Genomic DNA, 112,259 nt, shown 5'->3' with positions numbered 1-112,259 from the left:
CGGACGCGGTTCGAACACCTCGAAATCGAAAGCAACGGGACTGACGTCGATAGTAGCGTCAGCGGGGCTCCCGTGGGTCACCACCGAAACCTTGAGCGTGTGTCGGCCTACCGGCAGGGCACCCAGCGTAACGAAGACTGTGGCGTCGCCCGCCGCAAACCTACTGCGACCACCATTGTCGAGTTCGAGGATAAATTCCGCGGCAGGAAAGTCGGCCGAGAGGCGAAACATGATGTCTTCGCCAGCCGCCCAACTGGGACCATCATAGCCGGGATTAGCCACTGGATTGAGGCCTGCCGGCTCGACGCGCGCTCGAAGAGAATGCCCCAGGCCCAGCTTCTGCAACGCAGTCCGGTAGGCCGCCGAAACCGTCGGCGGCGTTTTGAAGAAATAGGCACTTATGCCTTCCAGGCTGCTCGTCAATGGGCGAAGCGCAAGCGCCTCAACAAGCTCGGGCGGGGGAACACCTCGCGTGAGCAGCACGTAGGTTTGCGTCGGCCGCACGTGGTTGCCCGCCACTTGTCGGAAGGTGCCGTCCTCTTCTTGCCGCAGAAGCCAACTCGGGCGCTGTTCGACCATTATCAGTGGTTCAAGGATCTGCCGGACTGCCGCGGGCGCGCCCTCGAACTCGACGATGTGTGCGTTTCCTTCCGGAAAAGTCCTCAAGGGCACGTCGACATTGGACCAACTAAGCAGCGCCGCGCCCGGCGACCAGCGTTCGGTTTCCCCGGACATCCGCACCCTCATCCGACCAAACGCCGCTGGCGTCAGCCCAGCCCGTTTCAGTTCTGCGGCAAAATCCGGCATGTGGACGCCCACTTGCCCGCTGCCATCCGGGCCACGCCGCGTCACCAAACGCAGGGGACGAACAACGTCTTCCGATGTTGTTTGGTTGGGCCCTGGCCTACGCAGGCTATCGAGGGATGCCGATAAAGTGCCGCGCGCTGTTCGCAGTACATGCCGAGCCGCGCGCAAAAACTCTCCGGCTTCGCGCCGCCGTTCTAGGTCACCCACAATTCGCGACAGCGTACTGGGTATGATCCTCGGCACGGGCTCATTCAGGTCCTCATCACGCAGCGCCAGCACGATCCGGCCCGTCAGATCGGTTTGTTCCAAGAAATCTTCGTACCGAGCCGACCGCCGATCCCCGCTCGCCGCGAGATAAGCCCCAATCTCTTCAGCCCCGGCATCGGCGAGGCGGCTCAGCCCGTAGCGAACGTGGAACAGGTGGCGGGCGAAATGACTTTGCAGATACTTGGGGAGCAGGGCACCAGCAATAGGCCACGCAATAATGCTGAAGTGCTGTGCCCACCGTCCTTCCGGGGTTGGCCCTGCGAACTCGCGATGGAACTTCTCGAACCAGTTTCGCAGCGCCTGTCGGTCAGACGATGATCGCCATTCGCCGGCTGCGACATCCAGTGAGGGCCAATACTCGTCCCCATCGTAGGCGTACCCCGCCTCGGCCGCCAACACGACCCAAACGAGCCAGAGCCGCTGCTGTAGCCCGAAGGTCTGGTGATTTTGGGCAGCGGCGGCACGGGCTGAACTAATTACCGCGTGGGCTTGCCCGTGTTCGATGGCGTAGACGGGATAGCCAAGCGGCTTTCGCAAGGCGGCGAGCGCACTGAAGTGCACTTCCAACTGGACTTGGAGATCGTCCAGCATTGAGGCTATCCGCTACGGCGAAGGTCAGCACGGGGGAGATCGACTAGGCCTCGGATAAGCCGAGGAACCGTCGCCCGCGTCCAGCTCCGATAGTCAATCTCGCCACGAGCCGCCCTCGGTGCCATCCAGCGTTCGACCGCCATGTCTGAAATTTCAGCCACGGTGCGCAGGCCGGCCACGTCCGGCTCTGCCTTGCCATCCCGCAGAACGTCAAAGGCGTTGGCCGCTAGTTTCGCGACGAACACTTCACGCTGGATGCCGTGCTTCAGGACCGTCTCGTTGATGTTCAACGCCTTGAGCGCCGCCCGTATGGTTCTGAGCCGCCAGTTGGGGCCTTCGCCGAACTTGTGCTTGTCGGCGTAGGCGTGGTCGCGCGTGCGCAGGAAATCGCGCATTTGCTCGAACAAGGCGTCTGTGATGTGAAAGTGGCCCCACCCAATCGTGTACCCGATCGGCTCGAAGTATGGTTCGCCACCCAGCCTCAGGCGATTGTAGACGGACGAGCGCCCCATGGAGGACGTGGTCGTGACGGCGAGGAGATTGGCTGATTTCTCCGCCTTGGAGATCACGCCCACTGTCGCGCCGTATTTGGCTTGAAAATCCGCGTAGACATCACGAGACCTGATCAAGCATGCGACAGCCTTACCGCCGAGTAGGAAGCTGTACGGAGGGACCGCTCCGAGGACGTATGCGTCGAGCACTCCCACCAAGCGCTCGGCTCGGTCATGCACGGTCCAATCAATGGCGTTGTCGCGGACTGACAAATTGTAAACGGGGTCGCCGAGGGCGATGACCCCGGCAAGGCGGTCGTGCTCTTCGTCCCAGACAAGGTACCGCATACGACGGCCAAACCCCACTGAGACGGGAACTGACCAGGTCATGGTCGCGACGCGGAAAATGTCAGCTTCCCGTGTGCCCGATTTCACGACGCGGAGACCCAGCCGGATGCGATCAACATTGATCTCCGATCCGTTGGCGAAATGGGGCAAGACTCCCGAGAGTGTCCGGTCCAGAAATGGTTGCGCCGCCTGTAGCCGATGACGACGTTGCGCACGGTGTAGTTGGCGGACAACATTCTTGCCCTCACCGGGCAGAACCAACTCCCCCTCCGAGTTTTTTGTAAACCCCAAGGTCTTGAAGTGCCGTCGGATCGCCCTCTTCAGGGCGGCTTCGGTATCGAACGGCCTAGCCACTGCCCCGAGTTGATCGCTCACGCCTAATGCCCCCCACGAGTCTTTCGACCCCGTCTCGTTTCCCTAGCAGACCTTGCACTATCATCGCCCGGTCACGCAACAACTGCAGCTTGCGTCGGCGCTTGATCGGTTCCTGTATGGGATGAAGGGGATAGGAGCGGTCCTGGACCGTCTGGCGCAGGTCGCCTACTATACGGTCGCGGTCAGTAGCCCGGATGACGAACGGCGGGACGATTCCAGGCAGCTAGATTTACAGCAGTCGCTCGGCGGCAGCAGTAAATCTAACTGCCTTTTTGGCTAGGCTCCAAGGCGAAGGTTGGTTCAGAACATTTTGCTCGGAGGGCCACCCCCCACAGCGGCGAACGCCGCGCTGCTTGAACAACGCGGCGCCAGCCCTTCCCGTCGATGGCCAAGGGCCTGATTGTCAGGTCCTGGAATTTGGTGGATCGCACGACCGCATTCAGATGCAGGCCTAGAGCGTAGCCGCGAAGGCCCCGGCATCTTCGATACCGACCATCGTCATGATCTCGGTGCCCCAAGCTTCCTGGGCGCAGCGAACCTGGTCCTCCAAATCGAAGACGTCGTACCGCGTATCCATCCGCCCCTCTTCGTGGTGATTGATTACAGCTTCGGCGACATCCTTGTCGAACTTCAGCTTGTGCTGGATTTGGGTCCGCCCGAAGCGCCGGCAGTCGTACAACTCGACATCCAAGTCGGTGACTTCGCCCCGTTGCGAGAGGGCGATTCGAGCGCGCCGCCAAGCGTTGGTCATCGAGGCCTCGCACATCCTGCCTTCAGCGCGGTAGCTCTTCGGAAACAACCAATCGGAGTTGTGGAGGCTGAACGCCCGTTGGATCAGGGCCGCCGCGAGGTGGGAAAGCGGAATGAAGTATTCGGCGCCCGTCTTGGTTTCGTCTTCGGGGATGACCCACGTCCGCTTGTCAAAGTCGAACTGCCCGCGATAGGCGCGCGCAACATCGATCGGACGCTGGAGCGTCACCATGTAGATCATGATCGCCAAAGGCACCACGGTCCGCTCGGACGAGCGGTAGTTTTCGGCCAGGGCGTTCCAGTATGATGCGAACCGCTGTTCATCCAGCCGGCCGCGCCGCTTCTTCATCTTGATGGGGAAAAGCAGGGGGAAGTCGGCAGGGTTCTTCACCGCCTTGTCCCCGGCAATGGCCCAGCGGTAGATGCGACGGATGGCCTTGTGGCAGCCGTTAGCCGTCTGCTTGCCGTTGGCATTCTTGCGTTCGGCGCGCTTGGCGATCTCGGATTGAACCTCTTCGATCACCTGAACGATCATCGGTTGATTGATCTGCGTGATTTCGATTTTGCCGAAGCGAGGGATGACATACCGGCGCAGGAAGAAGACCTCCTCCAGGGGTTCCTTGCCCTCGCGCGATTTCGCCTTGGCCGAAATGAATGCCTCGGCAATCCCGCCGAAGGTCGTGTCTTCCGGTGAACGCGCCTCTTCTCGGGTTGCGCGTCGGGCTTCAACGGGATCGATACCGTGGAGGGTCAGGGCCGACATCCGCTCCTTCGCAGACAGGCGCGCGTTCTCGGCCGACAGGATGCTGGCCTGTCCGATCGTAAAATCTCCATCCCGGCCGTTCAGCTTGGTGTAGCGCAGGCAGTAGCTTGCCACGCCGTTCCGACTGAACTGAAGATAAAGTCCGGGGAACTCAGTGTCCCAGTAGCGGCGCGCCCGGGTGCAATCCGGTTGGCCGACAAGGGCATCGACGGCGCGGTTGGTCAGCCTGAGCTTGGTGGGATAGGCAGAAGTTTTGGTCATCAGTGCTTTTTCTCCGGTGGGCAGATGCCGCTGGAGGGGCAAGCGCTGGACCACCGCTGGAACCACCTCGGGTCGCCCGAAGAGGTCCTAAGTCGTCCTAGTTGGTCAGGATCGCAAAGTTGGCGTAAGCCGCTGAAATGGAGACAGATTGTCCCGTAATGGTTGATATCATTTACCATTCTGGAACACACTGTGTCCTTGTAGGCCAACAGCATATTCTGCCCTTGCGGGAGAAGGTGGCAGGCGAAGCCTGACGGATGAGGGGTCTCGCAACAGTTGATGAAGAGGACCAGTCAAAATGCAGCGCAACCCCTCATCCGACCTCGCGCTGCTCGGCCACCTTCTCCCGCAAGGGGAGAAGCATCAGGACCCCACCTCCCCCACCTCGCGCCCCGCCAGCCGGGCGCCTTCGACCACCGCCGGATCGGATCGCGCGGTGTCCAGAAGCCAGTCGCGGAAACGGGCGATCTTGGGGGTCAGGCGGCGGGCGGGCGGGTAGCAGATCCAGTAGCCCTGGGCCAAGGCGACGGTCTGATCGAAGGGGCGGACCAGCAGGCCGCGCTCCAGTTCGCGGGCGTAGAGGATGGGCGAGCCGAGGGCCACGCCCTGATCGCCCAGGGCGGCGGCCACCTCCATCGCCTGATTGTCGGCGGTCAGGCGCGGCGGCGGGGCCGTGTCGGCGGGCGCCACCTCGGCGGCGGCGAACCAGGCGGCCCATTCGCCGCGCTCGCCCACCAGAGGGGCGCGTTTCAGGTCGGCGGGCGTCTTCAGGCCCAGCCGGTCGCGCATGGCCGGGGTGCACATGGGGGTGAAGACGGCGGGCATCAGAAAGCGGCTCTCCAGCCCCGGCCACTGGCCGGAGCCGAAGCGCAGCGCCACGTCCAGGCCGTCGGCGCCCAGCATGGACAGGGTCGGACTGGTGTCCACCCGCACCGCCAGATCGGGGTTGTTCAACTGGAACGACCCCAGCCGCGTCGCCAGCCACTGGGTCGCCAGGGTCTGCAGCGTGGTGATGGCCAGCACCCCCTGGTCCGCCTCGACCACGTCGGCGACGGCGCGGCGCAACAGGGTCATGGCCTCGGTGGCCGCCGTGGCCAGCCGTTCGCCCTCCGGCGTCAGCGACACCTGTCGCGTCCCGCGCACGAACAGGGGCCGATCCAGCCTCTGCTCCAGATCGCGGATGCGCCAGCTGACCGCCGCCTGGCTCATGCTCAGGGCCTCGGCGGCCCGGGTGAAGCTGAGCAGGCGCGCGGCGGTTTCAAACACCCTCAGAGCGTCGACAGGAATGCGGGAAAGGACGTCAACCATAAGCAAGCCTTATGCATGAACCCTATCGTCTCGTTTGTTCACGCCCCGCGTCAACCGCATATTCGAGCCTCACGAAAGGAGGACGACCGATGGAAGACATTCACCGCACTCATAAGGAACCCGCGTGGGGTTGGATCGGCGCCCTGCTGGAGGTCCGCAAGACGGCCGCGCCCGTCAGCGCCAAAACGGCCCGCCCGGCGCGCACCGCAACGCCCGCCGCTGTTCCGGCCCGCCGCGCCGCCTGCTGACGCCTTCGACGACCTAATCGACGGCGACGATCTCGACCGACTGGCCCGCCACGGTCGCCTCGTCGCCCTCGCGCCTGCCCATCAGGGCGCGGGCCAGGGGCGAGACGTGGCTGACGCTGCCCTTGGCCGGATCGGCCTCGTCCTCGCCGACGATGCGCCAGGTCTGGGTCCGCCCGTCCTCGCGTTCGATGGTCACCGAACCGCCGAAGCGCACCCGACCGTCCGCCGTCGTCTCCAGCAGTTGCGCCGTGGCCCGCCGCGCCGACCAGTAGCGCAAGTCGCGCGTGGCCCGCGCCATGGCGGTGCGGTCGGCCTCGATCGACCCCCTGGCCTGAGCGCCCGTATAGGCCGCACGCGCCGCGGCCAGCTCGGCCTCGATCCGGGTCAGGCCTTCGGGCGTGACATGGTTGGGATGGGGCGAGATCGGACGATCCACCAGCTCGGCCGCCGTGGCTTCCAGATCTTCTTCTCGGGTGAAGGCGACGCTCATGGGGACAGAGCGTATGCCGTTCGCGGACGTTCCGGTCTAGAAGAGCCAATGACCGACGCAATTTCCACGACCCCTTCGACCGTAACCGTAATCGGCGCCGGCCCCGCCGGGCTGATGGCCGCCGAACGGCTGGCCCAGGCCGGTCTGCGCGTCACCATCCATGAGCGGATGCCGTCCGTCGGCCGCAAGCTGCTGATGGCCGGTCGCGGCGGGCTGAACCTGACCCATTCGGAGCCGCTGGCGCCCTTCCTCGACCGTTACGGTCCGGCGCGCCCTCAGGCGGCGGCATGGCTGGCGGCCTGGTCCCCGGCCGACCTGACCGCCTGGGCCGAGGGCCTGGGCCAGGAAACCTTCGTCGGATCGTCGGGCCGGGTCTTCCCCAGGACGATGAAGGCCTCGCCCCTGCTGCGGGCCTGGCTGGCGCGGCTGGAGAGCCTGGGCGTCGAGATCCGCGTCCGCTCGCGCTGGACGGGCTGGAAGGCCAATTCTGAGAATGGGGCGCTGACTTTCGACACGCCTGAGGGCGAGGCGCTGAAACGGCCCGACGCCGTGGTTCTGGCCCTGGGCGGCGCCAGCTGGGCCAAGCTGGGCTCCGATGCCGCCTGGGTTCCCTGGCTTGAAGAGGGGGGCGTCGCCGTCGCGCCCTTGCGTCCCTCCAACGTCGGCTTTGACGTCGCCTGGTCGCCCCTGCTGCGCGACCGCTTCGCCGGCCAGCCGCTGAAGGGCGTCGCCGTCACCCACGCCGGCCGAACCGTGCGCGGCGAGGCCATGATCGCCGCCTACGGAATCGAGGGCGGGGTCGTCTATGCCCTGTCGGCGGGCCTGCGCGACGCCATCGAACGCGACGGAACGGCCGAGCTGACGCTGGACCTGCGGCCCGACCTCAGCCGTCCTGCCCTGACCCAGAAACTGCTCAAGCCGCGCGGCAAGGACAGCCTGTCCAACTGGCTGCGCAAGGTCGTCCATCTGGACCCCGCCGCCATCGCCCTGCTGCGCGAAGGCGGCCCGCTGCCGACCGAGCCCGGCCCGCTGGCGGCGCGCATCAAGGGCGTGAGCCTGAGCCTGACCGGGGTTCAGGGTCTGGCCCGCGCCATCTCCTCGGCCGGGGGGGTGAAGCTGGACGCCGTGGACGAGCGGCTGATGCTCAAGGCCCGGCCCGGCGTCTTCGTCGCCGGCGAGATGCTGGACTGGGAGGCCCCCACCGGCGGCTATCTGCTGCAGGCCGCCTTCGCGTCCGGCGTTGTGGCGGCGCAAGGCGTGACGGACTGGCTCAAGGCGCGCTGAAGCCAGACCGGCTCGACCAAAGGCAGGGGTCGACAGGCGCGGCGAGAGGGGGCAGCGTGTCGCCTCCCTTTCGCCGCTGCTCGAGTTTGCCTCATGCCGATGCCCCGTTCCGCCGCCGCGCTGGGCCTGATCGCCGCGCTGATGACCTCGACCTCGGCCCTGGCCCAGACGGCGACACCGGCCGCGCCGACCGGCCGCGTCGATCCCGCCCGGCTGAACGAGGCGACGCGGGTCCTGGCCTCGGACGCGTTCGAGGGCCGCGCCCCCGTCACCCCCGGCGAGGACAAGACCATCGAATGGCTGACCCAGCAGTTCGCGGCGCGCGGCCTGGAACCCGGCGGCCCCGACGGCCAGTGGGTCCAGATCGCCGAGGTCAGCCGCACCAAGCAGGACGGCCCGGCGACCATCAGCGTCGCCTCGCACGGCCGAACCACGGCCCTGCGACGCGGGCCTGACGTCGTGGTCTCCAGCGACCGGCCAGTCAGTCATATCACGCTGAAGGACGCGCCCCTGGTCTTCGTCGGCTATGGCGTCGATGCGCCGGAGCGCAGTTGGGACGACTACAAGGGCGTCGATCTGCGCGGCAAGATCATGCTGGTCCTGGTCAACGACCCCGACTTCAACGCGCCGGAAGGCCACCCGGTGGCGGGCAAGTTCGACGGCCAGGCCATGACCTTCGCCGGGCGCTGGACCTACAAGTTCCAGGAGGCGGCGGCGCAGGGCGCGGCGGGCGTCCTGGTCATCCACGACACGGCGGGGGCGGGCTATCCCTGGTCGACGCTGGAGAACTCCTCGGTCGCGCCCAAGTTCGACATCGTCCGCGCCGATCCCGACAAGGAGCGTGTGGCCGCTCAAGGGTGGATTCAGGGCGCCGTGGCCGAGAAGCTGTTCCAGGACGCCGGCCTCGACTTCGCGGCGCTGAAGGCCCAGGCGTGGACGCCGGACTTCCAGCCGGTGACGCTGGACGGCGTGACCATGTCCATCGACTTCGGTCAGGTGGCCGACCGGGTGCAGACCCGCAACGTCATGGCCCGCCTGCCGGGCGCGACCCACCCGGACGAGACGGTCATGTTCGGCGCCCACTGGGACGCCTATGGCCGGGCCACGCCCAAGAACGGCGACGACATCTATAACGGCGCCGTGGACAATGCGACCGGCGTGGCGGCGGTGCTGGAGCTGGCACGCCTGTTCGCCGAGGGGCCGCGCCCGGAACGATCGACCGTCTTCGTCAGCTGGGCGGCCGAGGAGACCGGCCTGCTGGGGGCCGAATACTACGCCGCCAATCCGGTCTGGCCGCTGGAGACCACGGTCGCCAACATCAACATGGACAGCCTGCTGCCGGGGACCGAGATCGACCCCAACATCGTCGTCATCGGCGCGGGCAAGAACGATCTGGACGACCGGCTGGCCGTGCTGGCGGGCCGCGAAGGCCGCCGCCTGATCCCCGATCCAGCGCCCCAGGCCGGGGCCTTCTATCGCTCGGACCACTTCCCGCTGGCGAGGAAGGGCGTGCCCGCCCTGTTCGCCGCCGCCGGCTTCACCGGCCACAACGCCGCCAGCCGCGACTATGTCGCCAACCGCTATCATCAGCCTACGGACGAATGGACCCCGGAGTGGAAGATGGACGCCGCCGCCGCCGATGTTCAGCTGCTGTATGAGGTCGGCTACGCTCTGGCCAACTCGCGCGACTGGCCGGCCTGGAAGCCGGGCGACGAGTTCGAAGCGGCGCGTCAGGCGTCGGCTGCCGCGCGCAAGTAGCCACGGCGCCCCGCCTCTTCCCTTCGTCATTCCCGGGCCTGTCCCGGGAATCCAGAGACGCCGTCGCTGGGCGCGCAGTCGTCGCCCCCGCGCAACAGGCATATCTCGATGTTTCTGGATCCCCGGCACAAGGCCGGGGATGACGCTATAAGGAAGGGACGCGTCCTGCGCCCGCCATGCGAGTGTAGGAGAACGCGGCCCCACTGCCCGATGGACCCCATGACCGACCGACCCGAAATCCACGGCCTCTGCCCAACCCGTTTCAACGCGGTGAAGGACGCCTTCGCCGCCAACTTCGTCGAAGCGCCCGAGGGGCTGAACGAGTTGGCCGCGCGCTTCTCTGTCGTCATCGAGGGCGAGGTCGCGCTGGACCTGTGGGCAGGGTCGGCCGATCTGGCGGGGACCAGGTCCTTCGCCGAGGACACGCTGGTTCCGGTCTTCTCGACCGGCAAGGCGGTGATGGCTCTGATGATCGCTCGCTGCGTGGACAAGGGCCTGCTGTCCTATGAGGACCGGGTCGCCGACCACTGGCCGGCCTTTGGCGCGGCGGGCAAGGAGGCGCTGACCGTCGGCCAGTTGATGAGCCACCAGTCGGGCCTGCCGGGCTTTTCCGACGGGGTCGAACCGGCCATCTGGTTCGACCGACAGGCCGTGCTGGACAAGCTGGCGGCCCAGGCGCCGCTGTGGGCGCCGGGCACCGCGTCAGGATACCACCCTATCACCATCGGCTATCTGGCCGGCGAGTTGTTCCGCATCGTCGATGGACGCAGCATGGGGACGGCGCTGCGCGAAGACTTCGCCGCGCCCTTTGATCTGGACCTGTGGATCGGCCTGCCCGAGAGCGAGCATGGGCGGGTGGCGCAGATGAGAAAGCCCGCCGCGGCGCCGGACCTCGGCCCCATCGACGCGATCAAGAAGGCCGCCTTCCTCGACCGGGGCTCGGCCCCGGGCGGGCGCGGCTCGACCGAGTGGCGGATGGCCGAAATCCCCTCGGCCAACCTGCACGGCACAGCCAGGGATCTGGCGCGAATGATGTCCCTGGTCGCCATGGGCGGGGCGCTGGACGGCCGGACGATGCTGTCAGCCGAGACGCTGGAACAGGCGACGCGCGAACGCATCCGGGGCTTCGACAAGGTGGTGCCCTTCGACATGAGCTGGGCGGCCGGCTTCATGCGCAACGAGAGCCTGAAGGTCTTCGGCCCCAACCCCCAGACGGTCGGCCACACCGGCTGGGGCGGATCGATGGCCTTCGCCGATCCGGGCGCCCGCGTCTCGGCGGCCTATGTCATGACGCGCCAGTCGCCGCATCTGATCGGCGACCCGCGCGCCCTGCGGCTGGTCGAGGCGCTCTACACCGCGCTGTAGGGGCGCCGGCGTTGCACCGTGCAGCGAAAAAAAACAGTGCAATTGGTGCAATGGATCAGACCTTCCCCTCTCCCGATGGGAGAGGGCTTGAGCCTCCAAGAGCGAAGCGATGGGCAAGGCGAAAGGGTGAGGGTACCTCGCATCATTCGGCCTTAGCCTTAGCGCGGATGGTCCATATGAACGGACGCTGTTCTTGAAGAACCCGCGCATCTGGGGTGAGGCGGCGGCTTACGCCGACTGAAAGCTTGAACCCTCACCCTTTCGCCTGACGGATCGCCTTCGGCTCTCCGAGGCTCAAGCCCTCTCCCACAGGGAGAGGGTATTGCGGTGGGTTGAGCGGACGATGTGAAAGACCAGGCGTCAAATATGGCCCAGTCCTTGACCCAGGCTGGAATCCTCCAACGAGAAGCGTCCAATCTCAATGAAACATGGGCATCGGCGCGTCGCGTCATGCGCAAGGTCGGCGCGAGCGCCTCAGGCGTCGGCGCCCCAGGCCAGTTGGTCGTGGACGATGCGCCAGCCGTCGGGCGTGCGGCGCAGGACGCGGGTGAACAGGCCGCGATGGGTCTTGGCGTTGCGACGCAGCACGACGCGGCCCGAGACCACCGTGGTGTTGACGTCGAACTGCAGGGTCTCGAACCACTCATAGGTCATGACGCCCAGCCCGCCCGGCTGGGCGGCGCGGGCCTGAAGCGCCGAGCGCACGGCGTCCGGCCCTTTGAGCGGCGTGTCGCCGAGGAAGACCAGCAGGGGCTCGTCGGCCACATAGGTCGCCATCACCGCATCGACGTCGCCGGACGACCAGGCCTCGGCGGCGGCGTCCAGAGTACTGCTGACGGCGTCGAAGGTCTCGGCCGTGGTGGGCAAGACGAGGGGCGGGGAGGAGGCGGCGGGAGGCTCGGTCCGGACGGTGCGGATGACGTCGTCGCCGCCCCCCCGTATGGCGACGCTCTGAGCGCAGGCGGCGGAACCGCCGGCGAGCGCGACGGATAGGGCGAGGGCGGCGAGGGAGCGGGCGCGGATCATCGTCCCTTCTAGGCTGGAACGCCCGCCGATCTCAACGCGAGCGTCAGCGCGGAGGTGATCGCTCGTCGTCCAGCGCCGCCATGCGGTCCTCGGCGGGGTCGTCCAGCAGGCCGGGTTCGGGCGCGACGATGGTCTCGGCCGTGCGGCTGGCGCGGCGCACCTTGAGCACGGCGCCGACGGCGAAGACGGCGGCCCCCAGCCAGATGAAGGCGAAGGAGGCGATGCGCAGCGCGCCCAGCGCCTCGCCCTGCATCGCGCCGATGAAGAAGACGATGGTCGGGGCCAGAAACTGCAGGAAGCCCATGCTGGACAGGGGCATGCGCCGCGCCGCCCAGGCGAACAGGGCCAGCGGAATGACCGTGGCCGGACCGGCGAACAGCAGCCAGAAGGTGGCGGCGGGCGAGGCGGTGAAATGCCCCTGTCCGGTCGTCTGGATATAGACGACCCAGGCCAGGCCCGGCGCTGCCAGCAGCAGACATTCCATGAACAGGCCGGTCTGGGCGTCGACCGCGACGCGCTTGCGAATGATGCCGTAGGCCGCGAAGCTGAAGGCCAGCAGCAGCGACACCCAGGGCGCGTGGCCCAGCGCCAGGGTCTGAAGCACCACCCCGATCGCCGCCAGGCCGATCGCGGCCGCGCCGAAACGGTCGATCCGTTCACGGAACAACCAGGCCCCGGCGGCCATGTTGAGCAAGGGGTTGAGATAGTAGCCGAGCGAGGCGTCCAGCGTCCGTCCGTTGTTCACGGCGATGACATAGGTGGTCCAGTTGGCAGCGATCAGCACCGCCGACAGGGCCAGCCAGCCCAGCACCCTGGGCTGACGGAAGACAGCCAGCACCTGGGTCCACTGACGCGCGATCAGCACCAGCAGCAGGGACCAGATCAGGCCCCAGACGGCGCGGTGGCCCATGATCTCCCAGGCGTCGGCGCCCTGATGCGCCATCTGCTGGAAGACCAGGGGGATGAATCCCCAGAGCAGATAGCAGCCCACTCCGGCCATCAGGGCGGCGCGGGCTTCGGACGAGTTCGGGGAGGGGGACGCGGTCACAGGGCGGACCTTTCGGCCTCCGCCGCGCCAGAGGCGCGACAGAGGCTTGGAGAGGATGGACGAGGCCTCAAGCAGCCCCGCACCGCGTGCGGGGCGTTAGGCCCCCTTCATTTAGACAGTCAGCGTGCGATAGCCGCTGGACGGGGTGATGACGCCGGTTTCGTCCAGCAGCTGGGCGATCTGCACGGCGTTCAGCGCCGCGCCCTTGCGCAGGTTGTCGGACACGACCCAGAAGGACAGGCCGTTCTCGACGGTCGGGTCCTTGCGGATGCGGCTGACGAAGACAGCATGGTCGCCGGCGGCGTCGACGGGGGTGATGTAGCCGTCGTGCTCCAACTTATCGATGACCATGACGCCCGGGGCGTCGCGCAGGATTTCGCGGGCCTCGTCCGGCTCGATCGGGCGATCGAACTCGACCGTCACGGCTTCGGAGTGGCCGACGAAGACCGGCACGCGCACGCAGGTCACGGTCAGCTTGATCGACGGGTCGAGCATCTTGTGCGTCTCCTCCCACATCTTGGCTTCCTCGTCGGTGTAGCCGTCGTCGCGGAACGAGCCGATGTAGGGGATGACGTTGAAGGCGATCTGCTTGGGGAACTTCTTGGGCGTGGCGTCGCCCAGGCCGTAGATGGCCTTGGTCTGGTTCCACAGCTCGTCCATGCCCTCCTTGCCCGCACCCGAAACGGACTGGTAGGTCGAGACGACGACGCGCTTGATCTTGGCCGCGTCATGCAGCGGCTTCAGCGCCACGACCAGTTGCGCCGTCGAGCAGTTGGGGTTGGCGACGATGTTCTTCTTGCGCGCCAGCTTGATCGCGTCGGGGTTCACTTCCGGCACGATCAGCGGCACGTCGGGGTCCATGCGGAAGGCCGAGGAGTTGTCGATGACGATAGGACCGGCCTTGCCGATCTTCTCGGACCACTCCTTCGAGACCTTGCCGCCGGCGCTCATCAGAACGACGTCGACGGTGGAGAAGTCGAACTGCTCCAGGTCTTCGCACTTCAGCGTCTTGTCGCCGAAGGAGACCTCCACGCCTTTGGATTTTCGTGAGGCGATCGCATGCATCTTATCGACGGGGAAGTTCAGTTCCTCGATGATGTTCATCATTTCGCGACCGACATTGCCGGTGGCGCCAACGACGGCGACGCGATAGCCCATGACTAAATTATCCTTGTAGGGGGCGCTGGGGAGAAAAGCGGTTCTGCATTTGGGTCTTTCGCAAGCGCGAAGCAACCAGTTTTCACCAATTTTCCGCCCGCAACGCCACGGCAGCCCCCGCCTTTCCTGATCCGCTCCATGGGGCTATGCCGCTGGGCATGACCTCCCGTATCCGCAACGCCTACGACATCCGCGTCGAAGAGGGCGTCATCGCCCCCGATCCGATGCAGCAAGACCTGCTGGCCTCACTCGAGCGGCTGGAGACGGATCTGGCCAGAAAGGGCCTGTTCGGCCGACCGCCCGAGGTCCCGGGCATCTACATCTGGGGCCCGCCGGGACGCGGCAAGTCCATGCTGATGGACCTGTTCTATTCGGCCACGCCCGAGCAGAAGAAGGTGCGCGCCCACTTCCACGCCTTCATGGCCCGCATCCACGACCTGGTGAAACAGTGGCGCGAGGGCGACGCCCGAACCCGCAAGGCGGTGTTCGGAACCAGCAAGGGCGACGATCCCATCCCCCCGATCGCCGCCCTGATCGCCTCGGAAGCCCGGCTGCTGTGCTTTGACGAACTGCAGGTCACCGACATCGCCGACGCCATGATCCTGGGCCGGCTGTTCGAGGCCCTGTTCGAGAAGCGGGTGGTGCTGGCCGTCACCTCCAACCGCGCGCCCGAGGACCTCTACAGGCACGGCATCAACCGCCAGCTCTTCCTGCCCTTCATCGACATCCTGCGCACGCGTTGCGACGTGGTGGAGACGGCGGGGGCGCGCGACTTCCGCCTGGACCGCATGGCCGGAGCCAAGGTCTGGTTCGCGCCGCTGGACGCGACGGCGCGGGACGGCTTCGAGGCCCTGTGGTCGGACCTCAAGGGCGGCGAGCCTGAGGAGCCGGCCGCCCTGCCCGTCCTGGGCCGCCAGGTGCGGGTCGAGCGGACGGTCGGCGGCATGGCGCGGGCCACCTTCGCCGAATTGTGCGGAACGCCGCTGGGGCCGCAGGATTATCTGGCCATCGCCCGGCGCTTCCACACCCTGTTCCTGTCGGACGTGCCGACCCTCAGCCCGGCCAATCACCATGAGGCGCGGCGTCTGGTGACCCTGATCGACGCGCTTTATGAGGCCAAGACGCGGCTGGCGGTGCTGGCCGCGGCCGAGCCCGAAGCCCTCTACGCCGAAGGGGTCGGCGCCTTCGAGTTCGAGCGCACCGTGTCCCGCCTGAACGAGATGCGCAGCGCCTCCTGGCTGGAGCAGGCGGATCACGCGGTGGAAAAGGATGAACTGGCGTCCGCCCACGGCTGAGCTAGGGTGGGCGAAACCGAACGGAGACGCCCGTGACCGCCGCCTTCAGCGCCCTCGCCCTCGCCGCCGCCCTTGCGGCCAGCCCGACCCCCACATTGGCCCAGGCGCCCGCCGCCCAGCCCTCAGCAGCCCCGGCCCCGACGCCCGCGGCGACCGGCCTGCCCGTCGCCGCCGTGGTCGACTGGCTGAAGACGCAGGGCTTGTCGGTCGGCCAGGTGCAGGGCGGAACCGAGCCCTATGTCCAGGTGCGCGAGAGCGGGGATTTGGCGTGGACGATCACGTTCAACAGTTGCGAAAATCTGGTCTGCGGCGACCTGCAGTTCAGCGCCGGGTTCAGCAATCCTCAGGTGACGCTGGACAAGGTCAACGGCTGGAACGCAGAGCGGCGCTTCGCCAAGGCCTTCTACGAGGCCCCCTCGGCCGGCCGCGCCGACGGCGCCGCCATCTTCCAGCAGGACGTCATGCTGCTGAACGGCATCGGCCCGTCGCAACTAACGGATTCCGTGGCCGTCTGGCGCAGCCTGCTGCCCGCCTTCGCCCTCCACGTCGGCTACTTCACGCCCGGCGCCGCCCCGGCCAACTGACACGAAAAAGGGCCGCGCCTTCCGGCACGGCCCCTTCTCATTTGTTCGGCCGCGGTCAGAAGGCTCCGCCTTCTCGACCCGACGCGGCCGGGGCGCCTAAGCGCTCAAGCAGCGAGGCTCCGCGAGCCGAGCGATAGCGCCTCTTCGCTGGCTTAAGCCAGCGAAGGCTCGATGTCCTTGCAGGCCTGGATCAGGCCGTTCACCGATTCCACCGACTTGGCGAACATCGCCTTTTCTTCGTCGTTGGTGGTGAACTCGACGATCTTCTCGACGCCGCCGGCGCCGATCAGGGCCGGCACGCCGACGTAGAGGTCCGACAGGCCGTATTCGCCCGACAGCCAGACGGCGCAGGGCAGGACGCGCTTCTGGTCCAGCAGGTAGGACTTGGCCATGGCGATGGCCGATTCAGCCGGAGCGTAGAAGGCCGAGCCGGTCTTCAGCAGGGCCACGATCTCGCCGCCGCCCTTGCGGGTGCGCTCGACGATGGCGTCCAGGTCGGCCTGGCTCAGGAAGCCGGCGGCGACGGCGTCCGGCAGCGGCAGACCGCCGACCGTCGAGTGGCGCACCATCGGCACCATGTCGTCGCCGTGACCGCCCAGAGTCCAGGCGTGGATGTCCTGCACCGAGACGCCGGTCTTTTCCGCCAGGAAGTAGGCGAAGCGCGCCGAGTCCAGCACGCCGGCCATGCCGACGACCTTGGCTTTCGGCAGGCCCGAGAACTTCTGCAAAGCCCAGACCATGGCGTCGAGCGGGTTGGTGATGCAGATGACGAAGGCGTTAGGGGCGTGGGTCTTGATGCCCTCGCCGACGGCCTTCATGACCTTGAGGTTGATGCCGATCAGGTCGTCGCGGCTCATGCCCGGCTTGCGCGGCACGCCGGCGGTGACGATGCAGATGTCGGCGCCGGCGATGCCGGCGTAGTCGTTGACGCCCTTCAGGGCCACGTCCTGGCCGAAGACGGCCGAGGCCTCGGCGATGTCGAGGGCTTTGCCTTGCGGCGTGCCTTCGGCGATGTCGAACAGGATGACGTCGCCCAGCGCCTCGCGCGCGGCCACGTGGGCCAGGGTTCCGCCGATCATTCCGGCGCCGATAAGGGCGATCTTCGCGCGAGCCATAGAGGTCTCTCCAGTCGATGTTGCGTGTGCGAAACGGTACTCGATGGCGGGCGGTCTAGACCCGCAGCGGAGCGGGAGCAAGCATCCGGCGTTGCGCCCTTGGTCGGCCCCTGCGACGCTGGACGGGCCGTCCCGACCCCCGCAGGAAACGCCGCCATGTCCTCGTTCGCTCCCGATCCCGCCTTCGAGGCCGGGTCCGTCTTCGCCGCCGACTGGCCCCTGTGCCAGGTGCGGCTGCAGGACGACGCCCGCTTTCCCTGGCTGATCCTGCTGCCGCGCGTGGACGGGGCGGTCGAACTGGACGATCTGACGCCGCAGCAGCGCGCGATCCTGACCGAGGAGATCGTTCGGGCCGGCGACGTGGTGCGCGCCCTGGGTCAGGCGGCGGGCCGCCCCATCGACAAGCTGAACACGGCGGCGCTGGGCAATGTCACCCGCCAGCTTCACGTCCATGTCGTCGGTCGTCGCCGCGACGACGGCCTGTGGCCGGATCCGATCTGGGGGCGGCGCGGGGCGACGCCCCTGGCCGCGGCGGATCGTATGGCGGCCTTGCGCCTTATATCGAGAGAGTGATCAGGAAATCGCGATCCGCGGCGCTTATCCGCCCCGGTTCGTTGACACCCGGCCTTTGCGGTCACTAAAGCCTATCGCACTGCAACCGGCTCTGTTTTTCAACGGGTCTTTTGAGAATCATTCGCATGTCGAACCTCCCCAAGGATGCGGGCGACGCCAGCAGCGACCCGACCGGCCGCTACGTCCGCCATCCCAACGGCCACGTCGCGCCGATGTCGCCCTTCACCGACGTCTGGCGGTGGCACATCACCATGACGGCCTCGATCCTGTTCCGCGTCACCATCGGCGCGGCCACCGTCGGCGCCGTCCTGCTGCTGGGCTGGATCGCCGCCCTGGCCTCGGGACCCGACGCCTATGCCAAGGTCCTGGCCTGCTCGGCCTCGCCGTTCGGCCTGTTCATCTGGTTCGGCCTGACGCTGGTGCTGTTCTCCTTCCTGCTGAACGGCGCGCGCCACCTGATCAACGACACGGGCGCCGGGCTTGACCTGAAGACCGCCAATCTGATGGCTCATGTCGCCGTCTGGGGCCCCGTGGTCCTGACCGTGCTGTTCTGGGTCGTTCTGTTCGCCGCCGGAAAGGTTTCGCTGTGAGCGCCGCCCCCAAGTTCAAGAACAATGTGAAAATCTCCGAGCGTCACGGCGCCGGCGAATGGAAGGTCGAGAAGCTCGCGTTGGCGGCCCTGATGCCGCTGGGCCTGTGGATCCTGTCGACCGGCTTCACCCTGGCGGGCGCCGGTTACGACGCCGTCGTCGCCTGGTTCGGCAGCGCGCTGAACGCCGGCCTGCTGGCCGTGACGTCGCTGGTCTTCTTCCTGTTCGCCAGCCTGGCCTGGAAGGTCATCATCGAGGACTACGTCCCCGCCTCGTCCCGGTCGGCCCTGATCCGGGTCTCGAACCTCGTCTTCCTCGTGCTGGCCGCCGCCAGCATCTTCTTCATCGTGCGTGTGGCGATGGGCTCCGCCCCGCTGCCCGCCGGAGTCTGATCCCGTCATGGCTGCTTACGAGCTTATCGATCACGAATACGACGTCGTCGTCGTCGGCGCGGGCGGTTCGGGCCTGCGCGCGGCCCTCGGCGCCGCCCAGCAGGGCCTGAAGGTCGCCTGCGTCACCAAGGTCTTCCCCACGCGCTCGCACACCGTGGCCGCCCAGGGCGGCATCTCGGCTTCGCTGGGCAACATGGGCGAGGACAGCTGGCAATGGCACATGTACGACACCGTCAAGGGGTCGGACTGGCTGGGCGATCAGGACGCCATCGAATACCTGGTCCGTAACGCGCCCAAGGCCGTTTACGAGCTGGAACACTGGGGCGTGCCCTTCAGCCGCACCGAAGAAGGCAAGATCTACCAGCGCGCCTTCGGCGGCATGACCCGCAACTTCGGCGAAGGCCCGGTGCAGCGCACCTGCGCCGCCGCCGACCGCACCGGCCACGCCATCCTGCACACCCTATACGGCCAGTCGGTCCGTCGCGAGGTCAAGTTCTTCGTCGAATACTTCGCCCTGGACCTGATCATGCAGGACGGCGCCTGCACCGGCGTCACCGCCCTGCAGCTCGACACCGGCCAGATGCACCAGTTCCGCGCCAAGATGGTGGTGCTGGCGACCGGTGGTTACGGCCGGGCCTATTTCTCGGCCACCTCGGCCCACACCTGCACCGGCGACGGCAACGCCATGGTGCTGCGCGCCGGCCTGCCGCTGCAGGACATGGAGTTCGTGCAGTTCCACCCGACCGGCATCTACGGCGCCGGCTGCCTGATCACCGAGGGCGCACGCGGTGAAGGCGGCTACCTGACCAACTCGGAAGGCGAGCGCTTCATGGAGCGCTATGCGCCGACCGTGAAGGACCTGGCCCCGCGCGACATGGTCAGCCGCTCCATGACCATCGAGATCCGCGAAGGTCGCGGCGTGGGTCCGAACAAGGACCACATCTATCTGCACCTGGACCACCTGGATCCCAAGATCCTGCACGCGCGCCTGCCGGGCATTTCGGAATCGGCCAAGATCTTCGCCGGCGTCGATGTGACCAAGGAGCCGATCCCAGTCCTGCCCACCGTCCACTACAACATGGGCGGCATCCCGACGAACTATCACGGCGAAGTCCTGACGCTGCGCGACGGCAACCCCGACAGCGTGGTTCCGGGCCTGATGGCCGTGGGCGAGGCGGCTTGCGTCTCGGTGCATGGCGCCAACCGCCTGGGCTCCAACTCGCTGACCGACCTGGTCGTGTTCGGCCGCGCCGTCGGCCTGCGCTGCGGTGAAGTCGTCGACAAGGCCTCGGCCGTGCCGTCGGCTTCCAAGGCCCAGACCGACGAACACCTGGCTCGCCTGGACCGCTTCCGCAACGCCTCGGGTTCGACCCCGACCGCCCACCTGCGCCTCGAAATGCAGCGCGCCATGCAGTCGGACGCCGCCGTCTTCCGTACCGGCAAGACGCTGGAAGAAGGGGTCGCCAAGCTGCGCTCGATCGACGCCGCCGGCACCGACATCAAGACCACCGATCGCGGCCTGATCTGGAACACGGACCTGATGGAGACGCTGGAGTACGACAACCTGATCGCTCAGGCCGTCGTCACCATCGAAGGCGCGCTGAACCGCACGGAATCGCGCGGCGCCCACGCCCGCGAGGACTTCCCGGACCGGGACGACGTCAACTGGATGAAGCACACCCTGGCGTGGAAGCGTCCCGGCGAAGGCGTCCAGATCGACTACCGTCCAGTCCACAAATACACGATGTCTAAGGACATCGAGTACATCGAGCCCAAGGCTCGGGTTTACTAAGGGCGCACGCAGATGGTTCAACTCACCCTCCCGCGCGGTTCCAAGCCCTCGAACGGCAAGGTCCACAAGGCCCCGGCTGGCGCCAAGAACGTCAAGACCTACAAGGTCTATCGCTACGATCCCGAGGTGGATTCCGATCCGCGCTGGGACAGCTTCGAGGTCTCGACCGACGATCACGGCCCCATGCTTCTGGACGCCCTGATCCACATCAAGAACGAGATCGACCCGACCCTGTCGTTCCGTCGCTCGTGCCGTGAAGGCATCTGCGGCTCGTGCTCGATGAACATCGACGGCCGCAACACCCTGGCCTGCACCAAGGGCTGGGACGAGTGCTCGTCGCACAACATCACCATCGCCCCCCTGCCCCACCAGCCGGTGGTCAAGGACCTGGTGACGGACCTGTCGCTGTTCTACGCCCAGTACGACTCGATCCAGCCCTACCTCCAGTCCGACACCCCGGACCCGGAGCAGGAGCGCCTGCAGTCGCCCGCCGACCGCGAGAAGCTGGACGGCCTGTACGAGTGCATCCTGTGCGCCTGCTGCTCGACCTCCTGCCCCAGCTACTGGTGGAACCAGGAAGAGTACCTCGGCCCGGCGGCCCTGCTGCAGTCCTACCGCTGGATTTCGGACAGCCGCGACGACGCGACCCAGAAGCGCCTCGACGACCTCGAGGACCCGTTCAAGCTCTATCGCTGCCACACGATCATGAACTGCGCCCAGGTCTGCCCCAAGGGGCTGAACCCGGCCAAGGCGATCGCCGAGACCAAGAAGCTGATGGTCGCGCCGAGCCGCAAGAAGACGGCGGCCTGACGCTTAAGCCCCTCCGATCCGAACAGCCCCCGGCGCCGTCAGGCTCCGGGGGTTTTTCATGGCCGCCGCGCGCCGGGGCTTGCCACCGGCGCAGGCGAGGCTAAGACGCCTGCATGGCCAAGATCACCTATATCGAGCACGACGGGACCGAGCACACGGTCGAGGTCAAGAACGGCCTTTCCGTCATGGAAGGCGCGATCCGCAACAACGTCCCCGGCATCGATGCGGACTGCGGCGGCGCCTGCGCCTGCGCCACCTGCCATGTCTATGTGGACGAGAATTTCGCCTCGGAAACGGGCCGCCCCTCGGCCATGGAAGAGTCGATGCTCGACTTCGCCGAGAACGTCGAGCCGAACAGCCGCCTGTCCTGCCAGATCCGCGTCAGCGACGACCTGGACGGTCTGATCGTGCGTCTGCCGCAAAGCCAGCACTGAGATGATCGACGCCCGGCTGCTGGACGCGGTCGGGGCCTTGATCGCCGCCCACGCCCGGCCGGGCCATATCCCGCTGATCGGGATCGCCGGCGCGCAAGGATCGGGCAAGACCACCCTGGCGCGCGCCGCCGCCCAGCGGCTGGGCGCGGCGCATCTGTCGCTGGACGACGTCTATCTGACGAAAGCCGAGCGCGAGGCCAAGGGCAGGGCGGTCCATCCCCTGTTCGCCGTGCGCGGCCCGCCCGGAACGCATGATCTGGCGCTGCTGGAGACGACCGTGTCCGCCCTGCGCGCCGCCGGACCCGAGCGCCGCACGCCGCTTCCCTCCTTCGACAAGCTGACCGACGACCGCCGCCCGGAGGCCGACTGGCCGGTGTTCGCGGGCCGGCCGTCGGCGGTCCTGGTCGACGGCTGGTGCCTGGGCGCGACGGCGCAGTCCGACGCTGAACTGGTCGAGCCGATCAATGCGCTAGAATGCGAGCGGGACGGGCAGGGGATCTGGCGCCGCGCGGTCAACGCGGAACTGGCCGGCCCTTACGCCGCCCTGTTCGCCCGCTTCGACGCCATCCTGTTCCTCAAGGCGCCGTCGTTCGACGCCGTGCTGGACTGGCGCTGCCAACAGGAGGCGGGACTGTTGGGCCTCGCCCCCGCCGATCTGCCGGCTCAACGCCGCGCCGAACTGGCCGTCTTCATCCAGGCCTTCGAGCGCCTCACCCGCTCCATGCTGACGGGCGGGGTGCAGGTCGATCTGACGATCACGCTGGATCGCAACCGCGCCATCCAGCTCTAGGAGCAGGTCCCCTTCCTTCTCCCCTTGCGGGAGAAGGTGGCGGCCGAAGGCCGACGGATGAGGGGTCTCTCGACATCGGATGGCCGCCGCGAGTTGAACGTCCCACAACCCCTCATCCGACCTCGCTCCGCTCGCCCACCTTCTCCCGCAAGGGGAGAAGGATGAACTTAGTCCGCCGGCATGCGGCCGTAGTTGACGGCGATGCGGCCGATCAGGCCCTTGACGATCAGGTCGACCGGGGCGCCCTCGCGATAGTCGCCCTCGGCGACGAAGTTGACGCGGTCCTCCGAGATCAGGCGGTGGATCTTGTTGTGGTCGCGCGGGGTGTTGTCGGGGTCATAGACGGCGATGGAGAAGCCGCCCTTGGTGTGCATCATCTTCATGGTCGGCACGTCGGTGTCGCCGTCGCCGAGGAAGATCATCCGGTCGAAGGGGATGGGACGTTCCTCGTCGGGGATGAAACGGTTGATGCGCTCGTCGTCCCAGTGGTTGTGGACGCCCTTGTTGATGCGGAACAGGTACTGGGTCTTGGTGGTGTAGTTGACGCCGACCGCCGGCCAGACAGCCACTTCATTGTCGTCATAGGCGTATTTCGAGGCGAAGACGTGGGTGAAGGCCTCGGCGATGGGGCAGCCCTGGATCATCTCCTCCAGCCCGGCCGAGATGATGTAGTGCTCGATCTCCAAACCATACTGGGCGCCGAATTCGTTCATGCGGTCGAACCAGGAGCGGTCGCGCAGGCCCTCGAACAGGGCCACGTCGCGGCCGTGGTCCTGCAGCGTCTGGCGCGTCACCGGCGCGCCCTGTTCGCGGGCCGTCTGCAGCATCATCTGCATGTACATCAAGATGCCGTCGCCGTCGGAGGCGATGGTCCGTGGGCGGACGGTCTCGTTCCAGAACTGGGCCGGCGTCATCCCGATCGAGGGAATGAAGCTGACCTCCTGCATATTGCCCCGCGCCAGGGTGCCGTCGAAATCATAGATGATGGCGGTCTTGAGCAGGGGGCGGGTGGTGTCGGCCATGAGAGCGTCCTGAGAGCTTGGACACGCCCTCTAGCACGAGATCAGACGAACATCAGCCCAGCAGCAGTTCCGGGGCCGCCGTGGGGGCCGTGGCCTCGACCGGCAGGTGCAGGATGAAGGCCGCACCCTTGCCCGGCTCGGACTGGACCTCGGCCCAGCCCCCGTGCAACTCGACCAGGGCCTTGACCAGGGCCAGGGCCACGCCCGGTCCGCCGCGTTCGCGCCGCACGAAGCGGTCGAAGACGTGGGCCTGCAGGTGGTAGGGGATGCCCCGGCCGGTGTCCTCGACCCGGATGCGCACCTCGCCCGAGCCGACCTCGGCGGTCAGGGTCACGGCCCCGCCCTCGGACACGGCGCGACAGGCGTTCTCCAGCAGGTGGTCGACGGCCTGGGCGATGCGGCGGGCGTCGGCGCGGATCGGCTTCAGCCGGGGAGGGCAGGCGACGGTCAGGACGGCGCCGCGCCCCTCGACCTTGGCCCGCACCTTGTCGGCGGCTTCCTCCAGCAGGTCTCGGACCCGCATGTCGCCCAGCGCCAGCTCCATCTCCCCGGCGTCGATCTGGGCCATGTCCAGCACGTCGTCGATGGAACGGGCCAGGTGGCTGGCGGCGACGCGAATGGCCCCGGCGTGCTGGCGGCTGCGCTCGGGCAGGTCGCCCATGGCCTCCAGCAGTTCGGAATAGCCAACGATGGTGGTCAGGGGGGTGCGCAACTCATAGGAGACGCTGCCGACGAACTCGCGCTTCAGCGCCTGGCTTTCGGCCAGCGCCGCTTCCTTGGCCGCCAGCGCCTGTTCCAGCTCGCGCCGGGCGGTGACGTCGGAGAAGGCGACCAGGGTGGCGCCGTCGGGCAAGGGGCGGGTCTGCCAGGCGGCCAGACGCCCGTCCTCGGTTCGGCCCTCGCCGGACACGGCGACGCGGCTCTCGGGATCGGGATCGGCCACCCGCGCCTTCAGCCCCAGCCACAGGGCGGCGTCGGGCAGGACCGGGCGGCACAGGGCGGCCACGGCGTCGAAGTCGCCCGCCTCGGCCAGCCGTTCGGCCGAGACGTTCCAGAAGGCCTCGAAGGCGTCGTTGTGCAGCCGCAGCCGGCCGTCCGAGCCGAACACGGCGACCGCGTCGTTCAGCTTGTCCAGCGTCGCCGTCTGGACCTGGATCTGGGCGTTGTAGCGGCTGCGCAGTTGCAGCTCGTCGGTGATGTCAGAGAAGATCAGCAGGATGCCGCCCAGCGGGTGCGGCTGGCGCACCACGCGCAGCGTCCGCCCGTCGGGCAGGGACCAGCTGTCGTCCGGCGAAGCCTCTGCGGCGCCGTAGAACTCCAGCTCGCGCCCCTTCCAGCCGGCGTAGTCGACGACCTCGGGCAGCTGGCGTTTCTGGCGCAGCCGGTCCAGCAGTTCGGCGTGGGTCGGACGCTCGTCCAGCCAGGCCGGGTCGATGTTGAACAGCTGCTGGAAGGCGGTGTTGTGGAAGGCCAGCCGCTTGGACGGGCCGAAGATGGCCACGGCGTCGGCCAGATGGTTCAGGGTCTCGTCATGGGCCTCGACGTGACGGCGCAGGGTGTCGCGCGTCTCCTCGGCCTCGGTCATGTCGATGGCGAAGGCGATGACGGCGCCGCGGCCGCCGGCCAGCGGCTCGGCCAGAATGCGCCAGGCCCGGCGGCGGCCGTCCGAGGAGACCCAGCGGAAGCCTTCCTGTCGGGCGTTCAGGCGCGAGGCCTCGGCCACCACGGCGTCGGCGCCGCGATCGAAGCTGAGGCCCGCCTCGCGCGCCTCGGCCAGGGTCTCGGCGCGGGTCTCGGTCAGCCAGGCCTTATTGGCCCAGATCAGTTGCCCTGCGCCATCGACCACCCAGGTCGGGGCGGGCGAGGCCTCGGCCAGGGCGCCCAGACCGGCGTCGGCGGTGGTCTCGGCCCCGCCCAGTTTCGACAGGCGCAGCCAGGCCGACCCGCCCAGGGCGCGACCCTCGACCGCCCAGGCGCCGTCGGCGGATTCCAGCAGGGTCTCGAACGGCTCGCCCCGCCGGACTAACCCCTCCATCCGCGCCGTATGGGTCTCGTTCAGGGCCGCGACGATGGTGTCGGCGGCCTCGCCTTCGCGGCCAGGGGCCAGGGCGGCCAGGGTCTCCGGCGCGCCGAAGACGATCTGGGCCGCGCCCTCGGAGGTCAGGGCCAGACGCACGTCGTCGAATACGTTCAGGGCGCCCTCGCAGGCGGCGGCCTGACGCCGGGCGTCGGCCAGCCAGGTCTCGATCTCACCCTCGCGGGCGTTCAGCCGAGCGCGCAGCCGCCAGGCCCAGGCGCTGATCGCCAGCGCCAAACCCGCTGCACCCGCAGTGGCCACATAGGCGATGTCGGCCTCGGCCATCCTGTCCCCAGAAAATTCGTCGGTTGAACCAACGGGCCCGCACGAGGCGCCAACCGATTCGCGTTTACCATACCCTGATTGCGGCAATTGCGATGCGGCGAGACGGCCGATTGCGGCGCGCCGCCGCGCGGGCGATATCCAGACCATGACCCAGACGTGGAACGACCAGTCCGCCCCCTCCCTCGACGACTTCGCCCGACTGGCCGAAGCCGCCTTCGCCGCCCTGCCCGACCCGTTCCGGCAGGCCGCAGGCGATGTGGTCATCCGCGTCGACGATTTCGCCGACGAGGAGACCCTCGCCGAGTTGGAGATCGAGGACCCGTTCGAACTGTCCGGCCTCTATCACGGGGTCGACATCGGTCATCGCGACGGGCTGGGGCCCGCGCCCGAGCCGTCGCGCATCTTCCTCTACCGCCGTCCCATCCTTGACGAATGGTGCGAGCGCGGCGACCTCGGTCTGGCCGAGATCATCGCCCACGTCCTGATCCACGAGATCGGCCACCACCTCGGCCTCGACGACGACCAGATCCACGCCATCGAGGATGCCGACGACTGAAGGCGACCGGGCCGATCGCGGCCAAGGCTGAGCGCCGGGACGCGTCACCGATCGGTCAAGGCGCGGCCCTACTCGGCAATCCGCTCCAGCTTGGCGGCGAAGAAGCCATCCAGGCTCCCCCGTTCGGCCCATTGGGCGGGCAGGATGCGCAGCCAGCCCTCGGGGGTCAGGGCCTCAATCGGGGCGCCGATCTCGGTCGGGACGGCGGCGACGGTGCGGAAGGCCGGGTTGCGGCGCAGGAAGGCGATCACCTGAGTTTCGCCCTCCTCGCGTTCCAGCGAGCAGACGCAATAGACCAGACGGCCGCCCGGCTTGACCTTGTCCGCCGCCACGTCGAGCAGACGGTGCTGCACGTCGGCCAGCTTGGCGACCTCGGCGGGGCGGGTGGCGCGCAGGACTTCGGGGTTGCGACGATAGGTGCCGGTGGCGGTGCAGGGGGCGTCCAGCAGGACGGCGTCGAAGGTGCGCGTATCCTCCCAGTCCTCGGCGGGCACGGCGACGACCTCGACCGGCAGGCCGGTGCGGTCGAAATTCTGACGCAGGCGCTTCAGGCGCGCGGCCGAACGGTCCAGGGCCACGACGTCGGCGCCGGCGGCGGCCAGTTGCAGCGTCTTGCCGCCGGGGGCGGCGCACATGTCCAGAACGGTCTCCCCGGGCTTGGCGGCCAGCAGGCGGGCGGGGACGGCGGCGGCGGCGTCCTGGACCCACCAGTCGCCGGCCTCGAAGCCGGGCCAGCTGGCCACGTCGCCGCGCTTGCCGGTGCGGACCGTGCCGCCGGGCAGGACCTCGCCCTCGACGTCCTGGGCCAGAACGGCCAGATCGACGCCGGGCTTGGCGCTGAGGTCGGTCGCCGGTTCGTCGCGGGTGGCCAGGGCCAGACCGATCAGATTGGCTTCGCCATAGGTCGCCTTCCAGCGGGCGGCCAGCCAGTCGGGCAGGTTGGATTCGGCCGTGGTCAGACCGGGACCATCGCGGTCCACGCCGCGCAGAACGGCGTTGACCAGGTTCTTGTAGGGCCGGGTCTTGGCGTCACGCTCGGCCAGTTTCACGGCCGTCGAGACGGCGGCGAAGGCGGGCGTCCCCAGCACCAGGGTCTGGGCCAGGGCGACGCGCAGGATGGTGCGCACCGGGGCCGGCGGCGCCTTTTGCAGACGACGGTCCAGGATCTGATCGATCTCGCCCAGACGACGCAGGGCGGCCATGGCCACGGCGCGGGCGAAGGCGCGATCGGGGCCGTCCAGATCCTTGGCCGGCGACTGGGCCAGCGCCTCATCCAGACCCGTGCGCTTCTCCAGCGCGGCGTTCAGCAGGAGGCCGGCGACCAGACGCGCCTCGACGCCGATGTCGGCATGAGGATCGTCGGTGACGATCTGGGGCTGGGCCTCACGACGCGGACGCGCCTTTTCAGCCATACGGCGACCGCGCGCGGCCGAGCTTTTGCCCTTGGGCGTTCCACCACTCATACGGAAACCTGCGTGCCCAGTTCGACCACGCGGCCGGGAGGGATATGGAAGAAGTCGGTCGGATTGGCGGCGTTACGCATCAGGAAGATGAACAGCTTGTCCTGCCACAGGGGCATGCCCTGCCGGGCCGAGGCGATCACGGAACGCCGCCCGAGGAAGAAGCTGGTCGACATGATGTCGAACTTCAGCCCCTGCTTGCGGCACAGGCCCAGGGCGCGCGGCACGTTCGGCGTCTCCATGAAGCCGTAGGTGATGGTAAGCCGTTTGAAGTCGTCGCTGATCGGCTCCATGCTCACGCGCTGATCGTCGGACACGCGCGGCCGGTCGGCGGTATGGACCGTCAGGATGATGTTCTTCTCGTGCAGCACCTTGTTGTGCTTGAGATTGTGCATCAGGGCGACCGGCGCGACCTCAGGGTCCGAGGTCAGGAAGATGGCCGTGCCCGGCGCCCGGTGCGGCGGACGGGCCTTCAGCATTTCGATCAGATCGCTGAGCGGCAGACTGTCCTTGCGGGTCTTCTCGGTCAGGATCTGCGTGCCGCGCACCCAGGTCCACATCACGACCACCAGGCCGCCGCCCAGAACCAGCGGCATCCAGGCGCCATCCGGTATCTTGAGCAGATTCGACGTGAGGAAAACGCCGTCGATGAAGCCGAACGGGACCAGGGTGCCCAGCGCCGCCCACAACGGCCACTTCCACTTCTTGGTCACCACCGACCAGGCCATCAGAGTATTGACCAACATGGTGCCGGTGACGGCCACGCCGTAGGCGGCCGTCAGATTGTGTGACGACTGGAAGGTCAGCAGCAGGAAGAGCACGCCGATCATCAGCAGGCTGTTGACCGCCGGAACATAGATCTGGCCGGCCAGGGTCTCGGAGGTGTTGCGGATGTCGATGCGCGGCAGGAGGCCAAGCTGGACGGCCTGTTGCGTCACCGAGAAGGCGCCGGTGATGACCGCCTGGCTGGCGATGACGGTGGCGGCCGTGGCCAGGATCAGCATCGGCCAATAGACCATCTGCGGCACCATGTTCCAGAACGGGTTGTCAGCCCCTGCGGGATTGTCCAGCAGGAAGGCGCCCTGGCCCAGATAGTTCAGCGTCAGACAGGGCAGGACCACGAACAGCCAGCCCTGGCGGATGGGCGCCTTGCCGAAATGGCCCATGTCCGCATAGAGGGCCTCGGCCCCCGTGACAGCCAGGAAGACGCTGCCCAGAATGACGAAGCCGAGGAAACCGTCCTCGAGCAGCAGTTGGACGCCATAGACCGGCGACAGCGCCCGCAGGATCGAGAGATCGTCGAAGATGTGCGTCAGCCCCAGCGCGCCGATGCTGAGGAACCAGACGGCGGTGATCGGGCCGAAGAATTTGGCCAGGCCGGCGGTGCCGCGCGACTGGACCAGGAAGAGGGCGATCAGAATGCCCGCCGCCAGCGGCAGGATGAAGGGATCCAGCTCGCCGTTCAGGCCGGGCGCGTCCTTCAGACCCTCGATCGCGGACAGAACGGAGATGGCGGGGGTAATGACCCCGTCGCTGTAGAACAGCGCCGCGCCGCAGACACCGAGAATGAACAGCCAGGCGCTGCGTCGGCCGACCGCGTGCTGGGCCAGGGCCATCAGCGACAGGGTGCCGCCCTCGCCCTTGTTGTCGGCGCGCATCAGGAACATGACGTATTTGAACGTCACCACGATCATCAGGGCCCAGAAGGCCAGGGAGACCACGCCGATGACGGCCAGGTCGCCGCCGACGCCCTTCTGGGCGTGGCCGATGGCCTCGCGCAGGGCGTAGATCGGGCTGGTGCCGATGTCGCCGAAGACCACCCCGATAGCGCCGAGGATCAGGGCGCGATGGGTCGCCTTGCCGTGACCTTTCGGAGACGGACTCTGGGCGTGCGGTTTTTCGGAAGCGTTTGCGGCGGACGTCTCAGCGTCGCCGCGGGGCGTGTCCCCGGCCATTCTTATCCTCCGGGTCGCGCGGAAGGCGCGCCCATCAAGAGCGGCGGGCCTTTAGACCCTTTCCGTCAGCGGTTCAATCGGCCCTCGGTTCCGCCCGTCGGGCCGCGGAAAGAATGCGGCGGTCCGTCTTGGCCTGAACCAGGACTACGACATTGTCTTCAGAGGCGGAATCGGCGGGAAGGGCGAACAGCACGGGGCGTCCGGTCCAGTCGCCGAGACGGCGCACCTCGCGCACCACATTGACGTGGCGCACCACCTGACCGCGGTTGTCGCCCTGTCTGACCTCGACGGTCTGAAGACCGGGGCGATAGATCACCGCCGTCACCTCGGCGCCGCCGCGCGGCGGGCGGCCCGAACCCACGCCGACCCGGTCGCCGGTCTCGCGGAACTCGATCTCGGGCGGCCACGGACGGGCGGCGGCCTCGGCGTCGATGGCGGCCTGAAGTTCGGGCGGGCGAGCGCCGGACAGCTGCCGACGGCCGTCCACCACCACCTGGGGGGTCGAGACGTTCCTCAGCTTCAGCGCCTGACGATAGACCTGCTGGCGGGCGGCGAACTCGGGCTTGGCGAAGGTGTCGGGCCAACCCAGATAGTCCCAGTAGTCGACCGCATAGGTCAGGGCGATGACCCCCGGCTCGTTGGCCACCGCCTCCAGGGTGCGGTTGGCGTCGGGACAGCCGGAACAGCCCTGGGCCGTGAACAGTTCGACCACCACCGGCTGGACGGAGGCGTCGCGGTCGCGCTGAGGCGGCGCGGCGGCGGCCGTCAGCAGGCCGATCCCCGCCAGCGCCGCCGCGATCATCCCGGTCCTGATGCCCCGTGCCGTCATCCAGCGATCCTAGCCCCTCGATCCATCCGCGCCGCTCATAAAACCGTGAAGGGCATTATCCTTGGCCTATCGCGCTTCGCGCTACTTGAGGCCGCGCTCAAGCAGGCCGAAGGCCGTTAGCGCACCAGGAATGCCCTCAGTCCATCAACTGCTGGCTGAGATAGACATAGTGGCGGGCCCAGCGGCGGGCGTTGGCGACCGGGTCGGCGTCGTTGGAGTGACCGCCGGCCGTGTCCTCGTAATAGAGGTGGTCGTGGCCCTGATCGCCCAGGCGCGCCGCGAACTTGCGGGCGTGGCCGGGGTGGACCCGGTCGTCGCGCGTGTTCGTCGTGATATAGACGCGCGGATATTTCACCTCGGGCCGCAACTGCTGATAGGCCGAGTAGCGGGCGATGAATTCGGCGTCGGCGGGGATGCGCGGGTCGCCGTATTCGCCGATCCACGAGGCGCCGGCGGGCAGGTCCTGATAGCGCAGCATGTCGATCAGCGGGCTCTCGATCACCGCCGCGTTGAACAGTTCCGGGTGCTGGGTGATCGACACCGAGGTCAGCACCCCGCCGTTGGAGCGGCCATAGATGCCCAGATGGCGCGGGCTGGTGATCTTGCGCTGCTCGAGATCACGGGCCACGGCGGCGAAGTCGTCAAAGGCGCGCTGACGGTTTTCGCGCAGGGCCGCCTGGTGCCAGGCCGGGCCGAACTCGCCGCCGCCGCGGATATTGGCCTGAACGAAGACGCCGCCGTTCTCGAGCCAAAGCTTGCCCATCTCGGGCTTGTAGGCCGGGGTCAGACTGACCTGGAAACCGCCGTAGCCAAGCATGACGGTGGGGTTCGATCCGTCCAGCTTCATCTCGCGCGGGCGGGTGATGAAGTAGGGGATCTTGGTTCCGTCGGTCGAGGTCGCCTCAAACTGTTCGACCACATGGGTCGAGGCGTCGAACTTGGCCGGGGCCGATTTCAGTTCGGTCAGGGCGGCGGTCGAGACGTCGGCCAGGCTGAGGGTCGGCGGCGTCAGGAAGCCCTGGGTCGAGACGAAGACCTGACCCTTGGCCTTGGAGCTGTCGCCAAGGCCCACGGCGCTGTTGGCGGGGACGGCGATATCGGTGGCGGTCCAACCGTTCGCCGTCGGGGTGAAGCGCTTCAGCCTGCCGACGACGTTGTCAGCGATCACCGCCACGATGCTGTCGGAGAAAACGGTCACGCTTTGCAGCGACTGACGCGGCGTCGGCGTGAAGATGGTCGCCGCTTCGCGCCCGATACGAACGTCCTGACGACCCTCGCCCAGCGCGCCGAGCGGCAGGGACAGCAGCGAACCGGCCGCATAGTCCTGACCGTCGAAGCGCCACGCCTGATCCGGCGAGAAGACCAGATTACCGCCCATGACGCCTTCGACGGCGACGCGTTCGGGCAGGTTCAGCTTTTGCGGCTTGCCGTCGGCGCCCAGCGCCCACGTCTCAGAACGGAAAGTATCCAGCGGGCGGCTGAACAGGACGGCCTCGACCGCGCCGGCCTTGTCGCGGAAGACCCTGGGCGAGACGCCGTAGCCGCCGTCGGACTGCTGGCCGCGATAGACCTCGGTCGCGTGGGCCAGCGGGTGGCCGCGCGTCAGGGATTTGACGATGAAGGGATAGCCCGACTCGGTCATCGTGCCGGGACCGAAGTCGGTGGCCACCAGAAGCGTGTCGCGGTCCAGCCAACTGATGCGGTGCTTGCCCTCGGGCAGGACGAAGCCGCCATCGACGAAGGTTTTCGTCGTCAGGTCGAACTCGCGCACGACCACGGCGTCCTTGCCGCCGTCCGACAGGTTGATCAGGCAGCGGGTCTCGTCCGGGGCCAGGCAGTTGGCGCCCTTGAACACCCAGTCGCGGCCTTCGGCCTTGGCCAGGGCGTCGATGTCGAGCAGCGTCTCCCACTGCGGCGCGGCGGTGCGATAGCTCTCCAGAGTCGTGCGGCGCCAGACGCCCTTGGGATTGGCGGCGTCCTGCCAGAAATTGCCCAGACCGTCGCCGAGGAAGCTGGGCGCGGGGATGCGGTCGGTGGCGGTCAGGATGGCCTCGGCCTGCTGGCGGAAGCCCTCATAGCGACGGTCGCCGGTCAGGGCGGAAAGCGCCTTCTGGTTCGATGCGGCGACGAAGGCTGTAGCCTCGGCCCCGTCCACCTCCTCCAGCGCCAGGTGATCGTCGGCGGCCTTGACCCCCTCGGGCGACAGGTCACGAGGGAAGTGCGGCGGCGGAGCGGTGGCAGCGACGGCGGCCGGATCGACCGGCGCCAGGGCCAGGGCCGGACCGGCGGCGAGGATCAGCACTGGCAGGGCGGCGGACAGGAACAGATGACGCATGAAGACAAACTCCGCTTTCGAAATCCTCCCCTGCGTCAGCGGGGGAGGGGGACCGCCGTCAGGCGGTGGAGGGGGCGGAACCAGCTTCGGCGTGCGGGGTCGCCCCCTCCACCATTTCGTGGTCCCCCTCCCCCGTTCGCCAAGGCTCACAGGGGAGGATCAGATACCGCTTACTGCTTCGCCGGCTGGTCCATCAGGCGACGGGTCAGATAGGTGTATTCCAGCGCGAGGCGGCGGCCCGTTTCGCGCAGGTTAGCGCCGGCCGCGTGGCCGCCGTCGGTGTTCTCATAGAAGAGGACCGGATAGCCCAGTTCCTCCAGACGCGCCGCGGCCTTGCGGGCGTGACCCGGGTGGACGCGGTCGTCCTTGGTCGAGGTGTGGATGAAGACCTCGGGGTAGGGCTGGCCCGCCGCCAGGCGCTGATAGGGGGAATATTGTTCGATCCAGGCGCGCTGTTCCGGGATGTCCGGATTGCCGTACTCGGCGATCCACGAGGCGCCGGCCAGCAGCTTGTGGAAGCGCAGCATGTCGAACAGGGGCACCTGGATGACCGCGGCGTTGATCAGGTCCGGGCGCTGGGTCAGCATGGCCCCCATGAACAGGCCGCCCTGCGAGCCGCCCATGACGCCGAGGCGGGGCTGAGAGGTGATGTTGCGCGCGATCAGGTCCAGGGCCACCGCCTGGAAATCCTCGTGAGCGCGCTGGCGATTTTCCTGCAGGGCCGCGTCGTGCCAGTTGGGGCCGAACTCGCCGCCGCCGCGCGTATTGGCCACGACATAGACGCCGCCGCGCTCCAGCCACAGCTTGCCGACCGTCGGCGAATAGCCGGGCAGCAGCGAGTTCTGGAAGCCGCCATAGCCATAGAGCAGGGTCGGGTTGGAGCCGTCTGTCGCCATCGCGTCCTTATGCACGACGAAATAGGGGATCATCGTCCCGTCGGCCGAGCGGGCCTGGAACTGATCCACCGTCATGCCCGTGGCGTCGAACTTGGCCGGTAGCGACTTGACCACCGCCGCATCGCCCGTCGCCGCATCGGCCAGATAGAGGCTGGAGGGATTCAAATAGCCTGCAACAGTGACGAAGACCTTGTCGTCGCGGTCGCTGGTCGAGCCGACGCCGACGCTGACGTTCTGGGGCAGGTCCAGACGGGTGCGGGCCCATTCTCCCGAAGCGTTCGGTTCATAGACATAGACGGCGCCGCGCACGTTTTCGAACAGGGCCACGACCAGCTTGTTGCGGGTCGCCGAAATGGCCTCGACCGCCTCTCGCGCGCCGGGACGGATGACCAGTTGGGCCGGAGCCTTGGGATCGGCCAGCCAGGCCTGAAGGTTCCAGGCGATGACGTCGCCGGTCTTGAACTCCTGGCCCGACGGCGCGGTCCAGTTCTGTTTGACGGTCACGACCAGTTGGCCCTTGACCAGGGCGTCGATGTCCGACTTGGCCGGCAGCTCCAGCCTGGTGGTCGTGCCGTCGGCGTTCAGACGCCAGGTCTCGCCCTCGTAGAAATTGATGCCGCGGTGCAGCAGCACGGCCTGGGCGACGCCGTCCGCGTCGCGCAGCACCGAACCGGTGACCGAGACGTCGCTCTTCTGGCCGGCGAAGACTTCGCGAGCCTGATCCAGGGTCTGGCCGCGCTTCATCAGCCGCACGGTGCGCGCATAGCCCGAATCCGTCAGCGATCCGGCGCCGAAGTCGCGGAAGACCAGCAGGGTGTCCTTGTCGATCCAGCTGGCCCCGCCCTTGGATTCGGGCAGGCTGACGCCGCCCTCGACGAAGGACCTGGTCACGCTGTCGAACTCGCGGATCGTCACCGCGTCCTTGCCGCCGTCCGACAGAGAAATCAGGCAGAGGCGCTCGTCCGGGGCCAGGCAGGTCGCGCCCTTGTAGACCCAGTTCTTGCCCTCGGCCGCCGACAGGGCGTCGATGTCGAGGATGGTCTCCCACTGCGGCGCGTTGCTGCGATAGCTGTCCAGCGTGGTGCGGCGCCAGACGCCGCGCACATGGTCGGCGTCCTGCCAGAAGTTGTCGACATGGCCGTCACGGGTGAAGCCGGGCGAGGGGATGCGGTCGCGCGACTGGACGATGTCCAGCGCCTGCTGGTGCAGGGTCTCGTAGCGCGGGTCGCCTTGCAACACGCCCAGCGAGGTCTGGTTGTGGGCCTTGACCCAGTCCATGGCCCGCGCGCCGTCGACTTCTTCCAGCCACAGATAGGGGTCGGTCGCGTCGCTGGTCGCAAAGCCGGGCGCGGTCGAGGCGGCGGCGGGCGTGTCGGACGAATGGGCCATGGCGACGGGAGCGGCTCCGGCGGCGAGAAGAAGGGCGGCGGCGGACGCCAGCGAACGGATCATGATGCAGTCCCCAACATGAATTTGCCGGCACCTTGGCGAGAGGGAAGGGCGGCGACAAGCGTTTGTAATCTTACAAGCCTGTCATCTTTCGTCGCGGGCGGGGCCGCCGCACCCTCAATCGCCGTCGTCAGGGATACACAGGATCTGGCCGCAGGCCTTGCAGTGGACGGCGTCGGGGTCGTGTTTCTGCAGGCCGCATTCGTCGCAGGGGAACTTCACCTTGTGCGGCCGGATCAGGGTCTGGGCCAGGCGGATGAAGAGGGTGATCCCGACCAGCATGACGACGATGGAGACGACCCGCCCCCAGTTGCCGGGCAGGGTGATGTCGCCGAACCCGGTCGTCGTCAGCGTCGCCACCGTGAAATAGAGCGCGTCGAGATAGCCGTTGATGTGTTCGGCCCGGCCCCGGAAGGCGGCATAGACAAACCCCGTCACCACGAAGACGAAGGTGACCAGGGCGGCCAGGGCGCGGGTGATCTCCTCTACCCGCGTGTCGTCGTAGCGCCGCCCGACCGTGCGCCACAAGAACTCTGAGTTGAGCAGGGTCCACAGCCGCAGCATCCGCAGGAAGCCGAGGTTGGCCAGCCAGGTCGGAAACAGCAGGGTCGCCAGCACGAACAGATCGACCCAGACGATGGGCCGCTTCAGCCAGTCCTTGATGTCGGAATAGGCGTAGGCCCGCGCTGCCAGGTCCAGCCCCAGAACGGCGGCGATTAGATAGTCCAAGACATAGAAGGCCCAGCCCGCCTCCTTGAGGATCGGCGCGGCCAGGAAAAAGCCGATGATGGCCAGATCGACGACGATGACCGTCAGCCGGAACCTGACCGCCGCCGGCTGGGTGCCGTGATAGAGGTAACGCAGCCGCGCCTTCAGTCGCAGACCTTCATGATGGCCGGTGTCGCTGTGTTCAGACGTCATCGGGGCCAGCGATACATGAAAGCCGGAAAAATCCTATATGAAGGCGGTCATGACCCACGCCCGCCCCTACATCCGCATGAACGGCGCCGGAAACGCCTTCATCGTCGTCCAGGCCTTCGAGGAACCCTTTCATCCGACCGAGGCCGAGGTGCGCGCCTTGGCCGATCCTGCCTCGGGCGCAGGCGGCTTCGATCAGTTGATCGGCGTCGAGCCGTCCGAGACGGCGGACGCCTTCATGCGGGTGTGGAACGCCGACGGGTCGATGGTTCAGACCTGCGGCAACGCCCTGCGCTGCGTCGGCTGGCTGCTGCTGGAGGCGACCGACAAGGAGGAGGTGGTCATCGACACCCTGGCCGGGCCGACGACGGCGAGGCGGGCGGGCGATCATCAGGTCACCGTGGACATGGGCGCGCCGCGTCTGGACTGGACCGAGGTGCCGCTGGCCGAAGAGATGGACACGCGCGGCATCGAGCTTCAGGTCGGGCCGATTGACGCCCCCGTCCTGCACACGCCCGGCGCCGTCTCGATGGGCAATCCTCACGTCGTCTTCTTCACCGACCGACAGGACGACGCCTTCGTGCGCGGCTCGGGCTCGCTGGTCGAACACCACCCGCTGTTCCCGGAAGGGGTCAACGTCGGCTTCGCCAACGTCATCGACCGCGAGCACATCCGGCTGCGGGTCTGGGAGCGCGGCGCCGGCCTGACCCTGGCCTGCGGCACCGGCGCCTGCGCGGCCCTGGTGGCCACGGCGCGGCGCGGCCTGACCGACCGCAAGGCGACCGTGGCCGTCGACGGCGGCGAGTTGACCATCGACTGGGACGAGGCGACGGGCCATGTCTTCATGACCGGCCCGGTCGAAGTCGAGCGCACGGGGCTTTTGCCACAGGGTTGAGCAATCGGTCCTGATCGCCTCCTTGACGCGGCGTCAACGGTTGTCCCCGCCGGCCCCAGGATCTAGGAACAGAGCGCGCCTGCCCTTCCCGAGATCGAAATGCCCGAATTGACCGATAAACAGACCTTCTCCGACGACGACGCTCTGGAGTTCCACTCCGTACCGACGCCGGGCAAGATCTCCATGGCCCCGACCAAGCCGATGGCGACCCAGCGCGACCTGTCGCTGGCCTATTCGCCGGGCGTGGCCGTGCCGGTCCTGGCCATCGCCGCAGATCCGGACAAGGCCTACGACTATACCTCCAAGGGCAATCTGGTCGCCGTCATCTCCAACGGCACCGCCATCCTCGGCCTGGGCAACCTCGGTCACATGGCGTCCAAGCCGGTGATGGAAGGCAAGTCGGTCCTGTTCAAACGCTTCGCCGACGTCGACAGCTTCGACGTCGAGGTGAAGACCACCGACCCGGACGAGTTCGTCACCGTGGTCAAGAACATCGGCGACACCTGGGGCGGCATCAACCTGGAGGACATCAAGTCCCCGGAATGCTTCGAGATCGAAGCTCAGTTGCAGGACCTGCTGGACATCCCGGTCTTCCACGACGACCAGCACGGCACGGCCATCATCTCGACCGCCGCCCTGATCAACGCCTGCCACGTGGCCGGCAAGAAGCTGGAAGACGTCAAGCTCGTCCTGTCGGGCGCCGGCGCGGCGGGCCTGTCGTCCATCGCCCTGATGAAGGCCGCAGGCGTCAAGCCCGAGAACACCGTCATCTGCGACCGCGAGGGCGTGATCTATCACGGCCGCGCCAACGTCTCGCAATGGCAGGCCGCGCACGCCACCGACACGCCGCTGCGCACCCTGGCCGAGGCCATGGTCGGGGCCGACGTGGTGCTGGGCCTGTCCGCCAAGGGCGCGATTTCGAAGGAAATGGTCGCCTCCATGGCGCCCAATCCGATCATCTTCGCCATGGCCAACCCCGACCCGGAAATCACCCCGGAAGACGTCAAGTCGGTGCGTTCCGACGCCATCATCGCCACCGGCCGCTCGGACTATGTCAACCAGGTCAACAACGTGCTGGCCTTCCCCTACCTGTTCCGCGGCGCGCTCGACGTGCGCGCGCGCCGGATCAACCACGAGATGAAGATCGCCTGCGCCCATGCCCTGGCGGCGCTGGCGCGTGAAGACGTGCCGGACGAGGTCGCCGCCGCCTATCGCGGCCGTAAGCTGAAGTTCGGCCCCGAATACATCATCCCGACCCCGTTCGACCCGCGCCTGATCTGGTACATCCCGCCCTTCATCGCCCAGACGGCGATGGACACGGGCGTGGCGCGCAAGCCGATCGAGGACATGGAGGCCTATCGCATCTCGCTGAAGCAGCGGGTCGATCCGTCCGCCGCCCTGATGCAGAAGATCTCCTCGGCCGTGCGCTCGGGACCGCAGCAGCGCGTCGTCTTCGCCGAGGGCGAGGAACAGTCGGTCATCCGCGCCGCCTGGGCCTTCAAACAGGCCGAACTGGGCACGCCCATCCTGGTCGGCCGCGAGGACCTGATCCGTCAGAACGCCGCCGAAGCCGGTCTGAATTTCGACGACCTGGGCATCGAGATCGTCAACGCCCGCACCTCGGGTCGCAACGTCGAATACACCGACTGGCTGTACGAGCGCCTAAACCGCCGCGGCTATCTGCGTCGCGACGTGCAGCGCATGATCAATCAGGACCGCAACTATTTCGGCGCCACCATGATCGCGCGCGGTCAGGCCGACTGCATGGTCACCGGCGTGACCCGCAATTTCAACATGGCGCTGAAGGAGGTCCGCCGCGTCCTAGACGTCAAGGACCGGATGATCGGCCTGTCGATCCTGCTGGCCAAGGGCCGCACCCTGTTCGTAGCCGACACCTCGATCCACGAACTGCCCAACGCCGCCGAACTGGCCGAGATCGCCATCAAGGCCGCCGCCACGGTCAAGAAGCTGGGCCGCAAGCCCCGCGTCGCCTTCCTCTCCTACTCGACCTTCGGCGATCCCCCCGGTGATCGCGGCGAGAAGGTGCGCGAGGCCATCCGCATCCTGGACGGCATGGACGTGGACTTCGAGTACGAAGGCGAAATGCCGCCCGAACTGGCGCTGAATCCCGAGGCGCGGGCCAACTATCCCTTCATGCGCCTGACCGGCGACGCCAACGTTCTGGTCATGCCGGCCATCCATTCGGCCGCCATTTCGACCCGTCTGGTGCAGTCGCTGGGCGGCGCCACCGTGATCGGCCCGCTGCTGGTCGGCCTGGAGAAGTCGGTGCAGATCGTGCCGCTGGGCGCCTCGGTCAGCGAGATCATCACCGCCGCTACCTTCGCCGCCTATGGCGAGGGCGTGGCGGTCGAAGACTGACCGACGCGGTTTGAGCGCTGAACTATTCGGATGGGGCGGCTTCGGTCGCCCCATTTGCGTTTGCGTTTCGGGCCTGGAGCGCCGTCTGCTTGGCGGCGACGACGAAGGCCAGAATGATTGCAAAGGCGCCGATCGCTGTCGAATAGAGGAAGAAGACGACATAGCCGGCCCCCAGGGCCGCCGGCGTCACGCCGCTGGTCGCCGCCCCCTGGACCAGAGACCCGGCGGGCAGACGCGCAAACAGGGTCTTCAGCGGCGCGAAGAGGCCGCCCGCCTCCGCCGCCCTTGCCGAAGCTTCGACGATCCGCCCCGACTGCGAGGCGATCAGCTTGCCCGGCAGGGCGTACAGCGAACTGAACAGGGCGTACTGGGTCGCGGTGAAGCCGATGCTGGTCAGGCTGGACATATAGGCGATCAGGGCCGTGCCGGCGTAGCCGGTGGCCAGGTTGTCCACGCCGATGGCCACAAACAGGGCGCTGATATCCGGTCCCTGGGTCGCCAGCCAAGCGAAGACCAGGTTGGACACCGGGCTCATGAAGGCGCCGATGACCATGGTGCGGATCAGACCCAGACGCGCCACCGACCAGCCGCCGACAAAGACGCCCAGGGTCGTAGCGACGACGCCGAAGACCTTCCGTACCTCGGCCAGTTCGGTCTTGGTGAACCCCAGATCCAGATAGAAGGGGTTCATGATGTTGAGCACGAAATCGGCCAGCCGATAGACGCAGATCAGCGCGAGGATCAGCGTCGCCACCCCGGCGAAGCGTTTGTAGAAATCCTTCAGCGGCTCGCCGAACGACCCCGCCAGATAGGCTCCGGGCCGCGTCCGAACCCGGGGGATCGGCCAGCAGGCGAGTACCAGAAGGCCCAGGCCGCCGAACACCGACACCACCTGCAGATAGACGCCTTCGGGCTTGGCGGCCCAGGCCTCGCTGATCGCCGCCTGGCCCTCGGGCGACAGGCCGAACAGGCCGAGCAGGCCGTTCAGCGGCCCGGTCTGGCCGCTGAGGCCCGATCCCATGATCAAGGCTGCAATGGCGATGATCGCCAGTCGCGCGATCCATTCGACGATCTCAAGCCGGGGCCGCGACGGCACGTCGGCGACCGGGATCGGCCGGATCGCATGGGCCTTCTCGCGCGGCGCGAACAGAACCCCGATGACGCCGAACGCCATCAGTCCCGCCATGACGGCGTAGGACAGGTTCCAGTTATAGAGGTCAGCCAGGACCAGAGGCACCGCGCCAGCCACGATCTGGGCGACGCGGTAGCCCATCTGATAGGCGGCGGCCATGGCCCCGTGGCGGCTGTCGTCAGCCGCCTCGATCCGCCAGGCGTCGATGACGATATCCTGGGTCGCGCCGAAGAAGCCCACCAGGACCGCGAAGGCCGCGACCTGCATCAGCGACGTCGCCGGGTTCAGGCCCGAGATCGACCACAGGCCGAAGATCACCACCGCCTGGGTCACCAGCATCCAGGACCGGCGATGGCCCAGATACTTCGTCAGGATCGGAATTCTGGTCCGATCGATCAGCGGCGCCCAAACGAATTTCAGCGAATAGGAAATCGTGGCTAGGGCAAAGAAGCCGATCACCGACAAGGACAGGCCGCTCTCGCGCAGCCAGGCCGACAGGGTGTCAAAGATCAGCAGATTGGGCAGGCCCGCCGAAAAGCCGAGCAGCAGCATGACGAAGACGCGCCGTTCGCCATAGACGGCCAACCCGGCCAGCCCCTTGGCGGGCGCAGCGGCGGGCGTCTTGGGATCAAGCATGCGGTTCTCCGGCGGACGCCGCCGGAAACGGGCGGTCGTGGTTACTGAGCTCCGACCTTGGCGCGGTTGCCGACGTTCGTCCAGCGGGTCAGGGCGGCGCGCAGGCCGTCGACCTCCAGCGGCTTGGTCAGATGATCGTTCATCCCCGCTTCCAGACAGGCGATCCGGTCCTCGGCGAAGGCGTTGGCGGTCAGGGCGATGATCGGCGTCCGGTCGCCGCGCGCCCGCAGGGCCCGGGCCGCGCCCGGCCCGTCCAGCCGCGGCATCCGCATGTCCATGAAGATCAAGTCGAAACGGGCGTCCTTCAGGGTCTCCAAGGCTTCAACCCCATCCGCCGCGGTCTGCACCACGCAACCTTCGCGGCGCAGCAGGGTCCGGGCCAGAAGGGCGCCGACCGGATTGTCCTCGACCAGCAGCACCCGCACCCCCCTGAAGGCCACGGGCGCGACGCGGTCGTCGTCCTGCCCCCGGCCGACCGCGACGCTCAACCCCTTGCGGCGGCCCGCCGCCGCCTGCACCCGCTCAGCCAGGGAGGCCCGGCGAAGCGGCTTGATCAGATAGCCGTGGAACCCCGCCGCCCGATAGCGGTCGATCAGTTCGCGTTCGCTGGGCTTGAGCAGGACGATGGCCTCGCCCTGCGCCGGCTTGACGGCCAGCACGCCGTCCTCGGTCGCGGCGTGGTCGATCAGCGTCACCCCCGCCTGGCGCGCGACGCGACCGCCGGAGGCCTCGATCTGGGCCGTGGCCGCCTGGCGCACGAAATGATCAGGCGTGCGCACCGCCACGACCACGCCGTCCAGCGGACGGGCGCGCGGCGCGGTGTCCGCGATCGGGAAGGGGGCTTCAAAACGGAAACGGGCGCCGGGGCCGTCAGGCCGGTCGGACACCGTCACGGCGCCGTCCATGGCCTGGGCCAGACGCCGGACCACGGCCAGACCCAGACCGGCACCGTCGAAACGCGCGGCGTCCGAAGCGTCGGCGTGGCCGAACTCGTCGAAGATGCGCCCGCGCGCCTCTTCCGGCACGCCGGGGCCGGTGTCGTCGACAACGAAGGCCAGGCGCGGTCGCGCGGCGGTTCCGCCCGCGCGTTCGACCGTCAGGCGGACCCCGCCCCGGTCGGTGAATTTCACGGCATTGCCCGCCAGATTGAACAGGACCTGACGCAGACGGCCTTCGTCGGCGATGATGTCGGACGCGTCGGCGGCGACGGACCAGGCGATCTCCAGCCCCTTGTCGTGAGCCTTGGGGCTGAGCAGTTCGGCCACGCCGCGCGTCAGGCCTTCCAGATCGACGGGGGAGGCGTCGAACTCCAGCGCTCCGGCTTCCAGTCGGGCGAAGTCCAGCAGGTCGTTGACCAGGCCCAGCAGGTGTTCGGCCGACTTCTGCGCCGCCTCGGCGTAGGCGCGCTGGGCGCCGTCCAGCCTGGTGCGCGACAGCAGGCCCAGCATGCCGATCACCCCGTTGAGGGGGGTGCGCATCTCATGGCTCATCAGCCGCAGGAATTGCTGCTCCGGCGCGGCGGCGGGCGTGATTTCGGTCGGTGCGTGCGTTCTGCGTGCCTGTCCCATGGCGGCGATCCTAGCGCCCAAGGGTTAAGCGTGGCCGAATGAGGATTTCTGGCTTCAGAAGGCGGGCGTCTCGCTGCGGTGCGCGGTCTGACGATCGAAATCGCCCTGGGCGCCGACGGTCGTACGGCGATACATCAGAGCCTCGGCGACGTGGCGGCGCATCACCCCGGTGGAACCGTCCAGATCGGCGATGGTGCGCGCCAGCCGCAGGGTCCGGGTCCAGCCGCGCGCGGTCAGCCCGCCAGCCTCGCCCGCCCGCATCAGCAGGGCCCGCCCCGCATCGTCCGGCGTGGCGAACCGGTCCAGGGTCTCGCCCGAGGCGCGGGCGTTGATGCCCTGATCGCGCGCCTTGTCGGGATCAAAGCCGGCCGCGCGGACGCGCTCTTCCTGCTGGGCGCGGGCCGTCGCCACGCGGATCGCGGCCTCGGCCGTGCCTTCGGCGGGAGGCGGCAGGGCCATGTCGGCGGCGGTCACCGGCGGGGTCTCGACCGTCAGGTCGATGCGGTCGAACATCGGGCCGGAGATGCGGTTCTGATAGTCGCGCTGACACCGAGGCGCCTTGCCGCAGGCGCCGCGCCCCGATCCGCCGAGGCCGCAGCGGCAGGGGTTCATGGCCGCCACCAACTGGAACCGCGCCGGATAGCGGACATGAGCGTTGGCCCGCGCCACCACGATCTCGCCCGTCTCCAGCGGCTGACGCAGGCTGTCCAGCGCCTGGGCCGAATATTCCGGCAGTTCGTCGAGGAAGAGGACGCCGTTGTGCGCCAGCGAGGCCTCGCCCGGTTTGGCCCGCAAGCCCCCGCCGGTCAGCGCCGCCATCGACGCCGAATGGTGCGGCGAGCGGAAGGGCCGGTCGCGGGTCAGGGCGCCGCGCTGGATCAGGCCGGCCACCGACCAGACCATCGACGTCTCCAGCAGTTCCTGCGGCGTCAGCGGCGGCAGCAGGCCCGGCAGGCGCTGGGCCATCATCGACTTGCCCGAGCCGGGCGGGCCGATGAACAGCAGGTTGTGGCCGCCCGCCGCCGCGATCTCCAGCGCCCGCTTGGCGCTTTCCTGGCCCTTGACCTCGCGCAGGTCGGGCACGGCGCCGCCTGCCGTCACCGGGCCGGGCTCGGGCGCGCGCAGCACCTGGGTTCCGCGGAAATGATTGATCAAGCCGATCAGGGAGCGGGGCGCCAGGATAGCCGTGTCGCCGGCCCAGGCGGCTTCCGGCCCGTTGGCTTCAGGGCAGATCAGGCCCAGTCCCATGGCCCCGGCCGCCATCGCGGCGGGCAGGGTTCCGCCCACCGCCGCGATCTGGCCGTCCAGCCCCAGTTCGCCGACCGCCGCCCAGCCGTCCAGGGCGTCGGGCGCGATCACCCCCATGGAGGCCAGTAGGGCCAGGGCGATAGGCAGATCGAAATGGCTGCCCTCCTTGGGCAGGTCGGCGGGCGCCAGATTGGCGATGACCTTCTTGGGCGGCAGGGCCAGGCCGATGCCGGCGAAGGCCCCGCGCACCCGCTCGCGGCTCTCGGCCACCGCCTTGTCCGGCAGGCCGACGATGGCGAAGGCCCCGGCGGGCGTCGCCACCTGCTGCACCTCGACGTCGACCCGTCGCGCCTCGACCCCGTCGAAGGCGACCGTCACCACCCGCGCGACCATGCGTTCTCTCCCTCTGCCCGAAGGAGAACAAATCACGAACCATCGTCCACTGCAAGAGCAGCGTTACGGCAGGCTTGAGCGCCTAGGCGGCCTCGCGCTTCTTGCGCTCGATCACGTCCCACATCAGGGCCGTCGCATCCACGCCCGAGAACTTCAGCAACTGCTGGGCGCCGGTGGGGGAGGTGACGTTGATCTCGGTCAGATAGTCGCCGATCACGTCGATGCCGACGAAGACCAGGCCGCGTTCCTTCAGATAGGGGCCGATGGCGGCACAGATCTCGAGGTCGCGGAGGGTCAGTTCAACCGGCGCCGCCGTGCCGCCGACGCGCAGGTTGGAGCGCACCTGATCCTTGGCCGGGATGCGGTTGATGGCGCCGACCGGCGCGCCGTCGATCAGGATGATGCGCTTGTCGCCCGCCGCGACGGCCGGGATGAATTTCTGGATCACCAGCGGATCGCGCGACCCGGCGGCGTGGATCTCGATCAGGGCTTCCAGGTTGGGATCGTCGGCCTTGAGCCGCACCACGCCCGAGCCGGCGGCGCCGTGCAGGGGCTTGAGCACCACGTCGCCGTGGCGGCGGTGGAAGTCGACCAGGGCCACCGGGTCCGACGACACCAGGGTCGGCGGCTGCAGGCCGGGGAAGAGGGTGGCGATCAACTTCTCGGGCGCCGAGCGCACCTCGGCCGGATTGTTGACCACCAGGGTCTTCGGATGCACCCGCTCCAGAAGATAGGTGGCGGTGACATAGGCCATGTCGAAGGGCGGGTCCTGACGCATCAGGATGACATCCACGTCCTCGGCGAGGTCGAGGACGACCTCGGGGCCGAAGTCGGCGTGCTCGCCCTGGACCGTGTTCACCGTCACCGGCCGGGCGCGGCAGAACAGGCGGCCGTCTTCCAGCGCCAGGGTGCGGAAGTCGTAGATCCACAGCTGGTAGCCGCGCGCCTGACCCGACAGGGCCATCAGGAAGGTGGTGTCGGACTCGACGTTCACCGCCTCGAGCGGATCCATCTGGATGGCGACCTTGAGCATGATGTCCTTTCGCGACGTCAGAGCGTTGCAGATGCGCGGCGACAGGCCCTGACGCAAGGGCGCGCCCGGTCTTTCCCGCCGACCTGCCTTCTCAGCCGTCTCAGTTCAACCGCAACCGCATCCGGTCCATGCCGGCGCGATGGGCGTCCGCCGGATCGCCCAGAAGGCGCGCCCGCGACAGGGCCTCCAGCGCGCCGGTCAGAGCGCCCTGCTTCTCGCGCGCGGCGGCGACGTCCAGCCAGGGCCGGTGATCCTCGGGGTCCAGCAGGGCGCGCCGCAACGCCGAACGTTCGGCCCCTTCGTAGTCCTCAATGCTCAGCGCTCGGACGAACAGGATGTTCTGCAACCGGATCAGGGCCTGACGGTCGCTGACCGGGGCCATCAGCAGGTCCAGTCGGTCGGCCACGTGCGGCGTCAGCCCCGCCAGCAACGCCCGTCGCGTCAACTCGCTAGGCAGGACCAGGCGTCCCTGGCTGAAGGGGTCCAGCGCCACCGGCCCCTCGGGCGTTTCGACCCGCAGCAGGACGTGGCCGGGGAAGTCCACCGCCGCCGCCTTCAGCCCCGCGCGCCGCGCGGCGTCGAGATAAAAGACCACCAGGGCCGCCGACAGACCGCGCCGCCGCTCGGCCACGTCGATGACGTCGGTGTTGGCCGGATGCTCGTGGTTCAAGAGGTCGCCGTTCAGCCGCAGGTCCGACGCCATGGTCTCGGCCAGGGCGTCGTCCGGGCTTTCATTGGCCCCCCGCTCCCGGACCCTCTGAGCGGCCTGGTCGGCCAGCAGGCGGACGGGCTCGGGATCGCGGAACGGATAGTCGTGAATGGCGCAGGCGATAGCGCATTCGAGCAGCGGAAAGCTGTCGTCCTCGGCGGTTCCCGCCTGGGTCAGAATGATCTCCGCTTCCTCGCGGGTCACGTGATGTCCGTTCCTGTCGTCGTCACTGCGCGAAGATGACGCGGAAATCGTCCGGGAGCCAGCGCCACCATATCAATCCGCAGGATCAGCCCCCGCAGCGAGGGGCGGCTACGGGCTAAGGCCAGCCCGGCGGCGACCAGGCGACCGTGCTGTTCCGGCCCGAGCGCCAGGATGGCCGCGTCGATCGTGCGGCGTCTTTTGACCTCGACCACCGCCAGGGTGCGGCCGCGTTTCGCCAGGATGTCGATCTCGCCGCCCCGGCCCTTCAGGCGAAAGGCCAGGATCTGATAGCCCTTGAGCATCAGCCACAAGGCGGCGGTCCATTCGGCGCCGTGGCCCTCGCGATGCGACCGCCCGCCCAGCGCCTGACGCCAGCCCGATTTGGGCCGAGGCGGCGACGGCGGGGGCCGCAGGCGGGGCTTCACCCCCGGCCCTGCATTTCCAGCGCCCGCTTGTAGAGGGGCTTTCTGGGCAGGTTGAGCGCCTTGGACACCTCGGCGGCGGCCTCGCCGGGCGGCAGGCGGGTCATGGCCTCGGTCAGGGCCGCGTCGGCGTCGGCGGCGCTGGCGACCTCGGCCTCGCCGGGGCCGATGACGATGACGATCTCGCCCTTGGGCGCGTCGCAGCGCGGGTTGACGGCCAGTTCGGCCAGGGTGCCGCGCACGGCCTCCTCATAGAGCTTGGTCAGTTCGCGGGTGACGGCGGCGGGGCGGTCGCCCAACACCTCGGCCATGTCGGTCAGGCTGTCCTTCAGACGCGGACCGCTCTCGAAGAAGACCAGGGTCTGACGCCCGGTGCGCAGTTCCTCCAGCATGGTCTTTCGCGCCCCCGACTTGGGCGGCAGGAAGCCGGCGAACATCACTCGGTCGGCGGGCTGGCCCGCCAGGCACAGGGCGGCCAGCAGGCTGGAGGCGCCGGGGATGGGGTGGACCGGCAGGCCCTCGGCGATGACGGCGCGGGCCACGACATAGCCGGGGTCCGACACCAGGGGCGTGCCGGCGTCGGAGACCAGGGCCACCACCTCGCCGGCCTTCAGCCGCTCGATGGCGATCTCGGCGGCGCGCGCCGAGGCGTGGTCATCGCAGCGTTCCAGCTTGGCCTTCAAGCCATAGGCGGTCAGCAGCTTGGCCGTGACGCGGGTGTCCTCGGCCAGGACCAGGTCGGCGGCGGCCAGAACATCCAGAGCGCGCAGGGTCATGTCCCGCAGATTGCCGATGGGCGTCGCCACCAGATAGAGGCCGGGCGCGACGGAGCGCGCGGGCGGGGCGGTCGGCGGGAAGAGCGAGGCGTCTGACATCGGCGGGACCCTGCCAGCCTGCGCCTTCCGGGTCTAGGCCGGGTGTCTAGGTCAGCAGGGCGCGCAGCACAGCGTCCAGCACCGGACGGCCGGTCGCCGTGGCGGCGACGCGACCCCCGTCAAACCGCAGGAAGCCGTCGGCGATCAGGTCAGCGAGCGCGCCAGCCTGATCCGACAGGCCGAGCGTCTTCAGGGTCGTCAGCGGCACGCCCTCGACGGTGCGCAGCCCCAGCAGGACAAGCTCCTCGGCGGCGCCCTGCGGATCCAGCGTCTCGCGCTCGGCCCAGGGCGTCCCGGCGGCGACGCCGGCGACATAGTCGGCGATGCGGCGATGGGCGACCGTGGCGGTGCGGCCCCCGGCCAGGGTCAGCCGCCCGTGGGCCCCGGGGCCCAGACCCAGATAGTCGCCGCCGCGCCAGACATGCAGGTTGTGACTTGAGCGGGCGGCGACGTCGCGCGCGTGGTTGGACACCTCATAGGCCTCGAACCCGGCGGACTCGAGCACAGTCTGGGTGGCTTCATAGAGGGCAGCGGCCAGATCCGCGTCGGGCGGGGTCAGCGCACCCCGCGCCAAGGCCCGGCCAAAGGCCGTCGTCGGCTCTATGGTCAGTTGATAGGGCGAGACGTGTTCGAAGCCGAGGTCCAGCGCCGTGGTCAGTTCCGCCGTCCAGTCGGCCACGGATTGCCCCGGCCGGGCGTAGATCAGGTCGATGGACAGACGCGGGAAGGCCTGGGCCGCCGTCTGAACCGCGCGCCGGGCCTCCGCCGCCGAATGGTCGCGGCCGAGAAACTTCAGCGCGGCGTCGTCGAACGACTGCACCCCCATCGACAGCCGGTTGATCCCCGCCTGGGCCAGGGCGGCGTAGCGGCCGGCCTCGGCGTCGGTGGGGTTGGCCTCCAGCGTGATCTCGATCTCGCCTTCGGGAGGGAACAGCGCCTTGGCTCGTTCGATCACCGCCGCCACGGCCTCGGGCGGCATCAGCGAAGGCGTGCCGCCGCCGAAGAAGATCGAGGCCAGGCGGCCCGGCCCGACCAGCCGTCCTTGCGCCTCCATGTCCGCCAGAATGGCCTGGACCAGCCCCGCCTGCTCCTCCACCCGCCCCCGGTCGCGCACGACGTTGAAGTCGCAGTAGGGACAGATGCGGGCGCAGTAGGGCCAGTGGACATAAAGCGCCACATCCTTGGGGGCCCTATCGCCGCCTTCGCGGAAGGCGGCTGCTTGAGGGACCAGCGTAGAGGGCGGGGCCTCAGTCAATCAGCGCCGCCTTGAGCCGGGCGAAGGCGAGGGCGCGGTGGCTGATCACGTCCTTCCGGGCCGGGTCCATCTCGCCGAACGTCAGGTCCGAGCCGTCGGGCTGGAAGATCGGATCATAGCCGAAGCCCCGGTCGCCGCGCGGCGGGAAGACCAGGTCCCCGTCGAGGCGGCCCTCGACCACCACGCAGGGGCCGTCGGGCCAGGCCACGGCGAGGGCCGAGGTGAACCAGGCGCGGCGATCGGTCGAGCCGATCTCCTCCAGCCGTTCCTCGACCTTCTTCATAGCCAGGGCGAAATCCTTGCCCGGCCCCGCCCAGCGCGCCGAGAAGATGCCCGGCGCCCCGTCCAGGGCCGCGACCGACAGGCCGGAGTCGTCGGCCAGCGAGACCTCGCCCGAGGCCTCGGCCGCATGGCGGGCCTTCAGCATGGCGTTGCCCACGAATGTGCTCTCGGTCTCGTCCGGTTCGGGCAGGTTGAGGCTGCCGGCCGTGACGATCCTGTAATTTCCGTCGAGCAGCGCTTCGATCTCGCGCGCCTTGCCCGGATTGTGGGTCGCGGCCACCAGCCGCATCCCTTTGATCAGCTTGAGATTCATCAGGCCACCTTAGTCCCGTCCGATGCATTGCGGAAGTTTAACATCGTTAAACGATATGTAACGTGCTTTTCGACGAGGTCGCCCCTATCTTCAATCTCAAGAACGGGGGTCGCACCGTTCAAACGAAGCGATAAAGACGCAACGTTCACCCAGCGACACAACAGAAACGCACGAAAATCGTGCAATCACGGAGAGATACGATGCAAGCGATGAAAACCTCGATCTGGATGGACCGCGTCGGCCACGGCTTCTTCAACGCCCTTCTGCTGGCCGCCCTGCCCACCGCCGCCGTCGCCATGCTGATCCAGAGCCTGTGATCCGACTCCGGATCACGACTTCGATCGCATGGAGGCTTTGACGATCGACATGAAGACCGCGAAGAATAGCGCCGCGTGAGGGTTCGCCGGACCCCGCGCGGCGATCGCCGCCTGAACGACCGGCTTGAGACCTGACTTCATGCGCCTCCCGAAACTGGTTTCCATCGGGATTCGTGCGCCGCGCCTGACCGGCGCCAACCTGCGCACGCTCGGCCCCGGCTCCGTGTCCAGCCTGCTGAAGATCGCCCTGGACGTCGCCTACGTCCTTCTGGCCCTGATCACCGGCCTGCTGCTGCTGCTCTGGGTCGCCTCCATCTTCATTCCCATCGACCATCTGAATCTGACCGTCAGCGACGGCGCCGACGGCCGGCAGATGCCGCTGACTCGCCCCCTGCTGCTGTTCGGCCTCGGGGCGATCACCGCCTATTTCGGGGGCTTCCTGATGATCCTGCGCGGCCTGCGCAAGATCTTCCGCACCCTGACGCTGGGCGATCCCTTCCAGCCCGAAAACGTGCGCCGCCTGCGCCAGATCGGTCTGATCCTGGCGGTCGTGACCGGCGGCGTCTGGCTGACGCAAGGCCTGGTCGCCGCCCGGCTGGCCCCCGGCGTCATGGAGCCGCAAGGGATCAGCGACCTGCTCACCCCCCTCTTTTCCGTCCTCGTCGTCTTCGTTCTGGCGGAGGTGTTCCGCGAAGGGGCGCGCCTGCGCCGCGAATCCGAACTGACGATCTGATCCCGAAACGCTAAGCTCATCCCATGGCCATCCGCGTCCAACTCGACCGAATCCTCGCCGAACGGCGCATGTCGCTGACGGAACTCGCCGACCGCGTCGGCGTGACTGTGGCCAATCTGTCGATCCTAAAGACCGGAAAGGCGCGCGCCGTGCGCTTCTCGACCCTGGACGCCCTGTGCCGCGAACTGGACTGCCAGCCTGGCGACCTGCTGGCCCACGAGCCGGGTCCAGGGTCCGATCTGGGCGACGCTTTCGACTCCGAGGACTGAGGTGGCCCGAAAAGGCCCGCCCGCCTCTTCCGACGACGACAAACGCATCTGGGCCCGCGTCACCGGCACGGTGACCCCGCCTGCGCGCCGCAAGGCCGCCCGCGTCACCCCCGGCGCGGTTGTGCCTGATCCTGAAACGGCGCCCGTCCCGGCCTCGGCTGCGGCCAAGCCCGCACGCGGCGTCGCCGGCAAGAAGCGCAATGCGCCGCCCGTCGATCAGACGCCGACCTTCGAGGCTCTGGGCGTCATCGCCCCCGTCAAGCCAGCTCCGAGCCGCGCTCGACCCACGCCCGAGGAGCTGGAGCCGCGCCGCCAGCGCCGCCTGTCGCGCGAACGCGATCCGATCGAGGCCCGCATCGACCTGCACGGCTTCGGCCGGTTCGAGGCCGAGGACCAGCTGCGCGGCTTCCTCATCAGCTGCCAGATGCGCGGCCTGCGCTCGGTTCTGGTCATCACCGGCCAAGGGCGGCGCGGCGGCGGGGTGATCCGCAGCTCGGTGCATGACTGGCTGACCGGACCGAACCTGCGCGGCGTGGTGTCCGGCTTCGCCTCGGCCCACCGCCGCCACGGCGGCGACGGCGCCCTCTACGTCACGCTGAAACCGCGCTAGATTTCGTTTCCCGCCGGGATGAGCGGTAGTGAGAGGTGTCCGACGCGTCTTAGCTCTGGGCGTTGCGGACCGCCGCAGCCCCGGCCAGAGGCGCGATGACGATGGCGAACAGAACATAGGCGCTCAGCAGGGCCAGGGCCGACAGCGGGTCCTGCCCATGGGCCGCCCGCGTCAGGGCGCCGGCGCCGAACACCACCGGCGGAATGAACAGCGGCAGCACCACCACGGCGATCAGCAGACCGCCGCGCTTGGCCCCCAGGGCCAGGGCCGCGCCCAGAGCCCCGGTGAAGGCGAAGCCCAGGCCGCCGATGGCCGCCGCCAGCGCCGTCAGGCCGATCAGGGAGGCCGGCTGGCCCAGGGCCAGGGCTGCGACCGGCGCGACGATGGCCAGCGGCAGGCCCGTCGCCAGCCATTGCGCCAGGGCCTTGATCGCCACCGTCGCCTCCAAGGGCAGGGGGCCCAGCGCCAAGAGGTCCAGCGCCCCGTCCTCCAGATCGCGCTCGAACAGCCGCTCCAGCGACAGCAGCGAGGCCAGAGCCAGGGCCATCCAGCTAGCGCCCGAGGCCGCCGGGGCCAGAACACGCGGATCGCCGCCCGCCGCCAGCGGCAGGATGGCGGTCAGGCACAGCATGAAGCCGCAGGCCAGCAAAGGCCCGCCGCCGCCGCCCCAGGCCAGCGACAGCTCTCGGCCGAACAGGACGCGCACGGCCCTCACGCCAAATCTCCCAAATCCAGATTGCGCGCCGGGACGGGCAGGGGATCGTGCACCGCCGCCAGGATCATCCCCCCGGCCGCCAGATGCGCCGCCATCAGTTCGGCGGCGACCGCCCGCCAGCGCTCGTCCAGCGGGGCCAGGGGTTCGTCCAGCAGCCAAAGGGCGCGCGGCGCGGCGACTAATCGCGCCAGCGACAGGCGGCGCTTCTGGCCCGCCGACAGCTTGCGCGTCTCCAGATCCAGCAGGGGCGACAGCGACAGGCGCGTGATCGCCGCCTCGCGCCCCGGGTCGTCCCCGCCCAGCCAGTCGGTCTGGAAATCGAATTCCTGCCGCGCCGTCCGCGTCGGTTTCAGGCCTTCGAGGTGGCCCAAAAGATGGACGCCCTCGCGCGCCGTCTCAGCATCCAGCTCCGTACCGTCCGCGCCGGAGAATGTGATCGCCCCGGCATCCGGCCGGATGAAGCCCGCCACGGCTCGCAACAGGCTGGTCTTGCCCGCCCCGTTGGCGCCGGTCAGGGCTGTGGCCGCGCCCGCCGAAAGGCGCAGCGACAGGCCCTGGAACAGGACACGCTCGCCGCGCGACAGGCTCAGGGACTGGATGTCGACCGCCTTCAGCATGACCCCGCCGATTTGCGAACCCCTCTCAATGTCCACGACCACGTTGTGGATACATGGACGATCCGCGCGGCGAGGATTATACGCGCAAGCGCCGCAGCAGGCTTTCGCCGCGCGCGCCTGGGACCTGTGCGCCCCGGCGTACAGCGCGCGAAGGCGCAACCGAATTGTCGGGCGGCGTTAGTCAGAGGACCTCTCCATGCCGTCGATTGACAGCCTCAAGACCCGCCAGGATCTCGCCGTCGGGCGCAAGAAGTACGCCTATTACAGCCTTCCCGCCGCCGAGGAAGCCGGTCTGACCGGGATTTCCCGCCTGCCGCGCTCGATGAAGGTGCTTCTCGAGAACCTGCTGCGCAACGAAGACGGCGTCTCGGTCACCGAAGACGACCTGAAGGCCGTCGCCGCCTGGATCGAGAACAAGGGCGCCGTCGAGCACGAGATCGCCTTCCGTCCGGCCCGCGTGCTGATGCAGGACTTCACCGGCGTTCCCGCCGTGGTCGACCTGGCCGCGATGCGCGACGCCATGGCCAAGCTGGGCGCCGACGCCGCCAAGATCAACCCGCTGGTCCCCGTCGACCTGGTCATCGACCACTCGGTCATGGTCGACCACTTCGGCGACGCCAAGGCCTTCGGCCAGAACGTTGAGCGCGAGTATGAGCGCAACATCGAGCGCTACAACTTCCTGCGCTGGGGTTCGTCGGCCTTCAACAACTTCCGCGTCGTCCCCCCCGGCACCGGCATCTGCCACCAGGTGAACCTGGAGAACCTGGCCCAGACCGTCTGGACCCTGGACGAAGGCAAGAAGACCGTCGCCTATCCCGACACCGTCGTCGGCACCGACAGCCACACCACCATGATCAACGGCCTGGCCGTCCTGGGTTGGGGCGTCGGCGGCATCGAGGCTGAAGCGGCCATGCTGGGCCAGCCGATCCCGATGCTGATCCCGGAAGTCATCGGCTTCAAACTGTCGGGCAAGATGCCGGAAGGCGCGACCGCGACCGACCTGGTCCTGACCGTCACCCAGATGCTGCGCAAGAAGGGCGTGGTCGGCAAGTTCGTCGAGTTCTTCGGCGACGCCCTGGTCGGCATGACCATCGAAGATCAGGCCACCATCGCCAACATGGCCCCGGAATACGGCGCCACCTGCGGCTTCTTCCCGGTCAGCCGCGCCACCATCGACTATCTGACCGCCACCGGCCGCGAAAAGGCGCGCGTCGCCCTGGTCGAAGCCTACGCCAAAGCGCAAGGCCTGTGGATCGACGAGACCTCGGAAGACCCGGTCTTCACCGACGTTCTGGAACTGGACATCTCGACGGTCGTGCCGTCGCTGGCCGGTCCCAAGCGTCCGCAGGACCGCGTTGAACTGACCACCGCCGCCCCGGCCTTCCAGACCGCCCTGGCCGACGTCTTCGGCCGCGCTGTCGACGCCGAGCGCGTCTCGGTCGACGGCCAGAAGTTCACCGTCGGCGACGGCGACGTGGTCATCGCCGCCATCACCTCCTGCACCAACACCTCCAACCCTAGCGTCCTGATCGCCGCCGGTCTGGTGGCGCGCAAGGCCCACGCGCTGGGCCTCAAGGTCAAGCCCTGGGTCAAGACCTCGCTGGCCCCCGGCTCGCAGGTCGTCACCGACTATCTGACCGACGCCGGCCTCCAGAAAGACCTGGATGCGATGGGCTTCAACCTGGTCGGCTATGGCTGCACCACCTGCATCGGCAACTCGGGCCCGCTGGACCCGGCGATCTCGAAGGCGATCAACGACAACGGCCTGGTCGCGACCTCGGTCCTGTCGGGCAACCGCAACTTCGAAGGCCGCGTGAACCCGGACGTCCAGGCCAACTACCTGGCCTCGCCGCCGCTGGTCGTGGCCTACGCCATCGCCGGTTCGATGCGCATCGACATCACCAAGGAGCCGATCGGTCAGGACAAGAAGGGCAACGACGTCTTCCTGAAGGACGTGTGGCCGACCTCGCAGGAGATCGCCGACATCCAGAAGAAGTCCGTCACCCCGGCCATGTTCGCCAAGCGCTACAAGGACGTCTTCAAGGGCGACAAGCACTGGCAGGCCATCAAGGTCACCGGCGGCCAGACCTATGAGTGGGACGACAAGTCGACCTACGTCGCCAACCCGCCCTACTTCGAGGGCCTGTCGATGGAGGCCTCGGCCGTCACCGACATCGTCGAGGCGCGCATTCTGGGCATCTTCGGCGACTCGATCACCACCGACCACATCAGCCCGGCCGGTTCGATCAAGAAGGCCTCGCCCGCCGGCGTCTATCTGACCAACCACGGCGTCGACGCCCTGGACTTCAACAGCTACGGCGCCCGCCGCGGCAACCACGAAGTCATGATGCGCGGCACCTTCGCCAACATCCGCATCCGCAACAAGATCACCCCGGACATTGAGGGCGGCGTCACCAAGCACTTCCCCTCGGAAGACACGATGTCGATCTATGACGCGGCCATGCGGTACCAGTCGGAAGGCCGTCCTCTGGTCGTCTTCGCCGGCAAGGAATACGGCACCGGCTCGTCGCGCGACTGGGCGGCCAAGGGCACCCGCCTGCTGGGCGTCCGCGCCGTCATCGCCGAAAGCTACGAGCGCATCCACCGCTCGAACCTGGTCGGCATGGGCGTGGTTCCGCTGCAGTTCAAACAGGACGGCTGGAACAAGCTGGGTCTGACCGGCGAGGAGATCGTCACCATCCGCGGTCTGACCGACGCCAACATCGGCAAGCTGAAGCCGCGTCAGGACCTGTGGGTCGAGATGTTCCGTCCGTCGGACGGCAAGATGGCCCGCTTCCCGGTCCGCTGCCGCATCGATAACCAGACCGAGCTGGACTACTTCAAGGCCGGCGGCGTCATGCCCTACGTCCTGCGCAACCTCGCGCGCGGCGAGGCTGAATAGGTCTCTGGCTCAAGTCTGAAATGAGAAGGCCGGCGGAGCGATCCGCCGGCCTTTTTGTTTGGGCGCGGGGTCGATGAGGAATTCATAGCTGCCGATCATTGCTATCTAAGCACGGCAGCGCCTAGCTTGAGGTTCAACACCAACATCTAGCTAGGAGTTTCCTGAATGCGTGGTCTCGGTGTTGGCCTAACGGTTCTGGTTATTGGCTTTGCGTTGGCTGCCGGGCTGCTGGCTTCCAAACGCGAGAGCTATTTCGATCCCGCTCTCTACCGGACCAACTACCCTTGCTCATTCGAGGCTCGCGACGGGTCGCGTCCTCTGGACCCTGAAATCGAAAGCTGGTTCGCTAGTCCGCTTCGCAATGCTGGTGAACGGCCGCTTTACAACGCGAAGATCGACGGAAAGACCACCCTCCGCTTCACCTTCGTGCCATCCTTTGTCGAACCCCTCGTTGTCCGGATCGATGACCTCTACGGGCAAAGCCCTCGTCTGACCGCAACGCGCTATGTCGGCCAGGTTCATATGAAGGAGGGACCCGATCACCTGGTTCGAGACCTTTCACACGAGGAAGCGGCCTCGATCATCGCGCTCATCAGCAACAGCGCCGTTCTTGATCTGCCTCCGGACTCCTGCCTGTCGGGCGTCGACGGCGTGGTCTATCTGATCGAAGCCAATGGCCCCGACGGCTATCGCTTTATCAATCGCTGGGCCGTCGAGGAGGGAGCGGTATATGACCTCGCCAACGCCATGTACCGCCTGACCGGCTGGCCCAACGGTCGGCAAGGCCCGGACCGAACCGATATTGACTGGCCGCCTCGATCGGACGCCGTCGAAGGCTGATCGCCTCGTCGCTCAGTCCAGCTTTAACGCCTCAGCCAGCAGGCGGGCTTCGGCGGCGCGACTGGAGCCGGCGCGCCAGGCGACGACGATCTCGCGGCGGGGGGCGTCGGCGGAGATGGGGCGGACCACGACGCCGGGGTTGTCAGCCAGACCGGCCTGCACCGCCATCTGCGGCAGGAAGCTGACGCCCAGCCCGGCTGAGACCATCTGCACCAGGGTGTGCAGGGAGGTGGCGGCGAAGACGTCCTCGCCGCGCGGAGCCTCGATATTGACCGCCGCCAGGGCCTGATCGCGCAGGCAGTGGCCGTCCTCCAGCAGGATCAGGTCGTCGGATTTCAGCATCCCCTCGGGGATCGGTCCCGAACCCGACAGGGAATGAGCCACCGGGATGGCGGCCAGGATCTCGTCGTCGCCGATGCGGGCGTGATCGATGCCCGGCGCGTCGTAGGGCAGGGCGATGACGGCGGCGTCCAGCTGCCCCGCCTTCAGCCCGGCGACCAGGCGCGGGGTCAGGTCCTCGCGGATGAAGAGGCGCAGGGCCGGGTATTTGTCGCGCAGGCCGGGCAGGGCGGCGGGCAGCAGGAAGGGGGCGACGGTGGGGATGATGCCCAGGCGGAACCGGCCCGACAGGGGCTTGCCGGCGTTCTTGGCCGCCTCGACCAGGTCTTCGGTGCGGGCCAGGACGTCCTCGGCCCGGCGCACCGCCTCGGCCCCCACGGCGGTCAGTTGCACCGCGCCGCGCGTGCGCTCGACCACGGGGGCGCCCAGCACTCGTTCCAGTTCCTGCACCCCCGAGGACAGGGCCGGCTGGCTGACGTGGGCGGCGTCGGCGGCGCGGCTGAACGAGCCGTGCTCGGCCAGGAGTTTCAGATACTGGAGCTGACGCAGGGTGGGGAGCATGGAGCCTTCGGGCGCATTGGCGCGGCGGGAGCGAGCCCTAACAAATAGGCTTTCACTATCTCCAAAGCAAAAACAATCGACTGACCTTATAGCCAAGCCCGGCGTCTATGCGGCCGACGCCGGCGGGTCCGCGCCGCTGTGGCCGAAGGCCGCAGGAAGGCGAGCGAAGAACCGACCGCCCCGCCCATGCACCTGGAGGGCGCGGCCCGTCTTGAGGCGGCGGATCAGGCCCCGGCTAGGCTTGCGCGCCTCGAGCCGGCTTCGACCACGGGTGGAGCCGCCAAAGTCGCCTTTGACATAACCCAAATCTATTCAAGTTCGCAAAATGATCGATTTGACTTCGTGTCGGCCAGGCCCCATCTGAGACCCACGGCGGGTCGCTCCCCGATCCGCCGGCCCCTTTCTGAACCAGCTTTATGGAGAAGCGCGATGCTCGGCGTCGGTCAAAAACTTCCGGAATTCAAGATCACTGGCGTGAAGCCGGGCTTCAACAACCACGAGGAAAACGGCGTCTCGGCGTTTGAAACGCTGACTCAGGACAGCTTCGACGGCAAGTGGAAGGTCATCTTCTTCTACCCGAAGGACTTCACCTTCGTCTGCCCGACCGAAATCGCCGCCTTCGCCGCCCTGAACAAGGACTTCGAGGACCGCGACACCGTCGTCCTCGGCGGCTCGACGGACAACGAGTTCGTCAAGCTGGCCTGGCGCCGCGACCACGCCGACCTCAACAAGCTGCCGATCTGGCAGTTCGCTGACACCGGCGGCAAGCTGGCCCGCCAACTGGGCATCCTGGACGAAGAAAACGGCGTCGCCCTGCGCGCCACCTTCGTCGTCGACCCGCACAACGTCGTCCAGCACGTCTATGTCACCAACCTGAACGTCGGCCGTTCGCCGGAAGACACGCTGCGCGTCGTCGACGCCCTGCAGACCGACGAACTGTGCGCCTGCAACCGTCCGGTCGGCGGCGCCACGCTGTAAGCGTAGCGACCTGACCGAATGAAGGGGCGGCGGCGGTTCTCCGTCGCCGCTCTTTCTTTTTTAGGGCGCTATCGTCCTTCGGACTACTTGAGCGCGTTTTTGAGTGCGTTGCTTCAGCGCCCTTTGTGCCACCGGCCGACAGTCGGCCCCCTTTTACGGAGACTTCCTCATGTCGATCGACGCCCTGCGTGAAATGATCCCGGCCTACGGCAAGGACATCTCGCTGAACCTGTCCTCGCTGGCCAATGAGACGGTGCTGAACGACCAGCAGAAGTGGGGCTGCTTCCTGGCCTCGGCTCACGCCATCGGCGTCGCCCCCGCGGTCAAGGCCATTGAAGCCGCCGCCGCCGCCGTCCTGACCCCCGAGGCCATGACCGCGGCCAAGGCCGCCGCCGCCATCATGGGCATGAACAATATCTACTATCGCTCGCTGCACCTGATGAAGAACAACGAGTACACGACCCTGCCGGCCAAGCTGCGCATGAACGTCATCGCCAACCCCGGCGTCGACAAGCTGGACTTCGAACTGTGGTCCACCGCCGTCTCGGCCATCAACGGCTGCGGCGCCTGCCTCGACGCTCACGAAGGCGAACTGCGCAAGCACGCGGTCCCCAACGTCCAGGTCCAGGCCGCCCTGCGCATCGGCGCCGTGGTCCACGCCGCCAGCCGCATCGTCGCCTCGGAGGCCGCCCTGGCGGGTTGATCCTCGCGGATCGCCGGACAGCAGAAAGGCGCGGAGCGATCCGCGCCTTTTTCGTATGCCAGCCGGCTGAGGGTGAGCCCTAGTCCTTGTCCCCGTCGGATCGGGCCGCCATCTCGCGCATCATGTCCAGGATCAGCTTCTGCTGTCGCAGCGACAGCTGCGGGGCCAGACGGCCCATCTCGATCGTCTGACGCGTCGCCGGAAAGTCATGCACGAAGGGCGACGCCTCGTCCTCGGCCATTCCGGGCCGAAGCGAGGTCAGCCCCTCGAAGAAGTAGCTGATGTCGACCTTGAAGAAGCGGGCGATGTCCCAAAGCTTGGACGCCGAAATCCGGTTGGCGCCCTTTTCGTACTTCTGAATCTGCTGAAAGGTCAGGCCCAGGGCCCGGCCCAGATCGCTTTGATTATAGCCCAGGGCGATCCGCTTTTCGCAGACCCGCCGCCCGACGTGCCGGTCCACCGGGTGGGGACCATCCTCTGCAGAGCCTCTGACCATACGTCCGCTCTCGTCCATATCAACGCCTGCCCTCAATTGTTCCGAAATGCGACGGATAGCCAGCACTGTCATTACAATTCGCGCGGCAGGCGTGCGCCCTCGTCAAAGCGGATCAGCGGGGTCGCCGTCTTCGGTCCAGGCGCCGATCCGCTGCGCCGGCGGGCGCGCGACCTCCCGCCGTCACGCCCGTCTCTGGCGACGGAACGGCGCGCCGCCCGCCAGCATCAGGATCAGCAGTCCGCCGAACAGGCCGTCGCCCCAGCGGCCGTAGAGGGTCGGCGCCGCCGGTTCGGGCAGGCGCACGTCGATGACGCCGGCATGGCCGGGATTCAGCCGCTTGCCGTCGATGATGCGTCCCCAGGGGTCGATCATGGCCGAGACGCCGGTAGGCGTGGCGCGGGCGATGGGCAGGCCGGTCTCGATGGCGCGATAGCTGGCCAGATTCAGGTGCTGGCGCGGGCCGGAGGTGGCGCCGAACCAGGCGTCGTTGGAGACGTTGACGATCCAGGCCGGACGCGCCGCGCCCCGGGCCGGGGTAAAGCCCGGATAGAGGCTTTCGTAGCAGATCAGCGGCTGGACCTTCGGAGCGTTGACCAGGCTGATCGGCGCGGGCTTGGGCCCGGCGCTGAAGTCGGCCGGAACGTGGACCAGGCTACGCACGCCGATCTGGCTCATCAGACGGCCCAGCGGCAGGTATTCGCCGAACGGCACCAGACGATGCTTGTCGTAGATGGCCCCGATCCTCAGCCCCGCCGCGCCCTCGTCATGCAGGGCGAACAGGCTGTTGAAATAGCGGGCGCCGCCCTCGGCGGTCGGATCCGCCTCGCCCCGGCTGATCCCCATCAGCAGGGTCTGACCGGTCTGAAGCGCCCCGGCGATGGCCTGGGCGTCGGACGAGTTGAAGACGTCGTTGGCCGTGGCGGGCAGGGCGCCTTCGGGCCAGACCACGACGTCAGGCAGGGCCGCCCCCGGCTGGGCCGTAAGCGCCACGTAGCGGTCGACGATGGCCTGATAGGCCTCGGGCGACCATTTCGATTCCTGCGGAATGTCGGCCTGAACCAGACGCACCAGCGTTGGTCCGTCTACGCGCTTCGCCGACGCCAGCCGCACGGTCCCGAAGGCGAACAGACCGGCCAGAACGACGACGCCCAGACCGGCCGCGATCAGGCGCGGCCGACGCAGCCCGCTGTCGGCCAGAAGTCCGAGCGCCGACACGGCCCCGAGCGTGACGAGGCCAAGCCCATAGACGCCCGCCACCGAGGCGAACTGCGACATGGCCGAACCGGCCAGCCAACTGGCCCCGGTCGGGTTCCAGGGGAACCCGGTCAGGACATGGCCGCGCAGCCACTCCAGCAAGGCGAACAGGGCGGCGAACAGCAGCACCCGCCGCACGGCGCCGCGCGGGGCGAAGCGGCGATAGAGGGCCGTCGCGGCGCCGAAAAAGAGGCCCAGCCCCATGGGCAGGAGGCTGGCGGCGAAGGGCGCCATCCAGGCCTGCTCCTTGTTGACCAGGAAGGCCTCGGCCACCCACCAGCAGCCGATGAAGAAATAGGCGAAGCCGGCCAGCCAGCCGACCCAGAAGCCGCCCTTCACCGTCCGCGACCGCTCGGTCAGCAGCATCAGCAGCGGATAGCCCAAGAGGCCCGGCAAAATCCCGAACGGCGGGTGCGCCAGGGCGGCGCCCGCGCCGGCCAGAAGAGCCAGGGCGATGCGGCCCCAGCGGTTCGTCAGCACGCCCCCCCACAGGGCCGACAAACGCTCGCTCATGCCTGGGCCTCATGTTCGGCTTGATAGGGATCGGCGATGCCGAGCGCGGCCAGGATTTCGCGCTCCTCAGCCTCCATCTCCTCGGCCTCGGCGTCGTCCTCGTGGTCGCGGCCCAGCAGGTGCAGCACGCCGTGGACGACCAGATGGCTCAGATGATCGGACAGGGTCTTGCCCTGCGTCTGCGCCTCGGCGGCGCAATAGGCGAAACCCAGCACCACGTCGCCCAGATGCGGAAAGGCGCTCTCGGCCGCCGGGAAGGACAGGACATTGGTCGGCCGATCCTTGTCGCGGAAGCGGGCGTTCAGGTCCTGAACGCCTGCGTCGTCGGTAAGCAGGACGACCACGTCGCCCTCAACCGCCCCCAGCGCCGCCGTCGCCGCGCGCAGGACCACGGCTTCAGTCTCGGGCAGGGCGGCGGTCCAGGCCGCGTCCTCGACTTCGATCTCGATCATCAGTCTTCGTCATCCTCAAGATCGGGCGAGGGCCGCCCCCGGGCCGCATCGGCGTCATAGGCGCGCACGATACGCTCGACCATGGCGTGGCGCACCACGTCCTCCGCCTTGAAGGCCTGAACCCCCACCCCCTTCACGTCCTGCAGGATGCGCAGGGCGTGACGCAGGCCGGAATCGCGCGGGTTCAGCAGGTCGATCTGCGACGGGTCGCCGGTCACCACCATCCGCGCGCCCTCGCCCAGACGGGTCAGGACCATCTTCATCTGCAGCCGCGAGGTGTTCTGCGCCTCGTCGACGATGATGAAGGCGTGGCTCAGCGTGCGGCCGCGCATGAAGGCGATGGGGGCGGCTTCGATCTCGCCCTTCTCGCGACGGCGCCGCACGTCATCGACGCCGAGGATGTCGTTCAGCGCCTCCCAGATCGGGGCCAGATAGGGGTCGACCTTCTCGTTCAGATCGCCGGGCAGGAAACCCAGCTTCTCGCCCGCCTCGACCGCCGGACGGGTGATGACCAGCCGGTCCACCTGGCCCCGCCGCAGCAGGCTGGCGCCATAGGCCGCCGCCAGGAAGGTCTTGCCCGTACCCGCCGGGCCGACGCCGAAGGTCAGTTCGCAACGGCTGAGCAGGTCCAGATAGCGCGCCTGGGCCGCCGTCTTGGGCGCGATGGCCCCGCGCCGACCGACCGGAAGGGCGATGGCGTCAGGCACGACCCGCCCCTGATCGGGACGCGGCTGCGACGCCGCCGCGCCCAGCGCCATGCGCACGTCGGCCTCGGTGATCTCAGCGCCCGTATCGGCCCGTTTGGCCAGGGTCTCGACGACGCGCTTTGCCTGAGCCCGGTCCCGCGCCGATCCGTTGATCGTCACGCCGCCGCCCGGCGCCTCGACCAGAACCTTGAAGGCGTCTTCGATCAGGGCGACGTGGCGGCTGTTGGGACCGATCACGGCCCGCAGCGCCTGATCGCTCAGGGACAGGAATTCGGACTCTCGCGCCATCAAAGTTCCTTTTTGGGTCCCTATCGTCTCGCTCGCGGGGCGAGACTACTTCAGGGACGCCGCAGTGAAAAATCGCAGTCTCGCCGTGAGCGAGCCGCTCTAAATAGTAGCGGTGTGGGCCAACCGCCCGTTCAAACTGTTCTGGGCGCCGCTGACGATCTCGACCGGAACGATCCGGCCCAGCAGATGATCCGCGCCGTTGACATGGACCGCCTGCAAGTAGGGCGACCGGCCGATGGCCTGGCCGTCATACCGGCCCTTCTTCTCGAACAGGACGTTCAGGGTCTTGCCCTTCTGGGCGGCGTTGAACGCAGTCTGCTGTTCGAACAGCAGGGCCTGAAGCCGGTGAAGCCGCGCCAGCGCCACGGCCTCTTCGACCTGGCCGCCCATGGTCGCGGCGGGCGTGCCGGGGCGGGGCGAATAGACGAAGCTGAAGGCGCCGGCATAGGTGACCTGGCGCACCAGATCGAGCGTGTCCTCGAAGTCCCGATCGGTCTCGCCGGGGAAGCCGACGATGAAGTCTCCGGCGATGGCCATGTCCGGTCGCGCCGCCCGGATGCGGGCGATCAGGTCGATGTATTTCTGACGCCCATGCTTGCGGTTCATCAGCCGCAATACCCGGTCCGACCCGGCCTGCACCGGCAGGTGCAGATAGGGCATCAGGGCGTCCAGATCGGCGTGGGCCGCGATCAGGTCGTCGCTCATGTCGTTGGCGTGGCTGGTCGTGTAGCGTATGCGGTCCAGGCCGGGGATCTCGGCCAGGGCGTAGGCCAGCCGGGCCAGGGTGAAGGGTTTTCCGTCCGGCCCCTCGCCGTCATAGGCGTTGACGTTCTGGCCCAGCAGGGTGACTTCGCGCACGCCCCGGTCGGCCAGGGACCGGGCCTCCGCCAGCACCGCCGCGACCGGCCGCGACCACTCGGCGCCGCGGGTATAGGGGACGACGCAGAAGGTGCAGAACTTGTCGCAGCCTTCCTGCACCGTCAGGAAGGCGGTCGGTCCTTCGCCGCCGCGCATCGCAGGCAGGGCGTCGAACTTCTCGTGCGGGGCGAAGTCGGCGCCGATGCGCTCGCCACGCGCTCGCGCCGTCCGGGTCAGCAGTTCCGGCAGTTGGTGATAGGCCTGCGGTCCGACCACCAGGTCGACCGCCGGCTGGCGCTTCATGATCTCTTCGCCCTCGGCCTGGGCGACGCAGCCGGCGACCGCGATGGTCATGCCGCCGTCGCCGCGCGCGACCTTGCGCTCGCGCATCTGCTTCAACTTGCCCAGCTCGGAATAGACCTTCTCGGCAGCCCGTTCGCGGATGTGGCAGGTGTTCAGGATGACGAAGTCCGCGCCCTCCGGCGCGTCGGTCGTGGCGTAGCCCAGCGGGCGCAGGACATCGGCCATGCGCTCTGAGTCATAGACGTTCATCTGACAGCCGTAGGTCTTGATGAACAGGCGTTTGGGCGACCCGGTCAGACCCTGGGCCTGGGCCGCGTCGTCCGCCGTTGCCATGGGCGTTGCGAGGGTGTCAGTCATGACCGGCTTATGATCGCCGAACCCGACGACGGCAAGGCGCGCAGCCCGGGCAGGCCGGCCGGGATCAGCTTCAGCCGTCGGCCTGTTCGGGTTCGGTGCGGGCGGCGTGCCGCTTGTAGATCAGCCCCTCGCGCTCGCTCGGCTCGGCGCCGGGGATGGCGTGGCCGTAGAGCTCCAGCTTGTGGCCGACCAGTTCGAAGCCCAGCTTGCGGGCGATCTCGGTCTTGAGACGCTCGATCTCGGCGTCGAAGAACTCGATGACCTCGCCCGTCTTGGTGTCGATCAGATGGTCGTGGTGATCGTCGCCAGCTTCTTCATACCGGCTGCGACCGTCGCCGAAGTCGTGCTTTTCGACCACGCCCGCCTCTTCGAACAGGCGCACGGTGCGATAGACGGTGGCGATCGAGATGTGCGGGTCGATGGCCGAGGCGCGGCGATACAGCTCCTCGACGTCAGGGTGATCCTCGGCCTGCGACAGAACCCGGGCGATCACGCGCCGTTGCTCAGTCATGCGCATGCCGCGGTCGGCGCAAAGTTTCTCGATCCGTTCCATGCGCCGGAAGATAGGCTGGACCGCCGACTTATGGAAGCGTCGCGGTAAAGTTGAGCGCCAGGATCAGGGCGTCCTCGTGGCTTCCATCCGACCGCGCATAATAGCCCCGCCGACGCCCTGCCTCGGCGAAGCCCATTCTCGCGTAGAGGGCCCGGGCTGCGACGTTGTCCGCGGCCACTTCCAGGAACATTCGTTCGGCGCCCAGGGCGGCGGCGCGCACCACGGCGGCCTCGACCAGTCGCCCGCCCACGCCGCCCCGCCGCGCGGCGGGCCGCACGGCCAGAGTCAGAATCTCGGCCTCGTCGGCCACGACGCGGATCAGGATGAAACCGTCGGCTTCCTCCACCGCGAAGACGCCGGGCGAGGCCAACAGGGCCGACAGGCTGGCGGCGTCCCACGGCGTCTCGAAGGCCTCGGCGTGGATGGCGGCCAGGACGTCAGTCACGAGGCGGCGAGCGCGCGCGGCTGGCCCGGCAGGCGGCTGGGCGGGGTGGCGTCGGGCGCGCGCAGATAGACGGGGCGGGGCGGGGCGCTCTCCGGATCGGCCATGGCGGTCATATAGGCCAAGGCCTCGGGCGACGGCGCGGGCAGGCGAGCGGTCACGGCGGCGCCCAGACGCTCGGGGAAGGCCTCGACCAGCACCGAGGCACCCGACCCGACCAGAATCGGCGGCGCGCCGCCGGCCGCAGCGGCGATGCGCTCCGCTGCAGCGTCCAGCGACAGGGCCTCAGGCCCTCCGATCGGACGGCCGTCGCGGAACAGCCGCGCATAGACCTGGCCCCGGCGCGCGTCGATCACGGCGGCGACCAGTCCCGCCGGCTTGATCGACATGGCGAGGGCGTCCAGCGTCGAGAGGCCGACGACCGGACGGTCCAGCGCCGCGCCCAGTCCCTGGGCAAAGGCCAGGCCGACGCGCAGGCCGGTGAAGGATCCGGGCCCCACGGTGACGCCAATCCGATCAAGGGCGCCGAAACCGCCGCCGCCCTCTCGCGATGCGTCGGCCACAGCGTCGCGCGCCATCCCGGCCAGCCGTTCCTGATGGCCCTTGGTCATGAGCTCGGAACGAACGCCGAGCACGCGCCCGTCCTCGACCACGCAGGCCGAACAGGCGCCCAGCGCCGTATCCACGATCAGAACTCTCATCGCGGCCTTCCTATCGACGTCGTCAGGCCGACGCCAGCGCCTCGACCACCCGCGTCACGGCCTTGCGCACCGCCGGGTCGCTGATGCGGGGAAAGGCTTCCGCCAGCGCCCGCCCGTCCGCCGTCGCGGTCAAGGCGCGCAGTTCGGCCACCGGGTCGAGATCGTTCGCCCGGGCCGGAAAGAAGTCCGCCACCGAACAGCCCAGGGCCGTCGCCGCCTGATGCAGGCGCGAGGCCGAAACGCGGTTGGCGCCCTTCTCGTATTTCTGCACCTGCTGAAAACTGACGCCCAGTTCGGCGGCCAGCGCCGTCTGCGACAGGCCGAGGGCCGAACGACGCGCCGCCATCCGCAAGCCCACGACGGCGTCGATATCCTGCGTATGGCGAGGCACGGGCGGCGTCTCCCTCGGAGTTGCGGCGACAAGGTTTCACAACCCCGAATGAAACGCAACTATTTAGTTTCATCAGTCGTCCAGCCGCGCGACGACGGCCGCGACCGTCCGGGCCCGCGCGCGCGGAATCCGCTCGATGGTCAGCAGGGCGCCGGCCCCGCGCACCACCAGTTCCGCCTCGTCCGACCGCACATAAAGCCGCGCTCGCAGGGTTCCGTCGTCCATTTCGATGACGCAGCCCTGATCGCGGCGCGGCCAACGGCCGGGCGCATATTCCAGAACCGTGCCGGCCGCCGCCCAGGGGGCCAGGTCGTCGGTCGAAAGCTGCAGCCGCCGCCGCGGGTCGGCCGGCGCCGCCTCAAAGGCGCGACCTCGCGTTTCCAGTCCATCGAACGCGGCCTTGGGCCTTGGGGCAGGGGCGGGAGCGGGGGCCGCGCTCATCAGAAGCGCCAGATCTTCGGGCGTGGCGTCGAGGGCGCCGGTCAGGCGGCGCTGAACGTCGGGGCGGAACAGGCCGGGGCGTTTACCGGCCTCGTACAGGCCCCAGCCCTGGCTGGTCATGCCGATCCTCTGGCCGGCCTCGGCCTGGCTCAGGCCCCGCTCGCGACGCAGGGCGGACAGGGCCTCGCCGAGAGCACGGCCCTCGGCCTCGGCGTCATCATCGGCGGTGAAACGGGCCATGCCGCGATCATGCCTCAGGCCCGTTCAAGACGATAGCGTTTCATGTGAAACATCTTGTTGGGCCGCGGTCGTCGGCCCTCCGGGACCTCCCGACCCGACGCGGCTCTTCGGTGGGCCGCGGTCAGAAGGCTCCGCCTTCTCGACCCGACGCGGCCTGGCGCTTCGCGCGCGCTCACGCAGCTAGCCGCCGCGCGGCGAGCGGTAGCGCCCAAAGATGCGCTCAAGCGGCAAGCGACCACGTCGCGAGCGCTAGCGCCCTTCGCTTAGATCACCTGCTCAACGCTGGTCACTTCGGGGATGTAGTGGCGCATCATCTGTTCCACGCCGGACTTCAGGGTGGCGGAGGACGAGGGGCAGCCCGAGCAGGCGCCGCGCATCCTCAGGCGCAGGACGCCGGTTTCCAGGTCGAAATGGTCGAACAGGATGTCGCCACCGTCCTGGGCCACCGCCGGGCGGATGCGGCTGTCCAGCAGGCCCTTGATCTCGGTGACGATCTCGCTGTCTTCGCTGGTGTCGTCCGCCGCCGCCTCGACGCCGCGCGTCAGCGGCGCGCCGGAGACGAAATGATCCATGATCGCGGCCAGGATCGGGGCCTTCATCTGGCTCCACTCCGGGGCCTGAACGCCGCGCGAGACCGAGACATAGTCGGCCCCGAAGAAGACGCCCTCGACGCCTTCCAGCTCGAACAGAGCTTCGGCCAGCGGCGAGGCCACAGCTTCGTCGATGGTGCGGTATTCCAGAACGCCCTCGGGCGCCACGTCGCGGCCCGGCAGGAATTTCAGGACATTGGGGTTCGGCGTGGGTTCGGTCTGAATGAACATGGCCGGGAGATGCGCCCCCAGAGCGGCATCTTCAAGACCCCGCGGCCGCGCGTGATGCGCCAATCGTCGCTCTAGCAGCGAGGCTCCGCGAGCCGAGCGATAGCGACCCTTAGAATTACGCCAGGTCTTCGATGTCCGCCTCGGTCAGTTCGCCGGGGACGATGGTCACGGGCAGCTTTCGTCCGGTGAAGGCGCCGCCCTGCTTCAACACGGCCGAGACCAGAGGTCCGGGCCCGCGCGAACCGACGCCCGCCGCCAGGATGAGGATCTTGATGTCGGGATCGGCGCCGACCGCCCTGCGGATGGCGCCCTGAGGGTTGCCTTCCTCGATCAGGAAGACCGGAGCGGCCCCGGATTTTTGGGACACTTCCTCACCCAACCGGGCCAGAAGCGCTTCGGCCTCTTCGCGCTGCTGACGGCGGATTTCGTCGCGCACGCCGGACCAGTGCTCGTCCGAACCGCCGGGCAGGGCCCGCAGCAGAACCACGCGCCCGCCGGTCGATTTGGCGCGCCGGGACGCGTAACCCAGGGCGGCGCCCAGTTCGGGACTATCGTCCACAACGACGAGAAACTTCCTGGGCATTGGGCGTCTTCTTGCCTTGCGGATCTCTGAACAGCGGCGACCACCTAGCCCGAAGCCGCCCCAAACGCCAAGGCCCGCCCGCCTCGCCGAGAACGACGAAACGAGCGGGCCCTGAACAAACACCGAAATCGCGCCGCGTTCATGCAGCGAGGCTCCGCGAGTCGCGCGTTAGCGCACTAAGAAGCGCTCAAGAAGCGAGCGACCGCGTCGCGAGCGTAGCGCCCTGGGAAGCGTTAGCTTCCCAGCACTTCGCGAATGGCGCCGTTGGCGATGGTCAGCTTGGCGAAGGTCCAGCCCGTGCCCGAAGCCTCGATCTCGTCGACCGAGCCGCGCAAGGATTCGACCTGACCCATCCGGGCGCCGATCCAGGCGTCGACCGCCTGTTGTGCGCCTTCCTCGCTCGCGCCCGCCGCCTCGGCCGAAGCCTGGGCCACGGCGCGGGTCAGTTGCTGCTGCTCGGCCATCAGGTCCTGGATCAGACGACGCACGGCCAGACGATCGAAGTGATCGCCCGACGAGATGGAGCCCGCCGCCACGCGCAGGCGGTCGAAGTCGAAGGCGGCGCCGACCTGGTGATAGAGCCCCGCCACCGCCGGCGCGTTCCAGCCCAGTTCATTGGCCAGATCGCCGATGTCGGCCGTGGCCACCATGGGCCGCAGCAGGGCGATGTCGCGCGCCAGATCTTCCGGCGCGCCCAGACCGACGAAGGTCTGAACCCGGCTCTCGAACCGCTGCTGTTCGAAGCGCGACAGCACGGCGGGGCCAGCGGCGCGCAGGGCGTCGGCGGCCGGTTGATAGGCGGCGATCATGCCGCCGACCGTGGTCTCGGTGCGGGCGGCGCGGCGGGCCAGCCAGTAGGTCTGGCGACGCAGAACCAGGGCGATCTCGCGATAGAGGGCCGTCTGGGCCTCTGCCGGGATCTTCAGGTCCAAGGCCGAGACAGCCTTCCAGGCCTGATCCAGGCGGAACACCTGACGCGCCGTCTCGAAGGCCGTGACCATGGCGGCGGTGTCGCATTCCGCTGCCGCCCGCAGGCGGTCGGGGAAGGTCGGCCCGGCCATGTTGACGATCTCGTTCGACAGCACCGTGGCGATGATGTCGCGACGCAGGCGGTGGCCCTTCATGTCCTCTTCGAACTTCGCCAGCGGAGCCGGGAAGTAGTGGACCAGCAGGCGCTCGAAGAAGGCGTCGTCGGGCGCCGAGGAGCCGACGATCTCGTCGAACAGCTCCAGCTTGGAATAGGCCGTCAGCACCGCCAGTTCGGGACGGGTCAGAGCCGTGCCCTGCAGCTTCATCTCGGCCATGCGGGCGTCGTCGGGCAAGTATTCGACCGCGCGGTTCAGCTTACCCAGGGCCGTCAGGTGCTGCATGAAGGCCTGCTGAGCGTCGAGCGCCTCGGCGCCCTCGGCCTGTTGCAGGGTCAGGGCCAGGGTCTGGTCGTAGTTGTGCGCCAGGACCTTTTCGCCGACCTCGTCGGTCATCGACTTCAGCAGGGCGTTGCGGTCCTCGGCCTTGAGATGGCCCGAGGCGATGGCGCCGCCGGTGAGGATCTTGATGTTCACCTCATGGTCGGACGAGTCCACGCCCGCCGAGTTGTCGATGGCGTCGGTGTTGATGCGAGCGCCGGCGCGCGCCGACTCGATCCGGCCCAACTGGGTCATGCCCAGGTTGGCGCCTTCGCCGATGACCAGAGCCCGCACGTCGCCGCCGTTGATGCGGATGGCGTCGTTGGCCTTGTCGCCGGCCTGGGCGTTGGTCTCGCCCGCGCCCTTGATGTAGGTGCCGATGCCGCCGAAGTAGAGCAGCTCGGCCCGCGCCTTCAGGATGGCCTGCATTAGGGTGGTCGGGTCGACGGTGTCGGCCTCGATGTCCAGCAGGGCCTTGATCTGGGGTGTCAGGGTGACGGTCTTGGCCGAGCGCGAGAAGACGCCGCCGCCTTCCGAGATCAGGCTCTTGTCATAGTCCTGCCAGCTGGTGCGCGGGGTTTCGAACAGGCGCTTGCGCTCCGCCCACGACTTGGCCGGATCCGGGTTCGGGTCGATGAAGATGTCGCGGTGATCGAAGGCCGCGACCAGCTTGGTCGCCTTGGACAGCAGCATGCCGTTGCCGAAGACGTCGCCCGACATGTCGCCGACGCCGACCACGGTGAAGGGCTCGGATTGGATGTCCTTGCCCATCTCGCGGAAGTGGCGCTTGACCGCCTCCCAGGCGCCGCGCGCCGTGATGCCCATTTCCTTGTGGTCGTAGCCCGCCGAGCCGCCCGACGCGAAGGCGTCGTCCAGCCAGAAGCCGTAGGACTGCGACACGCCGTTGGCGATGTCCGAGAAGGTCGCCGTGCCCTTGTCGGCGGCCACGACCAGGTAGGGATCGTCGCCTTCCCAGGCCACGACATTGGCCGGGCGCACCGGGGCGGCGTCGCCGACGATGTTGTCGGTGATGTCCAGCAGACCCGAGAGGAAGGTCTTGTAGGCGCGGATGGCCTCGGCCTGGACCGCGTCGCGGTCGCCGCCGATCGGCAGTTGCTTGGGATAGAAACCGCCCTTGGAGCCGACCGGGACGATAACCGAGTTCTTGACCTGCTGGGCCTTCACCAGACCCAGGACTTCGGTGCGGAAGTCGTCGCGACGATCCGACCAGCGCAGGCCGCCGCGCGCCACCGGGCCGAAGCGCAGGTGGACGCCCTCGATGTGCGGCGCCCAGACGAAGATTTCGCGGAAGGGTTTGGGCAGGGGCAGGTCCTCAAGCTCGCGCGAAGCGATCTTGATCGAGATGTGCGGCTTGGCGCGGCCCTCGGCGTCGACCTGATAGTAGTTGGTGCGCTTGATCGCGCCGATCAGCAGGGCGATGCGGCGCAGCACCCGGTCGTGATCCAGGCTCTTCACGTCCTGCAGCAGGGCGACGATCTTGTCGTTCAGCTCCGCGACCAGGGCTTCGCGCGCCTCGACCGAGCCGCCCTGGGCCGGATCGAACTTGGCCTTGAACAGCGACAGGATGGCGCGCGCCACCGTCGGATATTCGCGCAGGGCCGCTTCCTGAACCGCCTGCGACGGGTCGAGGCCGGTCTGCTGACGATAGCGGGCCAGGGTGCGGATCAGGGCCGCCTCGCGCCAGTCCACGCCCAGTTCCAGCACCAGACGGTTGAAGCCGTCGCTTTCCGTGCGGCCGCTCCAGACCGCCGAGAAGGCGGCCTCGAACGGGGCCTTGATGTCGGCGAAGATCAGGCTGTCGCCGCGCGGGTCTTCCAGCAGGAAGTCATGGATGAAGATCGGGTCGTCGCCGACCGAACGGACGACGTGGTCCGATTCCTCCAGGGTCTTCAGGCCCATGTCGGCCAGGATGGGCAGAACGTCGGACAGCGGCACAGCCGAGCCCCGACGGTAGAGCTTGAAGCGGAACTGCAGCGAGGTCTCGTCGGCCGTGCGGAAGGCGCGAACCGCCACCGGCTCGCCGTCGCCGGCCGAACCGTCGTTCAGACGGTCGAACTGCTCCAGATCGGCCACCGCCTCCGCGGCGTCGTAGCGGTCGCGATAGGCGACGCCGAAGCCCTCGGCCCATTTGGCGCTGGTCGGGCCGACGGCGACCTCGTCCACCTCGGCGGCGCGCAGGGCGCTCTCGAAGCGGTCGATCCAGCTGCGGCCGGCCTCGGCCACCTCGGCCTCCAGCGCCCTGGCGTCGGGCTCCAGGTGAGCGCCAGGTTCGACGCCGATGATGTAGTGGACCCGCGTCAGCGGCTGGTCTGACAACTGGGGATACCAGGCCGAGACCCGGCCGCCCCAGGCCTTGGCCAGGATGCCGCCGATGCGTTCGCGCACCGAGGCGTCGAAGCGTTCGCGCGGGATGAAGCAGAGGACCGAGACGAACCGGTCGAACGGATCGCGGCGGGTGAACAGGCGGATGCGCGGACGGTCGTACAGGTGCAGGACGCCCAGCGCCGTCTCCAGCAGCTCGTCTTCGCTGATCTGGAACAGCTCGTCGCGCGGATAGTTCTCGAGGATGTTCTTCAGGCGCTTGTAGTTGTGGCTGCCCGGGGCCTTGCCAGCCCGTTCCAGAGCATTGGCCACCTTGCGCCGGATCAGCGGCACCTCCTTGGCCATCTTGTCATAGGCTTCGGCGGTGAACAGGCCGACGAAACGGGTCTCGCCCGAGGCCTTGCCGTCCGCGCCGTAACGCTTGACGCCGACGTAGTCCATGTAGGCGCGGCGATGGACGCGCGAGCGGATGTTGGCCTTGGCCACCGTCACCGGTTCGCTGAGGTCCAGCTGACGCTGCATGGCCTTGGTCAGGACCGCCGGCTCGGAGGCGCGGCGCAGGACGCGGCGCTCGGGGTCGCCCAGAACGCCGAGCCCCTGAGCGGACACCTCCAGCGGGGCCTCGGGAGCATAGCCGCCATCGGCGCTGCGCGGATAGGCGTAGTCGCGGGCGCCGAGGAAGACGAAGTGATCGCTCTTGGCCCAGCGCAGGAAGGCGATGTTCTCTTCCAGAACGGCGGGGTCGACGGCGGCGGGGGGGGCGGCTTCCAGTTGTTCGACCGCATCCTTCATCGACTGGACCATGGCGGCGTGATCGGTCACGGCGGCGCGCACGTCGGCCAGAGCCTGGGCCAAGCCTTCGCCCAGGGCGTCGCGACGCTCCTGCGGCAGGGGATCGACGACGACGATGATCAGCGAGTCGCGACGTCCGGCCTCGATCTCGGCGATGGGGTGGAAGAGGGCGCGCACGGTGACGCCGGCATCGGCCAGTTCGCCCAAGACGCTGTCGACCAGGAAGGGGGCGTCGTCCTGCAGGATCAGGACGCTGTCATAGCCCGTCGGAGCGCCGTCGGCGCCGGCCAGGGGACCGACCGTGACGCGGGCCGGTTCGCCGGCCTGGCGCGCCTTGGCCGAACGCCAGACCAGGGCCAGCAGGGCGGCCAGGTCGTCGCCGCCCAGTTCGGGCGTCTCGTCAGCGGCGTAGTCGTCGAAGGCCTGAGCCAGGAAGGACTTTTCCGCCGCGCCCGGCGGGCCATCGACAATCCGCGCATAGGCTGCTTCCAGCGCCTCCAGAGTAGCTGGCGTGGCGGAAACTGTGCGCGGAGCGGCGGACATGATGTAGTCTCGGACAGCACGGCCTGAGGCCGCAGGGATTTGACCGCGCCACCTTAGCGTGACTGGCGAAACTGGCTAGGCCGCCCGAGGCCGCGAACGCCCTGAATTTCAGTGTGCAGCGCACCATGTTGCGCCGGAGGCCCACTGTTGAGTGATTTCTCGCAGACAGGGCCATATTGACGACAACAAATGCCCCAATTTCGCCCAAATCGACCGCGCAACGGTTCAACAGAGCCCCAACGAACAAGGCCGCCGAGCGCGAACGCTCGACGGCCTGCTCGGGTCCGGCGCAGGAGGGGGAGGGAGCGCCGGTCCTCTGGACTTCGCGGCCGGGAGGGGGAGGGGAGGCCGCGTCGTCTGATTGAACAGATAGTCGCGAGATATGGCGGATCAAGGGCAGGGTCAGTCTTCGTCCGCGCCTTTTTCGTGCGACCGCTTGCCGCGCCTCAGCAACCGTTTGAGCCAGCCGTCGGTCGGTGCGGCCGCGTCGGCGTTGCGCGGGGCATAGGGTTCGCCGTCGCCCGACAGCAGCACCGCCATCCAGCGCGATCCCTGGAACTCGGCCAGAACCGCCATGGCGATGACCGCCAGGGGCGTCGACAGGAACATGCCCGGCACGCCCCACATCTTGCCCCACAGGGCCAGGGCCAACAGGACCACGACCGGATCAATGTTCTGATTTTCACCCTGCATCCGCGGCAGGATCAGATTGCCCACGATGAACAGCAGGGTCTGCAGACCGATAAAAAGAATCAGGGCCGGCCAGTAGCTCTCGAACTGAACCAGGGCGAACAGCGGCGGGGCGCAGCCGGCGATCACCCCGCCCAGCACGGGGATGAAGCTGACGATGAAGATGACGAAGGCCCAGAACTCGGCGTGTTGAAGCCCTACCGCCCGCATCATGACCCAGGCGACGACGCCGATCATGGCCCCGGTGACGGCCTGGACCCACAGATAGCCCTCGATTCCGCCCCGCACCCGGTTGAACACCTCCAGCGCCTCGCGGCGGACCCCGCGGTCGGGGAACATGGCGACGACCTTCTTTCTGAACCCCGCCTGCGACGCCAGGAGGAAGCCCAGATAGACCATGACGAAGAAGGCGCCCGAGGCGACGCCCTGGGCCTGGAGGGCCGCGCTGGTCAGCCCGCCGCGCAGGTCGATGTCCGCGATCAGTTCGTTCAGCGTCGGCGGGTTTCTGACGTGGAACAGACCCCACGCGTCGCTGATGATCTGGTCGAGACGCGGCCCGATATGAGCCGAAACGCCCGAGGCGTCGGTGAAGAAGCCGGCCGCCCCGTCGACGATGATCCAGATCGACAACAGGAAACCCAGCACCACCACGATCAGGGCCGCCGCCCCGGCGAAGCGGGACGGCACCGGGGTGCGATGCTCGATGGCCCGTTTCACCCCGTCGATCATGATCATCAGGAAGAGGGCCATCGCCAGGGGGGTCAGGATGTCCCTCAGCCAGTAGAGCGCCGCCCCGCTCGCCACGACGGCGATCAGGACCAGGGCGTTGCGCGCAACCGAGGAGGTCGGAACCGAAATGGGCAGCTTCATGAGCGTGACTGTCGAGGGCGGCGGGGACAGCGTCAATCGCCGGAAGCTGTTGCGGTTCCGTCTTGCAGCCCGGCCCATATGAGATCAGCATGTTCGGGGGCACGCTGGAGAGTCATGCATGACCGACGCCCCCGCCGCCCTTTTCCTGGGCCAGTCCTTCGAAGGCGCCCCGGAAAATCTGCTGCTCAACCGCGCCAACCGCCACGGCGTCGTGGCCGGGACCACCGGCACGGGCAAGACGGTGACCCTGCAGATCATGGCCCAGGGCTTTTCGGACGCGGGGGTGCCTGTCTTCTGCGCCGATGTGAAGGGCGACCTGTCCGGGATCAGCCAGCCGGGCGATGTCGCGAAATTCTCTGATCGCGCCGGCAAGATGGGCCTGACCCTTACCGGCAAGGCGGCCCCGGTCGTTTTCTGGGACCTGTACGGCGTCAAGGGACACCCCGTGCGCGCCACCGTCACCGACATCGGCCCCGTGCTGATGGCCCGGATGCTGGAGCTCAACGACGTGCAGGAAGGCGTGCTGACCGTCGCCTTCCACGTCGCCGACAAGGAGGGGTTGCTGCTACTGGACCTCGAGGACCTGCGCAGCCTGATGACCTATGTCAGCGAGAACTCCACGACCATCGGCCGCGAGGTCGGCGCCGTCTCGCCCGCCTCGGTCGCCACCATCCAGCGCGCCCTTCTGCAATTGGAACAACAGGGCGGAACAGCCTTCTTCGGCGAACCGGCCCTGCGACTGGAAGACCTGATGCGCACCGGCCTGGACGGTCGCGGTCAGGTCAATGTGCTGGCGGCGGACAAGCTGATGAACAGCCCGCGCCTGTACGCCGCCTTCCTGCTGTGGCTGATGTCGGAACTGTTCGAACAACTGCCCGAGATCGGCGACCCGGATAAGCCGCGCCTGGTCTTCTTCTTCGACGAGGCCCACCTGCTGTTCGACGACGCGCCCAAGGCCCTGCTGGAAAAGGTCGAGCAGGTGGTGCGGCTGATCCGCTCCAAGGGCGTCGGCGTCTATTTCGTCACCCAGAACCCGGCCGATATTCCCGACAATGTCCTGGCCCAGCTGGGCAACCGGGTGCAGCACGCCCTGCGCGCCTACACCCCCGCCGAGCAGAAGGGGCTGCGCGCCGCAGCCCAGAGCTTCCGCCCCAACCCCGCCTTCGACACGGCCACGGCCATCCAGGGACTGGGGGTGGGCGAGGCCCTGGTCTCGACCCTGGACGACAAGGGCGCGCCCAACATCGTGGCCCAGACCAGGATCCGCCCGCCGGACTCGCGCCTGGGCCCCGCCACCGACGCCGAACGCGCCGCCGTCATGGCCGCCAGCCCCGTACGCGGCGTCTACGACACCATGGTCAACCGCGAGTCCGCCGAGGAAGTCCTGGCCGCCCGTCAGGCTCAGACTGACCGCATCAACGCCCAGGCCCAGACCGACGCCGCCGACGCCAAGGCCGCTGAAAAGGCCGCCCGCGCCACGCCCCGCGCGCCCGCCGCCCCGCGCGCCCGCGCCGCCTCCAGCCGCCAGACCCCGATGGAGGCCCTGACCACCTCCGTCCTGCGCACCGCCGGCACGACCATCACCCGCGAACTGATGCGCGGCCTGCTGGGCAGCCTGAAGCGGGGATAAAGTGCGGACAGGGCGGCGCCGGTCACCCCATGCAGAAGGCGCAGAGCTTGTTCCCGTCGAGGTCGCGGAAATAGCTGAACCATAGACCCGGGCCTCGAAGGCCTGGAACGCCCGCACAGGCGCCGCCTAGCTCCAACGCCCTGGCGTGGAAGGCGTCGACCTCTTCGCGGGTATCGAAGCCGAAGGCGAACATCGAGCCGTTGCCGACGGACGCCGGCTGGCCGTCATGCGGACCCAGAACGGCGAAATTGGGGGTGCGGTTCGCGCCATACACCCGCCCCCCAGAAGGATGCTCGAAGACGGGCCAGATCCCGGCCGAACCCAGCAGGGCGTCGTAAAACGCCTTGGCGTCGTCCATCCGGTTCGATCCCACGGTGGCGTAAACGAGCGCGCCCATCGCGTCCCTCCCTTGAAACCAAGGGATTCTACCGCTCGCGGCGATCGTGGCCAACCGGCGCTGTTCACCCCGGCGCGTCGAAGGGTCCGCCGCTCAGCCCCTCGGGATCAGCCGCCACATGCGAAGCGGGTGCCGCACGGCGCCCGCTTCGGCGCCGGCTGCGTCGCCTCGACCGATATAGAGGTCGGCGCGGACGGGGCCGCGGATGGCCGAGCCGGTGTCCAGGGCCATGACCAGGCCGCGATAGCTGGCGCGGGCGCCCACCAGATTGCCGCCGTCGGCCTCGATCCAAACCGCGTCGCCATAGGTCCAGCGCGAGGGGTCCACCGCCACGGAGCGGCGCGCGGGCAGGGGCACGCCGGCCGCGCCGGTCGCCTCGGCGCCGTCGTCGGGACTGACGGCGAAGAAGATGTAGCGCGGGTTCAGCGCCATCACCGCACGGGCCTCGGCCCCGCGATGGGCGGACAGCCAGCCGCGAATGGCGTCGCCGGAGGTTCCATTCTGGGGCAGCAGGCCGCGCTCGGCCATCGGCCGGGCGATGCCGACGAAGGGCTTGCCATTGTCGGCGGCATAGGCCGCGCGAAGCCGGGCGCCGTCTGGGAAGGTCAGCGTCCCCGAGCCCTGAATCTGCAGGAAGAAGAGATCCTCGGCCCGCATCCAGGCCAGGGCCGACGACTGAGCCGATCCCAACTCGATCATGCTGCGGTCGCCGACGTCGGACAGGTTGGCCGGGCGGCTGAGGACGGGGGCGTCGAACTCGGCGTCCGGCGTCCGGCGCGCCGGATACTCAGGCGCGAAATAGGCGGTCAGCAGACCCGCCCGGCCATCATCGGTGCGGGCCTCGGCGGCGACGAAATTCGTTTCGAGGAAGGCGCGGGCGTCGCTGGGCGAAAGCCGGCTGGAGGCCAGATTGCGGGCGCGGGCACAGACGGCGGCGGCCGCGCTGTCCCTGAGCCGGCCGCAGCCGGCGACATAGGCGCGGAAAGCCGCCAGATGGTCTTCCTCGGCCCAGCCGGGCAGGGCGCCGAGGCTCATCCCCTCGACCGAGGGCGGCGGCGGAACCGGCCCCGGCCTTGTCGACGGCAGCCGCGGCGTCACCGCTGGCGTCGAGGCGCATGCCGCCGCGAACAGCAGGAGAGACAGGACGCCCGCCCGGGCCGCGCCCGACCGGCTGAACGGAAGGACGGGCGACAGGGCGGAGACAGGCATCAGGCGCTGGCCGGCTCGACGCGAGCCAGAGCCCAGTTCGGGTCGGCGGCGCCGAGGACGCGCTCGAAAGTCCACAGCTCGGCGGTGCGGCGCTCCGCGGTCGCAGCCTCGCCCGACGCCGGGGTCACGACGCTGCGCATCTCGGCCAGGAAGCGGACCTTGGCGACGGCGCGGTCGTCCTTGACCGTAGCCAGTTCCAGGTCGGCGCGCGGCGGATGCAGGAATTCGGTCTGTTCACGGTCGCCGCGGGCCTCGCGGGCGGCGATGCCCGCCTCGAACGAGGTCATGACCGCGGGGGTCAGAAGGGGGCGCAGGGCCTCGCGGTCGCCCGAGGCGTAGCCGCGCACGATAGTTTCATAGGCTTGACGCGCGCCCTCCAGGAAGCGGGCGGGATCGAAGGCTGGGTCACGCGCCTTGAGCCCGGCGACGGCAGCGGCCGTGGCGGCGTCCACGCCAGGCGTGAGCGCAGCAGGCGTCGGACCGGCCATGGGCGCGACCTGAGGCAGGCGGGCGTCTTCCTGCGGCTGACGTCCGACCTTCTTGCCCAGCACATTGTAGAGCGTGAACAGCAGCACCGCAGCGACGATGGCGAACATGACGATCTGGAATTGCACGGGCACGGGCTTCACCTGATTGGCGCGCGCCCAAGGGGGGGCGACGGGCGCGCATCTGTTATGGTGAGGATTAGGGGGCGATCCCGCTGGGCGCAAGGCGAGGGGCGTCCAGAACGCGGGTCTCGCCGTTGCGGCCAATAGCCTCGCCGTGGTAGTCGCGGGCCCTTCACCCCGGACCCGGAGCGGTCCGGCGTCCCTTGTTTTCAGACTGACGGCTTTCTTCATGACCGACGCCACCGCCCCCGCCGACACCGCCGCCAACGGCCAGACCGAGCTGATGGAAGGCCAGGGACAGCCGGCCGGTCCGGGCTTCCGCATTCTGGCGCAATATGTCCGCGACCTGTCCTTCGAAAACCCGCGCGCGCCGGAAAGCCTGCGCATCGAGGGCAAGCCGGCCATCGACATGGGCGTCGAAATGAACGCCGCCGGTCGTCCCGACGGCCTGTTCGAGTTGGACCTGAAGCTGTCGGTCAAGGCCACGGGCGAGGACAAGGCCGCGGTGTTTCACGTGGAACTCGTCTACGGCGGCCTGTTCGCCCTGCAAGGCGTCGCCCCGCAGGACATCGAGCCCATGCTGCTGATCGAGTGCCCGCGCTACCTCTTCCCCTTCGCGCGTCAGGTCATCGCCCAGGCCACCTCGGACGGCGGCTTCTACCCGCCCTTCATGGTCGACCCGATCGATTTCGCCGCCATCTATGTCGCGCGCCAGCAGCAGATCGCCAGCGGCCCGGCCGAAACCGGCCAGGCATGAATTAAGGGTCGCTAACGCCCGTCGCGCGGCGACGGGCTGCTTGAGCGACAGTCTATGCATGAGAATGAAAACGGCTCGGCGTGACAGCGTCGGGCCGTTTTTCTTTGCGCGTCAGGCGGCGGCTTCGTCCTGGACCTCGACGGTCACGCCGTAACCGGCCCACAGGCTGTAATCCTTCAGCGCCGCTTTCAGGAAGGCCAGATGCGCCGCCTGCTCCGCTTCGGTCGAACGATAGGGCAAGGGGTTGGGTCGCGCGCCATGGCTGACTGCGGCCGCCGCCGCCGTGGCCTGCGGACTGCGGATCGTGGTCAGATCCAGCGCCCGTTCCTTGCCGCCGCGCAACTCTAGATAGACCTCGGCCAGCAGGCGGGAGTCGATCAGGGCGCCGTGCAGGGCCCGGTCGACCAGCGAGATCTTGAACCGCTTGCACAGGGCGTCCAGCGAATTGGGCATGCCCGGAAAGCGCTTCTGGGCCAGCTGCAGCGTGTCGATCCACCGCTCCTGATGCGGCGGCTTCTGGCCAATGCGGCTGTATTCGAAGTCGATGAAGTTGCGGTCGAAGTTGGCGTTGTGGGCGATCAGGGGGGCGTCGCCGATGAACTCCAGCAGGTCGGCGGCAATCTCGTGGAACTTGGGCGCGTCGCGCACCTGGTCGTCGGTGATGCCGTGGACCCGGATCGCGTCCGGCGGGATCAGCCGCTCGGGATTGACCAGACGGTGGAAGGTCCGGCCGGTGGGCAGCAGGTCGTGGATCTCGATACAGCCGACCTCGATCAGGCGGTCGCCCGTCTTGGGGTCGAATCCAGTGGTTTCGGTGTCGAGGACGATTTCGCGGGCCATGTCCCCTTAATGGGGTAAGCCGCGCCTGGACGAAAGAGCGGGCTCAGCCCCGGCGCGGCGGCGTCCACGATGGATCGAGGACTGTCCCCACGATTTCGCGCACCTGAACCCGCGCCGCGTCCAGCCCCCGGCCCGTGTCGACCAGGAAGTCGGCGCGGCGGCGCTTCTCGGCGTCCGGCGTCTGGCGGGCCAGGATGGCGTCAAACCGTTCGCGGGTCATGCCGGGGCGGGCCAGGACCCGCGCCGCCTGCACCTCGGAATCGGCGGTGACCACGACCACGGCGTCCACCGCCGCATCGCCGCCCGTTTCGAACAGCAGGGGGATGTCCAGCACGGCCAGCTTGATGCCGTTCGCCTCGGCCGCCGCCAGATCGTCGGCGCGGCCCCGCACTACCAGCGGATGAACGATCCCCTCCAGCCGGCGGAAGGCGTCCTCGTCGCGGCCAAGCGCGTCGGCCAGACGGGTGCGGTCCACGGCGCCGTCGACGACCACGCCGGGAAAGGCCTCGCCCACCGGGCCGACCGCCTCGCCGCCGAGGGCGTAGAGGTCATGCACGGCCGCGTCGGCGTTCCAAACCAGAGCGCCTTCGTCGGCGAACATCTGGGCCGTGGTGGACTTGCCCATGCCGATCGAGCCGGTCAGGCCGAGGACGATCATTCCATTTCCCCCAGATGCGCCAGCAGCAGGGCGCGCAGGTCCAGGGGCGGGGGCGGACGACGGAACAGGGCCGTAAACGAGGGCGCCGCCTGGCCGATCAGCATGGCCAGTCCGTCCACCGTGGTCAGGCCCCGCGCTCGGGCCGCCGCGAGGAAAGGCGTGACGACGGGCTTGTAGGTCATGTCCATGACCACGGCGGTCGCCTTCAAGGCCGACAGGTCGATGCTCGGCTGAACGCTGAGGGCGTTGATGACCAGATCGGCCGAGGCCAGCGCAGACTCTTCGACCACTGTGACTGACGGGCCCAGATCGGCGGCCAGGGCCTCGGCCCGGTCGCGCGAGCGGTTGAGGATGCGGATGCTCGCCCCCGCCTCGATCAGGGCGCCCGCGCCGGCCCTTGCGGCCCCGCCAGCGCCCAGCATGACCACGACGGCGTCTTTCAGGACCAGTCCCGGCGCCTGCTCGGCCAGGGCAACGAGGACGCCGACGCCGTCGGAACTATCGGCGCGCACCCGGCCGTCCTGAAACACCAGGATATTGGCCGAGCCGGTCGCCCAGGCCGCGGCGCTGGCTTCGTCGGCCAGGGCGAAGGCCTGTTCCTTGAAGGGGGCGGTGACGTTCAGTCCCTGGACCAGGCCGGCGCGGCCGGCGGCGACCAGAACGTCGAACCCGGCAGCGTCCTTGGGCGCGAAGGGCATATAGGCGCCGTCGATATTCCCGGCTTCCAGCCAGGCGTTGTGGATGACGGGGCTCAGCGAATGGGCCACCGGCTGACCGGCGATGCCGGCCAGCATGGCGGCGCCGGTGATGCGGTTGCGGCCAGAGCAAAAGGAAGGGGAGGCGGTCACGACGCGATCACTCCAGCCCGGCGCAGCTCAGCCAGAACCGGCCACAGGGGCAGACCGAGGACGGTGAAATAATCGCCTTCGACCGCCTCGAACAACTGCGAACCCAGCCCCTCCAGCCGGTAGGAGCCGACGCAGGTCAGCAGCGCCTCGCCCTCGGCCGCCAGATAGGCGTCGAGGAAGGCGTCGGAGAAGTCGCGCATCTTCATCTCGACCGTGTCGACGCCCGACCAGACCACCTGGCCGTTGCGGGCCAGGGCCGCGCCGGAATGCAGCTGATGGGTGCGACCGCGCATGGCGATCAGGCCCTCGCGCGCCGCCGTCAGCGTCGGGGCCTTGGAAACCAGGCCGCCGTCGAAGGCCAGGGTCTGATCGGCGCCCAGGACCCAGGCGTCGGCGTCGTGGCGCGAGACGGCCAGGGCCTTGGCCCGCGCCAATTCGACCGCCAGTTCGACCGGATCGACGCCCGGCATCTTCAGGGCGTCTTCGTCCACATCGGCCACCTGCACTGTGAAGGGCACGCCCGCGTCGGTCAGGACGGCGCGTCGCGCCACGCTCTTGGAGGCCAGAATCAGCCGTTCGACGTCGTTTTTCACCAGGCCGTCCCCACGCGGCGCGTGCGCCGCTCGCTCAAAAGATTGATGATAGCCGCAGCGGTCTCCTCGACCGAGCGGCGGGTCACATCGATAGTCGGCCAGCCGCGTCGTTCGAAGGCGCGTCGCGCCCTGATCGTCTCCTCACGCACGGCGTCGTGGTCGACATAGTTGGAGGCGTGGTGAGCGTTCAGTCCCTCCAGCCGGTTACGGCGGATCTGCACCAGCCGGTCGGGGGACACTGTCAAACCCACGACCAGCGGGTTCTTCAACTGGGTCAGCCGCTCGCCGTCTTCCTGGCCCGGCACCAGCGGCACATTGGCGGCGCGAATGCCGCGATTGGCCAGATAGATGCAGGTCGGGGTCTTGGAGGTCCGGCTGACCCCGCACAGGACCACGTCGGCGTGCTCCAACTGCTCCAGCGTGCCCTGGCCGTCGTCGTGGGCGATGGCGAAGTCCAGGGCGCCGATCCGATTGAAATAGCCGTGGTCCAGCGCGTGCTGGGCGCCCACGCGGGTCGAGATGTTGGCGCCCAGATAGCCCGACAGGGCGCCGACCAGGGGATCCAGGGCGCCGATCTGCGGCGTCTGCAGCCGGCGGCAGCCTTCTTCCAACTGTTCGCGCAGTTCGCGGTCGACCAGGGTGTGCAGCACCACGCCGGGCGCGCCGGCCACCTCCTCCAGCACCCGCTCCATCTGTTTGGGCGAGCGGACCAGGGCGTAGATATGTTCGATGGGGATGACGCCGTCGAAACGGGCGATCACGGCCTTGGCCATGGCGTTCAGGGTCTCGCCGGTCGAGTCCGAGACCAGGTGGACATGGAAATAGGTGGCGAGACGCGAGGATCCGGACGGGCGGGCGGGGCTCATGGCGTGATCGTCTCCTATCCTCGGTCGCCGGCGCGGATATCGTCGGACTCTTTCCCCGCTGCCTGTGCAAAAGCCGGGGCGCCGTTCGACATCGACTGGGCGCCGAATCCTCTAGCAAGCCCAGGTCCCGGTCGCGAGCGGGGATCACGGGCGCCGATTGCCGAACGGCGCCTGGAGTCGTTCATACAGGCGCCGTTCAATTATCCTCACCCGGGGATAAGGCGCCTTATCCAAATTTGGCGCCCGGCGCCTTTCCCACAACGGCGCCCAGATCGGACTCCCGTCACAGCGGGCCCAGAGCCGGTTATCCCCGTTATGAACACCCCATCGACGGATCCGCTGGATTCGTTCGCTCTGAAATGGGGAGAACCCTGTCGATCGACGGGACGAGCAGATTCTATCCCCGCACTTCAGCCCCCTGCTTCCATCCTCCAATTCTCTCAATTCTTATTCTTGAATAGGGATTGAGGCTTGGGGGTGTGCATCCTAAAGCCCGAGACCATGAGCACTCCCCTTCTGATCCAGGCTCTCCAGGGCCAGACCCTCGCCCGCCCGCCCGTGTGGTTCATGCGTCAAGCTGGGCGCTACCTGCCGGAATACCGCGCGCTACGGGCCAAGGCGCCGGACTTCATCGCCTTCTGCCTCAATCCGGAGATGGCCGCGGAAGCGACTCTGCAGCCCATGCGCCGGTTCGGCTTTGACGCCGCCATCGTCTTCGCCGACATCCTGCTGATCCCGGGCGCCCTGGGACAGAAGGTCTGGTTCGAAGCCGGCGAAGGTCCGCGCCTCGGCGCCCTGCCGTCGGTGGAGTCGATGCGGGCGCTGGCTTCCGGGGCGGGGGAAGCCCTGAAGGCGGTGGGCCAAACCCTCAGCCTGGTGCGCGCTGAACTGGAGCCGGAACGGGCCCTGATCGGGTTCGCCGGCGCGCCTTGGACGGTCGCCACATATATGCTGGACGGTGAAGCCCGCACGATCGCTAAGGGCGAGCGCGCCACGGCCCGGACCTACGCCTATGCGGAACCCGAGAAGGTCGCGGCCCTGCTCGATGTTCTGGTCGAGGCCACGGCCCATTATCTGAAGATGCAGCAGGACGCCGGCGCCCAGGTGCTGAAGATTTTCGAGAGCTGGGCCGAGGGCCTGCCCGACGATCTGTTCGAGAGTCTGGTCCTGAAGCCTCACCAGGCGCTGGTGGCCCGCGCCCGGGCCCTGGGGGTCACCGTGCCGCTCATCGGCTTCCCAAGAGGCTCAGCGGCGCTTGCGGAGCGTTATGCGAGCAGTTGCGACGTCCAAGGCGTGGCGCTGGACACCGCCTGTCCTCTGGAAGTCGGCAAACGGGTTCAAGCCATCAAGCCGATCCAGGGCGCGCTCGATCCGCTGTTGCTGCGGGCCGGCGGCGATGCTCTGGACCGCCGGGTCGATCAGCTGATGGAGGCCTGGGGCCAGGGGCCGTGGATCTTCAACCTAGGCCACGGCATTCTGCCGGACGTGCCCATCGCCCATGTCGAACAGGTTCTGCGCCGGATCGGCGCCCAATGACCGCAGACGCCGCCGCGAACACTCATCCCAACCGGCGCGTGGCGGTCGTGCTGACCAATCTCGGCGGACCGGACGGGCCTGACGCGGTCAAACCCTTCCTGTTCAACCTGTTCAACGACCCGGCCATCATCGGCCTGCCGGGCATCGTCCGCACGCCCCTGGCCCGACTGATCTCCTCGCGCCGCGAGAAGTCGGCCCAGGCCAACTACGCCCTGATGGGCGGGGGGTCGCCCCTGCTGCCCGAGACGCTGAAACAGGCGGCGGCCCTGTCTGAGGCTCTGGCCGACGCGACGCCGGGGGACGAGACCGAGGTCTTCATCGCCATGCGCTACTGGCATCCTCTGACCGAGGATACGGCGCGGGCGGTGGCGTATTTCCAGCCCGACCATGTCGTCTTGCTGCCTCTCTATCCGCAGTTCTCGACCACCACGACGGCCTCGTCGCTGAAGGCCTGGCGCGAGGCCTATCAGGGGCCGGGCGAGGTCCACGCCGTCTGCTGCTATCCCGACGCCGAGGGTCTGGTCGAGGCCCAGGCCCGGCTGATCCGCGAGACGATGGATCGTGCCGAAGGCAAACCCGTGCGCGTGCTGTTCTCGGCCCACGGTATTCCGGAAAAACTGGTTGCGGCGGGCGATCCCTATCAGGCCCAGATCGAGGCCACCGTGGCCGCCGTCGTCGCCCGCATGGGGCTAAGCGACTGGGCCATCTGCTATCAGAGCCGGGTGGGGCCGCTGAAATGGCTGGGTCCGGCCACGCCCGAGGCCATCGAACAGGCGGCCAAGGACGGCGTCGGCGCCGTGATCGTGCCGATCGCCTTCGTTTCCGAACATGTCGAGACCCTGGTCGAACTGGATCTCGAGTACGGCGAACTGGCCGCCAAGGTCGGCTGCGCTCCCTACCTGCGCACTCCCGCCGTGGGGGTGGAGCCCGCTTTCATCGCCACCCTGGCCCAGGCCGTGAAAGCGGCGCTGCACACCTCGGGCGTTGCGCCGCAGGGCGTGTCCAAGGGAGACTTCTGCGTCGGGCGGAAAGCCTGCGCCGGCGGCTGTTCAAAACGCGTCAAAGCAGCCTAGAACCACACTATGAACGCCTATGATCTCGCTCGCGGCCTGCACATCCTGGCGGTCATCGCCTGGATGGCGGGGATGCTCTTCCTGCCGCGCCTCTACGCTTACGACGCCGAAATGGCGACCAAGCCCGAGCCGCTGCGTAGCGAGATGCGCGCCCTGCTGCGCACCTGGCAGACCCGGCTGCTGCGCATCATCATCAATCCGGCCATGATCCTGGCCTTCGTCTTCGGCGGCTGGCTGATCTGGATCGACGGGACGGGGCGCGGCTGGGATCTGTTCGAACAGCCTTGGATGGTGACCAAGCTGCTGGGCGTCGTCGCCTTGGTGAGCTGGCACGGCTTCCTGGCTCGCGAGCGCAAGAAGATCGCCGCCGGGACCTCGACCCACAGCGGCCGCTTCTGGCGCATGACCAACGAGATTCCCTTCCTGATCGCCATCGTCATGGTGCTGTCGGTCACGCTGGAATGGACCTTCTAAGGCGCTAACGTTCGCGACGCGGTCGCTCGCTGCTTGAGCGCAGACCCTAATTTCCTCCCCACTTGTGGGGAGGGGGACCACCAAGTGGTGGAGGGGGCGACGCAAACGTCAGCCGTCGAGACGCCCCCTTCGTCACGTCGCCTGCGGCGCCGCGCCACCTCCCCATGGAATGGGGAGGAAAGGGCTGCCCTCTTGACCCCGGCTGTCGTTTTGTGGTTCCGCTCATGGTGAACCGTTCGGCGTGGTCCCATCGCGATCCGCAGGGCGGTCCCTCTCTTCTCGCGACGCCTGCCGGATTGATCCTGCGGGAGCCCGTCGCCCTCCCTCTGGCCGCAAGGCCGCGACATCGACAGACGAACCGCCCTCGACGCTTCACTGCGTCTGAGCGCGCGAGCGAGCACGCCATGACCGATACGCCCGAAAACAACGACCAGGCTGAGCAAGCCGTTGAAACTGTTGCGGAACGTCCGCGCAAGACGCTGACCCTGGGCGGCTCCAGAGCGCCGGTCGAAGCCGCGCCGGAACCCGAGGTCGAGGTCGAAGCCGAGGACTCCTCCGAGATCGTCAACGACGATACCGGCATCGACACCTCGGCCGAGGCGGACGAGGACGACATCGTCCCCAACGGTCGCATCACCCTGCAGGAACTGAACGAAAAGACACCGGAAGACCTGGTCGCCTTCGCCGAAAGCCTGGAGATCGAGAACGCCGGCAACCTGCGCAAACAGGACCTGCTCTTCGCCATCCTGAAGACCCTGGCCGACGAGGAGGTGGAGATCATCGCCTCGGGCGTGCTGGAGATCCTGCCGGACGGCTTCGGCTTCCTGCGCAGCCCCGACGCCAACTATCTGCCGGGTCCGGACGACGTCTATGTCTCGCCGTCGCAGATCCGTCGCTTCGGCCTGCGCTCGGGCGACACGGTGCACGGCGCCGTGCGCGGTCCGCGCGAAGGCGAGCGCTACTTCGCTCTGCTCAAGGTCGATACGATCAACTTCGAAGATCCGGAGATGGTCAAGACCAAGGTCCTGTTCGACAACCTGACCCCGCTCTATCCCGAAGAGCGGCTGCACATGGAAATCCAGGACCCGACGCTCAAGGATCGCTCCGGCCGGATCATCGATATCGTCGCGCCGCTCGGCAAGGGCCAGCGCTGCCTGATCGTGGCCCCGCCGCGCGTCGGCAAGACGGTCATGCTGCAGAACATCGCCAAGTCGATCGAACGCAACCACCCGGAAGTCTTCCTGATCGTCCTGCTGATCGACGAACGCCCCGAAGAAGTCACCGACATGCAGCGTACGGTGAAGGGCGAAGTTGTCGCCTCGACCTTCGACGAACCGGCCACCCGTCACGTGGCTGTCGCCGAAATGGTCATCGAAAAGGCCAAGCGTCTGGTCGAGCACAAGAAGGACGTGGTGATCCTGCTGGACTCCATCACCCGCCTGGGTCGCGCCTACAACGCCACCGTACCGTCGTCGGGCAAGGTGCTGACCGGCGGCGTCGACGCCAACGCCCTGCAACGCCCCAAGCGCTTCTTCGGCGCCGCGCGCAACGTGGAGCAGGGCGGGTCGCTGACCATCATCGCCACGGCCCTGATCGACACCGGCAGCCGCATGGACGAGGTCATCTTCGAAGAGTTCAAGGGCACGGGTAACTCGGAAATCGTGCTGGACCGCAAGGTCGCCGACAAGCGCATCTTCCCGGCCATCGACGTGCTCAAGTCCGGAACCCGCAAGGAAGACCTCATCACGCCGAAGGACCAACTGGCCAAGACCTATGTCCTGCGCCGCATCCTCAACCCGATGGGTCCGCAGGACGCCATCGAGTTCCTGCTCGACAAGATGCGCCAGTCCAAGAACAACGGCGATTTCTTCCAGTCCATGAACACCTGACCATTCTTGGTTCCCTAACGCCACGCGCGCGGCGCGTGGCTGCTTGAGGGATGGTCAGTCTCGTTTCACGTGAAACAGAAGGGCGAACGTCATGAAGCTGAACATCGAAATCGACTGCACCCCGGCCGAGGCCCGCGCCTTCCTCGGCCTGCCGGACGTGACCGTGCTGAACGACCATCTGGTGGCCGAGATGCAGAAGCGGATGGACGCCAATATGGCGTCGCTGCAGCCCGACGAACTGATGAAGACCTGGACCAGCTTCGGCGCCCAGGCTCAGGATCAGTTCCGTCGTCTGATGGAAGCCGCCGTCAAACCGTGACCACGCTTTCCACCCGATTTCATGGGGAGGAGAAGGGCTATGATTGACACCATCTTCGCCCTGGCCACGCCGCCGGGACGCGGCGCCATCGCCATTCTGCGCCTGTCCGGGCCTGGCGTGGACGCGGCGCTGACCGCCCTGGGGGCGGGGGGGCTGACGCCGCGTCTGGCGGCCCTGCGCACCCTGCGTCATGACGGCGAGATGGTCGATCAGGCCCTGGTCCTGCGTTTCCCCCGGCCCAATTCCTATACCGGCGAGGACTCGGCCGAACTGCATCTGCACGGTGGCCGGGCCGTGGTCGAGGCCGCCAGCCGGGCCTTGATCGCCCTTGATGTGCGCCCCGCCGAGCCGGGCGAGTTCACCCGTCGCGCCTTCCAGAACGGCCGCATGGATCTGGCTCAGGCCGAGGCCGTGGCCGACCTGATCGACGCCGAAACCAGCGCCCAGAAGGCTCAGGCCCTGGGCCAGCTCGAAGGGGCGTTGAGCGCCGCCTACGCCGGATTCCGTCGCGATCTGCTCAAGGCCCTGTCCCTGGTCGAGGCCGAGATCGATTTCCCGGATGAAGAAGTCCCCGACAATCTGGCCCGCACCGCCGGCCCGGTTCTGGATCAGCTGGCCGCCGATCTGCGCGCCGCCCTGGCCGATTCCGATCGCGGGCGGCGGGTCCGCGAGGGCTATCGCATCGTCCTGATCGGTGAGACCAACGCCGGCAAGTCGTCGCTTTTCAACGCCCTGACGGCGCGCGAGGCGGCCATCGTCACCCCCATCGCCGGCACCACCCGCGACGTTCTCGACGCCGAACTGATGATCGGCGGCTACGCCGTCACCCTGTCTGACACGGCCGGTCTGCGCGACAGCGAAGACGTGGTCGAGGCCGAGGGCATCCGCCGTGCCCGCCTGCGGGCGCAGGAGGCGGACCTGCGTCTCTGGGTCCGGGCGCCGGGCCTGGGGCAGGGGCAGGATCCTGCCGTCGCCTTCGCCCAATCCGACGACCTGCAGATCCTGAACAAGGCCGATCTCGCCGCCGCGACGCCCGCCGAGGGGCTCGACGCTCTGGCTGTCAGCACCACGACGGGGCAGGGGTTGTCCGAACTGCACGACTGGATCGCCGCTCGGTTGCAACAAGACCTGTCCGGCGCCGACTTCCCCGCGGTGACGCGCGAACGCCATCGGCGTCGTCTGGTCGAGGCCCTCGCCGCCGTGGATGCGGGCAGGCGGGCCCTCGACCTGGCGCCGGAAATGGCGGGCGATGATCTGCGCCGCGCCGCCGACGCCCTGGCCCGGGTCACCGGCGCTATCGGCGTTGAGGACATTCTCGGCGAGGTCTTCTCGACCTTCTGCATCGGCAAGTAGCCGCAGAACCAGGGTGTTTCACGTGAAACAACGGCGTCGTCGCAGTGGCGATCCGACGTCGGATAGACTATGTCCTCGGCCATGAGTTCCTCCCCCTCCACGACCTTCGACGTCATCGTCATCGGCGGCGGCCACGCTGGTTGCGAGGCCGCAGCGGCCTCGGCGCGCGCCGGCGCCCGCACCCTGCTGCTGACCCAGAAGCTCGAGACCGTCGGCGAGATGAGCTGCAACCCGGCCATCGGCGGCCTGGGCAAGGGCCATCTGGTGCGCGAGATCGACGCCCTAGACGGCGTCATGGGCCGACTGGCCGACGTCTCGGGCATCCAGTTCCGCCTGCTGAACCGCTCCAAGGGCGCCGCCGTGCGCGGCCCGCGCAGCCAGATCGACCGTCGCCTCTATCGCGAGGCCATGCAGGCCGAACTGGCCCAGACGCCGAACCTGACCCTGATGGCCGGCACCGCCGAGGCCCTGATCCTGAACGGCGACCGCGTCGTCGGCGTCACGACAGGCGAGGGGATCGAGCTGCGCGCCGGGGCCGTAGTCCTGACGACCGGCACCTTCCTCAATGGCGTGATCCATCGTGGCGAGGAGCGCATCGCCGCCGGTCGCTTTGGCGAGGCGCCGTCGGTCGGCCTGGCCGCCGACCTCTACGGCTCCGGCCTGATGATGGGGCGTCTGAAGACCGGCACGCCCGCGCGTTTGGACGGCCGCACCATCGCCTGGGACCGGCTGGAGATGCAGGCGGCGGACGAGGAGCCCGTGCCGTTCAGCTTCCTGACCGACCGGATCAAGGTGCCGCAGATCGCCTGCGGCATCACCCACACGACCGAAGAAACCCACCGGATCATCGCAGAAAACCTGGGCGAGAGCGCTGTCTATGGCGGCAAGCTGTCGGGCCGGGGGCCGCGCTATTGTCCGTCGATCGAGGACAAGGTGGTCCGCTTCGCCGACAAGACCAGCCACCAGGTCTTCCTGGAGCCCGAAGGTCTGGACGATCCGACCGTCTATCCTAACGGCATTTCGACCTCGGTGTCCGACGCGACCCAGATGGCCTTCCTGCGGACCATGCCCGGTTTGGAACAGGTCGAGGTCTTCCGCTTCGGCTACGCCATCGAATACGACTATGTCGATCCGCGCGAACTGACCCCGGCGCTGGAGGTCAAGAAGCGGCCCGGCCTCTATCTGGCGGGCCAGATCAACGGCACGACGGGCTATGAGGAGGCGGGGGCGCAAGGCCTGATCGCCGGCCTCAACGCCGCCCGCGCCGCCGCCGGTTCGGACCCGATCATCCTCGGCCGGGACCAGGCCTATATCGGCGTCATGATCGACGACCTGGTGACGCGCGGCGTCACCGAGCCCTATCGCATGTTCACCAGCCGGGCCGAGTACCGGCTGACCCTGCGCGCCGACAACGCCGACGTGCGCCTGACCCCGCTCGGCATCGCCGCCGGGATCGTCGGCGCCGACCGCGCGAAAGTATGGCTGGAGAAGGCGGACCAGTTGGACCGCGCGAACCATGTTTCACGTGAAACCCAGTTCACGCCCAAGGAGGCCGGCCTGATCGGCATCACCGTCAACGCCGACGGCCAGCGCCGCTCGATCCGAGACCTGCTGTCCTTCCCGGGCGTGACGTTGGACCATTTCGCCGCTGTCCGGCCCGAGATCGCCGACTGGGCGCCCGGCGTGCGCGAGCAGGTCGAGATCGACGCCGTCTATGCCGGCTATCTGGACCGTCAGGCGTCCGAGGCCGAGGCTCTGCGTCGGGAGGAGGGCCTGTCCCTGCCTGAGGGCCTCGACTATGCCGCCATCGGCGGGCTGTCGAATGAGGTCCGCGAGAAGCTGGCCATGGTCCAGCCCCGCACCCTGGGTCAGGCCGGCCGGATTGAAGGCATGACGCCGGGCGCGCTGACGGCGCTTCTGGCCCATGTGAAGAAGGCGACGCCGCTCGCCGCAGAAGTCGAGACCATAGTCGCGTGAGCCTGGACCCCGTCGCCGCCTTCCGCGCCCATGCCGGGGCCAGTGAAACCCAGATCGCCGATCTGACCGCCTTCCTGGGCATGCTGACCGAGGCCAATGAGGTGATGAACCTGGTCGGGCCGGACTCTATCCCCGACTTCTGGAACCGTCACGCCTGGGACAGCGCCCAGCTGCTGGCCCTGGCGCCCGAGGCCCTGACCTGGGCCGATCTGGGCGCCGGCGCCGGCTTCCCCGGCGTGGTCCTGGCCATCCTGCTGAAGGACCGTCCCGACGCCCATGTCTGGCTGATCGACAGCCTCGGGAAACGCTGTCGCTTCCTCGAACAGGTGGTCGAGGCGCTGGATCTGCCGGCGACGGTGATCAACGGCCGGGCCGAAGAGCAGGACGTCGAGGTCGACATCGTCACCGCGCGCGCCGTGGCGCCGATGGAGAAACTGCTGGCTTATGCACAGCCTTACTTCCAGCACGGTGCACAAGGCCTGTTCCTGAAGGGGGAGAAGGCCGAAGCTGAGTTGAAAGACGCGGCCAAGGTCTGGCATTTTAAGAGCGACCTCTCCGTCTCGCGCAGCGACCCGCGCGGCCGCATTGTTTCTGTCCGGAGCCTCCGCCGTGTCCGCTGATCGCGAGAAACAGACCCGAGTGCATCAAACTAGAGTCCTAGCCGTCTCCAACCAGAAGGGCGGGGTGGGCAAGACCACGACCGCCATCAACCTCGGCACCGCCCTGGCCGCCATCGGCGAAAAAGTCCTGATCGTCGACATGGACCCGCAGGGCAATGCCTCGACGGGTCTGGGTGTTCCACGTGAAACACGCCGAGCGACGATCTATGACGTCATCGTCGACGGCCGCCCCATCGACCTGTCGGCGGTGGAAACCGCGGTCCCCGGTCTGTTCATCGTCCCCGCCGACGCCGACATGTCGGGGGTCGAGATCGAACTGAGCCAGGCCGACCGTCGCTCCTATCGTCTGCGCGACGCGCTGGCGGCTCAGGGCGGCAACGGCCATACCCGGTACGACTATGTCCTGATCGACTGCCCGCCGTCGCTGAACCTGCTGACGCTGAACGCCATGGCCGCCGCCGACGCGGTTCTGGTGCCCTTGCAGTGTGAATTCTTCGCCTTGGAAGGCCTGACCCAGCTGATGCGGACCATCGACATGGTCAAGCAGAGCCTGAACCCGTCGCTGGAGATTCAGGGCCTGGTCCTGACCATGTACGACCGCCGCAACGCCCTGTCGGGGCAGGTGGCGGCCGACGTGCGCAGCCACTTCGGCGACAAGGTCTACGACAGCGTCATTCCCCGCAACGTGCGGGTGTCCGAGGCGCCGTCCTTCGGCAAGCCGGTGCTGATCTACGACCTGAAATGCACCGGCAGCCAAGCCTATCTCAAACTGGCCCGCGAGCTTGTCGCGCGCGAGCGACAGCGCCGCCTGGCGCTGGCCGCCTGATAGAATACAGAAACGGAAACAGCATCTTGTCCGAACGTCAGCGTGGTCTGGGCCGGGGTCTTTCGGCCCTTCTGGGAGAGAACGTCGCCGAGAGCGCGCCGGTTGACGGGCCTCAGCCGACCGGCGTGCGCGCCGTGCCGATCGAGAGCCTGAAGCCCAATCCCGACCAGCCGCGCAAACATTTCAGCGCCGACAATCTGGAAGAACTGACGGCCTCGATCCGCGACAAGGGCGTGCTGCAGCCCATCCTGGTGCGGGCCCAGCCCGGCGAGGACGGCGTCTGGCAGATCATCGCCGGCGAGCGCCGCTGGCGCGCGGCTCAGGGCGCGCGTCTGAAGACGGTGCCGATCATCGAGCGGGCCATGGACGACGTGGAGGTGATGGAGGTCGCCATCATCGAAAACGTCCAGCGCGCCGACCTGAACCCGGTCGAAGAGGCCATGGCCTATGGCTCGCTGATCTCGCGCTTTGGCAGGACCCAAGACGCCCTAGCCGGCGTGGTCGGGAAGAGCCGCAGCCACGTCGCCAACACCCTGCGCCTGCTGCAACTCCCCGACAGCGTGCTGAACCACGTCATGGAGAACCGGCTCTCGGCCGGTCACGCCCGCGCCCTGATCACGGCCCCCAACCCGGAGGCCCTGGCCGAACAGGTCCTGTCCAAGGGCCTGAACGTGCGTCAGACCGAGGCCCTGGCGCGCCGCGCCGCCGATGGTCCCAAGCCGTCGAAGGCCAAGCCGGTGCTGAGCGGGGAGGGCGCCGCCGACGTCGCCGCCCTGGAGCAGGATCTGGCCGACGCCCTGGGCCTGAAAGTCCTGCTGGCCGACAAGGGCGGCAAGGGCGAGATCACCATCAAATACGGCACGCTGGAACAGCTCGATGACCTGTGCCGCCGGTTGATGCGCGGCTGAAGGGTCTTTCTGGTCAGGACGTGCTAAGGTGCGTCCATGACCGATCAAACTGACAAGACCAGCGCGACCGAAGCCCTGAAACGCGCCCTCGCCGCTAAAAAGGCCGGGGCCCAGGGCGGACAGCCCGGCGCCAAGACCGTGGGCAAGGCCCCAGAAAAGGCGATGCAACGCCAAGCCGCCGCCATGAACCAGCCCGCCTTCCGCAAGGCCTCCAAGCGGGGCTAGTGCTCGCTTCCCTCTCCCAGCGGGAGAGGGCTTGAGCCTCCAAGAGCGAAGCGAATGGATAAGGCGAAAGGGTGAGGGGCCCAGGCCTCCAGTCGGCGTAAGTCGCGGAACGGCTTACGCCGAAGGCAACCAACGACCCTCATCCGGCCCTGCGGCCCACCTTCTCCCACTGGGAGAAGGGCGAGAGAGCCGAAGGCGTCGATAAGACGCCAACGGGAAGACGGTCCTCAAGCCGCTCCAAGCGCAATTGGTCCTTCGCCTAAAGCCCCATACGCTTCGCGCGGGCGGAGATTTCCAGCAACAGGCGTTCGGCGATCAGGGCTTCGGGCATTCCCGTGGTCTTAGTGGCGATGTCGGCGGTGTTGACGCTATCCTGGACCTCGTCGAGCATTTCCAGCCGCCAGGCGCGGGCCTGACGCAGGATTTCGGCCTCCTGTTTCCAGAAGACGCCGGCGGACTTGGCGGCCTCCTTGGCGCCGGCCCCGGAGGCTTGCAGCACATTGATTCGGCGAAGTTTTCCCAGGTGAATGGCGGCCATGCGCACGGCCATGACGGCGCTTTCGCCCTCGGCCAGGGCGCGGCGTAGGCCGGATTGCGCCGGGCCGGGGCGACCGCCGAAGGCTTGCAGCGCGGCGTCGGACAGCGAGGCGTCGGGCTCGACGCCTAAATGCTCTTCCAGTTCCGGCACGTCGATGATGCGACCGGAACCGGGGCCGATGTAGAGCACCAGGCGCTCGATCTCTTGGCGCATCAGACCGCGTTCGCGGGGCAGCCGGGCGACAAACCGGTCGAGCGCATCGCCGGTCAGGCCGACCTTGTCGGCCCCCAGAGCCTCGCGGGTCATGCGGGCCACGTCGCCGACCTCGTCTTCATAGCAGGCGATGCCGACAGCCCCGGCCGACTTTTCAGCCGCCTTGCGCAGGGCGGATTCGCGGCCGAGCGCCCCGGCCTCGATGACCAGCATGGCGTCGGGATTGTAGCCGCCGTCGGCGTGGATGGTCAGGGCGGCGGCGATGGCCTTGTCGACGCTGGGCTTGCCGTCCGACAGGCGGATGCGCACTAGGCGGCGCCCGCCGATCATGCTCAGCGCCGTCAGGGCCTCCTCCAGCTTGACCGCATCGCCGTCGATGTCGGCCTCAGTCAGGAAGGTGACGTTGAACGGGTCGTTCAGGTCGGGGGTGATGGCCTTGTAGAGGGTCAGGGCGCGCTCGGTGACGCCCGAGCGGTCCTTGCCGTGGATGACGGCGGCGCGGATATGGGCGTCCGGCGATTTCAGGAAGCGGTCGACCTCGGGCCGCTTGGCCAGGATCACGTGATCATCCCCCTCGGAGTGCGGCTCACTGGCCCGCCAGGGCGCGCATCAGGTCCAGCCGGATCAGGCGCGCCAGGTCGGCGGCGGCCCGGTCCTCGCCGTCCTGCTGGGCGGCGATGGCGGCGTAGGGCTGGTCGGCGGCGGCATAGGTGGTGGTCGTCGTCTGGGAGCCCTTGATCGGCGCGCCGCCGTCGGCCGGCGTCAGGGTCCAGTCGGCCTTGACCGTCAGCTCATAACGGCTGGCCGTATCGTCGATGCGCCGGCCCAGGGTGCGGCGATGCTGAACCACCTCGGTCGTCAGGCGATAGAGGGGCGTCGCCGCGCCGTTCCAGCCGAAGGCGTCCTCCAACTGCTCGCGCAGCCGATAGCCCAGGCGGTTGTCGGGGGTGGAGACGGCGATGCGCGACAGGCCCGCGCCCACGCCCCCGCTCTGGCCCATGTCGCCGTACATCGGCGTGAAGCCGCAGCCCGACGCCGCAAGGGCGCCGGCGACGGCCAGCAGGGCGAGGGCGCTGCGCATCAGCCGGCCACCAGATTGACGATACGGTCGGGCACCACGATCACCTTGCGGACGCTCAGGTTGTTGGCGGCAAGGTAGGCCTGAACCGTCGGATTGGCGAGAGCAGCGGCCTCGACCGTCGCATTGTCCGAACCGCGCGGCAGGACGACCTCGCCGCGGCGCTTGCCGCCGATCTGTACCGGCAGGATCACTTCGTCGTCGGCGGCCAGGGCGGCGTCATAGACGGGCCAGGGCGCGTCCAGCACCATGCCGTCCTGACCCAGGCGGGTCCAGGCTTCCTCGGCCAGGTGAGGGGTGAAGGGGGCGATCAGGCGGGCCAGGGCCGAAAGGGCCGTCTTCCGGGCCTCGTCGCTCGCCTTGTCGTGGTGACGGATGGTCGCCAGGAAGGCGTAGAGCTTGGCGATGGCCGAGTTGAAGCGGAAGCCTTCGACGCCCTCGCTGACGGCCTTGATGGCCTTGTGGGTTTCGCGGATCAGGCTGGCGTTCTGGGCGCTGTCGCCCTCGCCGTTGGTCGTGTCGGCGTCGAACTCGGCCCAGACGCGCTGGACGAAGCGGCTGGCGCCTTCGACCCCGCCGGGAGTCCATTGCACGTCGCGCTCCGGCGGGCTGTCGGACAGGACGAACAGACGGCCGGCGTCCACGCCATAGGTCCCCAGGATCTCCTGCGGGGCCACGACGTTCTTCTTAGACTTGGACATCTTCTCGATGTCGCCGATGCGGACCGTCTCGCCGGTCGACAACTGGCGCGCGCTGCGCTTGCCGTCGAGGGTCGTGATCTCGATGTCGGTCGGCTCGACCCAGGCCCCGTCCTCGCGGCGATAGGTTTCGTGGACCACCATGCCCTGGGTGAAGAGGCCGGCGAAGGGCTCCTTCACGTCCATTAGGCCGGCGTCCGACAGGGCGCGGGTGATGAAGCGGGCGTAGAGCAGGTGCAGGACCGCGTGTTCAACGCCGCCGATGTACTGATCCACCGGCAGCCATTTGGCGGCGGCGGCCTTGTTGATCGGTTCGTCCGCCTTCGGATCGGCGAAGCGGGCGAAGTACCAGCTGGAGTCGACGAAGGTGTCCAGCGTGTCCGTCTCGCGACGTGCCTCGCCGCCGCACGACGGGCAGTGGACGTGTTTCCACGTCGGGTGGCGGTCCAGCGGGTTGCCGGGCACGTCGAAGGTCACGTCCTTGGGCAGCTCGACCGGCAGTTGTTCGGCCGGAACCGGCACGACGCCGCAGGCCTCGCAGTGGATGACCGGGATGGGGCAGCCCCAGTAGCGCTGGCGGCTGACGCCCCAGTCGCGCAGGCGATAGATGGTCTTGGCCTGCCCTTGCGCCGCCGCCTCGATGCGGGCGATGGCCTCGGCCTTGGCGGCTTCGATGTCCAGGCCGTTCAGGAAGTCGGAATGGAAGATCGAACCGGGGCCGGTGTAGGCCTCGTTCGCCACGGCGAAGTCGTCGCCGGCGCCTTCAGGGCGGACGACCGGGATCACGGGCAGGTCGTATTTGCGGGCGAAGTCCAGGTCGCGCTGGTCATGGGCCGGGCAGGCGAAGATGGCGCCGGTGCCGTATTCCGACAGGATGAAGTTGGCGATCCAGACCGGAACCTCGGCCCCGGTGAAGGGATGGACGACCTTCAGGCCCGTGTCCCAGCCGATCTTTTCGGCCTGTTCGATCTCGGCCTGCGAGGCGCCGCCCTTGCGGCATTCGGCGACGAAGGCGGCGATCTCGGGATTGGCGTCGGCCAGCTGTTTCGCGATCGGATGATCGGGAGCCAGACCGACGAAGCTGGCGCCGAACAGGGTGTCGGGGCGGGTCGTATAGACCTCGACCGCCTCATGGCCGGCCGGCGCCGCGCCGGGCGCGAAGGCCCATTTCATCTGCAGGCCCCTGGAGCGGCCGATCCAGTTTTCCTGCATCAGGCGGACCTTTTCGGGCCAGCGGCCTTCCAGCGTCTTCAGGCCGTCGATCAGATCGTCTGCATACTGAGTAATGCGCAGGAACCACTGGTTCAGCTTGCGCTTCTCGACCAGGGCGCCCGAGCGCCAGCCGCGGCCGTCGATGACCTGTTCATTGGCCAGGACCGTGTTGTCGACCGGGTCCCAGTTGACGACCCCGTCCTTGCGATAGACCAGACCGCGTTTGTACAGCTCCAGGAACCAGGCCTGCTGCTTGCCGTAGTAGGCCGGGTCGCAGGTGGCGAACTCGCGGCTCCAGTCCAGCGACAGGCCCAGCAGCTTCAGCTGGTCGCGCATGGCGGCGATGTTGGACCAGGTCCAGTCGGCGGGATGAACGCCGCGCTCCATGGCCGCGTTCTCTGCCGGCATGCCGAAGGCGTCCCAGCCCATCGGGTGCAGGACGTCGAAGCCCTGGGCCCGCTTGTGACGCGCCACCACGTCGCCCATCACATAGTTGCGGGCGTGGCCCATGTGGATGTTGCCCGACGGATAGGGGAACATCTCCAGCACATAGTATTTGGGCCGGCCGGTGTCGTCGTTCGACACCGAGAAGGCGTCAGCGGCCGCCCAGCGGGCTTGCTGGCGGGGTTCGGCGGTCTTGGGCTCGTAACGAGTGGCCACGGCGTATCCTGAGGCAGCGCCTCAGGCGCTTGGCTTGAGGCGGGCCTGAGGTCAGCGTTAAGTGGCGAAAAGAGAGGCGGCTCTTAGCGAGCCGCGTTGGCGAGGTTGAGCTGACGGGCGCGGGTCAGGATGGCGTTCTCCAGATCCGTTTCCGTCTGGGCCGCGACCGGGGCGGCGGTCCAGGCGCCGGCGGCGTCCTTGACTTCCTTGGTCACCGACACGTTGAGGGCGTCGGCGCGCAGGCGGCGATCCAGAATAAAGACGGTCGCCTTGAAACGCTCGTTCGGCGCCTGCGGATTGACGTACCAGTCGTAGTTGATCACGCCGCCCCAGGGGTCGGCGCTGGCCAGAGGCATGAAGGCCAGGGTGTCCAGGGTGGCGCGCCACAGATAGGCGTTCACGCCGATGCCGAGCTGGGCGTCCGCCTTGGGCGTCTTCGCCTTGGCGCCGACGAAGGGCAGGCTGGAGCAGCCGCCGAGCAGCAGTCCCGACGCGATCAGGGCGACCGCAGCGCCGCGAACAAATGCCATTCCGAGAATCTCCGTAAGGGTTCGAGGTCGAGCCGTGATGCGGACCTCGCGCGCGTATGCCCGAAGAACCGCGCACGTCTGCGCCGCAGCGACGCTCTATAACACGGTGAAAAGGGGCGATGACAAGGCGAAGCGGTGTTCGGCCGCCGGAAGCCGACTTATTGGCGTGCTGTCAGCGCCACAGGGCGGCGTCAGAGTCGTTCGGAACCGGTTGCGCACGGCCACGTTGCGTTGACCGGGTGGACCAGCGGTGTCTAATCGCTGTGTCCTTGGGCTTCGGCCCTGGGTTCAGGAAAAAGGATCGGCGCGTCAACGCCGTTCCAAGGGTTGGAATATGCGTTTCGTTGCGATCATCGCTGCGACTGTGGGCGCCCTGGCTATCGCCGGGGTGGCTGACGACGCCTCGGCCCAGGCTCGCCGCGCGCCGGCGGTCTCCCTGACCGAAGCCGCGGCCCAGTCGTCGACCGCTCCGGCCGCGCCGCAACGTCGCGGTCTGCGCTGGAACGACAGCGGCCGCTGGGGCCTGAATTTCAACCTGAACCAGCCCGTCGGCCGCGAGACCGACTGGGGCGACGTTGAGGCCGGGGCCTATTACCGCCTCAGCCCGCGCCTGCGCGTCGGCGCCGCCGCCAACCTGGCCTCGCCCGAGATCGACCCGGCTCGCGCCCCCGAGAGCGCCGCCGACCGCCGCGCCGCCCCGCGCGTGCGTCTGGAAACCATCTTCAAATTCTGATCGTGGCCTAGGCTTTTCAGGCGAGGAATGCCGTCTGCACGGCGTCCACGCCGGCGATGCCGTATGCGCCGGATCCGATCAGGGCGGTCGCATTGGCCGCGCCGATTCCGCCCAGGGCGTAGACGGGGCAGGGCGCCGCCGCCGCCATCGCGGCGAAGCCTTCGAGCCCCAGCGCCATCCTGACCGCCGAGGCGCCGCCCGCCGGGAAGACGGGCGACAGGACCAGGGCGTCCAGATCGCGCCCGGTCTTCACCGCCTGCAGCGAATGGGCCGCGCCCGTCAGCAGCCAGTCGGGCCGTCGTCCCGACAGGGCGTAGGCCGCCGACAGCGCCCGTTCCGGCAGATGCACCCCGTCCGCGCCGATCCTCTCGGCCAGATCGGCGTCGAGGCCGACCAGCAGGCGGACCCCCGCCGCCTTCGTCGCCGCCCTCAGTCGCAAGCCTGTCTCCAGCGCATCGGGCCCGCCGAAATGCCGGAAGACGACGCCCGCTCCGGCGGGCAGGCGCACCGCCGTCTCCCACGGCCGGGGCGTGCGCGCCGGGTCAGTGAGAAAGAGCAGAGGAGGCAGGGGCTTTCGGGGCGGGCTGACAGCCGCCGCCGCACGGGCTAGAGCCGTCGCCGTCTCCCACAGCGTGCGCGCGTCCTCGGACAGGGTCATGACCGCCTCTAATCCCGCTTTCGCCGTCTCGTCCATTGCTGATCGCTTCGCCGCCGTGCGCGGGCGCATCCACGAGGCTTGCCAGGAGGCCGGTCGCGATCCGGCCTCCGTCGTCCTGACCGCCGTTTCCAAGACGCAAGGCCGCGAAGCGCTGGAGGCCGCCTTGGCGACCGGTCAGCGGATCTTCGGCGAGAACCGGGTGCAGGAGGCGCAGAGCCATTGGGCCGACCGCCGCGCCGCCTTCCCCGACCTAGAACTGCGGCTGATCGGCCCGCTGCAGACCAACAAGGCGGTCGAGGCGGTCGAACTGTTCGACGTCATCGAGACCCTGGACCGCGAGAAGCTGGCCGCGGCTCTAGCTGCCGCGATGGCCAAGACCGGCCGCGCGCCGCGCGTTCTGGTCCAGGTCAACACCGGCGCCGAGCCGCAGAAGGCGGGGGTCTTGCCGGATCAGGCCGACGCCCTGATCGCCGCCGCGCGCGATGTCCACGGCTTGGCCGTCGAGGGGCTGATGTGCGTCCCGCCGGCGGACGCGGCGCCGGAACCGCATTTCGCACTGCTGGGCGAAATCGCCGCTCGAAACGGCCTGTCGGTCCTGTCGATGGGGATGAGCGGCGACTATCAGGCCGCCATTCGTCTCGGCGCGACCCATGTTCGGGTGGGTTCGGCCCTGTTCGGGGAACGAATTACGCCCGCCGCGCCCTCTTAAAGCGATGAATTAGCGGAGCACCCTTGGCGAACCCCTCAAGCCTCGCCATTCTCTACTCATGGCCACGCCCAAGACGATCCTGATCATCGACGACGACGACGACCTGCGCGAGGCGCTGGCCGAGCAATTGGCCCTGCACGAGGAGTTTCGTCCCGTTCAGGCCGCCACCGCTGCCGAGGGCGTGCGTCAGGCCCGCGAGGTGCGCGCCGACCTGATCCTGCTGGACGTCGACCTGCCCGACATGGACGGCCGCGAGGCCTGCCGTCTGATCCGCAAGGCGGGGGTCTCGACCCCGGTCATCATGCTGACGGCCCAGTCGTCGGATTCGGACGCCATCCTGGGTCTCGACTCGGGCGCCAACGACTACGTCACCAAGCCCTTCCGCTTCGCCGTCCTGCTGGCCCGTATCCGCGCCCACCTGCGCAGCCACGAACAGTCCGAGGACGCCGTCTTCCAGATCGGCCCCTACGAGTTCCGCCCGGCGTCGAAGATGATGCTGGACGACAAGGGCAAGAAGGTCCGGCTGACGGAGAAGGAAACCAATATCCTGAAATACCTCTATCGCGCTGGGGCCAAGCCAGTGTCGCGCGAAGAGCTGCTGACCGAGGTCTGGGGCTACAACGCCGGGGTCACCACCCACACGCTGGAAACCCACATCTATCGCCTACGTCAGAAGATCGAGCCCGAGCCGGGTCAGGCGCGGCTGCTGCTGACCGACACGGGCGGCTACCGCCTGCAGCCCTGACGGGACGATGAGCGAGCGTCGTCCGACCCCGCCGCTGGTGGCGCTCCGGGCGTTCGACGCCGCTGCGCGCCTTGGCAGCTTCCGCGAGGCCGCCGAGGAACTGGGCGTCACCCCCGGCGCCGTCAGCCGCCACATCAAGGCGCTGGAGATGCGGCTGGGCCTGCGCCTGTTTGACCGCTTCAACCGCTCCGTGGTCCTGACCGCCGACGGCCGCCGTCTGGCCCAGGGCGTGGCCGACGCCTTCGAACGGCTGGAAAGCGTACTGGAGGCCGTGCGGCCGGGGCGCAGCCGTCAGTTGAGGATCTCAGCCCTGCCGTCGCTGGCGGGCAAATGGCTGTCGCCGCGCCTGCACCGCTTCAGCGAGGACAATCCCGACCTCGACCTGATCGTCTTCGCTGAGGACCGTCTCGCCGACCTGTCGAACGGCGAGGCCGACGTGGCGCTGCGTTACGGGGAGGGGCCCTATCCCGGCCAGGTCGCGCGTCGGTTGATGAGCGAACGTCTGATCCCGGTCTGCGCCCCGTCCCTGGCCGCAGCACGCACGATCCGGACCCCCGCCGACCTGTTGGACGCTGTGCTGATCCATGAAAGCTGGCACGACCTGCCCTTCGCCGACCGCATGGGCTGGAAGGCTTGGTTCGAGAGCGCGGGCGTCGTCGACCCGCGCGTCCAGCATCTGCGCGGGCCCATGTTCAGCCACAGCCATCTGGCGCTGGAGGCGGCCCTGTCGGGGCGCGGCGTGGCCCTGACCTCGGCCCCGCTGGCCGCCGACGACCTGAGGGAAGGCCGCCTGATCCAGCCGGTCGACCACGCCCTGACCAATAACCTGGCCTATTGGGCCGTGGTCCTGCCCGAACGCGCCGACGAGCCCAAGCTGCGGCGCTTCCTCAGCTGGATCGAGGCCGAGGCCCACGCAGACCCGGCCGTCGAGTGATCTGAACTCACTCGACCCAGCCTAACCGTGGTTTGCCCACAGTCGGTCGATGGACCATGTTCGGTGCATTCGGATCTCCCCGCCGAAAGGACCAAGACATGAAACTCGTGCATCCCCGCGCCGACGCCCTCTCGTTCGAAGCCGTCGTCGTCTTCACCGGCAGCGTCACCCTGATCCTGCTGGCCGTCCTGGCCGGCGCCAAGCTGCTCGGCGCCGCCTGACGCAGAATGGCAGGCGGTCGCTCCCCCGACCGCCTGCCGTCCGCTCATCTGAAATTTTCTAGACGTCCAGGTCCATCACCACGGGGGCATGGTCGCTCGGCCTTTCCCATTCGCGCACCGTGTCGAGGATGCGCGCGCTGCCCTTGACCACGGCGGGCGTCAGGCCCGGCGAAGTCCAAAGGTGATCCAGCCGCAGGCCCCGGTTCGACACGCGGAAGTCCTTGGCGCGATAGCTCCACCAACTGGCCAGCTTGACCGGATCCGGGATCTGGTCGCGGACCACGTCGGCGAAACCGCCGGCGTCCTGAAGGCGGCGCAAGGTCTCGATCTCGCTCGGCGTGTGACTGACCACCTTGAGCATGAACTTGTGGTTGAAGACGTCGTTGTCGCCGGGCGCGATGTTGAAGTCGCCGGCCAGGACCAGAGGCCGCTGCTTGTCGCGCGTCCGCATCTCGGCGGTCAGGCGCTCATAGAAGTCCATCTTGTGATCGAACTTGGGGTTCAGCGCCCGGTCGGGCAGGTCGCCGCCGGCGGGGATATAGAAGTTCTGCACTTCCACGCCCTGGATCAGTCCCGAGATGCAGCGGCCGTGGCCCTCGCGGCAGAGATCCAGCCTCGGATTGTCGAGGATCGGCAGGCGGCTGGCGATGGCCACCCCGTGCCAGCCCTTCTGACCGCCGATGCGCAGGTGGGGCAGGCCCATTTCCTCGAAGGCCTGACGGGGAAACTGGTCCTCGGTGCATTTGATTTCCTGCAGGCACAGGACGTCGGGCGCATATTCGGCGACGAAGCGGGCGACCTGATCAATGCGCAGGCGGACCGAGTTGATGTTCCAGGTGACGATACGAAGGCTCATGCTCCGGCCTTAGCATGGTCGGGGCATAAAAAAGCGCCCGGAACGGGTCCGGGCGCTGTCAGTTCGTCTCTCTCGCCGCCGGGAGGGGATGATTCCATGGCGGACAGAACGGCCGCCGCCGTTCCTGTGCTCAAAGTGTCACAGCGGGGAAAAAAGTCAAATCAACAGAATGCGTCGGCGCTGTGGAGTTTGCGTGACGCCGTCCTGGCTGCGGCCGATCCTAGTCGCGCCCGGGGCGGCGGGTCGGGTCGCGCAGTTGGAACAGGCTGGCGGCCAGACCCGAGGCGGGCTGCAGCGACGTCAGCTGGATTCGGGTCCGCGACCCTTGCGCGTCGGTGATGGTCCATTCCTGCAGCCGCAGCGGCGAACCGGCGAAGGCTAGGATGACCGAGCCCTCGTTGGGCTTGGAGGCGTCGCGGGCGGTGATGGCGAAGGCGCCGGAGTCCATTCGCGTGACGCGGTCGACGCGCACGCCCTGATCCAGCCGGACCTCGCGCGCCAGGAAGGTCGACAGCGGCGTGGCCGCCAGCGGCACCTGACGGAAGACGTTCAGGCGCGGATCATAGCGTTTGACGTTGTTGCCGTCGGCCACGACCAGCAGGCCGGCCGGGTCGCTGTATTCGAAGCGCATCTTGCCGGGACGCTGCAGCCAGAACTTGCCCGAGCGTTGCTGGCCGCCAGGGCCAGTCTCGACGAAGGTCCCCTGCGCCGCCGTCAGAGCGGTCAGATAGGACTGGGCCTGACGCAGCACGGCCTGATCCTCGGCGGACAGGGTGGACTGGGCCGAGGCGGGCGCGGCGGCGACGATGGCGAGTGCGGCGGCGCTGAAGCCGAAGGCGCGGCGTGAAATGGTCATGTCTTGTCTTCTCCCATTCGGGATGAGGGTTCGGATCGTCATCAAGCCGGAGGCAGACGGCGACCCCATGACGCCAGCCTGACCATATTTCGGCGGTCCGATGAAGCATCGTTCATTGTTTAGGGTCCTATCGCTCGCCGCGCGGCGGCTCGCTGCTTGAGGACCCAGGCGGTCCAACGGACGCAGGGTGGGGCCGGTTCCGTCCAGTCTTCTTGGCTTTGGCGCTGAAGCAGCGAGCGACCGCGTCGCGAGCGATAGCGCCTCAGCGAAGCTGACGCCTCGGCGGAGCCGATTAGGTCATGGAGGAGGACCGGCTAGGATATCCCGCTTGCCGGCGTGGTTGGCGGGGCTGACGACACCTTCCTGCTCCATGCGCTCGATCAGGGTGGCGGCGCGGTTGTAGCCGATCTGCAGGCGACGCTGGATGTAGGAGGTCGAGGCCTTGCGGTCGCGTGTGACCACGGCCACGGCGCGGTCATAGAGGTCGTCGCCAGAGCCGCCGCCGTCCTCGTCAAAGGCGCCGTCGCCGTCGCCGTCCGGTTCGTCGGTGATCAGGTCGAGGTAGTCGGGCTCGGCCTGGGAACGCAGGTGTTTGCACACCTCCTCGACTTCCTGGTCGGTCACGAAGGGGCCGTGCAGGCGGGTGATGCGGCCGCCGCCGGCCATGTAGAGCATGTCGCCCTGACCCAGCAGCTGCTCGCCGCCCTGTTCGCCCAGGATGGTGCGGCTGTCGATCTTGGAGGTGACCTGGAAGGAGATCCGGGTCGGGAAGTTGGCCTTGATGGTGCCGGTGATGACGTCCACCGACGGGCGCTGCGTGGCCATGATCAGGTGGATGCCGGCGGCGCGGGCCATCTGGGCCAGACGCTGAACCGCGCCTTCGACGTCCTTGCCGGCGACCAGCATCAGGTCGGCCATCTCGTCCATGACCACGACCAGATAGGGCATGGGCTCGGGGCGGATCTTCTCGGATTCATAGACCGGGCGGCCCTGCTCGTCGAAGCCGGTCTGGACGGTGCGTTCGAAATGCTCGCCCTTTTCCTGGGCTTCGCGGGCGCGCTCGTTGTAGCTGGCGACGTTGCGGACGCCGAGCTTGGACATCCGGCGATAGCGGTCCTCCATCTCGCGCACGGTCCATTTCAGGGCCACGACCGCCTTCTTGGGATCGGTCACGACCGGGGCCAGCAGGTGCGGGATGCCGTCATAGACCGACAGCTCCAGCATCTTGGGGTCGATCATGATGAAGCGGCATTCGGCCGGCGTGTGGCGGAACAGGATCGACAGGATCATGGCGTTGACCCCGACCGACTTGCCCGAGCCGGTGGTGCCCGCGATCAGCAGGTGGGGCATGCGCGCCAGGTCGGCGACATAGGGCTCGCCGCCGATGGTCTCGCCGAGCGCCAGCGGCAGCAGGTGGCTCTTCTTGTCGTATTCGCCCGAGGCCAGCAGGTCGCGCAGGTAGACGGTCTCGCGCTTGGCGTTGGGCAGTTCGATGCCGATGGCGTTGCGGCCCTGAACCACGGCGATGCGGCAGGCGCGGGCCGACATGGAGCGGGCGATGTCGTCGGCCAGGGCCACGACGCGGCCATGCTTCACGCCGGGCGCGGGGACCAGTTCATAGAGGGTGACGACGGGGCCGGGGCGGATCTGGTCGATGGCGCCGCGCACGCCGAACTCCGCCAGCACGCCCTCCAGCATCTTGGCGTTCTGCTTCAGCGACTCCTCGTCGACGGCGCCGACGCGCTGCTGCGGCTTGGCCAGGATGCCGAGCGAGGGCAGGTCGAAGCCGTCGCTGGGCTCAAACTCAAAGGTCTGCTGGTCGGCGTCGCGGGCGGGGCGGGGCGCCTTGACGGCAGCGACCTTGGGCTCGGCGGCGCGGGTGGCGCCGCGCGTGGCTGAGGGGGGGGGGATCGGCGCGGGGGCCTCGTCCTCCCACGGCGGCGGGGCGGTCGAGGCGTCCGCATCGGCATAGGGATCGGCCGCATAAGGATTGTCGCCGTCGGCGTGGCCGGCGGGCCCGGCGTTGGGCTCGGGCGCGCGGCGGGGCTTGCGCGCCGCTGAGGCGGGGGCGGTTTCAGCCACGGCGCGGGCGTCGCCCTTGGCGATCTTGGCCGACGCCTTGACCTTCGCGGGGCGCTCCGCGCGGCGAGCGGCGTGCTTCTCGGCGGCCCAGCCGGCGGTGTCGGTGAAGTCGCGCAGGCGCAGACCCACGGCGTAGCCCAGGGCCCACAGGCCGAGGACCAGGAACAGGCCGCCGGCGATCCAGCGCCCGCCCGGAATATGCAAAGCGGCGATCCCCTGGGCCGACAGGCCCGTGACGCCGTCGCCCCACAGCCCGCCCAGCCCCGCCGCGAGAGGCCATTTGGCGGGCGCGGCCAGGGCCGACAGGGCGGCGGACAGCAGCAGGACGCCGCAGACGGAGCAGAAGACCTTGAAGGCCGTGGGCTGCAGCCGGTGTTGCAGGGTGTCGCCGATGGCGACGGCCAGGCCGAAGGCGATCAGCAGCAGGATGGCGGGCCAGGCCGCCAGGCCCAGAGACTGCATCATCAGATCGGCCAGGGTCGCCCCCGTGGCGCCCAGCCAGTTGGTCGGCCCCTGCGTCGACGCGGCGTTCAGACTGGGGTCGGCCGGGTTCCATGAGATCATGGCGACCAGCAGCAGGGTCGACAGCAGGGCTTGCAGCACGCCGCGGAAACGCACGGCGAAGGGCGCCGCCCAGACGATGCGGGCGGTGGACCAGGCGCGTTGGCCGAGCGCGAGGGCGGCGGACATGAAGGCGAACCTCAGAAGACTAGTCCTCCCTTGTCGCGCGACAGGGTTAAGGGGCTGTTTACCAGGCGCGATCAGGCGAGCGCGACCTCTCGCCTCTGTCGAGGCCTCTGGACGCGGACGGCCATCGGCGCGACACAGGCGGCATGGCTCAGACGGACTACGACATCATCATCGCGGGCGCGGGACTGGCGGGAGCGACGTTTGCGCTCGCGGCGGCGCAGGGCGGGCTGAAGCCGGTGCTGGTCGATCCCCAGCCGTTCGACGCCCAGCTGGCGCCGACCTTCGACGGGCGCTCGACGGCTATCGCCTATTCGACCTTCCGCATGTTGGACGCCCTGGGTCTGGGCGAGAACCTGCGACCCCACGCCTGCCGCATGGACCGCATCCTGGTGACGGACGGCAAGCGGCCGGGCGCCGCCAGCCGCCCGCCGTCGCCGGCCTTTATCCGTTTCGACGCCGACGAAATCGGCGACCGCAACGGCGGCGAGCCCCTGGGCTATATGCTGGAGAACCGCCGCATCCGCACGGCTCTGGCCGAGGCCGTGACCGCCGCCGGGATCGAGGTCCGCGCCCCTGCCAGCGTGGCCGGGGTCGAGGTCGGGCCCGGTCTGGCGACCGTGACGCTGAAGGACGGCTCGACGATTCAAGCGCCTCTGGTCGTCGGGGCCGAGGGGCGCGGCTCGACCGTGCGCCAGGCGGCCGGGATCGACACCCTGGGCTGGGCCTACAAGCAGAGCGGCGTGGTGGCGACGGTCAAGCTGGGCCGCGACCACGGCAATGTCGCCCATGAGTATTTCCTGCCGGACGGCCCCTTCGCCATCCTGCCCCTGACGGAACAGCGCGCCAGCCTGGTCTGGACCGAGAGCAAGCGACGGGCCGAGGCGCTGAAAGCGGCCTCGGACGAGGCCTTCCACGCCCACCTGATGCGGCGCTTCGGCGAGTTCCTCGACGGGGTCGAGGTCGTGGGGCCGCGCTTTGTCTATCCGCTGTCCTTGCAACTGGCCGAGAAGCTGGTCGCGCCGCGCATCGCCATCCTCGGCGACGCCGCCCACGGGGTGCACCCGGTGGCGGGGCAGGGCCTGAACATGGGGCTGAAGGACGCCGCCGCCCTGGCCGAGGTTCTGACCGACGCGGTGCGGATCGGCGAGGACATAGGCTCGGAACTGGTGCTGGAGCGCTACGCCCGCTGGCGCCGGTTCGACAACGCCGCGCTGGCGGCGGGCTTTGACGGCTTTGTGCGGCTGTTCTCGAACGATCTGGCGCCGGTGCGGCTGGCGCGCGACCTGGGCATGGCGGCGGTCAACCGCATCGCCCCCCTGCGCCGCGCCTTCATGCACGAGGCCGGCGGCGCGACCGGGGACCTGCCGAAGCTGCTGAAGGGCGAGAGGCTTTAGGCGAAGAGCCCTATCGCTCGCGCTGCGGGCGCTCGCTGTTTGAGGGCGGACCGCGCCTTTGCCCCTAGAGTCAGTCCAGAGGACGGGCGTCTTCGACCAGCATGATCGGCACGCCGTCGCGGATCGGGAAGGCCAGCTTGGCGCCGGTCGAGACCAGTTCGTTGCGCTCGCGGTCATAGGTCAGGCGGCCCCGCGTGACGGGGCAGACCAGGACCTCCAGCAGGCGGGGATCGACCGAGACGGGGGTGTTGAAGGCGTCGCTCATTATTGTGCCCTATCGCTTGCCGCGCGGCGGCTCGCTGCTTGAGGGCGCCGGTCGCCCAATAGTTCGCCAGAGGCGGTTGCGGTTCATAGCGCTAGGTCGGAGCAGCGCCAACTCACTGCATCGCCGGGCCGTCTTCGTCGCCGGGGTCGGCGGCGTCGATGCGCAGCAGGGAGGTCAGGGCTTCGGCGCGGTCTTCCAGCGTCAAGGCTTCCAGCAGGGCCTGTTTCTCGGCGGGTTCGAAGGGCAGGGCCATGGCCAGGCTGTTGATCAGGGCTTCCTGCGGCGCGATCCCGGCCGTGTCCCAGTCCACGTTCAGCCCGCGGTGCTCCAGATAGGGGCGGAGCGCGTCGAGGAAGTGGTCGCGGTCGAACTCGGCGGTCGGGTCGGGGGCGCGCAGGTCCCCCTCGAACGGGTTGAAGTCGGCCCGGACCTGCCGATAGGGCGTCTTGACCTGAAGCTCGCTGGTCACGCGAAACCGGCACACCCCGGTCAGGGTGATCAGATAACGCCCGTCCGAGGTCTCGTTGAAACTGGTGATCCGCCCGGCGCAGCCGACGCGGGCGAGCGGCGGCTGGAGGTCGAGATCGCCGAGCGGCTGGATCAGGCCGATCATCCGGTCGCCGGCCATGGCGTCGTCCACCATGTTCAGATAGCGCGGCTCGAACACGTTCAGCGGCAGCTGGCCGCGCGACAGCAGGATGGATCCCGGCAGGGGAAACACCGGGATCACCTGGGGCAGTTCGATCGCCTTGATATAGCCCTGGGCCATCGTCGGTTTCCGATCAGGCGAACAGGATCGACGACAGACGCCGGCGTCCGTCGCGGGCGACTTCGCTGGGCGCGCCGGCGGCCTCGAACACGGTCAGCAACTGCTTGCGCGCCGCCTGTTCGTTCCAGTCGCGGTCGGCCTTGACGATGGCCAGCAACTGATCGACCGCGCCGCCCAGATCGCCCGCCGAGGCCAGGGCGACGGACAGATCGTAGCGGGCCTGATGGTCATTGGGATCGGCGGCGATCTTCGCTTCCAGTTCGGCGCTGGCGCCGGTAGGGGCCGAGGCGGCCAGGGTCAGCTGGGCGCGGACGCTCTGCACCATGGGATCGGTCGAGTCGGCGGGGGCCATGGCGATGGTCTGGCGCGCCTGTTCTGCGTCGCCCTCGGCCAGATAGACGCGGGCCATGCCGGCGATGGCCTTCTGATGGTCCGGCTCGATGGTCAGGACGTGGGCGAAGGCCTGCGCCGCGCCGCCGAGGTCGTTCAGCGACAGGGATTCCTCGCCCAGCGACAGCAACTGTTCAATGTCGGTGTTGACGCCCGCGCCGCCGGTCAGCTTGTCGATGAAGGCCTTGATCTGGCTGTCGGGCACGGCGCCCTGGAAGCCGTCGACCGGCTGGCCGTTGACGAAGGCGTAGACGGTCGGGATCGACTGGACCCGCAACTGGCCCGCATAGGCCGGGTTCTTGTCGACGTCGATCTTGACCATCTTCACCGCGCCCTTGGCGCCGCGCACGGCCTTTTCCAGCGCCGGGCCCAGCGTCCGGCACGGGCCGCACCAGGTGGCCCAGAAGTCGACGATGACCGGCTGATGCTTCGAGGCCTCGATCACGTCGGTCATGAAGCCGGCGTCGGAGCCGTCCTTGATCAGGTCGTCGGGCGTGTTCAGCGTCGGGTCGGCGAAGGTCATGATCGGGTCCGCGTATGGCTCGAAGAATCGTAACGGATCAGATGGCGTCGGGATGCCTCGCCATCAAGCGCTGAAATGGACGCAGGCGGCGCCGGCCGCGAGGCTTTCAGACCCGGCGAGGAAAAAACAGAGTCCAATTCGTCTGAATCGTCTGAAATCGGGCGCTTTGCGGCGCGGCATCGAGGCCCGCCATAGCAGAGCGTTGCGTCAGAATGGGTCGCGAGCGAGGCTGTCGGGAGGCGCTTGCTCCGGAAGCTGCAAGCGGACAAATCGAATGTCCGCCAAGGGTGGTGGGCTCAACCGGTGAACGCAACACGCTAACTTTTCTTCGGAGATGGAGCGTGGGCGATGAAGCAGCGGCGGCGGATCTATTACTCGGCGGCCCAGCGGGCTGAAATCTGGGATCGCTGGAAGGCGGGCGAGTCGATGAGT

The 112,259-nt window shown here is 68.2% G+C and carries 104 protein-coding genes (1 of these 104 running past the window's edge); 42 read left to right on the top strand and 62 right to left on the bottom strand.

The annotated features are described in order from the left end of the window. The 4 genes from AC1DJ5_RS11770 to AC1DJ5_RS11755 form a co-directional block, all read right to left on the bottom strand. Positions 1-1,665 carry the 5' portion of a hypothetical protein gene (locus tag AC1DJ5_RS11770; protein WP_477020710.1) on the bottom strand. It extends 1,134 nt beyond the left edge of the window, so only the first 1,665 of its 2,799 coding nucleotides appear in the window; its start codon is at positions 1,663-1,665; the stop codon falls past the left edge of the window. A 5-nt stretch (positions 1,666-1,670) separates the two neighbouring features. Beyond that, a complete protein-coding gene (locus AC1DJ5_RS11765; RefSeq protein WP_477020709.1) occupies positions 1,671-2,879 on the bottom strand; it encodes a Druantia anti-phage system protein DruA in 1,209 nt (402 codons plus the stop codon). Between the two features lie 451 nt (positions 2,880-3,330). Then, a complete protein-coding gene (locus AC1DJ5_RS11760) occupies positions 3,331-4,653 on the bottom strand; it encodes a tyrosine-type recombinase/integrase (RefSeq protein WP_477020708.1) in 1,323 nt (440 codons plus the stop codon). Positions 4,654-5,016: 363 nt separating this feature from the next. Next, positions 5,017-5,961 carry a LysR substrate-binding domain-containing protein gene (locus tag AC1DJ5_RS11755; protein WP_477020707.1) on the bottom strand — a complete coding sequence of 315 codons (945 nt, stop codon included), beginning with the start codon at positions 5,959-5,961 and terminating at the stop codon, positions 5,017-5,019. A gap of 89 nt (positions 5,962-6,050) precedes the next feature. On the opposite strand from AC1DJ5_RS11755, the gene AC1DJ5_RS11750 reads away from it, so the two are divergent. Next, complete coding sequence (locus AC1DJ5_RS11750; RefSeq protein WP_441455287.1) at positions 6,051-6,209, top strand: hypothetical protein; 159 nt, start codon at positions 6,051-6,053, stop codon at positions 6,207-6,209. 13 nt (positions 6,210-6,222) lie between these two features. On the opposite strand, the gene greA is transcribed toward AC1DJ5_RS11750, so the two are convergent. Next, positions 6,223-6,699 (bottom strand): transcription elongation factor GreA, encoded by a 477-nt coding sequence (gene greA / locus AC1DJ5_RS11745; RefSeq protein WP_477020706.1) that lies wholly within the window; start codon positions 6,697-6,699, stop codon positions 6,223-6,225. Between the two features lie 48 nt (positions 6,700-6,747). Here greA and AC1DJ5_RS11740 point away from each other — a divergent pair, with 48 nt between their 5' ends. From AC1DJ5_RS11740 to AC1DJ5_RS11730, 3 genes are all read left to right on the top strand, one after another. Further along, complete coding sequence (locus AC1DJ5_RS11740; RefSeq protein WP_477020705.1) at positions 6,748-7,983, top strand: BaiN/RdsA family NAD(P)/FAD-dependent oxidoreductase; 1,236 nt, start codon at positions 6,748-6,750, stop codon at positions 7,981-7,983. 93 nt (positions 7,984-8,076) lie between these two features. Beyond that, on the top strand, positions 8,077-9,741 hold the full coding sequence (locus AC1DJ5_RS11735) for a M28 family peptidase (protein ID WP_477020704.1): 1,665 nt from the start codon (positions 8,077-8,079) through the stop codon (positions 9,739-9,741). 219 nt (positions 9,742-9,960) lie between these two features. After that, positions 9,961-11,106 (top strand): serine hydrolase domain-containing protein, encoded by a 1,146-nt coding sequence (locus tag AC1DJ5_RS11730; RefSeq protein WP_477020703.1) that lies wholly within the window; start codon positions 9,961-9,963, stop codon positions 11,104-11,106. A gap of 474 nt (positions 11,107-11,580) precedes the next feature. Here AC1DJ5_RS11730 and AC1DJ5_RS11725 read toward each other — a convergent pair whose 3' ends face one another. The 3 genes from AC1DJ5_RS11725 to AC1DJ5_RS11715 form a co-directional block, all read right to left on the bottom strand. Continuing rightward, entirely contained in the window at positions 11,581-12,132 is a 552-nt protein-coding gene (locus AC1DJ5_RS11725; protein ID WP_477020702.1) for a YybH family protein, read from the bottom strand. A gap of 43 nt (positions 12,133-12,175) precedes the next feature. After that, positions 12,176-13,180 (bottom strand): EamA family transporter RarD, encoded by a 1,005-nt coding sequence (rarD, locus tag AC1DJ5_RS11720; RefSeq protein ID WP_477020701.1) that lies wholly within the window; start codon positions 13,178-13,180, stop codon positions 12,176-12,178. Positions 13,181-13,291: 111 nt separating this feature from the next. Continuing rightward, entirely contained in the window at positions 13,292-14,338 is a 1,047-nt protein-coding gene (locus AC1DJ5_RS11715) for an aspartate-semialdehyde dehydrogenase (protein ID WP_477020700.1), read from the bottom strand. 158 nt (positions 14,339-14,496) lie between these two features. Between AC1DJ5_RS11715 and zapE the strand changes: the two genes are divergently transcribed. Further along, positions 14,497-15,633, top strand: coding sequence for a cell division protein ZapE (gene zapE / locus AC1DJ5_RS11710; RefSeq protein ID WP_477020699.1), 1,137 nt, complete (start codon positions 14,497-14,499; stop codon positions 15,631-15,633). A 32-nt stretch (positions 15,634-15,665) separates the two neighbouring features. After that, positions 15,666-16,217, top strand: coding sequence for a YbjN domain-containing protein (locus tag AC1DJ5_RS11705; protein WP_477020698.1), 552 nt, complete (start codon positions 15,666-15,668; stop codon positions 16,215-16,217). 152 nt (positions 16,218-16,369) lie between these two features. Here the strand turns inward: AC1DJ5_RS11705 and mdh are convergent, their stop codons facing one another. After that, positions 16,370-17,332, bottom strand: coding sequence for a malate dehydrogenase (mdh, locus tag AC1DJ5_RS11700; RefSeq protein ID WP_477020697.1), 963 nt, complete (start codon positions 17,330-17,332; stop codon positions 16,370-16,372). 156 nt (positions 17,333-17,488) lie between these two features. Here mdh and AC1DJ5_RS11695 point away from each other — a divergent pair, with 156 nt between their 5' ends. The 7 genes from AC1DJ5_RS11695 (at position 17,489) to AC1DJ5_RS11665 (ending at position 22,713) form a co-directional block, all read left to right on the top strand. After that, positions 17,489-17,905 carry an HIT domain-containing protein gene (locus AC1DJ5_RS11695; protein WP_441455273.1) on the top strand — a complete coding sequence of 139 codons (417 nt, stop codon included), beginning with the start codon at positions 17,489-17,491 and terminating at the stop codon, positions 17,903-17,905. Positions 17,906-18,030: 125 nt separating this feature from the next. Continuing rightward, on the top strand, positions 18,031-18,495 hold the full coding sequence (gene sdhC, locus AC1DJ5_RS11690; protein WP_441455272.1) for a succinate dehydrogenase, cytochrome b556 subunit: 465 nt from the start codon (positions 18,031-18,033) through the stop codon (positions 18,493-18,495). Continuing rightward, positions 18,492-18,887 carry a succinate dehydrogenase, hydrophobic membrane anchor protein gene (locus AC1DJ5_RS11685; protein ID WP_477020696.1) on the top strand — a complete coding sequence of 132 codons (396 nt, stop codon included), beginning with the start codon at positions 18,492-18,494 and terminating at the stop codon, positions 18,885-18,887. Before sdhC ends, AC1DJ5_RS11685 begins: the two co-directional genes overlap by 4 nt. Before the next feature lie 7 nt (positions 18,888-18,894). Further along, positions 18,895-20,679, top strand: a complete 1,785-nt coding sequence (sdhA, locus tag AC1DJ5_RS11680; protein ID WP_477020695.1) for a succinate dehydrogenase flavoprotein subunit — start codon at positions 18,895-18,897, stop codon at positions 20,677-20,679. 12 nt (positions 20,680-20,691) lie between these two features. Beyond that, a complete protein-coding gene (locus tag AC1DJ5_RS11675) occupies positions 20,692-21,489 on the top strand; it encodes a succinate dehydrogenase iron-sulfur subunit (RefSeq protein ID WP_441455269.1) in 798 nt (265 codons plus the stop codon). Between the two features lie 113 nt (positions 21,490-21,602). Next, entirely contained in the window at positions 21,603-21,923 is a 321-nt protein-coding gene (locus AC1DJ5_RS11670) for a 2Fe-2S iron-sulfur cluster-binding protein (protein ID WP_300197569.1), read from the top strand. Position 21,924: 1 nt separating this feature from the next. Continuing rightward, complete coding sequence (locus AC1DJ5_RS11665) at positions 21,925-22,713, top strand: kinase (protein ID WP_477020694.1); 789 nt, start codon at positions 21,925-21,927, stop codon at positions 22,711-22,713. A gap of 167 nt (positions 22,714-22,880) precedes the next feature. Here the strand turns inward: AC1DJ5_RS11665 and AC1DJ5_RS11660 are convergent, their stop codons facing one another. Both AC1DJ5_RS11660 and AC1DJ5_RS11655 read right to left on the bottom strand, forming a co-directional pair. Further along, a complete protein-coding gene (locus AC1DJ5_RS11660; protein ID WP_477020693.1) occupies positions 22,881-23,735 on the bottom strand; it encodes an HAD family hydrolase in 855 nt (284 codons plus the stop codon). A gap of 52 nt (positions 23,736-23,787) precedes the next feature. After that, a complete protein-coding gene (locus AC1DJ5_RS11655; protein WP_477020692.1) occupies positions 23,788-26,097 on the bottom strand; it encodes a sensor histidine kinase in 2,310 nt (769 codons plus the stop codon). 145 nt (positions 26,098-26,242) lie between these two features. Here AC1DJ5_RS11655 and AC1DJ5_RS11650 point away from each other — a divergent pair, with 145 nt between their 5' ends. Beyond that, positions 26,243-26,653: a metallopeptidase family protein gene (locus tag AC1DJ5_RS11650; protein ID WP_477020691.1), complete on the top strand. Its 411-nt coding sequence runs from the start codon at positions 26,243-26,245 to the stop codon at positions 26,651-26,653. Between the two features lie 68 nt (positions 26,654-26,721). Here the strand turns inward: AC1DJ5_RS11650 and AC1DJ5_RS11645 are convergent, their stop codons facing one another. The 6 genes from AC1DJ5_RS11645 to AC1DJ5_RS11620 all read right to left on the bottom strand — a co-directional run bounded on the left by AC1DJ5_RS11645 (position 26,722) and on the right by AC1DJ5_RS11620 (position 36,498). Further along, complete coding sequence (locus AC1DJ5_RS11645) at positions 26,722-28,065, bottom strand: RsmB/NOP family class I SAM-dependent RNA methyltransferase (protein ID WP_477020690.1); 1,344 nt, start codon at positions 28,063-28,065, stop codon at positions 26,722-26,724. Positions 28,066-28,112: 47 nt separating this feature from the next. Next, positions 28,113-30,068 carry a potassium transporter Kup gene (locus tag AC1DJ5_RS11640; protein WP_441455259.1) on the bottom strand — a complete coding sequence of 652 codons (1,956 nt, stop codon included), beginning with the start codon at positions 30,066-30,068 and terminating at the stop codon, positions 28,113-28,115. 73 nt (positions 30,069-30,141) lie between these two features. After that, positions 30,142-30,897: a DUF1223 domain-containing protein gene (locus AC1DJ5_RS11635; protein ID WP_477020689.1), complete on the bottom strand. Its 756-nt coding sequence runs from the start codon at positions 30,895-30,897 to the stop codon at positions 30,142-30,144. Between the two features lie 136 nt (positions 30,898-31,033). Next, complete coding sequence (locus tag AC1DJ5_RS11630; RefSeq protein WP_477020688.1) at positions 31,034-33,232, bottom strand: prolyl oligopeptidase family serine peptidase; 2,199 nt, start codon at positions 33,230-33,232, stop codon at positions 31,034-31,036. A 170-nt stretch (positions 33,233-33,402) separates the two neighbouring features. Beyond that, on the bottom strand, positions 33,403-35,580 hold the full coding sequence (locus AC1DJ5_RS11625) for a prolyl oligopeptidase family serine peptidase (RefSeq protein ID WP_477020687.1): 2,178 nt from the start codon (positions 35,578-35,580) through the stop codon (positions 33,403-33,405). Between the two features lie 114 nt (positions 35,581-35,694). Further along, on the bottom strand, positions 35,695-36,498 hold the full coding sequence (locus tag AC1DJ5_RS11620) for a potassium channel family protein (RefSeq protein WP_477020686.1): 804 nt from the start codon (positions 36,496-36,498) through the stop codon (positions 35,695-35,697). A 49-nt stretch (positions 36,499-36,547) separates the two neighbouring features. Here AC1DJ5_RS11620 and dapF point away from each other — a divergent pair, with 49 nt between their 5' ends. Beyond that, a complete protein-coding gene (dapF, locus tag AC1DJ5_RS11615; RefSeq protein ID WP_477020685.1) occupies positions 36,548-37,390 on the top strand; it encodes a diaminopimelate epimerase in 843 nt (280 codons plus the stop codon). Between the two features lie 99 nt (positions 37,391-37,489). Then, complete coding sequence (locus AC1DJ5_RS11610) at positions 37,490-39,769, top strand: NADP-dependent malic enzyme (protein ID WP_441455252.1); 2,280 nt, start codon at positions 37,490-37,492, stop codon at positions 39,767-39,769. Positions 39,770-39,791: 22 nt separating this feature from the next. On the opposite strand, the gene AC1DJ5_RS11605 is transcribed toward AC1DJ5_RS11610, so the two are convergent. From AC1DJ5_RS11605 to rdgB, 9 genes are all read right to left on the bottom strand, one after another. Continuing rightward, on the bottom strand, positions 39,792-41,537 hold the full coding sequence (locus AC1DJ5_RS11605) for an AmpG family muropeptide MFS transporter (RefSeq protein WP_441455251.1): 1,746 nt from the start codon (positions 41,535-41,537) through the stop codon (positions 39,792-39,794). A gap of 41 nt (positions 41,538-41,578) precedes the next feature. Continuing rightward, positions 41,579-43,105 (bottom strand): response regulator, encoded by a 1,527-nt coding sequence (locus AC1DJ5_RS11600; RefSeq protein ID WP_477020684.1) that lies wholly within the window; start codon positions 43,103-43,105, stop codon positions 41,579-41,581. 54 nt (positions 43,106-43,159) lie between these two features. Continuing rightward, positions 43,160-44,746 carry a YifB family Mg chelatase-like AAA ATPase gene (locus AC1DJ5_RS11595; RefSeq protein ID WP_477020683.1) on the bottom strand — a complete coding sequence of 529 codons (1,587 nt, stop codon included), beginning with the start codon at positions 44,744-44,746 and terminating at the stop codon, positions 43,160-43,162. 82 nt (positions 44,747-44,828) lie between these two features. Then, complete coding sequence (gene gshB / locus AC1DJ5_RS11590; protein WP_477020682.1) at positions 44,829-45,779, bottom strand: glutathione synthase; 951 nt, start codon at positions 45,777-45,779, stop codon at positions 44,829-44,831. 100 nt (positions 45,780-45,879) lie between these two features. Next, positions 45,880-46,692, bottom strand: coding sequence for a SirB1 family protein (locus AC1DJ5_RS11585; RefSeq protein ID WP_477020681.1), 813 nt, complete (start codon positions 46,690-46,692; stop codon positions 45,880-45,882). Continuing rightward, positions 46,689-47,117, bottom strand: coding sequence for a YraN family protein (locus AC1DJ5_RS11580; RefSeq protein ID WP_441455246.1), 429 nt, complete (start codon positions 47,115-47,117; stop codon positions 46,689-46,691). The genes AC1DJ5_RS11585 and AC1DJ5_RS11580 overlap by 4 nt, the downstream gene beginning before the upstream one ends. Then, a complete protein-coding gene (gene rsmI, locus AC1DJ5_RS11575; protein ID WP_477020680.1) occupies positions 47,114-47,989 on the bottom strand; it encodes a 16S rRNA (cytidine(1402)-2'-O)-methyltransferase in 876 nt (291 codons plus the stop codon). Before rsmI ends, AC1DJ5_RS11580 begins: the two co-directional genes overlap by 4 nt. Positions 47,990-48,035: 46 nt before the next feature. After that, entirely contained in the window at positions 48,036-49,220 is a 1,185-nt protein-coding gene (gene hemW, locus AC1DJ5_RS11570; RefSeq protein WP_477020718.1) for a radical SAM family heme chaperone HemW, read from the bottom strand. A 16-nt stretch (positions 49,221-49,236) separates the two neighbouring features. Further along, complete coding sequence (gene rdgB, locus AC1DJ5_RS11565) at positions 49,237-49,839, bottom strand: RdgB/HAM1 family non-canonical purine NTP pyrophosphatase (RefSeq protein WP_477020679.1); 603 nt, start codon at positions 49,837-49,839, stop codon at positions 49,237-49,239. A gap of 456 nt (positions 49,840-50,295) precedes the next feature. Between rdgB and AC1DJ5_RS11560 the strand changes: the two genes are divergently transcribed. The 3 genes from AC1DJ5_RS11560 to AC1DJ5_RS11550 are packed head-to-tail and all read left to right on the top strand — an operon-like array spanning position 50,296 to position 51,768. Continuing rightward, positions 50,296-50,889, top strand: coding sequence for a DUF2975 domain-containing protein (locus tag AC1DJ5_RS11560; protein ID WP_441455243.1), 594 nt, complete (start codon positions 50,296-50,298; stop codon positions 50,887-50,889). A 23-nt stretch (positions 50,890-50,912) separates the two neighbouring features. After that, a complete protein-coding gene (locus AC1DJ5_RS11555) occupies positions 50,913-51,158 on the top strand; it encodes a helix-turn-helix domain-containing protein (protein WP_441455242.1) in 246 nt (81 codons plus the stop codon). A gap of 1 nt (position 51,159) precedes the next feature. Continuing rightward, positions 51,160-51,768, top strand: a complete 609-nt coding sequence (locus AC1DJ5_RS11550) for a Smr/MutS family protein (protein ID WP_477020678.1) — start codon at positions 51,160-51,162, stop codon at positions 51,766-51,768. A gap of 49 nt (positions 51,769-51,817) precedes the next feature. On the opposite strand, the gene ccmB is transcribed toward AC1DJ5_RS11550, so the two are convergent. Together ccmB and ccmA are read right to left on the bottom strand one after the other, a co-directional pair. Then, on the bottom strand, positions 51,818-52,483 hold the full coding sequence (ccmB, locus tag AC1DJ5_RS11545) for a heme exporter protein CcmB (protein ID WP_477020677.1): 666 nt from the start codon (positions 52,481-52,483) through the stop codon (positions 51,818-51,820). Beyond that, the gene (ccmA, locus tag AC1DJ5_RS11540; protein WP_477020676.1) at positions 52,480-53,100 is read right to left on the bottom strand and encodes a heme ABC exporter ATP-binding protein CcmA; all 621 of its coding nucleotides are present in this window, start codon (positions 53,098-53,100) and stop codon (positions 52,480-52,482) included. Before ccmA ends, ccmB begins: the two co-directional genes overlap by 4 nt. Before the next feature lie 196 nt (positions 53,101-53,296). Between ccmA and acnA the strand changes: the two genes are divergently transcribed. Both acnA and AC1DJ5_RS11530 read left to right on the top strand, forming a co-directional pair. Then, positions 53,297-56,002, top strand: coding sequence for an aconitate hydratase AcnA (acnA, locus tag AC1DJ5_RS11535; protein ID WP_477020675.1), 2,706 nt, complete (start codon positions 53,297-53,299; stop codon positions 56,000-56,002). Positions 56,003-56,167: 165 nt separating this feature from the next. Then, the gene (locus AC1DJ5_RS11530) at positions 56,168-56,842 is read left to right on the top strand and encodes a hypothetical protein (RefSeq protein WP_477020674.1); all 675 of its coding nucleotides are present in this window, start codon (positions 56,168-56,170) and stop codon (positions 56,840-56,842) included. Between the two features lie 12 nt (positions 56,843-56,854). Here the strand turns inward: AC1DJ5_RS11530 and AC1DJ5_RS11525 are convergent, their stop codons facing one another. Further along, positions 56,855-57,742, bottom strand: a complete 888-nt coding sequence (locus AC1DJ5_RS11525; protein WP_477020673.1) for a hydrogen peroxide-inducible genes activator — start codon at positions 57,740-57,742, stop codon at positions 56,855-56,857. A 429-nt stretch (positions 57,743-58,171) separates the two neighbouring features. On the opposite strand from AC1DJ5_RS11525, the gene AC1DJ5_RS11520 reads away from it, so the two are divergent. Together AC1DJ5_RS11520 and ahpD are read left to right on the top strand one after the other, a co-directional pair. Then, positions 58,172-58,720 carry a peroxiredoxin gene (locus AC1DJ5_RS11520; protein WP_477020672.1) on the top strand — a complete coding sequence of 183 codons (549 nt, stop codon included), beginning with the start codon at positions 58,172-58,174 and terminating at the stop codon, positions 58,718-58,720. 169 nt (positions 58,721-58,889) lie between these two features. After that, complete coding sequence (ahpD, locus tag AC1DJ5_RS11515) at positions 58,890-59,423, top strand: alkylhydroperoxidase, AhpD family (protein ID WP_441455233.1); 534 nt, start codon at positions 58,890-58,892, stop codon at positions 59,421-59,423. Positions 59,424-59,502: 79 nt separating this feature from the next. Here the strand turns inward: ahpD and AC1DJ5_RS11510 are convergent, their stop codons facing one another. The 14 genes from AC1DJ5_RS11510 to AC1DJ5_RS11445 all read right to left on the bottom strand — a co-directional run bounded on the left by AC1DJ5_RS11510 (position 59,503) and on the right by AC1DJ5_RS11445 (position 75,467). Further along, positions 59,503-59,919, bottom strand: a complete 417-nt coding sequence (locus tag AC1DJ5_RS11510; protein ID WP_441455232.1) for a helix-turn-helix domain-containing protein — start codon at positions 59,917-59,919, stop codon at positions 59,503-59,505. Positions 59,920-60,099: 180 nt separating this feature from the next. After that, positions 60,100-61,686 (bottom strand): apolipoprotein N-acyltransferase, encoded by a 1,587-nt coding sequence (lnt, locus tag AC1DJ5_RS11505; RefSeq protein WP_477020671.1) that lies wholly within the window; start codon positions 61,684-61,686, stop codon positions 60,100-60,102. Then, positions 61,683-62,138, bottom strand: a complete 456-nt coding sequence (gene ybeY / locus AC1DJ5_RS11500; RefSeq protein ID WP_477020670.1) for an rRNA maturation RNase YbeY — start codon at positions 62,136-62,138, stop codon at positions 61,683-61,685. Before ybeY ends, lnt begins: the two co-directional genes overlap by 4 nt. Beyond that, the gene (locus AC1DJ5_RS11495; protein ID WP_441455228.1) at positions 62,138-63,133 is read right to left on the bottom strand and encodes a PhoH family protein; all 996 of its coding nucleotides are present in this window, start codon (positions 63,131-63,133) and stop codon (positions 62,138-62,140) included. Before AC1DJ5_RS11495 ends, ybeY begins: the two co-directional genes overlap by 1 nt. Before the next feature lie 99 nt (positions 63,134-63,232). Further along, complete coding sequence (gene miaB / locus AC1DJ5_RS11490; protein ID WP_477020717.1) at positions 63,233-64,627, bottom strand: tRNA (N6-isopentenyl adenosine(37)-C2)-methylthiotransferase MiaB; 1,395 nt, start codon at positions 64,625-64,627, stop codon at positions 63,233-63,235. Between the two features lie 94 nt (positions 64,628-64,721). Beyond that, a complete protein-coding gene (locus tag AC1DJ5_RS11485; RefSeq protein ID WP_441455227.1) occupies positions 64,722-65,204 on the bottom strand; it encodes a Fur family transcriptional regulator in 483 nt (160 codons plus the stop codon). Positions 65,205-65,232: 28 nt separating this feature from the next. Beyond that, on the bottom strand, positions 65,233-65,649 hold the full coding sequence (gene rimI, locus AC1DJ5_RS11480; protein WP_477020669.1) for a ribosomal protein S18-alanine N-acetyltransferase: 417 nt from the start codon (positions 65,647-65,649) through the stop codon (positions 65,233-65,235). Further along, positions 65,646-66,347, bottom strand: a complete 702-nt coding sequence (tsaB, locus tag AC1DJ5_RS11475; RefSeq protein WP_477020668.1) for a tRNA (adenosine(37)-N6)-threonylcarbamoyltransferase complex dimerization subunit type 1 TsaB — start codon at positions 66,345-66,347, stop codon at positions 65,646-65,648. The genes rimI and tsaB overlap by 4 nt, the downstream gene beginning before the upstream one ends. Positions 66,348-66,369: 22 nt before the next feature. Beyond that, entirely contained in the window at positions 66,370-66,738 is a 369-nt protein-coding gene (locus AC1DJ5_RS11470; protein WP_477020667.1) for a helix-turn-helix domain-containing protein, read from the bottom strand. 72 nt (positions 66,739-66,810) lie between these two features. Next, positions 66,811-67,419 (bottom strand): helix-turn-helix transcriptional regulator, encoded by a 609-nt coding sequence (locus AC1DJ5_RS11465; RefSeq protein ID WP_477020666.1) that lies wholly within the window; start codon positions 67,417-67,419, stop codon positions 66,811-66,813. Between the two features lie 263 nt (positions 67,420-67,682). After that, positions 67,683-68,240, bottom strand: coding sequence for a NifU family protein (locus tag AC1DJ5_RS11460; protein WP_477020665.1), 558 nt, complete (start codon positions 68,238-68,240; stop codon positions 67,683-67,685). A 115-nt stretch (positions 68,241-68,355) separates the two neighbouring features. After that, positions 68,356-68,823: a universal stress protein gene (locus tag AC1DJ5_RS11455; RefSeq protein ID WP_477020664.1), complete on the bottom strand. Its 468-nt coding sequence runs from the start codon at positions 68,821-68,823 to the stop codon at positions 68,356-68,358. 233 nt (positions 68,824-69,056) lie between these two features. Further along, positions 69,057-73,907, bottom strand: coding sequence for an NAD-glutamate dehydrogenase (locus AC1DJ5_RS11450; RefSeq protein WP_477020663.1), 4,851 nt, complete (start codon positions 73,905-73,907; stop codon positions 69,057-69,059). Between the two features lie 402 nt (positions 73,908-74,309). Continuing rightward, positions 74,310-75,467: an AI-2E family transporter gene (locus AC1DJ5_RS11445; protein WP_477020662.1), complete on the bottom strand. Its 1,158-nt coding sequence runs from the start codon at positions 75,465-75,467 to the stop codon at positions 74,310-74,312. Positions 75,468-75,585: 118 nt separating this feature from the next. On the opposite strand from AC1DJ5_RS11445, the gene AC1DJ5_RS11440 reads away from it, so the two are divergent. Beyond that, positions 75,586-77,097, top strand: coding sequence for a helicase HerA-like domain-containing protein (locus tag AC1DJ5_RS11440; protein ID WP_477020661.1), 1,512 nt, complete (start codon positions 75,586-75,588; stop codon positions 77,095-77,097). A gap of 22 nt (positions 77,098-77,119) precedes the next feature. Here the strand turns inward: AC1DJ5_RS11440 and AC1DJ5_RS11435 are convergent, their stop codons facing one another. The 3 genes from AC1DJ5_RS11435 to timA all read right to left on the bottom strand — a co-directional run bounded on the left by AC1DJ5_RS11435 (position 77,120) and on the right by timA (position 79,317). Beyond that, positions 77,120-77,494 (bottom strand): VOC family protein, encoded by a 375-nt coding sequence (locus AC1DJ5_RS11435; RefSeq protein WP_477020660.1) that lies wholly within the window; start codon positions 77,492-77,494, stop codon positions 77,120-77,122. Positions 77,495-77,587: 93 nt separating this feature from the next. Beyond that, the gene (locus AC1DJ5_RS11430; RefSeq protein WP_477020659.1) at positions 77,588-78,703 is read right to left on the bottom strand and encodes an MltA domain-containing protein; all 1,116 of its coding nucleotides are present in this window, start codon (positions 78,701-78,703) and stop codon (positions 77,588-77,590) included. After that, positions 78,703-79,317: a TIM44-related membrane protein TimA gene (gene timA / locus AC1DJ5_RS11425; RefSeq protein WP_441455294.1), complete on the bottom strand. Its 615-nt coding sequence runs from the start codon at positions 79,315-79,317 to the stop codon at positions 78,703-78,705. The genes AC1DJ5_RS11430 and timA overlap by 1 nt, the downstream gene beginning before the upstream one ends. Positions 79,318-79,540: 223 nt before the next feature. On the opposite strand from timA, the gene secB reads away from it, so the two are divergent. Continuing rightward, entirely contained in the window at positions 79,541-80,068 is a 528-nt protein-coding gene (gene secB, locus AC1DJ5_RS11420) for a protein-export chaperone SecB (protein ID WP_441455211.1), read from the top strand. A gap of 111 nt (positions 80,069-80,179) precedes the next feature. Here secB and dnaQ read toward each other — a convergent pair whose 3' ends face one another. Genes dnaQ through AC1DJ5_RS11395 form a run of 5 tightly spaced genes read right to left on the bottom strand, consistent with a single transcriptional unit; the run spans position 80,180 to position 83,873 of the window. Then, complete coding sequence (gene dnaQ, locus AC1DJ5_RS11415; RefSeq protein WP_441455210.1) at positions 80,180-80,908, bottom strand: DNA polymerase III subunit epsilon; 729 nt, start codon at positions 80,906-80,908, stop codon at positions 80,180-80,182. A 43-nt stretch (positions 80,909-80,951) separates the two neighbouring features. Further along, the gene (coaE, locus tag AC1DJ5_RS11410; RefSeq protein ID WP_477020658.1) at positions 80,952-81,566 is read right to left on the bottom strand and encodes a dephospho-CoA kinase; all 615 of its coding nucleotides are present in this window, start codon (positions 81,564-81,566) and stop codon (positions 80,952-80,954) included. Then, positions 81,563-82,360, bottom strand: a complete 798-nt coding sequence (locus AC1DJ5_RS11405) for a shikimate dehydrogenase family protein (protein WP_441455293.1) — start codon at positions 82,358-82,360, stop codon at positions 81,563-81,565. The genes coaE and AC1DJ5_RS11405 overlap by 4 nt, the downstream gene beginning before the upstream one ends. A 50-nt stretch (positions 82,361-82,410) precedes the next feature. Beyond that, positions 82,411-83,007: a Maf family protein gene (locus tag AC1DJ5_RS11400; protein ID WP_477020657.1), complete on the bottom strand. Its 597-nt coding sequence runs from the start codon at positions 83,005-83,007 to the stop codon at positions 82,411-82,413. Continuing rightward, positions 83,004-83,873: a pyruvate, water dikinase regulatory protein gene (locus AC1DJ5_RS11395; RefSeq protein ID WP_441455207.1), complete on the bottom strand. Its 870-nt coding sequence runs from the start codon at positions 83,871-83,873 to the stop codon at positions 83,004-83,006. Before AC1DJ5_RS11395 ends, AC1DJ5_RS11400 begins: the two co-directional genes overlap by 4 nt. 501 nt (positions 83,874-84,374) lie before the next feature. Between AC1DJ5_RS11395 and hemE the strand changes: the two genes are divergently transcribed. The 11 genes from hemE (at position 84,375) to AC1DJ5_RS11340 (ending at position 95,073) form a co-directional block, all read left to right on the top strand. Next, on the top strand, positions 84,375-85,409 hold the full coding sequence (gene hemE, locus AC1DJ5_RS11390) for a uroporphyrinogen decarboxylase (protein ID WP_477020656.1): 1,035 nt from the start codon (positions 84,375-84,377) through the stop codon (positions 85,407-85,409). Further along, complete coding sequence (gene hemH / locus AC1DJ5_RS11385) at positions 85,406-86,482, top strand: ferrochelatase (RefSeq protein WP_477020655.1); 1,077 nt, start codon at positions 85,406-85,408, stop codon at positions 86,480-86,482. Before hemE ends, hemH begins: the two co-directional genes overlap by 4 nt. Before the next feature lie 9 nt (positions 86,483-86,491). Next, positions 86,492-86,956, top strand: coding sequence for a CopD family protein (locus tag AC1DJ5_RS11380; protein WP_477020654.1), 465 nt, complete (start codon positions 86,492-86,494; stop codon positions 86,954-86,956). A gap of 404 nt (positions 86,957-87,360) precedes the next feature. Continuing rightward, positions 87,361-88,845, top strand: coding sequence for a transcription termination factor Rho (gene rho / locus AC1DJ5_RS11375; protein ID WP_477020653.1), 1,485 nt, complete (start codon positions 87,361-87,363; stop codon positions 88,843-88,845). Positions 88,846-88,936: 91 nt separating this feature from the next. After that, positions 88,937-89,164: a DUF6489 family protein gene (locus tag AC1DJ5_RS11370; RefSeq protein WP_477020652.1), complete on the top strand. Its 228-nt coding sequence runs from the start codon at positions 88,937-88,939 to the stop codon at positions 89,162-89,164. Between the two features lie 39 nt (positions 89,165-89,203). After that, complete coding sequence (mnmE, locus tag AC1DJ5_RS11365; RefSeq protein WP_477020651.1) at positions 89,204-90,517, top strand: tRNA uridine-5-carboxymethylaminomethyl(34) synthesis GTPase MnmE; 1,314 nt, start codon at positions 89,204-89,206, stop codon at positions 90,515-90,517. A gap of 81 nt (positions 90,518-90,598) precedes the next feature. Then, positions 90,599-92,494, top strand: coding sequence for a tRNA uridine-5-carboxymethylaminomethyl(34) synthesis enzyme MnmG (gene mnmG, locus AC1DJ5_RS11360; protein WP_477020650.1), 1,896 nt, complete (start codon positions 90,599-90,601; stop codon positions 92,492-92,494). Then, complete coding sequence (gene rsmG / locus AC1DJ5_RS11355) at positions 92,491-93,114, top strand: 16S rRNA (guanine(527)-N(7))-methyltransferase RsmG (protein WP_477020649.1); 624 nt, start codon at positions 92,491-92,493, stop codon at positions 93,112-93,114. The genes mnmG and rsmG overlap by 4 nt, the downstream gene beginning before the upstream one ends. 19 nt (positions 93,115-93,133) lie before the next feature. After that, positions 93,134-93,940: a ParA family protein gene (locus tag AC1DJ5_RS11350; protein ID WP_441455292.1), complete on the top strand. Its 807-nt coding sequence runs from the start codon at positions 93,134-93,136 to the stop codon at positions 93,938-93,940. Positions 93,941-93,966: 26 nt separating this feature from the next. After that, a complete protein-coding gene (locus AC1DJ5_RS11345; protein ID WP_477020648.1) occupies positions 93,967-94,848 on the top strand; it encodes a ParB/RepB/Spo0J family partition protein in 882 nt (293 codons plus the stop codon). A 36-nt stretch (positions 94,849-94,884) separates the two neighbouring features. Continuing rightward, positions 94,885-95,073, top strand: coding sequence for a hypothetical protein (locus tag AC1DJ5_RS11340; RefSeq protein WP_441455193.1), 189 nt, complete (start codon positions 94,885-94,887; stop codon positions 95,071-95,073). Positions 95,074-95,332: 259 nt separating this feature from the next. Here the strand turns inward: AC1DJ5_RS11340 and holA are convergent, their stop codons facing one another. The 4 genes from holA to AC1DJ5_RS11320 all read right to left on the bottom strand — a co-directional run bounded on the left by holA (position 95,333) and on the right by AC1DJ5_RS11320 (position 100,002). Next, positions 95,333-96,385 carry a DNA polymerase III subunit delta gene (gene holA, locus AC1DJ5_RS11335; protein ID WP_441455192.1) on the bottom strand — a complete coding sequence of 351 codons (1,053 nt, stop codon included), beginning with the start codon at positions 96,383-96,385 and terminating at the stop codon, positions 95,333-95,335. Between the two features lie 25 nt (positions 96,386-96,410). Then, positions 96,411-96,905 carry an LPS assembly lipoprotein LptE gene (gene lptE, locus AC1DJ5_RS11330; protein ID WP_441455191.1) on the bottom strand — a complete coding sequence of 165 codons (495 nt, stop codon included), beginning with the start codon at positions 96,903-96,905 and terminating at the stop codon, positions 96,411-96,413. Next, positions 96,905-99,472, bottom strand: a complete 2,568-nt coding sequence (leuS, locus tag AC1DJ5_RS11325; protein WP_477020647.1) for a leucine--tRNA ligase — start codon at positions 99,470-99,472, stop codon at positions 96,905-96,907. The genes lptE and leuS overlap by 1 nt, the downstream gene beginning before the upstream one ends. Positions 99,473-99,555: 83 nt before the next feature. After that, positions 99,556-100,002, bottom strand: a complete 447-nt coding sequence (locus tag AC1DJ5_RS11320) for a DUF3576 domain-containing protein (protein WP_477020646.1) — start codon at positions 100,000-100,002, stop codon at positions 99,556-99,558. 334 nt (positions 100,003-100,336) lie between these two features. Here AC1DJ5_RS11320 and AC1DJ5_RS11315 point away from each other — a divergent pair, with 334 nt between their 5' ends. Beyond that, positions 100,337-100,735 (top strand): NtrZ family periplasmic regulatory protein, encoded by a 399-nt coding sequence (locus tag AC1DJ5_RS11315; protein WP_441455188.1) that lies wholly within the window; start codon positions 100,337-100,339, stop codon positions 100,733-100,735. Positions 100,736-100,751: 16 nt separating this feature from the next. On the opposite strand, the gene AC1DJ5_RS11310 is transcribed toward AC1DJ5_RS11315, so the two are convergent. Next, positions 100,752-101,393: a thiamine phosphate synthase gene (locus tag AC1DJ5_RS11310; protein ID WP_441455187.1), complete on the bottom strand. Its 642-nt coding sequence runs from the start codon at positions 101,391-101,393 to the stop codon at positions 100,752-100,754. Between AC1DJ5_RS11310 and AC1DJ5_RS11305 the strand changes: the two genes are divergently transcribed. The 4 genes from AC1DJ5_RS11305 (at position 101,392) to AC1DJ5_RS11290 (ending at position 104,002) form a co-directional block, all read left to right on the top strand. Further along, the gene (locus AC1DJ5_RS11305) at positions 101,392-102,102 is read left to right on the top strand and encodes a YggS family pyridoxal phosphate-dependent enzyme (protein ID WP_477020645.1); all 711 of its coding nucleotides are present in this window, start codon (positions 101,392-101,394) and stop codon (positions 102,100-102,102) included. The genes AC1DJ5_RS11310 and AC1DJ5_RS11305 overlap by 2 nt on opposite strands. Positions 102,103-102,160: 58 nt before the next feature. Then, positions 102,161-102,847: a response regulator transcription factor gene (locus AC1DJ5_RS11300; protein WP_441455184.1), complete on the top strand. Its 687-nt coding sequence runs from the start codon at positions 102,161-102,163 to the stop codon at positions 102,845-102,847. A gap of 7 nt (positions 102,848-102,854) precedes the next feature. Continuing rightward, positions 102,855-103,781, top strand: coding sequence for a transcriptional regulator GcvA (gene gcvA / locus AC1DJ5_RS11295; protein WP_477020644.1), 927 nt, complete (start codon positions 102,855-102,857; stop codon positions 103,779-103,781). 98 nt (positions 103,782-103,879) lie between these two features. Then, the gene (locus AC1DJ5_RS11290) at positions 103,880-104,002 is read left to right on the top strand and encodes a hypothetical protein (protein ID WP_441455182.1); all 123 of its coding nucleotides are present in this window, start codon (positions 103,880-103,882) and stop codon (positions 104,000-104,002) included. A gap of 58 nt (positions 104,003-104,060) precedes the next feature. Here AC1DJ5_RS11290 and xth read toward each other — a convergent pair whose 3' ends face one another. The 3 genes from xth to AC1DJ5_RS11275 all read right to left on the bottom strand — a co-directional run bounded on the left by xth (position 104,061) and on the right by AC1DJ5_RS11275 (position 108,486). Beyond that, complete coding sequence (gene xth, locus AC1DJ5_RS11285) at positions 104,061-104,858, bottom strand: exodeoxyribonuclease III (protein ID WP_441455181.1); 798 nt, start codon at positions 104,856-104,858, stop codon at positions 104,061-104,063. A gap of 220 nt (positions 104,859-105,078) precedes the next feature. Then, positions 105,079-105,714, bottom strand: coding sequence for a LolA family protein (locus AC1DJ5_RS11280; protein WP_441455180.1), 636 nt, complete (start codon positions 105,712-105,714; stop codon positions 105,079-105,081). Between the two features lie 297 nt (positions 105,715-106,011). Then, positions 106,012-108,486 carry an FtsK/SpoIIIE family DNA translocase gene (locus AC1DJ5_RS11275; RefSeq protein WP_477020643.1) on the bottom strand — a complete coding sequence of 825 codons (2,475 nt, stop codon included), beginning with the start codon at positions 108,484-108,486 and terminating at the stop codon, positions 106,012-106,014. 143 nt (positions 108,487-108,629) lie between these two features. Between AC1DJ5_RS11275 and AC1DJ5_RS11270 the strand changes: the two genes are divergently transcribed. After that, complete coding sequence (locus tag AC1DJ5_RS11270; RefSeq protein ID WP_477020642.1) at positions 108,630-109,880, top strand: UbiH/UbiF/VisC/COQ6 family ubiquinone biosynthesis hydroxylase; 1,251 nt, start codon at positions 108,630-108,632, stop codon at positions 109,878-109,880. A gap of 70 nt (positions 109,881-109,950) precedes the next feature. Here AC1DJ5_RS11270 and AC1DJ5_RS11265 read toward each other — a convergent pair whose 3' ends face one another. The 3 genes from AC1DJ5_RS11265 to trxA form a co-directional block, all read right to left on the bottom strand. Continuing rightward, complete coding sequence (locus tag AC1DJ5_RS11265; protein ID WP_441455177.1) at positions 109,951-110,145, bottom strand: Trm112 family protein; 195 nt, start codon at positions 110,143-110,145, stop codon at positions 109,951-109,953. A gap of 112 nt (positions 110,146-110,257) precedes the next feature. Further along, complete coding sequence (locus AC1DJ5_RS11260) at positions 110,258-110,914, bottom strand: LON peptidase substrate-binding domain-containing protein (RefSeq protein ID WP_477020641.1); 657 nt, start codon at positions 110,912-110,914, stop codon at positions 110,258-110,260. Positions 110,915-110,927: 13 nt separating this feature from the next. Beyond that, a complete protein-coding gene (gene trxA, locus AC1DJ5_RS11255) occupies positions 110,928-111,827 on the bottom strand; it encodes a thioredoxin (RefSeq protein WP_477020640.1) in 900 nt (299 codons plus the stop codon). Between the last annotated feature and the right edge of the window lie 432 nt (positions 111,828-112,259).

This window comes from Brevundimonas sp. 01N35 (assembly GCF_056399785.1).
Note: the sequence above shows the minus strand (reverse complement) of the source record. Positions and strands in the feature narration are given on the sequence as shown.

Coding starts and splice junctions, on each gene's coding strand:
- AC1DJ5_RS11760 (WP_477020708.1), bottom strand. CDS start 4,653: ATGACCAAAACTTCTGCCTATCCCACCAAGCTCAGGCTGACCAACCGC.
- AC1DJ5_RS11755 (WP_477020707.1), bottom strand. CDS start 5,961: ATGGTTGACGTCCTTTCCCGCATTCCTGTCGACGCTCTGAGGGTGTTT.
- AC1DJ5_RS11750 (WP_441455287.1), top strand. CDS start 6,051: ATGGAAGACATTCACCGCACTCATAAGGAACCCGCGTGGGGTTGGATC.
- greA (WP_477020706.1), bottom strand. CDS start 6,699: ATGAGCGTCGCCTTCACCCGAGAAGAAGATCTGGAAGCCACGGCGGCC.
- AC1DJ5_RS11740 (WP_477020705.1), top strand. CDS start 6,748: ATGACCGACGCAATTTCCACGACCCCTTCGACCGTAACCGTAATCGGC.
- AC1DJ5_RS11735 (WP_477020704.1), top strand. CDS start 8,077: ATGCCGATGCCCCGTTCCGCCGCCGCGCTGGGCCTGATCGCCGCGCTG.
- AC1DJ5_RS11730 (WP_477020703.1), top strand. CDS start 9,961: ATGACCGACCGACCCGAAATCCACGGCCTCTGCCCAACCCGTTTCAAC.
- AC1DJ5_RS11725 (WP_477020702.1), bottom strand. CDS start 12,132: ATGATCCGCGCCCGCTCCCTCGCCGCCCTCGCCCTATCCGTCGCGCTC.
- AC1DJ5_RS11715 (WP_477020700.1), bottom strand. CDS start 14,338: ATGGGCTATCGCGTCGCCGTCGTTGGCGCCACCGGCAATGTCGGTCGC.
- zapE (WP_477020699.1), top strand. CDS start 14,497: ATGACCTCCCGTATCCGCAACGCCTACGACATCCGCGTCGAAGAGGGC.
- mdh (WP_477020697.1), bottom strand. CDS start 17,332: ATGGCTCGCGCGAAGATCGCCCTTATCGGCGCCGGAATGATCGGCGGA.
- AC1DJ5_RS11695 (WP_441455273.1), top strand. CDS start 17,489: ATGTCCTCGTTCGCTCCCGATCCCGCCTTCGAGGCCGGGTCCGTCTTC.
- sdhC (WP_441455272.1), top strand. CDS start 18,031: ATGTCGAACCTCCCCAAGGATGCGGGCGACGCCAGCAGCGACCCGACC.
- sdhA (WP_477020695.1), top strand. CDS start 18,895: ATGGCTGCTTACGAGCTTATCGATCACGAATACGACGTCGTCGTCGTC.
- AC1DJ5_RS11675 (WP_441455269.1), top strand. CDS start 20,692: ATGGTTCAACTCACCCTCCCGCGCGGTTCCAAGCCCTCGAACGGCAAG.
- AC1DJ5_RS11670 (WP_300197569.1), top strand. CDS start 21,603: ATGGCCAAGATCACCTATATCGAGCACGACGGGACCGAGCACACGGTC.
- AC1DJ5_RS11665 (WP_477020694.1), top strand. CDS start 21,925: ATGATCGACGCCCGGCTGCTGGACGCGGTCGGGGCCTTGATCGCCGCC.
- AC1DJ5_RS11660 (WP_477020693.1), bottom strand. CDS start 23,735: ATGGCCGACACCACCCGCCCCCTGCTCAAGACCGCCATCATCTATGAT.
- AC1DJ5_RS11655 (WP_477020692.1), bottom strand. CDS start 26,097: ATGGCCGAGGCCGACATCGCCTATGTGGCCACTGCGGGTGCAGCGGGT.
- AC1DJ5_RS11650 (WP_477020691.1), top strand. CDS start 26,243: ATGACCCAGACGTGGAACGACCAGTCCGCCCCCTCCCTCGACGACTTC.
- AC1DJ5_RS11645 (WP_477020690.1), bottom strand. CDS start 28,065: ATGGCTGAAAAGGCGCGTCCGCGTCGTGAGGCCCAGCCCCAGATCGTC.
- AC1DJ5_RS11640 (WP_441455259.1), bottom strand. CDS start 30,068: ATGGCCGGGGACACGCCCCGCGGCGACGCTGAGACGTCCGCCGCAAAC.
- AC1DJ5_RS11635 (WP_477020689.1), bottom strand. CDS start 30,897: ATGACGGCACGGGGCATCAGGACCGGGATGATCGCGGCGGCGCTGGCG.
- AC1DJ5_RS11630 (WP_477020688.1), bottom strand. CDS start 33,232: ATGCGTCATCTGTTCCTGTCCGCCGCCCTGCCAGTGCTGATCCTCGCC.
- AC1DJ5_RS11625 (WP_477020687.1), bottom strand. CDS start 35,580: ATGATCCGTTCGCTGGCGTCCGCCGCCGCCCTTCTTCTCGCCGCCGGA.
- AC1DJ5_RS11620 (WP_477020686.1), bottom strand. CDS start 36,498: ATGACGTCTGAACACAGCGACACCGGCCATCATGAAGGTCTGCGACTG.
- dapF (WP_477020685.1), top strand. CDS start 36,548: ATGACCCACGCCCGCCCCTACATCCGCATGAACGGCGCCGGAAACGCC.
- AC1DJ5_RS11610 (WP_441455252.1), top strand. CDS start 37,490: ATGCCCGAATTGACCGATAAACAGACCTTCTCCGACGACGACGCTCTG.
- AC1DJ5_RS11605 (WP_441455251.1), bottom strand. CDS start 41,537: ATGCTTGATCCCAAGACGCCCGCCGCTGCGCCCGCCAAGGGGCTGGCC.
- AC1DJ5_RS11600 (WP_477020684.1), bottom strand. CDS start 43,105: ATGGGACAGGCACGCAGAACGCACGCACCGACCGAAATCACGCCCGCC.
- AC1DJ5_RS11595 (WP_477020683.1), bottom strand. CDS start 44,746: ATGGTCGCGCGGGTGGTGACGGTCGCCTTCGACGGGGTCGAGGCGCGA.
- gshB (WP_477020682.1), bottom strand. CDS start 45,779: ATGCTCAAGGTCGCCATCCAGATGGATCCGCTCGAGGCGGTGAACGTC.
- rsmI (WP_477020680.1), bottom strand. CDS start 47,989: ATGTCAGACGCCTCGCTCTTCCCGCCGACCGCCCCGCCCGCGCGCTCC.
- rdgB (WP_477020679.1), bottom strand. CDS start 49,839: ATGAATCTCAAGCTGATCAAAGGGATGCGGCTGGTGGCCGCGACCCAC.
- AC1DJ5_RS11560 (WP_441455243.1), top strand. CDS start 50,296: ATGCGCCTCCCGAAACTGGTTTCCATCGGGATTCGTGCGCCGCGCCTG.
- AC1DJ5_RS11555 (WP_441455242.1), top strand. CDS start 50,913: ATGGCCATCCGCGTCCAACTCGACCGAATCCTCGCCGAACGGCGCATG.
- ccmA (WP_477020676.1), bottom strand. CDS start 53,100: ATGCTGAAGGCGGTCGACATCCAGTCCCTGAGCCTGTCGCGCGGCGAG.
- acnA (WP_477020675.1), top strand. CDS start 53,297: ATGCCGTCGATTGACAGCCTCAAGACCCGCCAGGATCTCGCCGTCGGG.
- AC1DJ5_RS11530 (WP_477020674.1), top strand. CDS start 56,168: ATGCGTGGTCTCGGTGTTGGCCTAACGGTTCTGGTTATTGGCTTTGCG.
- AC1DJ5_RS11525 (WP_477020673.1), bottom strand. CDS start 57,742: ATGCTCCCCACCCTGCGTCAGCTCCAGTATCTGAAACTCCTGGCCGAG.
- AC1DJ5_RS11520 (WP_477020672.1), top strand. CDS start 58,172: ATGCTCGGCGTCGGTCAAAAACTTCCGGAATTCAAGATCACTGGCGTG.
- ahpD (WP_441455233.1), top strand. CDS start 58,890: ATGTCGATCGACGCCCTGCGTGAAATGATCCCGGCCTACGGCAAGGAC.
- AC1DJ5_RS11510 (WP_441455232.1), bottom strand. CDS start 59,919: ATGGTCAGAGGCTCTGCAGAGGATGGTCCCCACCCGGTGGACCGGCAC.
- lnt (WP_477020671.1), bottom strand. CDS start 61,686: ATGAGCGAGCGTTTGTCGGCCCTGTGGGGGGGCGTGCTGACGAACCGC.
- ybeY (WP_477020670.1), bottom strand. CDS start 62,138: ATGATCGAGATCGAAGTCGAGGACGCGGCCTGGACCGCCGCCCTGCCC.
- AC1DJ5_RS11495 (WP_441455228.1), bottom strand. CDS start 63,133: ATGGCGCGAGAGTCCGAATTCCTGTCCCTGAGCGATCAGGCGCTGCGG.
- miaB (WP_477020717.1), bottom strand. CDS start 64,627: ATGGCAACGGCGGACGACGCGGCCCAGGCCCAGGGTCTGACCGGGTCG.
- AC1DJ5_RS11485 (WP_441455227.1), bottom strand. CDS start 65,204: ATGGAACGGATCGAGAAACTTTGCGCCGACCGCGGCATGCGCATGACT.
- tsaB (WP_477020668.1), bottom strand. CDS start 66,347: ATGAGAGTTCTGATCGTGGATACGGCGCTGGGCGCCTGTTCGGCCTGC.
- AC1DJ5_RS11465 (WP_477020666.1), bottom strand. CDS start 67,419: ATGGCCCGTTTCACCGCCGATGATGACGCCGAGGCCGAGGGCCGTGCT.
- AC1DJ5_RS11460 (WP_477020665.1), bottom strand. CDS start 68,240: ATGTTCATTCAGACCGAACCCACGCCGAACCCCAATGTCCTGAAATTC.
- AC1DJ5_RS11455 (WP_477020664.1), bottom strand. CDS start 68,823: ATGCCCAGGAAGTTTCTCGTCGTTGTGGACGATAGTCCCGAACTGGGC.
- AC1DJ5_RS11450 (WP_477020663.1), bottom strand. CDS start 73,907: ATGTCCGCCGCTCCGCGCACAGTTTCCGCCACGCCAGCTACTCTGGAG.
- AC1DJ5_RS11445 (WP_477020662.1), bottom strand. CDS start 75,467: ATGAAGCTGCCCATTTCGGTTCCGACCTCCTCGGTTGCGCGCAACGCC.
- AC1DJ5_RS11440 (WP_477020661.1), top strand. CDS start 75,586: ATGACCGACGCCCCCGCCGCCCTTTTCCTGGGCCAGTCCTTCGAAGGC.
- AC1DJ5_RS11435 (WP_477020660.1), bottom strand. CDS start 77,494: ATGGGCGCGCTCGTTTACGCCACCGTGGGATCGAACCGGATGGACGAC.
- AC1DJ5_RS11430 (WP_477020659.1), bottom strand. CDS start 78,703: ATGCCTGTCTCCGCCCTGTCGCCCGTCCTTCCGTTCAGCCGGTCGGGC.
- secB (WP_441455211.1), top strand. CDS start 79,541: ATGACCGACGCCACCGCCCCCGCCGACACCGCCGCCAACGGCCAGACC.
- dnaQ (WP_441455210.1), bottom strand. CDS start 80,908: ATGGCCCGCGAAATCGTCCTCGACACCGAAACCACTGGATTCGACCCC.
- coaE (WP_477020658.1), bottom strand. CDS start 81,566: ATGATCGTCCTCGGCCTGACCGGCTCGATCGGCATGGGCAAGTCCACC.
- AC1DJ5_RS11405 (WP_441455293.1), bottom strand. CDS start 82,360: ATGCTGGCCGGCATCGCCGGTCAGCCGGTGGCCCATTCGCTGAGCCCC.
- AC1DJ5_RS11395 (WP_441455207.1), bottom strand. CDS start 83,873: ATGAGCCCCGCCCGCCCGTCCGGATCCTCGCGTCTCGCCACCTATTTC.
- hemE (WP_477020656.1), top strand. CDS start 84,375: ATGAGCACTCCCCTTCTGATCCAGGCTCTCCAGGGCCAGACCCTCGCC.
- hemH (WP_477020655.1), top strand. CDS start 85,406: ATGACCGCAGACGCCGCCGCGAACACTCATCCCAACCGGCGCGTGGCG.
- AC1DJ5_RS11380 (WP_477020654.1), top strand. CDS start 86,492: ATGAACGCCTATGATCTCGCTCGCGGCCTGCACATCCTGGCGGTCATC.
- rho (WP_477020653.1), top strand. CDS start 87,361: ATGACCGATACGCCCGAAAACAACGACCAGGCTGAGCAAGCCGTTGAA.
- AC1DJ5_RS11370 (WP_477020652.1), top strand. CDS start 88,937: ATGAAGCTGAACATCGAAATCGACTGCACCCCGGCCGAGGCCCGCGCC.
- mnmE (WP_477020651.1), top strand. CDS start 89,204: ATGATTGACACCATCTTCGCCCTGGCCACGCCGCCGGGACGCGGCGCC.
- mnmG (WP_477020650.1), top strand. CDS start 90,599: ATGAGTTCCTCCCCCTCCACGACCTTCGACGTCATCGTCATCGGCGGC.
- AC1DJ5_RS11340 (WP_441455193.1), top strand. CDS start 94,885: ATGACCGATCAAACTGACAAGACCAGCGCGACCGAAGCCCTGAAACGC.
- lptE (WP_441455191.1), bottom strand. CDS start 96,905: ATGCGCAGCGCCCTCGCCCTGCTGGCCGTCGCCGGCGCCCTTGCGGCG.
- AC1DJ5_RS11320 (WP_477020646.1), bottom strand. CDS start 100,002: ATGGCATTTGTTCGCGGCGCTGCGGTCGCCCTGATCGCGTCGGGACTG.
- AC1DJ5_RS11315 (WP_441455188.1), top strand. CDS start 100,337: ATGCGTTTCGTTGCGATCATCGCTGCGACTGTGGGCGCCCTGGCTATC.
- AC1DJ5_RS11305 (WP_477020645.1), top strand. CDS start 101,392: ATGACCGCCTCTAATCCCGCTTTCGCCGTCTCGTCCATTGCTGATCGC.
- AC1DJ5_RS11310 (WP_441455187.1), bottom strand. CDS start 101,393: ATGACCCTGTCCGAGGACGCGCGCACGCTGTGGGAGACGGCGACGGCT.
- AC1DJ5_RS11300 (WP_441455184.1), top strand. CDS start 102,161: ATGGCCACGCCCAAGACGATCCTGATCATCGACGACGACGACGACCTG.
- gcvA (WP_477020644.1), top strand. CDS start 102,855: ATGAGCGAGCGTCGTCCGACCCCGCCGCTGGTGGCGCTCCGGGCGTTC.
- AC1DJ5_RS11290 (WP_441455182.1), top strand. CDS start 103,880: ATGAAACTCGTGCATCCCCGCGCCGACGCCCTCTCGTTCGAAGCCGTC.
- xth (WP_441455181.1), bottom strand. CDS start 104,858: ATGAGCCTTCGTATCGTCACCTGGAACATCAACTCGGTCCGCCTGCGC.
- AC1DJ5_RS11280 (WP_441455180.1), bottom strand. CDS start 105,714: ATGACCATTTCACGCCGCGCCTTCGGCTTCAGCGCCGCCGCACTCGCC.
- AC1DJ5_RS11275 (WP_477020643.1), bottom strand. CDS start 108,486: ATGTCCGCCGCCCTCGCGCTCGGCCAACGCGCCTGGTCCACCGCCCGC.
- AC1DJ5_RS11270 (WP_477020642.1), top strand. CDS start 108,630: ATGGCTCAGACGGACTACGACATCATCATCGCGGGCGCGGGACTGGCG.
- AC1DJ5_RS11265 (WP_441455177.1), bottom strand. CDS start 110,145: ATGAGCGACGCCTTCAACACCCCCGTCTCGGTCGATCCCCGCCTGCTG.
- AC1DJ5_RS11260 (WP_477020641.1), bottom strand. CDS start 110,914: ATGGCCCAGGGCTATATCAAGGCGATCGAACTGCCCCAGGTGATCCCG.
- trxA (WP_477020640.1), bottom strand. CDS start 111,827: ATGACCTTCGCCGACCCGACGCTGAACACGCCCGACGACCTGATCAAG.